Raw genomic sequence first — 105231 nt, 5'->3', positions numbered from 1 at the left:
GAAGCACTGTCACTTACGGATAAGCTAGCGCTGGTACTTGCGGAATGATTGTTACTCATCGAAGTACTGGTTGAACCGCTGGCACTTGTGGATAGGCTATCACTTACGGATTGGCTACCACTCATTGAGCCGCTGGCACTAGTACTCTCAGAATGATTGTTACTCATTGAGGTACTGGTTGAACCGCTGGCACTGGTAGATAAACTATCACTTGTTGATTGGCTACCACTCATTGATGCACTGGCGCTGGTACTCTCTGAGTGATTATTACTCATAGAAGTACTGGTTGAACCACTGGCACTCATGGATTGACTACCACTTACAGAAGCACTGTCACTTACGGATAAGCTAGCGCTGGTACTTGCGGAATGATTGTTACTCATCGAAGTACTGGTTGAACCACTGGCACTCGTGGATTGACTACCACTTACAGAAGCACTGTCACTTACTGATTCACTTGCACTGGTACTTTCAGAATGATTGTTACTCATTGAGGTACTGGTTGAACCACTTGCACTAGCTGATAAGCTCTCACTCATTGAAGTGCTTACGGAAGTGCTGCCGCTTACTGATCCACTAGCACTGGTAGATAAGCTATCACTTGTTGAAGTACTGTTACTATCGCTAGTACTCAATGATGCACTGCCACTATTGCTAGTGGAGATACTGTTGCTATCACTTGTACTCAAGGAAGCACTAGTACTGTTGCTAGTAGAGATACTCTGACTATCGCTGGTACTTAGTGAAGCACTGCCACTATTGCTTGTGGAGATACTCTGACTATCACTCGTACTTAGTGAAGCACTGCCACTGTTACTTGTGGAAATACTTTGACTATCACTGGTACTCATTGATGCGCTGGCACTAGTACTTTCAGAATGATTATTACTCATTGAGGTACTAGTTGAGCCACTGGCACTGGTAGATAAACTATCACTTACGGATTGGCTACCGCTCATTGAGCCACTAGCACTGGTACTTTCAGAATGATTGTTACTCATGGAAGTACTGGTTGAACCGCTAGCACTCGTTGATTCACTACCACTATTACTAGTTGAGGTACTGTTGCTATCACTAGTGCTTAGTGAAGCACTGCCACTATTGCTAGTGGAGATACTTTGACTATCGCTGGTACTTAGTGAAGCACTAGTACTGTTGCTAGTGGAAATACTGTTACTATCACTGGTACTCATTGATGCGCTGGCACTCGTACTTGCGGAATGATTGTTACTCATTGAAGTACTGGTTGAACCACTGGTAGATAAACTATCACTTGTCGATTGACTGCCACTCATTGATCCGCTAGCACTTGTGCTAGTAGATTCACTACCACTTACTGAGTTACTCAAACTGTCGCTAGTACTCAATGAAGCACTACCACTGTTGCTTGTGGAAATACTTTGACTGTCACTGGTACTTAGTGAAGCACTGCCACTATCGCTAGTGGAAATACTTTGGCTATCACTGGTACTCAATGAGGCACTACCACTATTGCTAGTAGAGATACTTTGACTATCGCTGGTACTCAATGAGGCACTGCCACTATTGCTTGTGGAGATACTTTGACTGTCACTAGTACTCAAGGAAGCACTACCACTGTTGCTTGTTGAAGTACTTTGACTATCACTAGTGCTTAGTGAAGCACTGCCACTGTTGCTAGTGGAAATACTGTTACTATCGCTGGTACTCAATGATGCACTGCCACTATTGCTTGTGGAGATACTTTGACTGTCACTCGTACTTAGTGAAGCACTGCCACTGTTGCTTGTTGAAGTATTATTGTCACTTTCACTAGTTGAAGTGCTTAAGCTATCGCTTGCACTAGTTGATAAACTATCACTCATTGAGGTGCTTGCCGAGTCGCTCTTACTTGTTGATTGACTGTCGCTCATCGAGGTGCTTGCGGAGTCACTGCCACTTACAGAAGCAGAATCACTCTTGCTAGTCGAAGTGCTTAAGCTATCGCTTGCACTGGTAGATGTAGATTGACTATCACTCATCGAAGTGCTTGCGGAGTCGCTTGAACTTGTTGAAGCACTGTCACTCTTTGAGGTACTTGCGGAGTCACTCTTACTAGTGGAAGCACTGTTACTGTCACTTTGGCTAGTGGACTTGCTTAAGCTATCACTTGTACTTACAGAGTTACTGTCACTCATTGAGTTGCTTGCCGAATCACTGCCACTTACAGAAGCGGAGTCACTCTTGCTTGTTGAAGCACTATTACTATCACTTTGGCTAGTGGACTTGCTTAAGCTATCGCTAGTACTTGTAGAGTTGCTGTTACTCATGGAAGTACTTGCCGAATCACTTGCGCTAGTGGACTTGCTATCACTCATCGAAGTGCTTGCTGAATCACTGGCACTTGTTGATTGACTGTCGCTCATTGAAGTGCTAGTTGATTCACTACCACTTACAGAAGCGCTATCACTCTTGCTTGTTGAAGTGCTGTTACTGTCGCTCATAGAAGTACTTGCTGAATCGCTGGCACTAGTTGACTTGCTATCACTCATTGAGGTGCTTGCTGAATCACTTGCACTGGTTGATAAGCTGTCACTCATCGATGTGCTTGCGGAATCGCTCTTGCTAGTTGAAGTACTGTTGCTATCACTCATCGAAGTACTTGCAGAGTCACTTGCGCTGGTAGACTTGCTATCACTCATTGAAGTGCTTGCTGATTCGCTCTTGCTAGTAGATTGACTATCGCTCATAGAAGTACTTGCGGAATCACTGCCACTTACAGAAGCAGAATCACTCTTACTAGTTGAAGTGCTGTTACTGTCGCTCATAGAAGTGCTTGCTGAATCGCTGGCACTGGTTGACTTGCTGTTGCTCATTGAGGTACTTGCAGAATCACTGGCACTAGTAGATAAACTGTCGCTCATGGAAGTGCTTGCGGAGTCACTGGCACTTGTTGATTTGCTGTCGCTCATCGAAGTACTTGCGGAGTCACTGCCACTTACAGAAGCAGAATCACTCTTACTAGTCGAAGTGCTTAAGCTATCGCTAGCACTGGTTGATCGGCTATCACTCATCGAAGTGCTTGCTGAATCGCTAGCACTAGTAGATTGACTATCGCTCATTGAAGTACTTGCAGAGTCGCTTGCACTAGTAGATTGACTATCGCTCATTGAAGTACTTGCCGAGTCACTTGCGCTAGTTGATTGACTATCGCTTATTGAGGTACTAGTTGACTCACTACCACTTACAGAAGCAGAGTCACTCTTACTAGTGGAAGCACTGTTACTGTCACTTTGGCTAGTAGACTTGCTTAAGCTATCACTGTTACTTACTGAGTTACTGTCACTCATTGAGGTGCTTGCTGAATCACTTGCACTGGTTGATAAGCTGTCACTCATCGATGTGCTTGCAGAGTCACTTGCGCTGGTAGACTTGCTATCACTCATTGAAGTGCTTGCTGATTCGCTCTTGCTAGTAGATTGACTATCGCTCATCGAAGTGCTTGCAGAATCACTCGCACTGGTTGACTTGCTATCGCTCATTGAGGTACTAGTTGATTCACTACCACTTGCAGAAGCAGAATCACTCTTGCTGGTAGAAGTACTGTTACTGTCGCTCATTGAGGTACTTGCGGAGTCGCTTGAACTTGTTGACTTGCTATCACTCATCGAGGTGCTTGCTGAATCACTTGCACTAGTTGATAAGCTGTCGCTCATTGAGTTGCTTGCTGAATCACTGGAACTTGTTGAAGCACTGTCACTCATTGAAGTGCTTGCAGAATCGCTTGCGCTAGTAGATAAACTATCACTCATTGAAGTGCTTGTTGATTCACTACCACTTAAAGAAGCGGAGTCACTCTTACTAGTTGAAGTACTGTTGCTATCACTCATCGAAGTACTTGCAGAGTCACTGACACTAGTTGACTTGCTATCACTCATCGAGGTGCTGGTAGATTCACTGCCACTTACAGAAGCAGAATCACTCTTGCTTGTTGAAGTACTGTTGCTATCGCTCATTGAGGTGCTTGCGGAATCGCTGGCACTGGTTGATTGGCTATCACTCATTGAAGTGCTTGCTGATTCGCTTGCGCTGGTAGATAAACTGTCACTCATTGAGGTACTTGCCGAGTCACTCTTACTTGTCGATTGGCTATCACTCATTGAGGTACTTGCTGAGTCGCTTTCACTAGTTGATTGACTATCGCTCTTACTAGTCGATTGACTTAAACTGTCACTCTTGCTAGTGGAGTTGCTTAAGCTATCACTTGTACTTACAGAGTTACTGTCACTCATCGATGTACTAGTTGATTCGCTACCACTTACAGAAGTGCTATCACTCTTGCTGGTAGAGTTACTTAAACTATCACTTGTACTTACTGAGTTACTATCACTAGTTGAGTTGCTCAAGCTGTCGCTTTGGCTAGTTGAATTGCTTAAGCTATCACTGTTACTAGTGGATTGACTTAAACTATCGCTGTTACTAGTTGAATTACTTAAACTATTACTATCACTAGTTGAGTTGCTCAAACTGTCACTCTTGCTAGTAGAATTGCTTAAGCTATCACTGTGGCTGGTTGAATTGCTTAAACTGTCACTCTTGCTAGTAATTTTACTAGTTGATCCACTTTGAGAAGTACTAGTACTCTCACTGTTGAATGCGGTACTAGAACCAAATTGAAGATACTTTGGTTGGTTTTGATTATTTAATAGTTTCTGAATTTCTTCTGCTTCGTCATAATTATCAGGAACACCTACTACAACATTTTGAATTTTCCCATCATAACCGATCTGGAAATTCAAATAACCAAGAGGTGAGGAGAAAGTTCGATCTCCAATCTTGATCGTGGAACTATTAACAATAAAGCTAGTGTTAGGACTAGCAATTAAACTGTTAGGATTAGTATTCTTAGTTAAATCAAATACCACATTATCAGGATCAGTAATATTAACGGTGGCATGATTTCCAGAGTTATTTAATAATGTAACTCGTTGATCACCTGTTGATACTAAGGATAATTTTCCATTATTCGCAACGTTAACAGCTCCACCATCATTTAAGTACAACAGACTCTGAGTGTTACTGTTTGTTTTACCGGATTGATGATACGTAATATTAAAGTTACCACCATCAGTAATATCAACACTAGAACCAGTGTCAAGGAAAACGATGCCTCGTTGAGAAGCACTACCAGGTCTAAAGTTCCCATTAGCGGTTACGTTCAAAGTTCCGCTATCACTAATTTGAGTGTGACCCATGGAGTAAATGGCACCAACTTTAGGATTAGAAAATGTATTATTTAAGTTAATGTTTAAGGTAGCACCCTGACCGATAATAATATTTCCGCCATTAGTGACAATGCCATAGTCAGTGCCATTAATATCATTTTCATTAGCACCACCACTATTGTTAGGGTTTAAGGTAACAGTCGCACCATTTTCAATGATGACGTCGCCACTTCCACGACTACTACCTTGACTTAATTCAATCACATTATCACTATTGGTAGTCCCAGTGAAATTGGAATTAGCAGCGAAGGTAATCGAAGTAGCTTGAATTACCTGCTGACCACCGGCTTCTGTTGGAATAGATTTACCATTAGTAAATTTATTAGTATAGGAAGAAACTGAATGGGCAGTTACATTACCTTCGATCGTAACGTCAGTACCAACTCCAGGAGCATTGAAGCCAGAACCACCGATTCCATAAATGAACTGTGAACCAGTATAATTTACGTTGTTAACAACATATGATTTAGCTTGACTAATAAATCCGTAGAAACATCTACCATAAATATCTAAATTGTCATATTCAATCGTAGCGCTACTACTGTTAACATCATTTTTCCAATCATTAAAGGTGTAACCTTTTATGTCAATTGTGTAATGATGTCCTGCAGCTGAACCAATTGTTAAATTACGTGGGTTATTAATGTCAATAACAACTTCTTGTCCATTATTATAGTTAGTTAAGTTAGCAAAATTAATATCACTATCAATGACAATGTTAGTAGCCTTACCATACTTTAAAGCATTGAATAAACCGTATGCCGTGCTAACATGCACAGTATTTTGATCTTGAGCTGCTAAGACAACATTATTAGAATTAGTATTTTGTTGAACTTCACTAGTTGAATTCTGTGCACTAGTAGATTGTTGATCAGTTTGACTAGTAGAAGTGCTGCCGCTTTGTGACATTGAGGTTGAGTCATTTTGACTTGTAGATGCACTATTATTAGATAATACATTTTCACTGTTTGCCAAAACGTTGTCAGCTACAGTCGAAGTACTATTAGCTTCGCTATTCTTATTGCCACTTAAGTCCTTGATGTTAACGGACATATTGTTATTTTCACCAATACTGCTTAAGGCAGCTAAAGTACTGGTGTTAGGAGTTAACCCGTTTGCTAGGCCAACGTTAATTACCTGGTGTTGGGAGTCAACCGTAACGGTAGCATCGGCTGGTACCACTGCCTTAACCTGGTTATAAACCTTTTGGTTATTTGCTTCACTGGTACTTGTATCAGCAGATGTTGAGGTGCCGTTAACACTGTTGCTTTCGCTGTTAAGATTTGAAGCAGAAGTGATGCTTTGACTATTTTCTGTTTGACTGTTACCTAATGAGTTACTGTTAGCAGTCTCACTGTTAAGTCGTGCACCTGGTTGTAATGGAGCAATTGGCTGATTGTTATCAGTAATTGTTTGACTAGCAGCTGTAGTAGAGTTTACTTGGCTAGTAGAATTAGCTAGCGGATTATTACTATCAGCTTTAGCTGTCTTACTGTCAGAAGTAGATGCAACTTTATTAGTTGTAGAATTTTGATTAGATTGTTGATCAGACTTAGTTTGATTATTAGCCTTAGTAGAATCTGCTTGAGTAGCAGAATCAGCGGTTGAAGTATTAGTGTCAGCCTTCTTTTGACTATTAGCCGTTGTAGAACCGGAATTAGAACTAACCTTATTATCACTTGTTGAGTTAGTTGAATTAGCGATTAACATGGAAGCTGATGTCGAATTCGACAATGCTTCACTCATACTAGTAGAAATCTGGTCAATCTTAGCTTGTGAGTCTACCTGACTGCCGGCTGTAGAAGACGTGGTTTGTGAAGTTGATGAAATCGTTGCCGAGTTCTTATTCGGTAAGACATCAGCGTCCTTATTTTCTTTACTAGTGTTGTTACTAGTTGTGGTAACGGAATTAGCAGAAACAGAAGCAATTCCAATGTTAGCGCCTAGTAATCCACCAATTAGTGAAATTCCAGCAACCATCCACTGTTTTCCAGCTTTGTACATTTTATAATGCGTTCTAGCATCGTCTTGAAGTGCTAAACGGATGTTTTGCTTTTTATTTCCTTTTCCTCTCATAAAAAACTTTCCCCCTTAAATTTGTGAATAATCTATACTTAGATGGTCTTACTATATATCCAAATAAAATAATTTAGCCCATATTCCCAAAAATGGGACGATTTTTTCACTTGCAAACCCAATTTAATTTGAATATAAAAAAACAGCTGGAATTACCATCATTCCAGCTGTTTTTTGTATTAGTTGATATTCATTTTAATGAAGTTGTGAATCTCATTCCAAAAATCATTCTCATAATTAAAGACCGGTTGAGTCTGCAAAATAGATTGTGAAAAGCTTGGGAAAGTCACTTTATTCGTTAGCAATTTACCAATTTGTTCGTAACAATTACGAAGATGGTCATCCATGGCTCCGCTCGCATTGATCGCTTGATAGACTTGCTTTAAGAAGTCAATGGCCTGATCTGCCTGGTGATTAATGTAAAAGTTCATTACAAAATCAATCGCGCATCCCCAATAAACATATATCCGATCCAAATCATTGCTTTTAAGGCCACTCAAAATCTTTTGTGATACCAAGAAATCACTATTGATCTGCTTTTCTGGAAACAAAGAGCGCTTTAAATTTAAATTTAAAATATTCAAATAGATATCAAAATCCGTTAGATCATCACAATCTTTAAAATATTTATCATTATTCTTAAAGAATGATGACACATCCGGTTTTTGCTTCCGCGCGATTTGACTAATAATCTGAGTATACGTATAAACCTTAAAAAAAGGTGACGTTAGCTGCAGACGATACTTATCAAGCCGATTTAAAATTGTTTCAAGTTTATCCGGATTATAACTATAAGTATTATAAAAAGAAGCTAATGCTAATGTATCGATTAACTCATCCGTCGAAGGACTCAGTAATGCCAAAAATTCTTCATCAGAAATTCCCAACAATTTTTTAATCCCGAAAATGTACTCAAACGGAATGTCAATTTCATAATTGACCCACCGATAGTAACGTGAAGTACTTAAGCCCACTCGATCTAAAAATGAACTTATTTTAACTTTCCGTTGCTGAATTAATTCGGCTATCTTTTTCCGATCAATACTGACCGCGGCAACACTATTTTGTGGAATTTCTTTATTACGACAATGCAAATCGATATAATATGCAACTCCTAATGAAGGAAAATTCATTTTTATTACCCCGCTAAAGTGATAAAACTATAGACCAAACTGATAATAACTACGAATACCATAATGACTGAAACGATAATCATAATTACTTTCCCGCTGCTCTTGGTGTCTGATGCATCAACAACGTACTTCTTCTCTTCATCAAAACGTGACTTAATATCCTGCTGCAATTCTTTCAACTTAATTTTTTGCATTTTATTACCTACTTTAAAAACTAATCAACTACTACCTTTTTGGTGGGAATCCCCTTGTTTTCTAGTTCTTGCAAAAATTTCTTACTCATATGCACATCTTGAATGTAGGAAATTCTATCCGTCAGAATGTCTAACAAATTTTGTTTGACTTTTCCATCGGCATTAAATGGTGATTCTTCCAAATAAAGCGTATTGTGTGACTTAGATTGCGATAATGCCCACAACTCAACCCCCATGTAGCTAATCCCAACGGAATCTTTAGGCGTTAAATACTTCCCAACAGTGTCAGCATAGAATTCATCTAAATTATTGAACTGGCGCTTGGTTTTTAACGAATCAAAATCTTCAGTGGTAACCCAGTTCAGCTGCTTTTTATAAAAATAAAAACACAAGACCGGAACGCCGGCATCATTATAAAAATCAATTCGTTGTGGTTGCCCCCGCGTATAGATAATGTTGCTGAACTTTTTCCCATCGCTAGCAAATTCCTCGATATAATCCAATTCGTCGTTTGGGAAAACATAGTCAACCTCTTTAACGTGCCGACGCGTATTCGGCCACAAAATGACATGCCCGATCGTGTTGCCGTTGGAGATGATATTAATGGTAAAATCAGCGTTCATAAATATCTCTGCGCCATCAACGGTAGGAACCCGGTTGAAAAACAAAAATGACTTTGGATCCATGTCTAAAGTGCGACCAGTAACGTAATCAACAACATTAAGACCACTGATATCATTCGCTAATAAAGCATCCCGAAAATTAGAAGCCGGTGATAAAGTAATTACTTTGCCATGACTTTTTTTGATTCTGTCTCTTTGGTGCTTCCAGATTAAATTTTGATCGTTTATTTTATTGGTTAGCTCGTAATGCATCAACAAACTCCTTCCACTTATTCGCAATTACATGATTTTGAAATGAAGCCATAGAACTGATGGTTGCTTTTTGAACCTGGGAATAATTTGACTTTAATAAGCGGTTAATTCCATTCGCTAAACTTTTTACATCGAAATCAACGTTATCATCCCCACGTTTGAAGTCTTGCAGGAATCCATTTACGACATCTTGGATCATTTCAAGCGCTCCAAAACGTGCTTTAAAAGCAATTACTGGTAATCCAGCGCTCAACGCTTCTACCGTGGTTAACCCGAAGCCTTCTGAAAATGACGCTGAAATGAAAGCATCGTATTTGGGATAAACGTCCTCTAAGTGCTTGGACAATCCCTTTAATTTGATATAGCTTTCAGCCTTTTCTTTTTTGATCGTTTTTTCAATTAAATCCTTCTCGCCGCCAGCACCATAAATATCCAAAGAAACCGTCTTTCCTTGTTTATGTACCTTAGCAACTGCCATCACCAACATATCAATATGCTTCTCGCCAGCTAGTCGCGAAGCAGTGATTAATTTGAGTGAACGTAATTTTTTATTCCGGGCCCTTGGTCTCGTTTTGCTGCTTCCCTTATCAGCAACTCCACCAACCGGAATCGTAGCAAACTTGTCCTTTTTATTAGGAAAATCTTCAATCAGATCATTGGTTTGCATTTTGGTAGCACTAATAATTTTGTCGATATTATCAAGATGAGTTAATGAGTATTCGTAGTAGTTATTCCACAATGGATAACGAGGGTCATTTCTGTCGGACAAGTGATCCGCATGCACAACTTCAACAACTTTACTTTGGGGCATCTTAGGATATAACAATGCCGCTTCACTCTCTTCGCCACGATCCAAGAACCAGTTGTTGGAGTGACCATAAGCTTTATCCACCTGTTCAAAAAAGTATCGTTGAAGTTGAACCTCATTAGGAAAGTAAAATTGATGACCATTTTGATTATAAAGATGAATATTTTTAATCAGGGTTTCTTTATGGCCGTTGTCATAAAAATCAAACGTGACCTTCTTCTCACCGGTCTTACTTGAATAAATTTCAACCTTCGAAAGGCTCATAATTAACAAATTGTGTTCTTTATTAGGAAATTTAACCATGGTTTCGATGATTTTCATCCCAGAAGCGGTCTGAACCTTTAATAGTCGGGTCGTATTGGTGCCATCAACAACCGTTTCATTTTTAATGGGATAGAACTTTTGAACTCCCTGATGTAAATAGTCGTCACCTAACACAAAATATTCGTACATATTAATAACCTGATCATTTTTTAGGTTCCACGTGTCCATGGCCTCGTGTAGATTATTAATTAATTGCACAAAAATATAACGATATGGCAATCCGACTTCATCAAAACGACGAGCGCGATAAAATTGCGCATGTTCCACTCCGGAATTACCAATTCCCATGGCACGATTAATAAAAAAATTCATTGGTTGGTTATTTTTTACTTGTTCTTTCATCAATTTCATTCCTTTGCTTTGTTAATTTTAGAAAGCGGATATCCGTATGACCTTACCCTAATTGGCAGCTTTCCCAACTGCTTACCTTGCTTAATGGCTTTCAATAACTTATCAATTACTGCATCGACCTTCGCTGGATCATTAATTTCACTGTTAGACAGTCGATAAAAGATTTGAACATGATTGCTTTGAACGGGAACCGTCCAGTTCCCCGAATCACGGCGTCCGATGTACACATCCAGCCCCTTCGCCTTAGGATAGCTGAACTCCGTCAGCTTTAAATCAGGACTCACCTTAAAACTCAGATTCTTAAAATTATCAGCTTCACCTAAGATAAGATAGCGAAACGTGATGGACTGATTGGATTTCACCACCAAGGATATTTCATACTCTGAGGCGTGTTCCGGATACTCAAAATCACCGTCATGACCATTGATAATAATGTCTTTCATAAAATCATGGTATTGATCATAGATCGTTACTTTGAAATAAACTGAGTCAGCTGGTTCATCCATGAAATCACTAGCGAGGTGATACTTATGCTTACCAAGTAAAATTGGTAATTCTCCTTGCATTCTGGCGTTTTGAAAATTTAGTCGTGAGTGCCAGGTGTAAACGCTCGTGCCGGGAGACAATAAAGGGGATGAATACGTGACCGCAGTTGGTGAATACGTGACCTGAGCCCCATACCTTTCCATGGGCTTAAGATATCTTCCCCACGTTAAAACCGTCATTGCTTCCAATTTCTTAACTCCTATCAAACTTTTCTTGCATCAAATTATGATATTGCCGCACAAACCAATTAACGATGCCATCCGTATCATCATTATGGCGACCAATTAATCCTTTACTGATTACTTTGACGGCTTGTTTTTGCTGCTTAAAATAGTTAAATAACTCGTTGTAAGCGCCCTTGTCATAATCGTCTTGTTTCATATAAGCGATGGCAAAAATCGTTTTAGCAAAATGACCGTTCTTAAAATGATTCCAAAAGTATTGGTTAAAACGATCTTGGGCTTTCTGATCGGTACTACCCTCATGCATTAGTAACAAGTCTAATGAAGTCAAAAAATCAGCGGGACGATGCAAACGCGAATTCTTAGCGATGGTGCCCAAATTGACTAGCGGCTTTCCGACAATCACAGCCGCCGGACTTAAATCCGTCGCATAGTAGAGGGCGGCGGTCGTTCCCATCGAAATGCCGGATAAAACTAACTCTTTATTAGAAAAGTTCAACTTTTTCAAGCAATCCTTGATGGTCGCGATTAATTGTCGTTCAAACTCCTTACTCCCAACGTAAAAGGAGCCACCTTCCATTCGTTCATCAGCAATTAATAAATACGGTGCGGAGCTAATGTTGCTCATCATCCGACCCCCTTCAAATCCCTCAGCCGTTCTATAACCACTGAAGTAGACATTCAGAGGTGGTTTCAAATCACCCGGATTAAAGTAAGTCGCAATCTGGCCCCTATAATTTTTTTGATCGGTTAGGGTTTTAGATCCAACCATGTAAGTTCCAAGATTCCGTCTTCGGTTTCTGATGTGAAGTCTTCGTAATGTAAACGATTCGATCGTGCCTTGCAGGAAGACCGAAACATATAAATTAGTAGGCTTTTGGGTCGTTTCGTAAGCAACCGGTTGGTCTAAATCAGACTCAGAAACAGTGAGCTGTTTGACGATCTGATCCGTTTCGGCATCCAAAAAATACAGTTTAAATTGCACTTTTCCCGTACCTTGGAGTTTGTACTCTGGCCAAAACTCCATTAAAGTGTGATCTTTCCCTTGCGCTAGGGTCATTTGAAAATTAACGGCCTGAACCTGATTGGGCAAAGTTAAATTATGGAAACTAATCTGACCGGAACCGGTTTGTGTCATGTTGGGCAATAATTCAGAATTTACGTCGATTCTGTCTTTGTCCAACCGATCTCCAAACTGACCCCCAAAATAAACCTGCTCAATTAGCTGAGTTACTTCATCAACATCCGCTAAGTTTGCGCTTTGCGCGTTTTTGTAGCTGAGGGCTTCACCAATTTCATCTGAAAAATTTTCCCCCTGCTGGTAAATAATATTATTGGCGGGAAGATCCTTAATCAGTTTCGGCATGATGTAAACCATGGACTGATTACCTAAGATAAACAGCGTATTGCTATATTTAGGGTCAAGGTGCTCCTGGTGTTTTTCATCCAATAGCTCTTGTTGCATCGCAAAAACGTCCTTGGGATCGGCCAGTGAAAAATACTGAAACTTGAATTTATCATTTAATGTTTGATTTAAATTCAACCGTTGCCCACCTAATTGAATGAGCTTCTTAGTCTTTGCCATTAATTTCGCCTCATTTCCTTAAAGATTGAATTGATTTCAGTGACAATCTTTTCACTGGAAAACATTTCAATTTTATTGATATCGGCAACCAGTGACTGGTTCCAATGATCCAAATGATCTAAGAAATAATTAACCGCTTTGATGAGATGCAAATCATTTTTAATGATGATGCCATTCTTGTCATAATCCACGTAGTTCGTTTTAACCACGTTAATTTGCGGAATTCCCGCGCTAATCGCACTAACCTGCAAATAAGGACTCGGGAGCCGATCCAAATCAACCAAAACGCGAGCCTCATGAATACTTTGCTGATAAAAGGATGGCTCATTATTAGAATAAATTTTGATCCGATCAAGCGTTTCACTCGCATCGACGAGTTGGTCCCAATTGGTTTGCTGCTCTTTTTCCTTCGCCCGTTTTCGTAGCTTAGGCGTTAACTGATGTCCCTTTTTTAATCTGAGGTACTTATGCACCCACTTAAAATCAGTTGAACTTAACGAAACGTCGAAATGGTTTTCTATTCCCGTGATGACTTCTTGTTTTAAGATTTCGTGAATGTCTTCGTGATTTGCTCCAAAAGCGAGGGCCTTGTCTTTACCCTTGATAACCACTTGCAGTAGCTTCTGGGTTAGTCGTCGAATGGTTCTTTCGGGCATTTGGTTAACTTTCCAAAAAATAACCTGCTGTTCCATACTGTTGCTGATCCCCAAATTCAGATGGGCCGCGTATGGAGAAACAATTTTGACGTTCAGGGGATGCGCTTTCTCATGCCAAATCCGTTTGATTTTAGCGGCGAATAATTGGTTCGGCACTAGAATCGCACTGTTCTTGGCAGCTAACTGGGTTAGAAATGGCCGTTTAATTAAGTTTGCATCGGTTAAGAAGCTACAGACCTGGCACTTTCTTTGCAGCTCATGGGTAAGCGCTAAGCTATCTTCCGTCGGATTGTTAATGATTTTAATATCAGGGTCCGCCTTGACCTGATTAAAATGATTTTGCGAAACCTCACTGATCAAATCCGTCAACTTAGAATAGTGCGCGTGCGCAAAGCGTTTTTGAAAGGGTTCGGCGATCTGAACCTGATCATTTTGAGTATGATTAATGGTTAAAACCACTTCTGAAAGTGGATTATACAATTGGGTTTGATAGGGAACACCATTATCGTACGTGCCCCTTCTTGATAAAAAGCCGCGCGAATCGAAATAATCAATGGCGGTTAACTGATCATCTTGATAATACTCAATCGTACTTAACACTTTTCCTGCAAAATAATTTGCCTTGGCGTACAATTGATCGTCCTTTAAAAATTGGACTCCTCGTGGTGAATAAACTCGTTCTAAATCACTAGAAAGGGGAAGATCCTCTATCGCTAACGGTTTGCCAATCTTAATGTGCACATCCTGAATTTCATCTAAGGCTTGCCAATACGGAGTATTAAGCAATCCAAACTCATTTAATTGGTAAGTCAGCATGGGCAAAAAACTATTGGTAACTAACGTACAATCTTCATTATTATCCTGAAAAATCGCAAGTTGACTAATAATAATGTTATAGCCCAGCTGCAACGTATAAGGACGCCAATTAGGGATAAAATAAACCATACACACTCCTACTAATAACTAAAAAATACGATAACGATATTTGTAAATCAGTGCCCGAATTTCTTGGGAAATGCCGTCTAAGATAGTAATTAAAATAAATAAGGACCCAAACAAAAACGAAAAATTCGTTACGATGGGGAAATATAAACCAACTACTAAGGGAGCTAAGGCAATCAACAAGATATAAATGGTACCAACAAACGACATAATGTTAACCTGTCCGGTCAGATACTTCTCGGTTTCTTTGCCAGGAGCCAAGTTAAAGATGTAATCGCCGCTTTCTTTTAATGATTTGGCAATTATATTGGGCTGGAAATTTACAAAGGCAAACAAATAACTTAGTACGATGATAATCAGACCGTAGGAAACAATTCCTTGCCACGTGTGATAAGAAAATAAAAGCGAAATAATTTTAGACAGCTTAGCGTTTACATTTAGGTTTGATACCACTAACAGTGGAATTGAAAACAACGATAAGGCAAACATAAACGGCATAGCGCCAGAAACCAGCACCTTAATGGGAATATATGAATCCGTTAAAAAACTATTAACCCCAATTCTTTCAACGGGAATTCGATATTCCCCCTCATTAACAAAGACCGTAATATAAACAAATAAGATGACGATGATGGCGACGATTATCCAACCGATAATCGAAAAATTCAGGGGCTTTTTTAGGCCTGAATCTAAAACGGTGGGCAGGTTTTTGACCAATCCTGGAATAATGAAGATACTGACTCCACCAACTCCAAGATCCTTATTTACGTCAGCCAGCCACACAATCAGCATGGCGCCAGCTAACAAGACTGTGAAGATGAACCAGAAAAAGGTCCCATCATCAAATCCCAGGGTCTTGGGTCGATAACGCAAGAATAACTTCGCCATCGCCAGGGCCTGCAGGGCCGCTAGCACAAAGGTAATGCCTTTTTGCCAGTATCCTGAGACCTTCTGAGACATTCGGCTAGTCGTTTTGTCGTCCACCGTCGTAATGACCTGCCATACAATTAAGGCCGTCATGTAAGGTCCTAGTCCTAGGGCGAATAGGCTGGGCACTGTGATTTGACTACCAAAGTTACTAGAAATTAAATTGATGTAGGCATTTTGATCTAACGCGCCAGCATAATTTTTTAATTGAAACCCTGGAATTAAGATAAATCCACCTAATTCAAACAAAGCCAATAAAAAGATTGTAAATGATCCCCGCTTTAAAAATTGCCTCACAACAAAATCTCCCTTTTTAACCTATACAAAAATCAAATCAATGGTGCCGTCGTCCTTTTGTACGATTTCTGATAATAAGATGTTTCTAAGTATTAATAGATAAATTTTTTCGCGCATATTATGAAAAGCCCGACGCGCCTCGTGTTGATATTCATAAATTGGATTATGCTGACCCCAGTTTCGGCTGCTAACGGCTAATTTCAGCTGTTCCAGCGCATCAACTTGGTCGATCCACATCGTATCAATTGATTTTAATAAGACGAGTCGCTTGTACTCTAACAACTGATCCTTATTTTCAAATTGTTTATAGACACGCTGCTTTTTCGTTTCAATCATGTTTAACAACTGGGCTCTTAAGTATTTCCGGTCACGCCACCGATCTTTTAGGGTACTTTGATTAGGTAAAAACGAATAATCAATATTGTTATAAATGAAATTCGTAATATCAAAATAGTTTTTCCACTTCGGTAGGTAATTATCGATACAGGAATGAATCGCAGTATCAACGTAATGATCTAAATCATCAGACCGCATAACTTGATTACGGGTGTCGTAAAGGCAATTTCGCTGCGCTTTCACGACCTCATCAAATTTTAAGATGTTTTGCCGCTCTGAAATTTCACTATTTTTTTGGATCCCCTGTGCTTGATTAATAATGTTTTTAATCCGCGGCTTTTTTAGTGCACTCGTAACGTGCTTTTTGACCAACTTTTCCCGGTACCTTTTGACCCACTTGGGAGCGTTCTCGGTAACAATCTTATCTTCCAGCGAAACATAAAACTTCGTGTCGCCGGGCTCACCCTGGCGGCCAGCACGACCACGTAGCTGATTATCAATTCGTAAAGAAGACATTCGTTCCGTTCCAACCACAAACAAACCGCCATTTTTAATGGCCTGATCGGAAAGCTTAATATCAGTGCCCCGGCCAGCCATTGAAGTGGCAACCGTAATGGAATTCGTCTTCCCAGCTTCAGCAATGATTCGACTTTCCTTGGGAGCACTATTAGCGTTCAAAATGTTATGGGGAATGCCTAGCGATAACAAAATATGCGAGTACAGTTTCGACATCGATACCGATCCGGTTTCAATCAGAACTGGTCGATGCAGTTCCCGCATTCGCTGAACCTCTTGCAAAGAAGCCTTAATCTTATCTTCGTTGGTGGCATAGATCTGGTCTGCATGATCCTTTCGAATGATCTTTTCATTGGTGGGAATAACAAACGTATTTAAATGGTAGGTTTCACGAAATTCGTCCGCATCCGTTTTGGCCGTTCCGGTCATGCCAGAAAGGCGGGTAAACAAGCGAAATAGGTTCTGATAGGTAATACTTGCTAACGCTCGACTATCATCACTGATCTTGACGTGTTCCTTAGCTTCCAAAGCCTGATGGAGTCCCGATTGTAACTTGGTCCCATACAATTTACGTCCGTTCATTTTATCTAGTAGAACAATTTCATTGTTTTCCACCACATAACTTCGATTTCGGACAAACAGACACTTGGCTTTCAGCGCTAAATTCAAGTGTTGATATAACTCATGAGCCTTAGGCGCTAGTAAGTCGGGTACCCCCGAATACTCCTCTAAATTCTTGATCCCGGTTTCGGTAAACCAGACCTTTTTCCCATCTTCTGACTTTTTAAAATCAATCTTTTCGTCTAACTGTTGAATCATATTTTCACATAGCTGATACAAGTTGGATTGCACGTTTGGCGCCCCGGAGACAATCAGCGGCGTCTGGGCCTGATCCAATAAAATGGAATCAATTTCATCAATCAAGGCGAAATTCAAATGCTTAATATATTGGTTTTCCGGCTTCGTTGCTAAGTTGTCAAATAAATAATCGAATCCCAAGTTACTGTGGGTGGTGTAGACAATGTCCGAACTATAGATCTTCTTTAGGTCACGACTTTCATCATCACCGTCGTCTTCGGGAACACCACTAGCAATCGTTAAGCCCAACCAGCGGTAGACTTTACCGATATCTTCCGCATCCCGTTTGGCCAAATAAGAATTAGCCGTAATTAAAAAGGCACCTTTCCCCACGAGTCCGTGTAAATACATAGGCATCGTGGCAGTCAGTGTTTTCCCTTCACCGGTTTTCATTTCGGCAATGTTGCCATAGTTCAAAACTACGGCACCTAGAATCTGCGTATAATATGGTGATAATCCTAAAACGCGGCGATCAGCTTCACACACGGTGGCGTAGGCCTCCACGATCAAACTATCTAGTTTGGCTCCATTCTTTAACTGGTCTCTCAATCGCTTGGTTTGTTGCTTTAACCGTGCATCGGAAAAATGTTTTAAGTCTTTAATGCGTTTTTGCACTTTTAAAGCAATTTTTTTATATTTATACATTACTTAAAACATCCTCCTACTGTTTAAAAGTGATTTGAGCCAATCCTTCTCAATTACTTAATTATTTCACAAGCACAAAACATTTAGCCAAGCTTATTTTTTTTAATAATCATTCTTCTTACCATTGAGCAATTAATTACTTAACGGAAAAGTCCCCGTTGAGTAGCCTCTCACACCACTGTTACATATTCAAGGGCATTACAATTTTTTATGTTACACATATTTAATTATGTAACTTTTTAAAAGGATTGTGATTAATTTTGGATTAAAATTATTGTGACTTTGATAACAATTTAAGAATAATTATTGTCTTAGAAGTCGACCATTATAGGCATTTATCGAATTACTGTCCTTCCCCCTCAATAAGAAAAAAAGAAATCACAAATGATTTGTGATTTCAAGTTTACCTCATTTTGTCTCTCCATGGTTAACATGACAGCCAAAATAACCATAAGAATTTTTGATAAGAAAAAAGACCTACACCGATTGAAGATCGGTATAGGTCTTTGAAGGAATCAATTGTCTAATTTTGAGATAGTCCTGCATTTCAGTTCATTTCACGTGGCTTAATGCCGGCGAAGGTTGAACTTTCTAATTTGAAAAATTAAATAAATCAGCAACAACAAGATCACAAGTAACTCAAGCGCCCCCATGATCATCTTCATCACGTTGACTGGGTTAGCCACTTTATAAACAACTGGGACACTCGTTTCACTTCCAGGAAGTAAATCGAGTTCATCTGAACCAGCTTTAATATTTACCGTTCCAACTTTTTCACCCTTAGTGATGGGTGCGAGCGGCGTCTTGAAAATCTTGGAATTAGTATTTGAAACAAAATCAGTTTTTACCTTTTCGCCTTGCGGTAACCAGTACGTTTTCGGTGAAGCTGGGCCAATTTTCGTTGTCTTATGAACCCCGTTAACGACGTTCACCGCCTTAGTGGGCAAAACGTTGGCTCCAATCGTCGTCGGAAACAGATTCTGACTAATCTGATTTAGCATCAGCTGGGTCTGGGTAAACCGTTGATTTTTTGGAGCGCCCAGTACCACGGTAATAATCCGATCGTGATTGCTGGTCCCGGTTCCCACGAAGTTTTCACCAGCCGTGTCACTGGTACCAGTCTTGAGACCGTCAATTTTGAACGGATGAGTTTGTCCCAACAACAAATTCGTATTTTTATAAACTTTACCATCCCACTTCAAAGACGTCATCGAGGTGGTTTTCAAAATTTCTGGATGGTGCGTGATTAACTTCTGCGATAATTGGGCTAGACCCCCCGCTGACATGGTGTTTTCCGCGCTATCTTTCAGGTTGGGATCCTTTAAAGTCCCCAGATCACTGTTAGCCAGACCACAAGCGTTATATAGTCGAGCGTTTTTGATGCCTAACTTATTAACTTCCTGGCTCATCATCTTGCCAAAGTCGTGGTTAGGTCCCGCCAGATATTCTCCTAGCGCCATGGCAGCGGCGTTAGCGGAACAAATTAGACTGGCATCGTAGAGTTGCTTGACCGTGTAGGACTTCCCGGCTTGGAGAGGAACGTTGGTAAAATCACTTCCTTGACTTAAATTAGCCACTTTTGGACTGATTTTAACCTTACTGTCCCATGAAATTTTTTTGGCCTGAATTTGATTTAAAACGATATATGTAGTGATAAGTTTGCTGACGGAGGCGATGGGAAGCTGTTGCTTGGCATTCTTATCGTAAATAATTTGACCGCTGGTAGCGTCAACGGCAATGGCACTCTTGGCACTTATGTTAATTTCATTTTGTGAAATGGGTGGCTGCCGACTACTGGCAGCGACCGTGTCGGGATTAAAGATGAGTGGGATGACTAAAAAGATAAGCGAAAATAGGACGCTTAACGTTAGAACCTGATGTTTTTTAGCATTCAAAATCAGATGACCTCTTTTTTATTAAATAATATTTTTTATAAATAATCTTAACATACTCATTGTACTAAACTAATCAAGTAATAAAAATAATAAGCTAACAATCTCGTCAAAGATAGTTAGCTTAGACTTCCATTAATAAAATTTAGAAACCAGTAGCATTAGTTCCACCACAACATCACATAAACAATGGTGGCGAAGGCAAAGAAAAGCCCGTTAATTACGTAGGTTTTCTTAGTTGGATAACACACAAAATCAACCAGGTTCAAGATCAATAAAATGGGCATCCCAATTACCGAAAATCCGGTTACCATCGTATCAATGAATTGTGGGATCTTCATCCCAATCATGATTAGTCCAAGAATCAGTGCCGCAATCACGTATACGATATTGACAATCAACATTCCCCGTGACGCGTACCTACTATTCTTAGTCTCAATTGACTTCGTCTTTTTGAAGAGCACGTTATATAACAGAGCGTAAACGACCGCGAACACAACGATCCCGTAGATCAAAATGATGAAAAACATAGCTGGACTGAGTGTGGGGCTGGCCTTGATGTTTAAGACCGCAAATAATTCAGGAAAACTACCGAAGACCATCACCGCTGATATCAGTGGTGACAGGACAAACTTACCTAATGATTTAAGTAAACGCATATGGACACTCTTCTCTCGATTAAATTCATTCCTTAGGTAAATTATACTATAAACGTAAAAAATACCAACTAACCCATTTTAGATTAGTTGGTATTTTGTTTTAATTATCATTTAAACTAATTTCTTCCGAATGTAACCAGAACAGCCGTCAATCACCATTACCATAACGACGATTCCGAACAGGATGATTCCAACTCGCGGCCAGTTTCGAGTGTTCAAAGCCATGATCATCGGTGCACCAATTCCGCCAGCTCCTACCAAACCAAGGATGGAGGCGGAACGAACGGAGATTTCAAAACTATACAAGGTGTATGAAATCAAAGCTGGTAAGATTGTGGGCCATGTCGATAATGCGAAAACCTGGGGTTTACTGCCCCCGGCGGCCACAATTGAGTATTCCGAACTATGATTCATTTCTTCAATTGACTCTGAGAATAATTTTCCTAACATTCCAATTGAATGAATTCCAAGGGCCATAACACCGGCAAAACTACCGGGTCCCACGGCTTTAATGAACATAATTGCCAGTACAATCTCGGGGAAAGCTCGGATTGCGGTCAGAAGAAAGGTTCCCACTTTGGAAGTCACATTATACTTGCTGTTCTTACTTCTGGAGGCAAAGAAGGCAAAGGGAACACTGATGATTGCGGCAATGATGGTTCCTAAAAACGCAATTGCTAGGGTCATAATCAGTTGGGAAACGAGGTCTTCTCCACTGCCGTTATAGATATAAGCCCAGTCGGGATGAATTAGTCCCATGAAGATGGATTTCGAAACCGTCCCAGCCGATTCCTGAATATGACTAAATTTCATATCAGAAAAACACCAGCCATAGATCACAATAATGATAATGCCCCAGAAGATCCAACTGTAGCGATCTCGACGCTTTTGTTTTTCGTTAATTTTGGGAATGGTCACTGTAGTTTCCTCCTTAGGTAATTGCTAAGGATGTCGATTACTAGGACAGTTGCAAACGTTGCTAGAATTACAACCGCCGTTTCTGAATAATTAAATTCGTCAATGGTCTGCTGCAGGTACAATCCTAATCCACCTGCGCCAACGTATCCTAAGACGGTTGAAGAACGAACGTTCACTTCGAGGGTGTACAAGAAGAAACTGCAGAACTGTCCCGCAATTTGGGGAATAATCGCCAACCGAATAATTTGGATAATGCTGGCACCAGAAGCCTTCATTGCTTCTGCTGGACCCATATCGACCGTCTCCAACACTTCGTAGAAAAGCTTGGAAATCATTCCAAACGAGAAAATCGCCAGGGTGATCGTTCCAGTTGTGGGACCAATGCCAAAGATGGCTACCAGGATGGCAGCAAGCAGTAGGGATGGCAACGTTCGAACAATATCCAAGACAAAGCGTGATGTGCCATGAACAACCTTACTGTGATCCAGATTACGAGCCGCCAGAAAGGCCGCTGGAATTGCAAAAATCGTCCCAATCGTAGTTCCTAAGATAGCCATCTGAACCGTCTGGACCAGTGGATCCCAGATGAAACTAAAGTAGGACCAGTCTGGATTGCTCATCTGACCGATTAAAACCCCAAACTGAGCAATGTTAGAGACAAATAAACTTGGATCGACCCCACAAATCTTCAGCGAGTAAAGAAACAGGACAATTAGGATGGCAATCACGATAATGCCCTTAATATGATATTTTTTAACAAATGATCGCTTGGGCACTTCGCTAGTATGCATTAGCTATTGCCTCCCTCATAGATCTCCTTTAGATCATCGGGCGTCGACTGAGCAGCCGCTTTATCAAACACTAATTTTCCGTCCCGAATTCCGATAATTCGATCGGCAAACTCAAGTGCCAGGTCAATGGAATGTAAGTTAACGAGCACCGTGTCGTGATCCTTGACGTTTAGATTTCTTAAATCTTTCATGACGCCCTCACTCGTTTTGGGATCGAGCGAGGCCACGGGCTCGTCAGCCAAAACCAGGTCAGGTTCTTGCATCATTGTCCGGGCAATGGCGACCCGCTGCATCTGTCCCCCAGACAATGAGTCGGCCCGATCGTACAGCTTTTTTAACATATTTACGTGGTCCAGTGATCGGACCGCTTTTTCTTTGTCTTCCTTACTGTAAAGTCCCAAAATGGTCTTCCAGGTTGGATAATAGCCGACCCTTCCACTTAAGACGTTTTTTTGAACTGTAAGACGATTAACTAAATTAAAGCTTTGAAAAATCATGCAAATTTTGCGTCGAAAGTGTCGGAGTTCCTTACCCTTTAACTTAGAAATGTCAGTACCATTGATGAAAATTTCACCATTAGTGATATCCTGCATTCGATTGATGGAACGAAAAAGCGTACTTTTCCCCGCTCCGGATAGTCCGACCACGGCAATGAATTCACCACGTTTCACGTTAAAACTAATATCGTCTAATCCTTTGATACCGTTCGGATAAAGCTTGGTCACATGATTCACTTGTAAAATGTCGGAATCGCTCAATTTACTCCTCCTTAATTATTCTTTCGTCTTGCTAATCTTGTTGGCTTGATCCATGTACGAATGGAGTTGCTTGAACTGAGCTTTCTGATATGGAACGTATCCCTCTTCTTGATAAATCTTGAAGATGATATCGTGTCCCTCTTTCGTCTTAGCCATGTTTTCGTATGCTTTGGCAATCTTGTTTTTCCATGACTTCGACATGTCACTTCGAGTGGCTACGACATCATTAGGAATAGCCTTAGTCGTATAGATAACCTTTGTGTCCTTCATAACGTTCGGATCGTCCTTTTGAACCAGGGTCTGAGCACCTTGGAAAGTAAAGGCGGCATCGTTGTTCTTGTTTAAAACGGAAAGGACAGCTTGATCGTAACCATTAATAACATCAGTCTTAATGCCATCCTTGTTGATGTTAATTCCGTGTTTCATGAGTTCCACAACGGGGTAGACGTAACCAGCCGTTGAATTAGGCGTTCCAATCGCGATTTTTTTACCTTTCAAATCATTAATATTGTTAATCCCACTGTCTTTGCGAACAACGACCGTCGAATAAAAATGATCTGACGTTTTATTAGTAAGCTGTAAAGTCTTCGGATCGCGAGCCTGTCTGGTAGCTTGAACCAGTGGGGCCACCTGATAATTCTTTTGTGCCAATACAAAGTCACCAGGGTTCATCTCCGAAACATCTAAAGTCTTGGATCCCATGGCTTGAACGAGTGAGTTCCCATCCGTTGAAACCTTGACTGTGACAGGGATATGTAACTGTTTCTCTAATTGTTTAGCAAGTGGTTTGGCTTCCGCGTTCGCTTGCCCTGCGTTAACTGATGGCGTAAATCCGACCGTTAACTTCTTAGGTTTGTAATTGCTAGACTGCTTGCCACAGCCCACTAATCCGATTGATAAAAAGGTGAGTGCTGCTCCCGCGGTGATCCATTTCAAAGCTTTCTTAAGTTTCATTACGAAGTCCCTCCCAAAATTGTTGTACCAGACAAATTAATAATACCATTATACATACAATTTTCAACATATATCTTTATATTGTTCGTATTTTATCCATTATTTGGATTTTTATAAGTATTTTGTTCAATTTATTAATTAATTAACGAATATTAGTAATTATAATAATTAAATGGGTCACACCATTAAATACGTGCTGTCCAAGTCAAAATTTCTTTTAATAAAACTAATTTGTTTCATGTGAAACTATTTTATTAGTTAATTTAACTCCAAATAATAAAATAATTGACAAGCTAGTGAATTAGAAATAAAATTAAAGAGTAATAAAAAAGGAAGAGATGCTGTAGACATCTCTTCCCGCGCAGATTTATGTGTTATTGGACAAAAAACTAATCTTTATGATTAGCTTTTTTTATTATCTCATATAACGGAATGATTTTTTATGTTAAATAATAATTGACATTCTTCATCAACGGAAATAGAATAATAATATACTAAATAAAAAAGAAGAGATGCTGTTACCATCTCTTCTGCATAGGTTTAGTGCGTTACTGTGGATAAAAAACTAATCTTTGCGGTTAGCTTTTTTTATTATCGCGTATGCTTTGGCAAAATTAATTGCTGCACGCGAGACAATAAGAACCACTACTGCTAATGGTACAATTCCAATAACCAACTTTCTTCTGTATTCAAACGACTCACCTCTTCGTTAATTATTAAGGTGGAGATGAGGTTCAACACAGTAAACCTACTAAAGCTCCAATTGGTGATCAAATCAATTGTCGCTCTGTATATAATCATACCTAATTATTTCAGATAATGGAACACAAAAAGCATCCCCACTTCCAAAAAAGTGAGGATGCTTTTTACGTATTTTATTTCGTATAAGTTCGAATTTTTGGTGCTGTGTATGTGGTCATAAATTTATAGATTTCTGGCAGTGAGTCCGAAAAGAGTAACTTCTTGCGATCTTCTACCGTCAAAAATTCTTTTTCGGTCATTTCGTCGAACATCTTCTTCAAGGTATCATAGTATCCTTGCACGTTGTAGATTACGCATGGATCGTCATTATCACCAATTCGCGCCCATGAAAATGCTTCAGAAATTTCTTCCAAAGTTCCTGGACCACCAGGAAGTGCGATGCATCCGTCGGACTGAGCAAGCATCTTTTGTTTCCGAATATCCATGTTAGGAACAACTTCTAGACTAGTAAGTCCGTCCATGCTGGCACCGCGATCAACAAGTTCTTTGGGCATAATTCCATGAACGACGCCACCGAGTTCTAAGACGGTACTGGCAAGCAGACCCATGAGTCCAACTCCGCCTCCACCATAAACTAATGCCAAATCGTGATTGACCAACCATTTAGCTAATTTCTTGGTAGCGTTTTGATATGCGGGATCGTTGCCGGGAGCAGCCCCGCAATATACTGCAACTGATTTCATTTTTATTTTCCTCATTTCAATTTATTTTTACATTAAGTAGTGTACCACGTCACTTTAAGTCAGTAGTAACAAGTGTTTTGGCAAATTGTTTCACGTGAAACTCATTTTAATTAACTATGATAAGATAAAAATCAAAAATACAATCGGGGTTAGAATAATGCCAAAAAATTATATTAAAAGCATAAGGAAAAAAGTTGGTCATGATCCTCTTATAATGGTATTTTCTGCTGGCATTTTGCCAAACAAAGAAAACAAAATTCTCTTGCAACAAAGGTCTGATTTCAATGAATGGGGTTTACCAGGTGGCGCACTCGAATTCGGAGAAGATGCCACTTCTACCTGTAAACGTGAGTTTCTAGAAGAAACTAATTTAAAGGTAAAACCAATTTTTTTATTGGGAGTTTCGACTAATCAAATTCAAAATTATCCAAATGGTGATAAAGCCCAGTGTGTACTGATCTTATTTATAGTTAAGAAGTTATCTGCTAATTTAAGTGCTCAAAATTCTGAAACTATCAATTTAAAATACTTTAGTAAGGATAATTTACCTAAAATATTTAACCAACAACATAAAACTGCCATTGAAAAATATTTTTTTAACAATTTCCCATATTATGAATAATCTTCCTATTTAAAAATTCAAATCCAAGTATTAGATGTCTCAACAAATTGTTTCACGTGAAACTATCCTAACTCTACTTATCATAAATATGAGCATCATATTTAAAGGGATGCTCCTTAAATAACTTACTGAAAAAAGCACTTTCGGTGAAAGCCCGATTCAACTTCTTTATATCGCCATGCTTTCCCGATGCATCCTTCACAAAGTTTCCATCAACACTAAAATTCTTGTCGACATTTCGAACTGATGTCGGTTTTGGGAGGGTAAAAAAGCCCAATTGTCCAAGCGTCGGCAAAAGTGCGGGGTATGAGAATTGACCACCACGCGAATTATTAGAATAGGTGATAATCTTTGCTGGTTTACCCTTTGCTTCAAACGCTAAGAAATCAAGCGCATTCTTTAAAACAGCGGGAAAGGAATGGTTATATTCAGGAACCAAAAAGATATATCCATCCGCCTGCCGCATGTCATCAACCCATCTTTGTTCATTGGGCTTTAAGACTCGATTGGGGTTGTCCATCGGCGCCATGCTTTCGTAGAAAAACGGCAAATTATAATCCGATAAACTTATAAAATTAAACTTAACATCATTTACTTTTTTGAACTCATCCTGTCTCTTAAGAAGATACTGAAAGAGCCGTCTACCAAGGCTTTCATTCCTAGTGCTTCCTAAAATCACATTAATTATCATCGGCCTTACCTCTATTCTCTTCTAATAATTATACCCTAGTAAAAATAAAAACCGAACCAGCCATCTCTAGCCGATCCGGAAATTTATTTATTTCTTAGTTTCTTCTTTTGGACGATCAATCACTCTCACCTTATCGCCACCGATGATTAACTGATCACAGATGTTCAGGAACAATCCATGTTCAACAACCCCGGTATAATTCTTTAGGTTATGAGCTAATTTAGCTAAATCAGCGTCATCTGGGATCGTAATATCGATGAGGTAATTTCCTGAATCCGTCTGAAGGATGTCACCGTCGTCTCTAAAGCGGAACTCGGGCCTGTACCCAGCTTCGTTTAAGTAACGGAAGACACCCATTCCACCGAATGGAATTACTTCAACTGGTAACTTCTGACCCGCCAAGGTCTTGTGATACTTAGTAGAATCAACAATCCAGACGTTCTTGTCCGACATGGTGGCAACTAATTTTTCAAAGAGAAGGGCAGCTCCACCACCCTTGATCCCATTGAGCTTATCGTCAACAGCGTCAGCGCCGTCAACCGTTAAATCAACGCGATCAATTGTATTAACATCAAGCATTGGCATGCCGAGACTTTCGGCTAATTTCTCGGTTCCAACGGAAGTTGCGACACACTGAATGTCGAGACCTTCCTTTTTGATTCGTTCATTAATTGCCTTAACGAAGTAAGCAGCCGTACTACCCGATCCAAGTCCCAGCACGATGTGATTAGGAACCTGTGCAGCCGCATATTCAGCAGCTTGCTTCTTCTCTTTCTCGATGGCTTCCTTGGTCTTGGAAGTCTTGCTGATAACGTCTAAAACATCCTTTTCGTAAGGAATGGAATTCTGCGCACCGGCCACCTGAACTGTCAAAGAAGAGGCGTGGTTCGCGTACAACATCGCGTCACGAATGTTAGCACTGTTTAGATCCAAGCGGGATGCCAAGGCACCAATGAAGGTGTCTCCGGCAGCCGTTGTGTCAATCGCTTTTACCTTAAATGCTGGGATAAACGCATGGCTGGCTGGAGTGGCGTAGAACGAACCCTTGTCACCAACGGTAATGATTACCATTCGAATTCCTAATTTGAAGAAGTATTCCGCATTCTTCATCATGGAATCATCATCAATGACTTTAATCCCAGTGAGAGCTTCGGCCTCCGTCTCATTTGGAGTAATAATGTCAGTTAACTGTAGGAGTTCTTCTGGCAACTTCTTGGCTGGTGCCGGGTTCAAAATGGTTTGAACCTCATTTTTCTTGGCAATCTTAAATGCTTCAATAATGGTTGGTACTGGAATCTCCAACTGCGCAATTGCTCGGTCAGCATTCTTAATGGCGTCTTCGTGTTGATCAACGTCTGTGGGGGTCATGGCCATATTTGCTCCGCCATAGACGTAGATCGAGTTCTGTCCAGTACTGTCAACGGTAATGTAAGCTTGTCCGGTTTGACGAGCTTGAGTAGTAATTACGGAATCAATGTTCATTCCGTCTTTTTTAAATCCTTCAATCATGAATTTGGCGTCTTCGTCATCACCTAACTTCGTGATGAACGTTGTGTCAGCACCAGATCTTGCTGCAGCAATTGCCTGATTGGCACCCTTTCCGCCACCGTGAGATTCTTGGTGGTTTTCGACCGCCAGGGTTTCACCTGGTAACGCATATTTATCAACGTTTAAAACTTTATCAACGTTGGTGGATCCGATCACAACAACTTTTTTACTCATTTTACTGCCTCCCTATTTGCAAACGCTTTCATAATATATGATATCATTGTGGGAAATAGTTGTATATAGATTTGGCTAAAATGATGTTTTATCACAGACAGTTAATTAATTCTTCAATGGTAAGTTTATCGACAAAAACACTTCACTCATTTAACCACTTCAACCCTTCATATTTTTAAGGTACCATACACGGTACCCAAAATGTTAATTTACACAAAAAAAGAGACACCCTCAGGCATCCCTTTAAACCATTTAATTTATTTCTTCGATTCGTCTAAAGCCTTTTTAGCTAACACGAAGTCCCCAAATGTTGCGGAACCATTGTGAGGTACAACCGGACGACTAATGTACTCGTCAAGCGGACCAACATCAAGGTAGTTATCGAACAAGAGGTTGAATTGGTCACGAACCTTTTCAACGAATTGTGGAGTACATACTCCCCCTCCAAGCACGATTTGATCAGGACGGAAGTTAACCGTCAAACTGATGACACCTTGAGCCACGTAGTAAGCGATGATGTTCCAAACTGGATCATCTGGTGGAGTGTCTTGACCTTTAATGTTATTTCGAGCTTCAAAAGTTGGACCCGAAGCAACCCCTTCAAGACAGTCACCGTGATAAGGACAAATTCCATCAAAGTCCATGTCATCTCTGTGTCTCTTAACCCGAATGTGTCCGAATTCAGGTGTTCCACGAACTCCTAAGAATTCATCATTAATGACAGTTCCAGCACCAATTCCGGTTCCATCAGTGATGTAACTAACCGCTTCAATCTTGTTGTTAGACTGACGACGCTTGATGTATTCACCATAAGCTGAACCGTTAACGTCAGTAGTCCAGTAAACTGGTACACCAAACTCGCGTTTCATGGTTCCAACAAAGTTAACGTTGCTCCAACCCTTTTTAGGAGTCTTGATGATCCAACCGTATTTGTCAGAATCTTTTCGAACATCGATTGGGCCAAATGAAGCAATTCCAAATGCGTCAATGTGGTCAAACTTCTTAAAGTATTCCACTACCTTAGCCAAAGTTTCTTCTGGCGTAGTAGTTGGAATATGAACACTATCAACAATGTTGAAATCGTCGTCACCAACGGCACAAACAAACTTTGTTCCACCTGCTTCAATGCTTCCATATCGCATAAACATGATCCCCTTTGTAACATTTTGTGTTTCATTTATTGATATAAGTATAAAGCGCTTACATATCGAATGCAACACTTTTTATTCATTAGTTAAAAAATTAAGTAATCAGTAAACAAAAAGCTGGACTATTTCACATAGTCCAGCTTTATTTTATTTCTTTTTCGCAATTTTACCCTGCTGAATGTACACCGAAAGAATCGCAATGTCAGACGGATTAACCCCACTAATGCGGGCCGCTTGAGCAATCGTCTCCGGCTGAATCTTCTCCAACTTCTGACGACCCTCGGTCGCAATCCCATCAATCACGGAGTAGTCAATGTTGTCCGGAATCTTCTTTGATTCCATCTTTTTCATACGAGCAACCTTGTCCTCTTCCTTCTTAATGTAACCAGCGTATTTGGTCCGAATCTCAACCTGTTCCACCACTTCTGGATCCAATTTTTCGTCGGGTCCTGAAATGAAATTAAGCAGTTTGTCGTATGTTACATACGGACGCCGCAAGAACTGCGCCGCAATAATACCATCTTTAAGCGGTTTGTCCCCCTGAGCTTCCACAAACTGATTAACTTTTTCACCCGGCTTAATCCGAACGGTATTCAAACGCTTAATTTCGTCTTCAACCGCCTTGCGTTTGGCAACAAACTTGTTGTAACGTTCATCTGAAATCAGTCCTAACTCATGACCAATTGGGGTTAAGCGCATATCAGCGTTGTCATTTCTAAGCAGTAATCGGTACTCGGCACGACTCGTCAAAAGCCGGTATGGTTCGTTGGTTCCTTTAGTAACCAGATCATCGATTAAGACCCCGATGTAACCCTGATCACGCTGCAGAATCAACGGATCCTTGCCCTGAATCTTCAAGGCGGCGTTAATTCCGGCAATCAGCCCCTGACCGGCAGCTTCCTCGTATCCAGAAGTTCCGTTGGTCTGACCGGCACTGAATAATCCGCTAACTTTCTTGGTCTCAAGGGTCGGTTTCAATTGATAAGGGGAAATGATGTCGTATTCAATCGCATAACCGGGACGCATCATTTTGGCGTCCTCGAGTCCCTTCACGGAGTGTAACATCTGCTGTTGAACCTCTTCTGGAAGGGAGGTCGACATCCCATCGACGTACCATTCTTCGTTGTGGCGTCCCTCGGGTTCTAGAAAGACCTGATGTCGCTTCTTGTCCGCAAACCGGACCACCTTGTCTTCGATTGAAGGACAATAACGGGGACCCACACCTTCAATGACCCCAGTAAACATGGGAGCACGATCCAAATTATCCTTGATAATCTGGTGGGTTTCCTCGTTCGTATACGTCAACCAGCAGGAAATCTGTTTCGAAACCGGCAGGTAGTCAGCATACGGGGTGGTGTAACTAAAGTGATGAGGAGTTTCATCCCCAGGTTGTTCCTCAGCTTCATTGTAATGAATGGTATCACCGTTCACTCGTGGTGGGGTTCCAGTCTTAAACCGCTTCAGTTCGAAACCCAAATCTTCCAAGTTTTCTGAAAGATGAATGGCTGGAATCGAGTTATTTGGACCAGATGAGTACATCAACTCACCAATGATGATTTTGCCACGAGCGGCCGTTCCAGCACAGATCACAACTGCCTTAGAATGGTACTCCGCTCCGGTATTGGTAACGACGCCTTCAATCTGACCGTCTTTAACAATCAAACGATCGACGATTCCCTGACGCAAAGTTAAATTAGGCTCTTTTTCAAGGGTATTTTTCATTTCATGATGGTATGCATGCTTATCGGCCTGAGCTCGTAAAGCCCTGACCGCAGGACCCTTTCCGGTGTTTAACATTCGCATCTGAATGTAGGTCTTGTCAATATTCTTTCCCATTTCACCGCCAAGGGCGTCGATCTCTCTGACCACCGTTCCCTTTGCGGGTCCACCAACTGATGGATTACATGGCATAAATGCCACCATATCAAGGTTAATTGTGACAAGGAGTGTCTTTTGGCCCATACGAGCGGCTGCCAGAGCGGCTTCACAACCAGCGTGTCCGGCACCCACCACGATGACGTCATAATCGCCACCGTTATAGGTCTTCTTCACTTCTTGTTGTATCATTTTATTCATTTAGTAACCTCCATTGAGTTAATCGCTTACTTACCCAAACAGAATTGGCTAAATAATTGATCCAACAATTCGCCATCGTAACTGTCTCCGGTGATCTCACCAAGTAAATCCCACGCATTCGTCATGTCAATCTGAACTAGATCGACGGGCATCCCGTTATTTAAGCCGTTTTCAACCGACTGAAGGGAATCACTCGCCTGTTGTAAAAGACTAATATGGCGGGCATTGGTAACCATGACGTCGTTTTGAGAACTCTTGATGCCACCATTGAAGAACATTTTGGCAATCGTATCTTCAAGCGACTGCGTTCCGTTATCCTTCGTCGCCTGGGTCTTGATGATATTTTCAGCGTGATAACGTTGTTTTAATTCGTTAACATTAATTTTTTCCGGTAAATCGGTCTTGTTTAGTAGAATAATCCGTTTACTCTTCTGGGTCAGATCAAGCAGTTCCCGATCCTCATCAGTCAGTGGCTCACTAGCATTCAATACCAGCAACACCAAATCCGCCTGTTTGATGGCGTTTCGGGAACGATCGACCCCGATCTTTTCAACCTTATCCTCGGTATCACGAATGCCGGCAGTGTCGACTAAGTGCAGTGGTACTCCGGAGACGTTGACGTATTCATCCAAAACATCCCGCGTAGTTCCTGGCACATCGGTTACAATCGCCTTGTCCTCGTGAAGCAACCGGTTCAACAGGCTCGACTTGCCTACGTTTGGTCGTCCAACAATGGCAGTATTCAGACCGTCCCGCAGGACTTTTCCCTGCTTCGCCGTCTTCAAAAGTTGGTCGATTTGGGCCTTTAATTCCTTCGATTTGTCCATCAGGAGTTTCGACGTCATGGTCTCCACGTCATCGTACTCAGGGTAGTCGATGTTGACTTCCACTTGGGCCAAGACATCCAAGATGTCCTGTCTGAGATGCTTAATGAGGTGTGAGAGGTTGCCATCTAGTTGATTTAAAGCCGCTTTCATTGATTCATCGGTCTTGGCTTCAATCAGGTCCATCACAGCCTCTGACTGGGACAGGTCCAAACGGCCGTTTAGAAAAGCACGCTTGGTAAACTCACCCGGTTCCGCCATTCTGGCACCGTTACTTAGGACCAGCTGGAGAATCTTGTTAGTAGCCACGATCCCACCGTGACAGTTAATCTCAATAATGTCTTCCTTGGTGTACGTCTTTGGTGCTCGCATAACCGAGACCATCACTTCGTCAACTTCACTGTTGTGGTCTGACGGATCAACAATGTGGCCGTAGTTAATCGTGTTAGAAGCAACTTTTGCAAGGTTTTTGCCCCGATAAATCTTCTCAGCCACCTTCATTGCATCCGATCCACTAATGCGGACAATCGAAATGCCACCTTCACCAGGTGGGGTTGAAATTGCTGCAATTGTATCGTAATCAGTCGTTGTCAGTGCCATATCCAAACTCCTTTCTCATTTAATCGCATAAAAAAAGTACTCAAACCACGCCCCGTGCGTGGATAAAGTACTTTCACTACTTTACCTATTCGAATTTACAATCCTATACATAGTAGGACGAAAATTTTATTTTGTCAATTATTTAGCGAGGAGCCACCACAATGGAACGGTGGGGTTCACGTCCCGCTGAATACGTCATCACTTCTGAACTGTCCTGAAGTGTCACGTGAATTTGTTTGCGCTCAAAAGAGGGCATCGGGTCCAAGTAAACTGGTTTGCCCGTTGCCACAACTTCTCTAGCCGTCCGTTCGGCGAGACTAGTGAGGATCTGAAGCCGACGTTGGCGGTAATTAGCCGTGTCGAGTTCAACTTCCAGGTAGCTAATTCCCATGTTATTTAGGTAAATATTGCTCAATTCCTGCAGGGCGTTAATCGTCCGACCGTGTTTGCCAATTAACAAGCCTTCTTTGGGAGTATCAAAATTAATGGTCACGTGGCGATTGTTCGGCATCTCGTAGCTTAGTTCAGCCTCAATCCCCATTTGATCAGTAATGGCCTGTAAATACTGAATTAATCCACTTACCGCTTCGACGTTTTTGGCGTGACGATCTTCGGTTTGGACCGGACTAGCAACGGCCGTACTAGCCTCCTTTTTGACTTTTAACTGACTTTCAGCCCGTTTCGGGGCTGGATCAGATGTTTTAACGTTCATTTCAACTTCTGCGGGATGCTTGAAAAATCCCAGAAATCCCTTACTAGCGGTTTTAATAACCTTAATTTCAACATTATTACGATTAGTATCAAGTGATTTTAAGCCATTTTGGATGGCTGCTTCGATGGTGGCTCCGGTGTATTTCGTCATTGTTGCTTCTCCTATATTTGTAAATGTCCAACGGTATTAATATTATCACAAATCAAATCGTTGAAGGAATAGGAATTCACAGATGTAATATTACAAATTACGAGAAAACAAAAAAAGCAGACCACCGTCTGCTTTTTTATTCGTTAATTATTTGTGATGTTTACTCTGCTTAGCTTTCCGAATGGCCTTTTTAACAGCCCGATCGTGTTGGCGTTTTTCACGTTCTTTTTCTTCACGTTCACGATTGATCTTCCAGGGATTCTGGATTAACAACGTCTGAACTACTTGGAACGCATTCGTAACCACCCAGTACAAGGACAAGGCTGATGGTACGTTCAAAGCAGTGAAGAAGATAATGATTGGCATCCCAATCGTCATCATCGTCGTCATTCCGTTTGATTCTGGCTGACCTTTCATTGACAACCAGGAACTAAGGAAGGTGAACAAAGCGGCTAGCACAGGCAAGATGTAGTACGGATCCGGACTACCAAGCTGCAGCCACAAGAAGTGACCAGTTCTTAGAATGTGAGTCCGCCAGATGGCTTGATACAAGGCAAAGATCACTGGTAGTTGAACAACCATCGGCAAACATCCGGCCCATGGATTAATGCCAGCTTCCTTATACAGCTTCTGTTGCTCAGTCTGTAATTTTTCCATTGTATCGGAATCTTTACTGGAGTACTTCTTCTGCAGGGCCTTCAGTTGCGGCTGAATTTCCTGCGTCTTCTTCATACTCTTAGTCTGATACATCATTAGTGGTAGAAGGATAATTCTCACAATAATGGTGAAGATGATAATTCCGATTCCGTAGTTATCACCAAAGAATTTTGATAACCAAATAATTACTCTCGAGAAATTAAGGACGACTAGGCCATCCCAAATCCCCTTACTATGGTTAGTAATTGGAGCGTTACTACATGCCGTGAGCACCAGACCAAGGCTGGCAATCATCGCCGCAGTAGCGATTCTTTTCAATTTTTTCAATTTTATTCCTCGCTATAATCAGAATCTAATAGATGAGCTAACTTTAAAACATGAATCAGGCTCGCCTTGACGTCTTTTTGTGACATCCCATCAGCTCTGGGACGTGCAATGACTAAAAAATCCACGTCCGTTCTTAGATCCGGCTTCAGTTCTGTGATCGACTGGCGAATTCTCCGTTTGACCCAGTTTCGATGAACGGCATTTCCGATCTTCTTACCCACGGAAATTCCAATCCGGAAGTGTTTCTGTCCCGGTTTTTCCAGCTGGTACACGACAAATTGTCGGTTAGCAACCGAATCATGTTTTTCGAAAACCTTTTGAAAGTCAGCCTCTTTTTTGACACGGTACGATTTTCTCATGAATAATCTCCAAGTATTTTCAAAAAAATAATGAAAAAGACCACTGAATGGTCAGTGGCCTATGCCGATAATACTTTTCTACCTTTTTGACGTCGACGTGCTAAAACTCTACGACCTTTGCCAGTGCTCATGCGTTTTCTAAATCCATGAACGCGGTTTCTACGACGTTTCTTTGGTTGGTAAGTTCTTTTCATTACTAACCCTCCTTACTAATTAATCGTCTATATTAAGTTGTCTATTCAATAGCTTTTCTAACTTATAGTATCACAAATCTAATAATCTTCAAATAGGGATTTTAAATTAATACACAACACTCCGTTCGCTTTAAAAAAGTTTCATAAAATTTGCCTGTGGATTATTGTGGATAACTCCTGTGGGAATTAACATGAATTGAACACGTTTTTGAACAAAAACACAGCATGTTAACAACGTTAAACACAATTTGTGGATAAAGTTCATTATCAAGCTTCAATCCCTACTGTAACAACAATTAGTTATGCACAGCAAACTGTCAATTTCAGCAAATTATAAATTAATTTTTAGACTTATAAACAGGTGTGTGGATAACTAATGAACACCCTGTGAAACATTTATACACACCCTGTTTTTTCTGTGGAAAACTTTTTTTCTACATGCTAGAATACAATCATAATTTAAACACAAGGAGTCACTCTCAATGGATCAAAACGAATTATGGGACAAAATTAAGAATAAATTTAAAGCGGATCCGAAATTTGAGGGCACGACATACGATACTTGGATCGCCACCGTGAAACCAATTGCATACGACGGCGATACCTTGACACTCGAATTACCATCTTCGCTTCATCGTGACTACTGGGAAAAAATGCTCAAAAGTCAATTAGTTGAGTACGCATACTCCATTACTTATAAGAACATTTCTCCTAAATTTGTTTTAGAAGAAGAACTACAAAAGGAATCAAAACCCGCTGCAAAGCCAGCCGATGGCGGCCAAGATTCTTACAGCTACACCGATACCCACTTGGAACCAAACTACACGTTTGAGACATTCGTAATTGGACAGGGCAACAAAATGGCCCAAGCTGCGGCTCTCGCTGTTAGTGAATCACCCGGAAAATTGTACAATCCGCTCTTCTTATATGGAGGAGTTGGACTGGGGAAGACCCACTTGATGCACGCGATCGGAAACAACATCGTCAAGCATGATCCCAGTCAGCGCGTGATGTACGTGACGAGTGAAAAATTTGCTAACGATTTCATCGGCGCCATTCAAAACAACAAAATGGATGAATTTCGTCACGTCTACCGAAACGTTGACGTTCTTTTAGTGGATGACATCCAGTTCTTTGGTAACAAAGAAGGCACCCAGGACGAATTCTTCAACACGTTTCAGGCGCTCTACTCCAATCATAAGCAGATCGTGCTAACGTCTGATCGACTTCCAAACGAAGTTCCCAAACTAAAGGATCGCTTGGTCTCGCGGTTTGCCTGGGGACTTTCCGTTGACATCACCGCGCCCGATCTGGAAACCAGAACCGCTATTTTGCGTGCGAAGGCCAAGGCCGACAATATGGACATCCCGGCTGACGCCCTCGGGTACATTGCCAGTCAGATCGAATCCAACGTGCGAGAACTGGAGGGGGCCTTATCCAGAGTGCAGGCGTATGCCAAGTTAAACAACGCACCCATCGATACCGAACTGGTCGCAAACGCACTTCGACCGCTCAAACTAGCGAAGGCACGCTCCGCTCTGACCGTTTCGGACATCATTTCAAAGGTGGCGTCCTACTATCACATCAGTGTCAAAGAAATTAAGGGCACCAAACGGGTCAAGGCAATCGTGGTTCCACGTCAGATCGCGATGTACCTGTCACGAGAAATGACCGACAACTCGCTTCCAAAAATCGGCGATGAGTTTGGCGGAAAGGATCACACCACCGTCATTCACGCCTACGACAAGATTAGTCGCGCATCCGCCAACGATTCTGACTTAAGCAAACAAATTTCGGACATTAAGACGGAGTTACAGCACTAACCGTGGTTCGATTTAAAAATGTTATAATTACGGGTGTGGATAACCTGCAAATAACTCATTGAGTTACTCACAAAGTTATCCACAGTTAATAACTTTTATTCCGTAAATAATTACCGAGTTATCCACAGTATTAACAGTGCCTACTGCTTCTACTGTTCTTTATATCTTTAATTAAGTAAATAGACATCACATTTTCAGGGGGACATTTGGCAATGAAATTCGTAACGAACCGTAATGCTTTTATCAAAGCACTCAATACCGTATCAAGAGCAATCTCATCAAAAACCACTATTCCAATCTTGACTGGTTTAAAGATGGACGTATCAGAAAGTGACATTCTTCTCACTGGTAGTAACGCTGATGTATCAATTCAAACCAGCGTTAAAGCAAGTAATCCTGACAACGAACTGACGATTAAATCAACTGGTAGTATCGTTCTACCGGCCCGTTTCTTTAGTGAAATTGTCAAAAAACTTCCTGACAAAACGATGTCACTAGAAGTTGGCGATAATTTTCAAACGACTATTAAATCAGGCAACTCTGAGTTCACCATTAACGGTCTTGATGCCAATGGTTATCCGCACCTTCCAGAAGTTGATACGGAAAACACCGTTGATCTGGCTTCCGACATCTTTAGACAGGTCATTGGTCAGACGGTCATTGCCGTTTCAAAGCAGGAAAGTCGTCCAATCCTGACAGGGGTTCATTTCACGCTTGCTAACAATAAGTTACTGGCCGTTGCGACCGATAGTCACCGTCTTAGCCAACGAAGAGTTAGTCTGCCAGCCGATGACGACGGTAAGTTTGACGTGGTGATCCCGGGAGACAGTTTGAAAGAACTTTCCCACATGTTGGACGGAATTGATCAGAACATTCAGATGAATTTATCAGAAAATCAAGTGCTCTTCACCCTGGGTGACACCAGATTCTATTCTCGCTTACTTGAGGGGAACTATCCGGACACTTCCCGTCTGATCCCGAAGTCATCTAATACTAAGATGGAGTTTGCAGCGGGCGACTTACTTTCAGCCATCGAACGAGCTTCTCTTCTTTCACACGAATCACGAAATAATGTCATTAAGTTGACCATTAAACCCAACGACCAGGTGGTTACCATTTCCGGGAATTCACCTGACGTAGGAACGGTGGAAGAAGACTTGAAGCCAAAAAGTTCTGAGGGGGAAGACCTTGAGATTTCCTTTAACCCCGATTACATGAAGGAAGCCTTGCGGGTCTTCGGTCAGACTGACATTGAAATTTCGTTTACGTCCGCCTTACGACCGTTTACCTTGGTTCCAACCGAAAACAAGGAAGATTTCATTCAGCTCATTACCCCAGTTCGAACCTTTTAAATTAATAATTGATGATCAACGACCCCAAGTTGAGGTCGTTTTTTTGTGCGCGCAGTTTGAACTTACAAAAAGTTGGTAAATTAGCTAAAAAGCTCAAATTTCCATTTATTTACGAATATGAGCTTTTTAGTGCATTTGAGGCACTTATGTATGAAAAAGCACAAATGAGCATAAAACGCATAAAATCGCCCAATTTGTGTACTTTTGCCTATTTTTGGGGTATAATAGAAATAGATTTGAAAGTGGGTGAATTCATGAAAAAAGACATTTTCATAACGACTCCGTACATAACTTTGGGGCAACTTCTAAAAGAAGAGAACATTGTGGAATCAGGCGGAAAAGCTAAGTGGTACTTAAAGGAAAACATGGTGTACCTAAACGACGAGCCTGAGAATCGACGTGGGAAGAAACTCTACAAAGGTGATACGGTCTCAATTCCAGACGTAGGAATGTTTCTTATTAAGACAAAGTAGGGTTAAGCATGCAGCTAGAAGAATTGAAATTACGCAATTTTCGTAATTATAAAGATGCTGATGTTCATTTTTCAGACGGAGTGAACGTTTTACTTGGACAAAATGCCCAGGGAAAGACCAATCTACTTGAAGCAATTTATGCACTCGCGCTCACTAAGAGCCATCGGACGACTACCAATCGTGATCTGATCAATTGGAAGGAGAACCATGCGCAACTATGGGGACGAGTTAAGAAGAATCATACGACCACTGAACTAGAACTTGATTTTGGTAAAAATGGCAAACGAGCCAAGGTGAATCACATTGAGCAACCCAAGCTATCGTCATACGTTGGGCAGCTTAACGTGATTTTATTTGCCCCCGAAGATTTGTCGATCGTAAAGGGATCACCACAGGTTCGTCGGCACTTTATGGACATGGAGTTCGGCCAGATGAGTAATCGCTACCTGTACAACACGACGCAGTATCGTCGGATCTTGAAGCAGCGAAATGCCTATCTGCGGGAACTCTTGTTACACCGACAAAGTGACATGGTTTATCTGGACGTTCTGTCGGACCAGCTATCAGCGTATGCCGCCGAAATTATTTTTCAGCGTATTCAGCTGATTGCCAAGCTACAGAAGTGGTCGCAGGCGATTCATGCTGAAATTTCCCAGCAGAAGGAAACGTTACGCTTTAAATACGTAACATCCTTAAAGAAGGCGGACCTGACCTCGGTGGAACAGATCTATCAGAGTTTGTTAGCCAAGTTCAAGGCCAATCGTGACAAGGAAGTGAAACAGGGAACGACCATCTTTGGTCCGCACCGAGACGACCTTCACTTCATGGTCAACGGGAAGGATGTTGCGACGTTTGGCTCGCAGGGTCAGCAACGAACCGCCGCCTTGTCTACGAAACTAGCAGAGATCGACTTAATGAAGGAAGAAACCGGGGAGTATCCGGTTCTTCTACTTGATGACGTGTTATCCGAACTGGATGAGAGTCGGCAGACCCACTTGCTGACGGCCATTCAGGACCGGGTTCAGACATTTTTGACCACCACAAGCATGAGTGGGGTGGCATCTAATTTAATTAATAACCCCAAAACTTTTCACATTGAAAAGGGAGTCATTGTATCCGAGTAATGTAGTTGAGGAGGAATTGTAGTGACTGATGAAGAAAAAGCAGCAAAAAGAGAACGTGCCGGCGAATACGACGCTAGTCAAATTCAAGTCTTAAAGGGACTGGAAGCGGTTAGAAAGCGTCCCGGGATGTACATTGGAGCCACTAACGAACAGGGACTTCACCATTTAGTTTGGGAAATTATTGATAATGGAATTGACGAAGCCCTGGCTGGTTTCGCCGATGAAATCAACGTTGTCGTTGAAAAAGACAATAGTATTACCGTTACCGATAACGGTCGTGGAATTCCAATTGGTACCCAGAGAGATACCGGTAAATCAGCGCTAGAGACCGTTTTCACGATCCTGCACGCTGGTGGTAAATTCGGCGGTGGCGGTTACAAGGTTTCTGGTGGACTTCACGGAGTTGGAGCCTCAGTTGTAAACGCCTTGTCAAAAGAACTGGACGTTGTGGTTACAAAGGGTGGCAAGCGCTACTACATGGACTTTGAAAGAGGCCACGTCAAGACCCCAATGAAGGTCATCGGTGATGCACCTCAAGACGCCCATGGAACTAAGGTTCACTTTGTTCCGGATCCAGACATCTTTACCGAAACCACGACCTTTAACATGAAGACCTTGACCACCCGGGTCAGAGAATTGGCCTTCTTAAACAAGGGTCTTCGCATCACGATCAGAGATGACCGTCCAGAAGAACCCGTTGAACACGACTTCTTCTACGAAGGTGGAATTCGTCATTACGTGGAATTCTTGGATCGTGGTCGAACCCCAATTTTCAAAGATCCCATTTACATTGAGGGCCAAGAAAACGGCATTACGGTTGAAGTTTCCATTCAATACACGAATGATTATCACAGCACCCTTTTGACGTTTACTAACAACATCAACACCTACGAAGGTGGAACCCACGAAGAAGGGTTCAAGCGAGCTTTGACACGAATTATTAATAACTATGGAAGAAACAACAATTTAATTAAGGACAGCGAACCCAACCTTTCTGGTGACGATGTGCGTGAAGGGATGACGGCAGTTGTCTCCATCAAGCATCCCGATCCTCAATTTGAAGGTCAGACCAAGACCAAGTTAGGTAATTCTGATGCTAGAACGGCTACTGACCACATTTTTGGTCAAGAGTTCTCCAAGTTCATGATGGAGCATCCTCAGATTGCTGAACAAATCGTTGAAAAGGGTTCGGTTGCTTCCAAGGCTCGGGCTGCGGCTAAACGAGCTCGTGAGGTAACTAGAAAACGAAGTGGACTGGAAATTAACAGTTTGCCAGGAAAATTGGCTAACAACACCAGTAAGGATCCGAACGTTTCTGAACTGTTCATCGTCGAAGGTGACTCCGCCGGTGGTTCAGCTAAGCAGGGTCGTTCTCGTTTAACCCAGGCCATCTTGCCAATTCGTGGGAAGATCCTGAACGTTGAAAAGGCCACCATGGAGAAAATCCTGGCAAACGAAGAAATTCGTTCTCTGTTTACCGCCATGGGAACGGGCTTTGGAAACGACTTTGATATCAGCAAGGTTAACTATCACAAGTTGATCATCATGACCGATGCCGATGTCGATGGCGCTCACATTCAGATTTTGCTGCTCACCTTAATTTACAATTACATGCGTCCAATGATCGATGCTGGATACGTCTACATCGCTCAGCCACCTTTGTATCGAGTTCGTCAGGGAAACAAATTCCAGCGATACGTTGATTCTGATGAAGAACTCCAGGAACTGCTAGGTCAGTTGCCGGCTTCACCAAAACCACAGATTCAAAGATATAAGGGTCTGGGTGAAATGGATGCTTCCCAGTTGTGGGACACAACCATGAATCCAGATCACCGTCGTTTATTAAGAGTTACTTCTGATGATGCTTCGGCAGCCCAAGAGGCTTTCACCATGTTAATGGGTGAAAAGGTGGCTCCTAGACGGAAGTTTATCGAAGACAACGCAACCTTTGTTGAAAACTTGGATGTATAAATTGTTTCACATGAAACAATTAGGTTAATTGACTGATTTAACAAGGAATGGAGGCAAAATCTCTTGGCAAATGAAGAAAATAATAAACCAAGTCGAGTTCAAAACGTTGAATTATCGAAGAAGATGAGATCATCGTTCTTGGATTATGCAATGAGTGTGATCGTGTCACGTGCGCTTCCTGACGTTCGGGACGGTTTAAAGCCGGTCCATCGTCGGATTCTGTACGATATGCACGAATTAGGGGTTACCCCAGACAAGCCTTACAAGAAGTCTGCCAGAATTGTGGGGGATGTTTTAGGTAAGTTTCATCCCCACGGTGACAGTTCCGTTTACGAAGCCATGGTACGAATGGCCCAGGAATTCAGTTACCGTTACATGTTAGTTGACGGACACGGAAACTTCGGGTCAGTTGACGGTGATGGTGCCGCTGCCATGCGTTACACCGAAGTCCGTCTTTCCAAGATTTCAATGGAAATGTTGCGGGACATCAACAAGGACACCGTTGATTTTCAACCCAATTATGATGGAACCGAACGTGAACCAGTGGTTCTCCCAGCTCGAATTCCCAACCTGCTGTTAAACGGGGCTTCCGGAATTGCGGTTGGAATGGCCACTAACATCCCACCTCACAACCTAAGTGAAGTGATCAGTGCCATTCATATTTTGATGAGAAATCCAGACGCTACCACCAATGATTTGATGGAAGCACTTCCCGGACCAGACTTTCCAACTGGTGGAGTTGTCATGGGTAAATCTGGAATCAGAAGAGCCTACGAAACCGGCCGTGGAAGTATCATTGTTCGTGCCAAGGTTGACATTGAGGAACAAAAGAACGGAAAGCAACGTATTATTGCGACTGAACTTCCTTACATGGTCAACAAGGCCAAGTTGATCGAACGGATTGCTGATTTAGTGCGAGACAAACGAATTGAAGGCATTACCGCGATTAACGATGAGTCCGATAAGGACGGAATGCGGGTTGTCATTGACGTAAAACGGGATGCTTCCGCGGAAGTAATCTTGAACAACTTGTACAAGTTGACGTTGATGCAGACCTCATTTAGTTTCAACATGCTGGCCATCGTTGATGGTGCTCCAAAGGTCTTGAGCTTAAAGGAAATCTTACAGTACTACCTGGAATACCAGGTTGAGGTAATTACCAGAAGAACTAAGTTTGATTTGCGAAAGGCCCAAGCCCGAGCTCACATTCTGGAAGGATTGCTGGTGGCTCTCGATAATATCGATGCGGTCATCAAGATTATCCGAAGTTCTTCGACTGGTGACATTGCCAAAAACGAACTGATCAATAATTTTGAACTAGATGACAAGCAGGCCCAGGCGATCCTAGACATGCGGCTAGTTCGTTTGACCGGACTGGAACGTGGCAAGATTACCGATGAACACAATAAATTACTTGCTAACATTAAAGATTACAAGGACATTTTAAATAGTCGGGACCGAATTAACGAGATCATCTATAACGAACTCCTTGAAATTCAGAAGAAGTTCGGTGACAAACGTCGGACCGAATTATTAGTTGGTGAAATTACCAGCATCGAAGACGAAGATTTAATCGAAGAGGAAAACGTGGTCATCACGTTGACCCACAACGGTTACATCAAACGTCTCCCAACGGACGAGTTCAAGGCGCAAAATCGTGGTGGACGTGGAGTTCAAGGCATGGGCGTTAATAAGGATGACTTTATTGAACACCTGCTATCAACGGCGACCCACGACCGACTCTTGTTCTTTACTAACGCTGGTAAGGTTTACAGCATGAAGGCTTATGAAGTTCCAGAGTACGGCCGGGCTGCGAAGGGAATTCCCATCGTTAACCTGTTGAACCTCGGTCAAAATGAGAAGATTCAGACGGTGATCAGCATCTCATCTAAGCATAACGATCAGGATAAGTACCTGTTCTTCACCACGAAGCAAGGAACGGTTAAACGGACACCCGTTTCTGATTTCTTAAACATCAGAAAGAACGGTTTAAAAGCCATTCATTTACATGATGGCGATGAAGTGATCGGAGTTTCCATCGTTGATAACGGTGACAACATGATCATCGGAACCCATTTGGGCTACGCCGTCAGTTTCAAAGCTGATGACGTTCGTTCCATGGGTCGTTCGGCCTCCGGAGTCCGCGGAGTTCGCTTACGTTCTGAAGACTACGTGGTTGGAGCCGCCATCCTGACACCAGACAGTGACGTGTTCGTCATTTCTGAAAATGGATACGGTAAACGAACGAAAGCTGCCGATTACCCAATTAAGGGTCGTGGTGGTAAAGGAATTAAGACGTCCAATGTGACCAAGAAGAATGGTCCACTGGTTGGTTTGAGTACCGTTACTGGCGATGAAGACATCATGTTAATTACTAACATGGGTGTCATGATTCGATTCGCGGTTAATAACGTTTCTGAGACTGGTCGTGCCACTCTTGGAGTTCACTTAATCCGAGTTGATGATGACGCTAAGGTGGCTACCATGGCGGTCGTTGCTAAGGACCAAGAACAAGAATCAAAGGTTGAAGAACCAACTTCAGCTTCTGATCAATCCGAAGAATAAAACACAAAAATAACACTACCTTTGGCGTAGTGCTATTTTTTTGACTAAAATTATTACTAATATTCGTAAACTGGCATTTTAATGTTGATTAAACGGGTTATTTCGGCTATGATATTGGTTGTGTTTGAAACAATTAAAGTCAAAATGACTTAATAGTTCGTAAAATGAGCAAGGAGATTTATGAAAATGGACGTGTTTGATTACGAAGATATTCAACTGATTCCGAATAAGTGTGTGGTTAACTCCCGAAGCGAATGTGACACTTCGGTTGAGTTTGGGGGCCGGAAGTTCAAGATTCCGGTCGTACCAGCTAACATGCAGACGGTGATTAACGCTGATCTAGCCGAAAGTCTCGCTAAAAATGGTTACTTCTACGTCATGCACCGTTTTCAACCAGAAAAACGCCTTGATTTTGTGAAAAAAATGCATGACGATGGGGTATTTGCCTCCATCAGTATCGGGGTTAAGCCCAACGAATACGATTTCATTAAGGAACTGGTTCAAGCCGACCAAATTCCAGAATACATCACGATTGACATTGCCCATGGTTACTCGGACTCGGTCATCAACATGATTAAGTTCGTTAAGGAACGGATGCCCAACACTTTTCTGATTGCTGGAAACGTTGGAACCCCAGAAGCCGTTCGGGCACTTGAAAATGCGGGTGCGGACGCCACCAAGGTCGGAATTGGACCCGGGAAGGCCTGCATCACTAAGATTAAGACCGGTTTTGGAACCGGGGGATGGCAACTAGCTGCCATTCGCTATTGTGCGAAGGGAGCCAGAAAACCTATCATCGCTGACGGTGGGATTCGGACCGATGGTGACATCGCGAAATCGATTCGCTTTGGTGCTACAATGTGCATGATCGGATCAATGTTTGCGGGCCATCAAGAGTCTCCGGGTCAAAAAGTAGAAAAAGATGGGAAGGAATACAAAGAATACTTTGGTTCCGCCTCCCAATTTCAAAAAGGTGCCTACAAAAACGTGGAGGGAAAGAAGTTGTTAGTTCCTTTCAAGGGCAGCATCTATGACACTCTGCGTGAGATGCAAGAGGACCTGCAGTCGTCAATCTCATACGCTGGCGGAAAAGACATTGACGCCATCCGGAAGGTTGACTACGTGGTCGTTAAAAATTCAATTTATAATGGTGATTAAAAATAATTCGCAGTGACCTGCGTATCTAATTATGTATCGCAAATCAACGCCTCAAATGTCTTATTGAAGTAGAGAACAATCAATGATACAATTAATCATTGTGAGTTCAATTAGGTTTTTAATTGACTCCCCTTGCTCTCCAAATCACTGGAGAGCCGACAGTCCACAAGGAGGTGTAATTCATGGAAAACAACAAATACGAAATTACTTACATCATCAGACCTGATATCGACGATGCTGCCAAGACTGACTTGGTTAACCGATTCGACAAGATCTTGACTGATAATGGTGCAAACGTAATCGATTCAAAAGACTGGCAAAAACGTCGTTTGGCCTACGAAATCGGCGGCTACAATGAAGGTACTTACCACATTGTCAACGTTGAAGAAGGCGACAACGACCAAGGTCTAAACGAGTTTGACCGTCTTGCCAAGTTTAATAAAGACATCTTACGTCATATGATCGTAAGAAGAGACGACAAATAATTTAAGATGAAAGGAGTTTTTCAGTATGATTAATACAGTAGTTCTTACTGGACGCTTAACACGAGACGTTGATTTGCGATACACCCAAAATGGCGCGGCAGTTGGTACTTTTACCCTAGCTGTTGACCGTCGTTTCACCAATTCGAATGGTGATCGGGAAGCTGACTTCGTCAACTGTGTTATTTGGCGAAAATCAGCTGAAAACTTTGCCAACTTCGTGCATAAGGGTTCACTTGTTGGAATCGAAGGTCGGATTCAGACCCGAAATTACGAGAACAAGCAGGGCCAACGAGTTTATGTTACCGAAGTAGTTGTTGAGAACTTTACCCTCCTTGAACCACGTTCACAGAACGGTGGTAATGGTCAGGGTCAAAGCAGCAATGGCAATCACGCTCCTAGCGAAAATCCATTTGGAACTCCAAAGACGAGTGGGCAATCCACTCCTAACAATGGCAAAAAGAATGACAATTCGAACGATCCCTTTGCCAACTCTGGAGACCAGATTGATATTTCCGATGATGATCTTCCATTTTAATGGAACGATTTGATTAATGTTTTAGGAGGGAAATACACATGGCTCAACAAAGAAGAGGTGGCCATCGTCGCCGTAAGGTTGACTTTATCGCCGCAAACCATATTGAATACATTGATTACAAAGACGTTGATTTATTAAGACGTTTCGTCTCAGAGCGTGGTAAGATTTTACCTCGTCGTGTGACCGGAACAAGTGCTAAGAACCAACGTAAGTTAACCATTGCGATCAAGCGTGCCCGTATCATGGGTTTAATGCCATTCGTAGTTGGTGACTAATTCAGAATTTGAGACTTAACTATTTTAGTTAGGTCTTTTTTTTACCCTTTTTATGGGATGAGCTCCAATGTGATAAAATAGAAGAAATAATGGAGTGGGAGATGGGAGTTACTATGAAAAAGTTCTTTTCACAAATGACGTTACCGCCATTTTTAAAAAATACACGATTAAGAAAAATTACGATTTTTATTGCGATTTCATTGATTTTGGGATTAGTAATTGCCTTTCTGTACAACTTCTTCATTGGAATTGTTCTATTGCTGGTGGCCTGTTTAGGACTGGTCTATACCATCAACACGATGAACCGAGTTGGTGAAGAATCCGACAAATACATTAACGATCTGTCCTACCAGATTATGCGGGGTCAGCAGGAATCTCTTCTGGAGATGCCGATTGGGATCCTGATCTTTAACGATGAACACGTGGTGGAATGGATTAATCCGTACCTGCAACCGTACTTTGACAGTTTGGAAGTAGTTGGTTATCCACTTGATCATTCCGCTCCCGACCTCTTTGACATAATTCAGGCCAACCTAGATCAGACGAAACCGTTTGAGATGACCTGGCGGGGACACAAGTTCGACATGTTGGTCCAAAAGGAATATAACACCGTCTACATGATGGATATTACCCATTATGCGGAAATCGAAAGTAAGTATGAGAATGGTAAAATTGCGGTTGGCCAGATCTTTCTGGATAACTTTGATGAAATTACCCAGTCAATGAGTGACCAAGACGTTTCTAACTTGAGAAATTACATCACCAATGAGCTAAGTTCGTGGGCGCAGGAGTATGGGATCTTCTTAAAACGAATTGATGCCGATCACTACTTTATCCTGTTGTACGTCTCCACTCTGAATCAGATTGAATCCGATAAGTTCAAGATACTGGACGTCATTCGGGAAAACACTTCCAAACAAAACCTCCCGTTGACGCTTAGTATGGGAATTTCATACGATGACAATAACCTGAATAATCTCGCTGACCAGGCCCAGAGTAACCTTGATTTGGCCCTTGGTCGTGGTGGTGATCAGGTCGTTGTTAAAGCCAAGGACAAGGAAGCCCGATACTATGGTGGCAAGACGAACCCGATGGAGAAACGAACCCGGGTTCGAGCTCGGATGATCTCCCACGCTTTACAAGAGTTAATGAAGGAATCCGACCAAATTTTCGTGCAGGGACACGCTCAGCCTGACATGGATGCCATGGGAGCTGCCATGGGAATCAGACGAATTGCCCAGATGAATGGTAAGCAGTGTTGGATTGTAATGGACGAAGAGGAACCGCATTCTGACATCAAACGGTTGTTGAATGCGATTGACGATTATCCTGACATTAAGGAATCGATCATTACCCCGGATAAGGCGCTCAAGAAGGCCACTGACAGCAGCTTGCTGATCATGGTCGACCACTCGAAGCCTGACATGGGAGTATCCGGGGATCTTTACAAACGTCTCAAGAATCGCGTGGTCATCATCGACCACCATCGTCGGGGAGAGGACTTTCCCGAAAACCCAATCTTGGTCTACATTGAACCATACGCTTCCTCCGCTTGTGAGCTGATTACTGAAATGTTTGAGTATCAGTCTCAGGATGCGGATCCCATTAATCAACTGGAGGCAACGGCGATGTTGAGTGGGATCGTGGTTGATACCCAGTCCTTTACCATTCGTACGGGAACGCGTACGTTTGATGCCGCCAGTTATCTCCGGTCAGCGGGTGCTAATGCCGACGAAATGTCTGACTTCATGAAAGAGAGTGTAACGAACTACATGGACCGAAACCACCTCATTTCCATGATGGAACAGATTGACGAAAACATGGCACTCATTACCGCCGAAAATGACAAGGAATACGACTCTGTAATTGCCGCTCAGGCCGTCGATTCCCTCCTGACAATTGATGGAGTTGAGGCTTCATTTATTGTCTTTAAACGAACAAACGGAAACATTGGCATTTCAGCCAGAAGTAATGGTAACATTAATGTTCAGCTGATTATGGAAGCACTTGGTGGTGGTGGTCATCTGTCCGCTGGTGCCACTCAGATTCCTGATGAAAGTGTTTCTGAGGTTAAAAAGACCCTGTTGGGTGCCATTAACAAGATCGTTAACAGCGATGATGAGAAAGCAGACAAATAGCAGAATGAACTTAAATCTGTTAAATTATTAGTAAACAAGGAGTGAATCAAAATGAAAGTAATCTTTTTGCAAGATGTTAAAGGTAAGGGTAACCGTGGTGACGTAAAGGAAATGCCATCTGGCTACGCTAACAACTTTTTGATTAAGAAGGGACTCGCTAAAGCAGCCACCAAACAGGCGATCAGCGAGTTAAAGGCCCAACAACACGTTGAAGCTGAACATCAAGAAGAGGAACTTGAAGATTCCAAACGTCTGAAAAAGGAGCTTGAAGATGACAAGACCGTCGTTGAACTAAAGGCGAAGGCAGGATCAGACGGACGATTGTTTGGTTCAATTACCAGCAAGCAGATTGCTCAAGGTCTGTTGGATCAGTACAACATCAAACTTGATAAACGGAAGATCGAAATGAGTGAACCAATCAAGTCCATGGGTTATACCGATGTTCCCGTTAAGGTTCATCCCCAGGTTTCCGCTCAAATTCGGGTTCACGTTAGCGAAAAATAAATGATCGTAAGTTACAGTTAGAAAAGAGTCGAGAATGAACAACGATACTTTAAATGATCACACACCACCGCAGAACATTGAGGCCGAAAAAGCCGTTTTGGGGTCCATCTTCCTAAGTACCGACGGATTAGTCGACGCCATGGAATACTTGAATCCTGATGATTTCTACAAGCGGGCTCACCAACTAATTTTTAAGGCGATGTTAGATTTAAACGAGGATGATCAGGGAATTGACGCCGTGACCGTTACCGACCTTTTAAAACAGCGTGACCAACTAGAAGATGTCGGTGGTGTTCCGTACATCATTGACCTAACGAACGCTGTACCAACGGCCGCTAACTTGGTGTACTACGCTAAGATTGTTAAAAATAAGGCCGTTTTAAGACGACTAATCCAGACCGCTACTAACATTGCGACCCAGGGGTATGAACAGTCCGAAGACGTGGAAGATCTGTTGGATAACGCCGAACGGGACATCATGAACGTCTCGGAGGATCGGAATCAATCTGGATTTAAGAACATTAAGGATGTTTTAAACGAATCTTTTACTAAAATTGACCAACTTTCTCAAAATGGTGGGGATGACATTACCGGTCTTGCGACGGGCTATCATGAGCTTGACAAGATGACTACCGGTCTTCACCCCGGTGAACTGATGATTCTGGCGGCGCGACCAGCCGTTGGTAAAACCGCGTTTGCATTGAACATCGCGCAGAACGTGGGAACGAAGACTGACAAGACGGTTGCCATTTTCAGTTTGGAAATGAGCGCGGAGTCACTAGTGAACCGAATGTTATGTGCGGAAGGTAGTATTGATGCCAACCACCTGAGAACCGGTCAATTGACCGAAGAGGAATGGCAGAATTTAGTAATTGCGATGGGCAGTCTTTCAAAGGCTCACATCTACATTGACGATACTCCCGGCAATAAGATGGCTGGCATTCGTGCCAACTGCCGGCGGTTAGCTAAACAAACCGGCAATTTGGGATTGATCGTCGTCGATTACCTTCAGTTAATTGAAGGGAGTAACAAAGAAAATCGGCAACAGGAAGTTTCTGAAATTTCCCGTCAACTTAAAAAATTAGCGAATGAACTTCAGGTGCCAGTGATTGCGTTATCACAACTCTCACGTGGAGTGGAACAGCGTCAGGACAAGCGTCCGGTGTTGTCGGATATTCGTGAATCAGGATCAATCGAACAGGATGCTGACATCGTCGCCTTCTTGTACCGGGAAGACTACTATGAGCATGATTCAGACGATGAGGACTCTGATCCCCGCTCTCAAGGAGCCGATGACGATGATAACGTCGGCGAGGTTGAAGTTATTATCGAAAAGAATCGTTCGGGTCCGAGGGGAACCGTTAAACTGCTCTTTGTAAAATCGTATAATAAATTCTCATCTATTTCCTATGCTTCGAATGATGGTGTACAATAAAAAGCCACTTACAGGGTAAGTGGCTTTTTTTATTAAAACTAAAATAAGAAAGATTGAGAGGATTTTCAATGAACAACAACGAAAAGACACAAGGGTTGCCAAAACTATCCATTGCGGCAATCTGGTTTCTATCCTTTGGAATTCTTGGAGTCCAAATGTCATTTGGGTTGATGAATTCGCAACTTGGAAGAATTTTTCAGACCCTTGGAACGTCACCGAGTCTCTTAGGACTTCTGTTTATCATTCCCCCGATCGCCGGGTTGTTCGTTCAACCTTTAGTCGGTGGATGGTCTGATCGGACCTGGGTTCCGAAGTGGGGAAGAAGAATTCCCTATTTAATTGTTGGGACCATTGCGGCCGCCATCACGTTATTCCTACTACCAAATGTCGGTGATTTCGGGTGGCCAAGCGTGGTTACAATTTCGTTAGCCGCCGTCATCACGTTGGTCTTGATGGTTGCCTTTAACATGTGTGTGCAGCCCTATAAAATGCTGATTGGTGACATGGTTAACCAACGGCAGAGTGGGTTTGCGTATTCGATTCAGAGTTTCTTCTTGAACATCGGTAGCGTGCTAGCGTGTCTATCACCATGGCTCTTCACCGAGATTGGGGTTAGTAACACTGCCAGCAAAGGGATGGTTCCTAACTCAGTAATCTTCTCGTTCTACGTTGCCGTCGTTGTCCTGATTTTCTGTACAATCGTCACCGTCTTAAAGGTTGACGAGTATCCACCAAAGCAGTTCAACGATTACCATGGTTTGGAACAGAACGGGAAACGAGCTAAGAAAAGCACATGGATGCTTTTAAAGGATGCGCCCCGGGTCTTCTGGATCGTATCCATCATCCAACTCTTTGCCTACATTGGTTTTGCCTACATGTGGATGTACGGAACCAGTATCATTGCTAAAAACGTTTTTAACACCACTGATCCAATGAGCAGTGGCTACCAGGCTGGTGGTAATTTATTTGGAATTCTATCAGCGGTCTATGCACTAGCAGCCGTGGTGGTTTCTCTGGTACTGGCACGAATTCCGCAACGAAAATACAAACTGTTCTTCTCGATTAGTTTAGTCATCGGGGGAGCGGGTTTCTTAATGTCAGCGCTAAGTCACACCACTTTTTCACAGGTGATTGCGTTTATCCTGATCGGTGTTGGTTGGGCCGGAATCTCGGTCTATCCGTTGACGTTTGTGACCCGTGAGATTCCCGGGAAATACATTGGGGTTTACATGGGACTGTTTAACGTCCAGATTTGTATTCCGCAGATTGTGGCCTCACTGGCAAGTCCGGTGATTGTGATGGTAATTGGTTCCATCGCGAACATCTTTGTGATTGCGTCCGTCACCATGGTTTTGGCAGCCGGAGCAGTGTGGATTCTCCATGATATTCGGGACTAATTATTTTCAGAGGTTTAAAACACTAATGAATTTCACTGAGTCAAATTGGAATTGTTCCACGTGAAACAATTCGGATAATTACATGAAGCAAACGAGTTAGAAGGTGTCCAACACGAAAAAACAACAAGTACTAGTCGGAATTTTTGCTTTCTTGGCGGCCATGTTTTTAATTTTGATCCCGTTTATTGGAGATCAAAAGTTAATCTGGATCGCCATTGCGATGACCGCTTTGTGTGCTGGTCTGGCAATTTTAACCGAGATTTTAGCTATTAAAAAATAAAAAAGGGAAGATCTACCGTAAGTAACAACGATGGAGGTCTTCCTTTTTGTGTGAAATGAGGTAATAAAAAAAGGATCATGGTTTAAAACCATGATCCTGATATATGATGGGCAGTCAGGGGTTCGAACCCTGGACCCACGGATTAAGAGTCCGTTGCTCTGCCAGCTGAGCTAACTGCCCAAATCAAAAGTACATTTATTATAATAGCATACCGCCAAAACCCATGCAACACTATTTTATAAAAAATTACAAAACAAGTGGTGTTAGAAGGGTCTTCCGTTGAGCCGTTGTTAATTAATAACAGTTGTTGAATAACGTGAAGCTAGTAATTTGATGTGTTACAATTTAACTAGGATTGAGCATAAAATAAGACTTGATTCTAAACTCGATTGTAATAGGGATTACCGCTAGTCCAAAGGAGACAAATAACATTATGAAGAAAAAAATTCTAGTTGTCGATGACGAAAAGCCAATTACAGATATTGAAAAATTTAGTTTAACCAAAGAAGGATTTGACGTTGATGTAGCTCACGATGGACAAGAAGCCCTCGACAAAGTCGATAGTAACACACCTGACCTCATTATCCTTGATTTAATGCTTCCCAAGGTTGACGGACTGGAAGTTGCCAAGGAAGTTCGAAAGACACACAACATGCCGATTATCATGGTAACTGCCAAAGACTCCGAACTTGATAAGGTCTTGGGACTAGAACTTGGGGCGGATGATTACGTCACCAAGCCATTTTCAAACCGAGAATTAGTGGCCCGGGTAAAGGCCAATTTGCGTCGGCAAAACATCACCGGTTCAGCTGGTGAGGGAAAGGATGATAACCACGACATCGAGATCGGTGATCTGGTCATTCATCCCGATTCTTATTCCGTTACCAAACGCGGGAAGGGCGTTGATTTGACCCACCGTGAATTTGAATTGTTGCATTATTTGGCCCAACACATTGGTCAGGTAATGACCAGAGAGCACCTGCTTCAGACGGTTTGGGGCTACGATTACTTTGGTGACGTGCGAACGGTCGACGTTACCGTCCGTCGTTTACGGGAAAAAATCGAAGACGATTCAAGTCATCCAAAGTGGTTGGTAACCAGACGTGGAGTGGGCTACTACCTACGCGATTCCGAAAAGGAAGAATAACAAATTCGATTAATTTATTAGAGGTATTCATGCGATGAAGAAGAAAAGACGTTGGCACTTTCTGCGGTCGATTCACTTTAAGATTGCGCTGGTTTTCGCGTTAATGATGATTATCACCCTGGAAGTAGTGGGTGCCGTTTTTGTACGTCAACTCGAGTATCAAAATTTGAATACGTTTAAGGACTCCATTCAGCTGAAGCCCTATGTCAACACGTCCCTTAAGAAACAGTTAGCTAAAAAGAACCAAACCGACGCTAACAAGCAGATTCAGACCATCTTGGAAGACGTTGACACTAACAATTCTGATGACATTTTGGTGGTTGATTCCAGGGGTAACATTCGGGGAACCAACCAGAGCAGTGATCAGTCCTTAGTTGGACAAAAGACGACTGATAATGACATCAAGAATGCTTTAAATAATGGCAAAACGATTGAGAAGAACACCTATAGCGACGGGAACCGGTACTATACCATGATTACGCCTCTGATTAACAGTCAGGGAAACGAAAATAACATGGAAGGGGTCGTCTACGTTCGGGCCAATCTGAATCCGGTTTATCAAAACATTAACAGTATCACCCTAATTTATCTATTTGCGGCGATTGTTGCCATCATCTTGGGGCTGCTTTTGACGTTTATTATTTCGCGTGCGATCACAAAGCCGATTGACGCAATGAAGAAGCAGACGGAACAGATTGCCCGGGGAAACTACTCGGGACACGTCAAGGTTTACGGAAACGATGAACTGGGACAACTGGCGCGCGCCGTTAATAACTTGTCAGTGCGAGTTGAGGAGTCTCAGGAGTCCACGGAGTCCGAGCGAAGGCGACTGGATTCCGTCCTCGATAACATGACCGACGGAGTGGTTGCGACCGATCGCCGCGGGAACGTTATCATTATTAATGATGAGGCGCTCAGCTTCCTAGGGGTTACTAAGCAGCAGGTCATCGGGAAGTCCATTCTGGATGTCCTGCATCTCCGTGATCGGTTCACCCTAAAGGATCTCATTGAGGACCCTGGTCAGGTGAACTTGGACTTTTCTGATCGTGATCACAAGTTGATTCTATCGGCTCATTTCTCACTGATTCAACGGGAATCGGGTTTCATTAATGGACTTGTTTGTGTCTTTCATGACATTACCCTGCAACAGAAGATTGATGACGACCGAAAACAATTTGTATCGAACGTTTCTCACGAATTAAGAACCCCATTAACCAGTGTCCATTCCTACATCGAGGCTTTACAAGATGGAGCTTGGAAGGACAAGGACCTGGCACCTAAGTTTTTGAAGGTAACGCAAGATGAGACCGACCGGATGACCCGGATGATTAACGATCTACTGACGTTATCACGAATGGATTCGGGCACTCAGAAATACGATACCGAATTAGTCAATATGAACAAACTCTTTAACTACATTCTGGATCGTTTTGACATGATCATTAAAACTGACGATAATCCGAAAAAGAAGTATTCCATCAAGCGTGATTTCACTAAACAAGACCTGTGGGCCGAGATTGATACCGATCGGTTTACCCAGGTAATTGATAACATCATGAACAATGCCATCAAGTATTCACCCGATGGTGGTGTGATTACGTGTCGAATCTACGAACAAAAGAACCGGATCATCATGAGTATTTCCGATCAGGGACTTGGAATGCCGAAGAAGGCCATTAAGCACATTTTTGATCGTTTCTATCGGGTTGATAAAGCCCGATCAAGAGCCCAAGGTGGAAGTGGCCTTGGACTAGCAATTTCGAAAGAAATCGTGGAAGCCTTTGGCGGACACATCTGGGTTGATAGTGTCGAAGGAAAAGGATCGACGTTCTATATCTCACTACCAAATGAACCAGTCGAGGAGGATCTTTGGGATGAAGGAGAAGCTTAAACCATACATTTTACCAGTTTCACTGTGTATTGCTGTGCTGGTCAGCTTGGTTCTGATCGTGGCGCTACTGGTTAATCCAGCTCGATTTGGCAGCCGCATGCACCAGGATAAGTCGGCCACGCTTAAAAGTGAGGTCTCTTCTAAAAATCGCTACGACATCTATTCTCCAACTGAGATCATCAGAACCGCCAAGAGTGGCAAGCAGGGATTACTCACGAGTGAAACCACCAGTTTGACGGGGGAATTGGTCAAAAACATTGAAACTTACCACGTTGAATCGGTAAAGGAAGTTTCTCGGGATAACCAGAAACACTTTATTAATACCCTTAATTCTGATAACTCACTGATGTTGAACTATGGAAGCGAAATTCCAGTGAAATTGTTGAGTAAGATCTTTGATAGTAAGGTTGGAAGTAATAATTTCAACGTAAACCGAATGATCCTGCCCCTCGGTGACAACACCCACTTCTATCTTTTGGGTGATAATGGTTACCACGTTTATGAGGTAACCACCAAAAAACGAAATTTAAATCAACTTCAGAACATTCTGAATAAAAAGATTCAGTCCGTTAACGTTCAGATGCGGACTTTAAACGACCGTCCGTTTCTCTTCTACCCTAACAGGGTCAAGATGAGAAACTATGGTTACTTACTGGCTGAACAGTCACAGACCGCCTACATTAACCGGGTGCTAGGCAACACGACGGACACCAGTGTTAAGCATCGAAAGAAGAGTACCACCTACAGTAGTCGGGACCAGTCCCTTAATTTTGATAATGATGATAACGTGATCTATCAGGACTACAAACAGAACAAGCGTGAGAGAAGCTACGCAAACGTCCTTAATTCCGCTTATGGGTACGCTAACAAGTTGGGGATTCCGTTGGATAATGCCCGGTTTGACAGCTACAATCCGGTGAAGAATACGGTGACTTATCGAACCTTCGTGGAGGGTTATCCGGTCTTTAACCAGAAACGACTTGGAACCTGTTCGTTTACGATGGGGAACGGCGGAGCAACTCGCTACGAATTTTCCCTCCTAAGTTTTCAGATTCCAATTCCAACCAACGCGGAGAGTACCACCCTTCCAAGCACGGGAACGGTGCTGAATCAGTTATCCGCTGAGGGAATTGACATGAAGAAAGTGCGTTCAATCACTCTGGGATATCAGGTGGTTCCTGAGAAAAACAATAAACAATTAATCACCCTTCAGCCATCGTGGTTTGTGAACTACGACGGGTCCTGGATTAATTACCAGTTAATCGGTAATGGGACTGGAAAGGAGAGTTTCTAATGAATTTTAAGCGAATTCAAGAGGTCTTCTTGCTGGCTTTCATCATTTTGGACGTTTTCTTGGTCTTGATGATCGTTCAGAATCGGAACATGCAGTCGGAAAACACGAATCAGAGCAGTGCGAACGCTACCATCATCAAGGAAATGCGACGTGATGAGATTTCCGTTGGCAAACTATCCAATAAGCGCTCCAGTGGTTACTACATTTCAGCGACCAACGACGGTAACCTAGCGAACGAGATGGGAAACTTGAGAAATCAGGACGCTCGGTTTGAAAATGGTGCGGTGGTTAGTACCCTTCGGACTCCCGTTCAGTTTGATGATCGTAATCCCCAAAACACGATTGATCCGCTCATGAAGAAAAAGAGCTTCGTGATTAATGGTGACGATTACGAGTACGATCCAAACCAGTCCAACTCCAGTAAAATCGTGTACATTCAGAAGGCCATGACCAGTACGTTGATGGATAATAACGCTAAGATCACCTTTAACCTTGATGAGGATGGCGATATTAAGAGTTACACCCAGACGGCGCTCACTAACATTAAGATTTTACACGAGAGTGCGGAAACCATTTCCCAGGAGCGGGCATTGATCTGGCTCTACCAGTACAATGAAATTCCGAATAATTCCAAGGTTCTCTGGACCAGACGGTCGTACACTAAATTACTGACCATTAAGAACAACGGGGTTTACATCCCCACCTGGGTCATTGCGATTCAGACCCGTAACTCGAAGGACGTTTCGATCCGCAGAATTAACGCCTTTACCGGTTCGGTTCTGAAGACCGAGAACGTGCAGGGAAACTTTAAGAACAAAATTACAAGTGGTATGGAAGACAATTAGAAAGCTGGATGGAAAGTTGAACGATGATCCGATGAAAATTAGTGTCTTGTCGAGCGGAAGCGGCGGCAACGTCACGTACATTGAAACCAATCAGCACAAGGTGTTACTTGATGCAGGATTGTCTGGGAAGAAAATTGAACACCTGATGAATTCCATTGGACGAAGTTTAAACGACGTGGACAAGTTGTTCGTGACACACGAGCACACCGACCACGCGAAGTCCGTTGGAATCCTGGCACGCAAGTACAACATGGAAGTCTACGCCAACGAAAAGACCTGGAACGCCATGAGTCGTAAGATTGGTAAATTCCCGGAAGAACAGAAGTTTATTTTTGATCCCGATACCATCAAGACCTTTGGTGACTTAGACGTTGAGAGCTTTAGTGTTTCTCACGATGCGGCCGATGCTCAGTTTTACAACTTTCATGATGGCGACAAGAGTTTCGTCGTTTTGACGGATACGGGCTATGTTTCGGACCACATCGAGGGTGTCATCAAGGACGCGAACGCCTACGTCTTAGAGTGTAATCATGACGTGGAAATGTTGCGAAACGGCGACTATTCGTGGCCGACAAAGCAACGTATCATGAGTGATGAGGGCCATTTATCAAATGAAGCCGGTGCGGATGCGATGATTGACATCATTGGACGCGACACCAAGAACATCTTCATTGGCCATCGTAGTCACCACAACAACATGAAGTCGTTGGCGCACCTTACCGTGGCCTCGATGCTTGAAAATAAGGACTTTGGCGTGGGACACGACTTTAATTTGTTTGATACGGACGTTGAAAAACCATCTAATTTAATAACTCTTTGAGAATTATTGACCCTTTCTTAAAAATTATTTGCTAGAATAATGTTAAATGGGGTGTAAATATGAAGAGAACACATCCACTACTAACGGTTGCCATTGTAGCCTTAGTAGCTGGTTTATTGGGTGGCGGAATTGCCTATGGAGGGATTACGTGGTATAACGGCGGAATGTCTCTTGGCACGCAAGCTGTCCCTGCTGGTTCCAATCGTGGTGGAACCGCAAAAGTTGAGAATGTGAAGGTCAATGCCTCTAATCAGGCTGAAAAAGTCTTTAAGGACAACAAGGACACGGTGGTTTCGGTCATTAATACCGAGAAGACCAAGTCCAACGACTCCGATCCACTATCAGGAATGTTTGGTGGGATGTTTGGCGGCAGTGACGGAAATGGCAGTAACAATAATCCATCGCAAAAGGACCAGCAACAGATTAGTGAAGGTTCTGGAGTGGTCTACAAGAAGGATAACGGTTCTGCTTACATTGTGACCAATAATCACGTGGTTTCTGGTTCATCAAGTCTTGAAGTAGTCTTGAGTAACGGGCAGAAGAAGGAAGCCAAGCTGGTTGGTCATGATGCTGTGACCGACCTAGCAGTCCTAAAGATTAACGGTAATGGCGTTAATCGAGTTGCCAACTTCGGAAACTCTGACGACATTAAAGTGGGTCAAACGGCCCTTGCGATCGGTTCCCCACTTGGTTCGGAATACGCATCGTCTCTGACTGAGGGAATCATTTCCGCCAAGAAACGGGAAGTTCCGCAGGCAAGTACCGAAAATGGGCAACAGAATGCCAGTGCCGGTGATGCGACGGTCATTCAGACCGACGCCGCCATCAACCCCGGTAATTCTGGTGGACCACTATTAAACATTGCTGGACAGGTTGTTGGAATTAACTCCATGAAGCTGTCGAAGGATAGTTCTGGAACGAGCGTCGAAGGGATGGGCTTTGCAATCCCAAGTAACGAAGTCGTTCGGATCATCAACCAGTTGATTAAGGATGGAAAGGTCATTCGTCCGGAACTAGGGATTAAGTACGTAGACCTGGCTAATATCTCAGTTAAGCAGCAGAAGTCGATTCTAAAGCTTCCTGGGAACGTTAATGAAGGAGTTGTTGTCATGGACGTTAACGGTGGCTCACCGGCTTCTAAAGCGGGTCTCAAGAAGAATGACGTGATTACCAAGTTGGCTGGAAAAGCCATTACCAACCAGGGGAAGTTGCGTGATATCTTGTACGACCATAACGTTGGCGATAAGATCTCAGTTACCTATTATCGAAACGGCCAAATGAAGACCGCCCAGATCACGTTAGATCAACAAGCTAAACAACAATAAAATTAAAAAATGTTCGTCGCATCTACGACGAACATTTTTTTGGGTTCAAGATGGTAAACTGACAATTAATGGGGTTAATGAGATAATTAAAACGCTGATGAAGGGAAACAGCTGTTATTTAATGCACAAAAGTGTTTTTTTCGGAATTGATACGTTTCCTGGTAAACTCCGAACGAAAAGACGATTCTAAAATCGAATAATCAGAAAATGCTGATTTTGAAATGTCAAGGGGTAAAACACTGTGCATAACTTTGGGGATAAACTCATTGTGAAAACACAAAGACTGTAATTAAGGCTTTTATTCACAGTGGAAAAGTATTACCGAGTTATCCACAAGCAGTGTGCATAAGTTTATGTAACAAAATTTTATGAAAAAAAGAACGCTACAAACGTTGATATAACAGCAACAAAACTTGCGTTAACGAACATATGTATGGTTTATTTCTGTGGATAAATAAAAATGTTATTGACAAACGCTGGTTATTAACAGGTATTAAATTTTATCTAAATGTGTACATTTTGTGAAATAGCTTGTGGATAACTTTGTGGACAATCTGTTTAAAGGAGTCGACTTATGAACATCAAATTAGTGGTAGTTGGAAAATTGAAGGAAAAATACTTCAAAGACGGAATTAACGAGTACGCAAAACGACTTTCTAGATTTTGCAAGTTTAAAATTGTTCAGGTTCCAGACGAAAAGGCTCCTGAAACGCTTAGTAAAGCGGAAATGGACGATGTTATGGACAAAGAGGGAACTCGGATCTTGGCTAAAATCAGGGATCGGGAGTATGTGATTGCTTTAGCAATACAAGGAGAAGAACTCACTTCCGAGCAGTTTGCGAAAAAGATCCAGGATCTGACCACTTACGGGCACTCCGACATTACCTTTGTGATTGGTGGCTCGTTGGGGCTTGCTCCCAAAGTTTTAAAACGTGCTAATTTGGAACTGTCATTTGGACGCTTCACGTTGCCACATCAACTCATGCGGTTGGTGTTGACCGAACAAATTTACCGAGCCTTCATGATTAACAGTGGGAGTCCATACCACAAATAAAGCAAATTGACTTTTATTAGAATTTAAGCATATAATAAATATGTAATTAAAAAAGGAAGAGATGCTTGTATCATCTCTTCCATGTTCGCAAGTTAGGTGCGGTTACTGTGGTGAAGCTAATCAGTCATGATTAGCTTTTTTTATTATCGCATATGCTCTCGCAAGGTTAATCACGATTCGCGATAACACCCAAAGTCCTATTATATAGGACAATTTCCAGTAACCTTTCCTAGGTGATTTCATGTCCACCAACTCCTTTAATTAGGTTGGAGAAGTTTGGATATAACCACAGGCTTGCTAAAACGTTGTAAAGGTTCGCGAAACCTAAGCGCTCTATTTTTAATTATACAGCAAAATAAATGATTATTCATAGGAATTATTTCGGTCTCGTAGAAACGCCGAGAGGGTGTTAGAAATGAAATATTTAGATACGCATCACGTCATGCGCTTTTTAGTTCAGGTCTTAATCACAGCGGTTGGAACCGCCATTATCGCGGTGGGAATGACACTCATGCGCAAGGAAAATTTGGGGATGGACGCCTTTACCGCGCTGAGTGTTGGATTGTCGCATCACTTACCGATTGGACTGGGCAATATCCAACTGGGTGATTATCTGATTTTGTTAGTCATCGTATTGTTCATGGATTATCATCAAATCGGGTTTGGCACGCTCATTAACATGATGGTCGGATATGGCGTTCAGTATTTTACCCTTTGGTTTGGGGCGTACTTGGTTTTTACCAGTTTTTGGCTAAAATTACTTTTTGCCGTGCTAGGATTTCTGATCTTCACGGTGGGAATCGCCGTCTACATGTCGGCCAAGTTTGGGGTGTCGTCATACGACGCGATTGCCCCGATTTTCTCCAAGAAGTTTCACATGCCGTACTGGTCGGTCCGAGTGATCCAAGACGTGTTGTTCATGTTTCTAGCATTCCTCGCTTCGGGTCCCATTGGAATCATGACGATCATCATTTCGTTGTGTTCGGGACCATTTGTGGAATTCTGGGGCCGTCATCTAAATTTAATTCAATAAAAAATCCCGGTGGAAATTAATCCATCGGGAAAATTTTTTGGTCAATTATTTTTGATTATTAGCGTTAGGATCTACGCTGCAGCTTCCGCCTTCGCAGTTAGCACCCTTTGACTGGTCGTCATCGCCACCAACCATTTCGATTGGTTTAAAACTATCCCAGGCTTTGTCTAGTGCGGACTTGAAGACCTTAACTGGTTGAGCACCAGAAACGGCGTACTTCTTGTTGAAAACGTAGAACGGAACACCGTTGATTCCAACTTGTTGAGCGGCGGCTTCGTCAGCTCTTACGTCATTCTTGAATTTGTCACTGTCTAAGACGGATTTAACTTCGTCTTGGTTTAAACCAACACTCATGGCTAAGTCAGTTAAGACGGCGTTATCGTCAACGTTCAAGCCGTCGGCGAAGTAAGCTTCAAACAACTTGTCCATTAGTTCTGATTCTTTGCCCTTGGTTTCAGCGAAATGAAGCAAACGGTGAGCCTTTAAAGTATTGACCACTTTGATCTTGCTGGTATCCATCTTCAGGCCAGCTTCTTTTGCTAATTCGGTAATGGTTGATAAGAATTCGTCAACCTTTTCCTTGGACATTCCCTTTTCCTTGCTCATGTGGTCAGCCATGGTTTCTGGTTCACCAGAAGCGGTAGGATCAAGTTCGAAACTATTGTAATGAACTTCAACGTCATCTTTATGATCGAAATCAGCGAGTGCTTGCTTAAAGTGAGCACGACCGATGTAACAGAATGGGCAGGCGATATCTGACCAAACTTGTACTTCCATTTTCTTTGCCATTTGATTACCTCCTCCATCAAATTTACTAACTAAACTATAGTATGCAATTGGATCAATCACAATTATATTGACTGGAAATTACTTATCGATTGCGTTGCTTGTTCCAAGTAATTTATCGTTCTTGATGCGGTTTGGATCTTGTTGTTCGTTAGTACCTTGGTTATTTTGACTGTCGTTATTTTTTGTGTCTTTAGTTTCGTTATTCTCATTCGTCTTATTCTCGGCATGATCCGATGACTTTTTGTCAGAATCGCCATGGACTGATTTGAGAATCTTATCAAGCCAATTCTTCATGTTACTTCCCCCTCATCTACTTCTCAGTTCATTATAGTATAGTAAGATTTGATTGTAATGGAAGTTGATGAATTTATAAAGAATTATGCCACCTCAACTGTAGTTATCGAAACGAGCATTTTGCTTGCTTTTACTTTGAAAATTAAATAAGATACTTGTATAGGATAACTTACTTTTTGTGAGTAAAGGAGAGATATGGAATGAAAACAATTGATGTCATTTTAGGTAGTGCTCGTTCTAATTCGAGTGGTGCCGGGATTTTTAACTATTTAAAAAAGAATGCCAAAGAACTGGAATCTGATAATGGAGTCAAATTAAACTTCATGGCGATCAGAGACTTTGACCTGCCGACCTTCAACGAACCGCTTCCACCAATGGGGAACCCGGATCGTAAGCTAACTGGGGCACCTAAGAAGTGGATTGATAACGTTAAAGCAGGGGACGGTTACTTGTTCATCGAACCCGTTTACGACAATGGTTTGTCCGGGGCATTCAAGAATGCGTTAGACTACATCGGATTTGAAACGGCTGACAAGCCCGCTCGGATTATTTCATACTCTAGTAACGCCATGGCTGGTCAGGCTTCTGCTTTAGCACTTTTACCTACGCTTGCCATGTTAGGGATGGTTATGTTGCCACACATGACCATGATTGGTCACATCGATGACAACTTTGAAAAGGACGGTAACTTTGTAAGTAACGCGCCTTCAGAAGACTACTATTCTAAGCAGTTGAAGGATGCGGTAGCTGACATTGCTTCTTATACCAAGCTTTTAAATAAGTAGTCTGATACTACTAAAATTAAATACGTAAAAAAACGTCTCGTTTCTACTAAATTGTTAGAAACGAGACGTTTTTCTTTTCTATTAAAACATCATCTGAGCGACTATCAAGATGATTGAAATCAAAAAGACGGCCGTGATTATGTACTTGAAGAATTTGTTGATTTTGTTACTTCCCTCAGGAAACAACCACAGGATCATGATCAAAATGACGTTTAAACTAATGCCAACCCATGGATTGGGATGAAAAAGAGTCAAAACCATCAGTAACACTAGGATACACAGCTCAAGGAGCTCCTTAAAGATTGTCAACTTCCTAACCATTCCTTTCTTATGTATTTACTAAAAACACCAAATCCCAAGTAGACATGGAAATTTACTCAACTGATTTGGTGCACAGGTATGTTTTTAAAGTGGTAATGGGGATCAATGAATCATTTTCATTACCAAAATTAATTATACCATTGCGTTAAATAAAAAACTAGACCATTTTTAATTATCCTTAATGGTTGAAAAATCATTTCGATACTGTAGAATATTATATGTAACAGGGAGGGATCAGTATGAAATCGAAAAATAAATACAAAACGCTTTTTAATTCTCAACACTTGACTATTTCGGTTCACGTCAACAGTAAGAAACAGATTATTAAGGAAGCCAGTAAGCTGATTTTAGGATTGGCTTTAATTAAGGGCGTCGTTTTATTATGGCACCTAAAATAAGTTTGTGAAATTAAACTTTTCAAGCTTATTTTTTTCGCTATCAAAACATCCAATTTATCACTATTTAAAAGGTCTGAATCTTACCTGATACACTGTTATCACTAGTCTCACACATACAACAAGGTTAATTACTCAGGAGCAAAAATGTGTTACGTTCGAGCTCCTTTTTAAATGAAATAATTGTTACCTACGTAACTATTAAAAGGTGACTATAAAATGGATTAAAATGTATAAGTTTCCTAGTATATCAAGCTTCATCGCACTTTACAAATTATCAATCTCTTAACAATTTACCAATATTTGTGAAACAGTTATCATTATTGAGTTTACGCTACGGAACAAATTTTCTTCCAATAAAAATGCTTGTGCAAAATTGCCACAACCCGTACTATGAAGGTGGTTAAAACGTTTAACCATATGCACAAGTAACAATCTTATGAGGAGGATTATTATGAAATCTGCAATTGAAGTGAACTCAGAAATTGGGCGCCTTAAATCTGTTTTGATGCACAGACCGGGCAAAGAGATTGAAAATGTCATTCCAGACACCATGAAGCAGATGTTGTTTGATGACATCCCATTTCAAAAGATCGCTGATAAAGAGCATGATTATTTCACAAACCTGTTACGAAACCATGGAGTGGAAGTCGTATACATTGAAGATTTGTTGGAAGATATCTTGCAAAAAGATGATGTGAGAGATGATTTCGAATCAACTTATTTAAATGAGCACTACTACCAGGGAAGTTCTGCTGAAGACATCAAAAAATACTTTGAAACCCTCTCAATTCATGACCTCGTGAGCACCATTTATGCGGGCCTCAGGCGAGAGAAAATTCACTTTACTCATCCTAGTCTGCACGACGTTGCCGGAACCAACGCTTTTGATCCGTTTCTACTGGATCCACTTCCCAACGCCTACTTTACAAGGGACCCACAGGCTTCGATGGGATCTGGTCTAACCATTAACCACATGACCTTTGAAGCCAGAAGGCCGGAATCGCTGATTACCGAGTATGTGATGAAATACCATCCCCGGTTCGCTGGGAAGATTAACGTCTGGCTTGACCGTTACAATGACGCCCGGATTGAGGGCGGTGATGAGCTAGTCTTAAACGATCACGTGGTGGCGATTGGGTGTTCACAAAGAACTTCGACCCGGTCCATTGAAAAATTGGCCCACAAATTGTTTGAGGATCCTAATTCTCATTTTGACACGATCGTAGCAGTTCAGATTCCGCACAACCACGCCATGATGCACCTTGATACGGTCTTTACCATGGTCAACTATGATCAATTTACGGTATACCCTGGCATCATGAACGGTGGTAAGATGAATATTAACATCCTTCATCCTGGAAAAGACAACACCATCAACTTGGAGCACCGCACTAGTTTGCCAGATACTCTCAAAGAAGTCTTAGGACTTTCTGAGATTGACCTGATGGAGACTGGTAATGGTGATCCGGTTGCTGCACCGCGTGAACAGTGGAACGATGGTTCTAATAATCTGGCAATTGCTCCTGGCGAGGTTGTCACTTACGATCGCAATACCGTTACCATCGATTTGATGCGCAAACACGGCATTACCGTTCATGAGATCTATTCGTCCGAACTGTCGCGTGGCCGGGGTGGAGCTCGTTGTATGTCACAGCCCATCATTCGGGAACCAATTGAGAAAAATTAATTAGGAGAGTAAATCAGATGAGTACATTATTAGAGGAACTAAAATCAATGCAAGGTCGTTCGTTTTTAAAGGAATCAGATTTTACCCCAACCCAGATTGAGGCTTTAATTGATTTCGCGATTAACTTAAAGAACGAACACAAGAAGTACGGTAAGGTTACTAAGTACTTGCACGACAAAGACCTTGTCCTCTTGTTTCAAAAAACTTCAACGAGAACCAGACTTTCATTTGAACTGGGTGGAGACGATTTAGGTGGCAACACGGCCTACATTGATCCAACCTCAAGTCAGTTTGGGAAAAAAGAGTCGGTGGAAGATTCTGCCAGAGTCTTTGGTGAACTCGCCGATGGAATTGAGTACCGTGGTTTTGAACAATCCGACATGGACATCATGGCTAAGTATTCCGGTGTTCCGGTCTGGAATGGTCTTTCAAACGAATGGCATCCCACTCAGATTATTGCAGATTTCATGACCATTAAAGAAAATTTTGGTCACTTAAAAGGTTTAACTTTAACCTTCGTTGGCGATGGAAGAAACAACGTGGCCAATTCACTGCTAGTGACGGGTTCCATGCTGGGCGTAAACGTCCACATTGTGGCTCCTGATGAATTGCACCCCGAAAAATCCGTGGTGGATTTAGCGGAGAAATACGCTCAAGATTCTGGTGCGAAAATCATGATTACTTCTGACATCGACAAGGGTGTCAAGGGATCCAACATTGTTTACACCGACGTCTGGGTTTCAATGGGAGAAACTAACTGGCAACAACGAATTGACCAGTTATTACCATACCAAGTCAACATGGACCTCATGAAAAAGACGGGCACACCAGATGATGAATTAATCTTCATGCACTGTCTCCCCGCCTTTCACGATGACAACACGACCACCGCTAAAGAAGCTGTGAAAAAATACAAAGGCCTCGACAGTCCCGAAATGGAAGTAACCGACGAGGTCTTTAGAAGTCCTTACGGACGCCAGTTTGTTGAAGCTGGGAACCGTAAGCATTCAATTATGTCAATTATGGCCGCTACTTTAGGCGACCTAAGCATGTATAACGAAAATTAGATTTTACTAAAAGCATAAAATAGATATCAATGATACAATCATGTCCGAAGTTAGGATTTGAGAGGATTGCGTAAATTATATGGGAAATAAAAAGGGAGTTTCATTATTTGGATTAATTATGCTGGTGATTAGTTCCGCAATTGGTGCTGGAATTTATAATGCCAGTGAGCAGATTGCGGCAGCCGCCACTCCAGGACCTGCGCTAGTTGCGTGGGTTATCACTGGGGTCGGAATTTTTGCACTAGCGATGAGTTTGAAGTCTCTTAGTGAGGCTAAACCAGAGCTGACTGGTATTTCAGACTTCGCCAGAGATGGATTTGGTGATTTTGCTGGATTTCTATCAGGCTGGGGATACTGGCTTTCAGCATGGCTTGGCAACATTGCGTTTGCCACCATGATGATGTCAGCGATCGGTTATTTCTTTCCGGTTTTCCGATCAGGTAACTCAATTCAAGCAGTTATCATTGCGTCGATATTCACTTGGCTTCTAACGTGGTTAGTAACGATGGGGATTGAGAACGCGGCTTTCATTAATACAATCATAACTGTAATAAAAATAATCCCCTTGATTGCCTTCGCAATCTTAGGAATTGTCTTGTTCAAAGCCAACGTTTTCACGGCCCACTTTTGGGAGAACTTTAGCTCTAATTTCACGTATAGCCCCGCGACAGCAGTGGGGGTATTTGATCAAGTGAAAGGTTGTATCATCACCACCATGTGGATTTTCATTGGGATTGAAGGCGCCACAATGATGGCGGGCCACGCTAAGAAGCGTTCTGATGCAGCCAAGGCTACCATTATCGGAACCATTTCACTCTTGATCATCAACATCGTCATCGCGATGCTACCATATGGCTATTTACCCCAAGCAAAACTAGCTAAATTGAGCAACCCCGCCTTAACGTACGTCGTTAAAGATATGATTGGACCAATAGGTGCAGCTTTTGTCAGTATCTCACTCATAATCACAATGGTCGGTGCCCTCCTGTCATGGACCATGCTTCCGGTAGAAGCAACATCGCAACTGGCTGATCAGAAGCTGTTGCCCCGGTGGTTCGGTTACTTAAACAAGCACAAATCACCCTCACACTCATTATGGTTGACTCAGATTTTGGTACAAATTGTTTTGATTTCGTTACTATTTACCGACCAGGCCTACAACTTAGCAATTTCGTTGTGCACGGCGGCAATTGTGATTTGTTACGCGTTAGTCGGTGCCGATCAAATTAAGGCCGGACTTCAGGCGCATTCCGTAAAGAAAATGATACCAGGAATCCTGGCTTTATTGTTTGAGGTTGTCGGAATCACAGTGGCGGGATTACAATTCTTGTGGTTATGCTCAATTGCATACGTCCTAGGCTTTGGATTTTATATCAAAGCGATTAAAGATCAGGGACGCAAAATCACACCTTTCGAATGGATCATGATGGCATTGATAACGATTGCCGCCATTAGTGCGGTAGTTGCACTATTTATGGGAAAGATAGGAGTGTCATAGAATGAAAAGAGTCGTGATAGCTCTAGGTGGCAACGCGATTTTGACTGACGATCCAACCGCAAAGGGTCAAGAAGCGGCCCTAAAACAAACAACGAAAAAAATTGTGGAGTTCGTGCGCAATTCAGCTGAGAATGTTCAGTTAATAATTACCCACGGTAATGGTCCACAAGTTGGAAATTTGTTGCTACAAGAACTAAACGGTAGCACAGAAAAGAATCCGCCAATGCCACTCGACGTGGTAGGGGCAATGACACAAGGCGAGATGGGTTTATGGATTAGTGATGCCCTCTGCGATAATGATATGACAAGTTCAACCATTGTCACACGGGTGTTAGTTAATCCAGATGATCCCGCTTTTAAAGATCCGACGAAACCAATTGGTCCGTTTTACGCGGACGTTAACTCGATCTTAAGGGAACATCCAGACTGGAAGTTCGCTGAAGATTCCGGTCGTGGATTTCGCCGGGTCGTTCCATCTCCGCATCCCATCAGTATTCTTGAGGCCAAACAGATTGGCACGCTCGTTGACAGTGGTTTTACTGTCATTGCTGGTGGCGGGGGCGGAGTTCCGGTTATCATGACTGATAACGGGGATGTCGAAGGCGTGGAAGCCGTGATTGACAAGGACTTTACCGCTTCATTAATTGGTCAGATGGTGGAGGCCGATCAGTTAATTATTCTGACCGCAATCGACCAGGCTGCCATTAACTTTGGTAAACCCAATCAACGAGAGCTTGGACACGTGTCACTTGATGAGTTGGACATGTATCTGAAGCAGCATCAGTTTGGCAGGGGTTCAATGGAACCCAAGATTCAGGCTGCCATGCAGTTCGTAAAGAACACTGGCAAAGATGCTGTGATCACGTCGTTAGACAACGTTGCTGAATTTGAAAAGAACGGACGGGCAACCGTCATTAAAAAGTAAAGCGATAATAAATCACCCTATGACTATGTGAAGTAGTTATGGGGTGATTGTTGTTATAAAAGTAATTTCGCCTACTATTTATTCCAAAAAATTGATATGCAACATAGTTTATATGTTGCTAAAGATCATTCAAATTACTTAAGAGCTATTAAAAAAATAACTGTCTTAGCTTAGCCGAGCGGACAGTTATTATTAACATAATCAAGCTGCTACCTGGCAACTCTTGAAGCAGTTGTGTAATCGCAACTGCTTTTTTTACAATTAGATATTATCATACAGAAGAAATTTGTCAACGAAAACGATTTGACACAATTGTCACGAGTACAATTTAAAATTAAATGCTAAACTCAAAAGTTCCCTCACAACTATCAAGAATAATCGTAAGGGAACTTCAATGATACTTATGGGTCATAACCATCAAATAGAAAGGAGTAGTGCATCTTATTTGAAAACTACCGCTTTTGCGGCACAAACACAGTATACCATATAGAGTAAAAATGTCTAGGAATATTTATTTTATGTAATTGAAAAGAACAAATGAACCATTGAACCGTACCCAATAATCATGATTGGACTGGAATTGATATGCGCATTGCTATTAACAGCTAGTTGAATTTGTTATGCTTTAGATATAAATAGGAGGTATTAATTATGAAAATAATGATTATTGGTGGAACCGGTCGAGTTGGTTCTGACCTAGTAAAACAATTCAGAAAAAACACCGATGACGAGATTACCATTGCCGCTCGTCATCCTGAAGAAATTAAAATCGTGGACACCGTTGAGGAACGTCCTAAGATCAAGACCTTAAAGTTCAGTATCGTTGACATGACCGTGGAACAGATGGCTGATACTATGAAGGGGTTTGATGCCATCTACTTCACTGCTGGATCTGGTGGCCACAACGTGGTCCTCGTCGACAGTTACGGTGCCATTAAGACCATGCAAGCTGCTGAAAAGGCGGGCGTTAAGCGTTACATCATGTTAAGTTCAGCGTTTGCCTTGCAACCAGCCCAGTGGGAAGGTAAGAAACACTACGCTAAGTTACAGGATTACCAAGCCGCTAAGTTCATGGCTGACCACTGGTTGATTCATGATACTGACTTGAATTACACCATTTTACAGCCCGGAAGTTTGCTTGAGACTCCTGGAACTGGTGAGGTAACTTTCAACGATGATCAGCCAGGATCCAACTCCATCAACGACGTTTCCCAAGTTTTGTTTGATGTCTTGGATAATAAGCATGCCTTTGATAAGGTCATCATCATGCACAGTGGTGACATGAGTATTGAAACTGCGCTTAACAATTTGAAATAGTTAGGAGAGTTAAAATGGCTGTTAAAAATAAAGTAGTAGTAATCACGGGAGCTTCCAGTGGAATTGGTGAAGCCACCGCTAAAATGTTGGCAAATAACGGCGCCAAGGTTGTACTTGGCGCTCGGCGTGAGGATCGCTTGCGTGCCATTCAAGAGGACATCGAGGCCGCTGGTGGCGTGGTTGCCATTCAAAAGACTGACGTTACCAAACTTGATGAAGTCAGAAACCTAGCATCAATGGCCGTTGACCAATTTGGTCGCATCGATGTTTGGATGAATAATGCGGGTGTCATGCCTCAATCACCACTAATCAACGGTGATGTCAAAGGCTGGAACCAAATGATCGACGTTAACATCAAAGGTGTTTTGTATGGAATTAATGCATCACTTGATACGATGCGAGCTCAAGGTGACGGTCAGTACATCAATACGGCTTCGGTTGCCGCTCACACTTCTGGAATTAACAGTGGTGTCTACAGCGCAACCAAGGCGGCCGTTAAGATGATTAGTGATTCCCTTCGAGAAGAAGAGGCTCAGGCTAAGTCGGGCATTCGGGTTACCATGATTTCACCCGGTGCGGTGGCTACTGAACTCCCTAATCACATCACTGATCCGGACATCAAGAAGAAGTTTGAATCTTCCGATCTGACACCACTGAGTCCCGATCGAATTGCCCAATCAATCTTGTATGCCATTGACATGCCAAAGGATGCCTCGGTCAACGAGATTGTAATTCGTCCTACTGATCAGGTTTAGGGTGTTAGGCAATGAAATTAGATGTGTCAAAGCACGTGTTACGGGATGGTTCGTTTTTAATCATTGCCATCCTCTCCATCATGCAGTTTGCGCGTTACGTTTACACTCAGGAGTACCTACGTTCGGCAAAGTACCTGGTACTGTTTTTGATTACCATTTTAATGTACGGGTTTGTTCCAAGTCCGATGATCCAGTCAGGGGTTAACCTGATTATGATTGTGCTCTTACTGGGATTTACCTGGTACGACGAGCGGATTGATAAGCGACGTGAAAAGAAATAAACCAATAAGACTAGTTGTCGAATTTAATCGATAATTAGTCTTTTTTTACGAAAAAGTTTACTTATGGATGAACCATTTCTGGAAATGAGGTTGAAATAGTTAACATTTAATACTATTATTATAAAAAACAGGTTGTTTAGATTTTGTTATTTAACGAGATCCGAACATTGTATACAAAAATGGAGGAGAAAGTTCGATGAATTATTATCTAATCATTAACATCATTGGGGTGGCAGTCTTCCTCGGAATTGCCTTTTTGTTTTCCAAGGATCACAAACACGTCAATTGGCGCTCGGTTATCGTTGTTTTAGTTCTTAACTTGGTCATCGCGTTTCTCCTTACTCGATTCAGTTGGGGTCGAGACGCCGTAAAGGGTGCCGCAGAAGGATTTAACTGGATTGTCCAGGTAGCTTACACTGGGATCGCTTTTGCCTTACCAAACTGGGTCCACGTTAAGCAGATGAACTTCGTGACGTCCGCCTTGCTTCCAATTCTGATGATTGTTCCATTGTTTGATATCCTTACATACTTTGGAATCTTACCATTTATCATTAAATGGATTGGAATCGCACTATCAAAGATTACGGGACAACCAAAGTTCGAATCATTTTACGCCGTTGAAATGATGTTCCTTGGAAACACGGAAGCCTTAGCCGTTTCAAGTCTGCAACTGAAGCACCTGTCAGCGGACCGGCTCCTGACGATTGCCATGATGTCGATGTCTTGTATCACCGCTGCCATCGTTGGTTCATATACCCAGATGATTCCGGGTCAGTACGTCTTGACCGCCATTCCACTGAACATTCTGAATGCGATCATCGTTACTTCACTTTTAAACCCGGTTCGCGTTACTCCTGAAGAAGACACGATCGCTACGATGAACGAGCAGCCTTCTGAACAAGTAGCCGAGGAGACGGTGGCTGATAAGCCAGAAAAACCGAAAAAAGAACCATTCTTCTCATTTTTGGGTGATTCAATCCTTGGTGCCGGTAAATTGGTACTAATCATCGCCGCTAACGTTATTGCCTTCGTGGCCCTTGCCAACTTAATCAGTAAGCTACTAGGACTCATCAATCCTTGGCTTTCACTTCAACATTTACTTGGAATCGTTATGTTCCCATTTGCATGGCTCATGGGGATGGACGTTAACCACGCTTTCCAATTCGCTCAATACATGGGAACCAAGTTAGTAACCAACGAATTCGTTGTCATGGGTGCCATTGCACCTCACATCAACAACTTGCACTTCTTCCCAGCTCACTACCAAGCTCAACTATGTGTCTTCCTTACTTCCTTTGCCAACTTCAGTACCGTTGGAATGGTAATTGGATGTCTGAAAGGCTTGGTAAGCCGCGAAAAGAACGATGTGATTTCTCGAAACGTGGGATACTTAATTCTTTCTGGAATCTTGGTATCACTCCTATCGGCTGGAATCGTTGGCCTGTTCGTCTGGTAATCATTAAATAAAATTAACGACACTTCTGATTAGGTTCAGAAGTGTTTTTTGTATTCATTGAGAAAAACGCATGTTTAGTGAAACTTAATTTTGATATGATACACTGTTCTTAACTAATTAGGGGATGAGAATTTGAAACGAATCCATCCAAAATTTAAGATTCGTTGGCTCGCCATCGTCTTAGTGTTAATCTCGGGTTTGATCGTTGTGACGTTCACCCATTTTGACGCTCCCATGTACAAACAAACGGTGGCCCGGGTTGTAAACGTGCATAATTATGGCCGTACCTCACAAAGTGATGAATTTCAAAATCATGATTATCAAGAGAACCAGACCCTGACCTTGAAGGTCTTAAACGGTCAGTATAAGGGGAAAACCATCACGGCCAATAACCAGTTCTCTGGTTCTGGAGCGACCGACATGAAGTACCATCCTGGTCAACAGATTTTCATTCACGTTGCCAATAAGAATCTGAAGCGGTCGTCGATTTTGATTAATGGTTTTAAGCGTGATACCGCGGTTGTCTTCTTGATTTGGCTGACGGTGATGCTGCTACTGGTGATCCTGAAATTCAGTGGATCGATGGCGCTCTTGAGTATTGTCATCAACGCCATCCTGTTCTTTTTGGCGGTTTCAATTGACGTGGGAACGAGCTTTAACCCGTTCATATTATTTGCCATTTTGTCGGTGATTTTCACGATTGTCACCGCCGTGCTGATCTTTGGAGCGTCGAAGGAAACGGTCGTCACGATCTCGTCGACGATCCTGGGAACGGCGGTCGCGATTCTGATCGCGTTTATCGTCCTCTCGGTGACGCACGAACGGGGTATGAATTTCGAGATGATGGACTACGTGACCCAGCAACGCCTGCCGATCTACTTCGTCGGTTGTATGATTGGGTCACTTGGGGCCATCATGGATTTGTCCGCAGACATCACGTCCAGTCTGTTTGCGGTCTATGAAGAAGATCATAGTCTGTCGTTCTTTAAACTCTTAAAGAATGGGCAAAATATCGGGCGCTCGATTATGGGACCTTTGATTAACGTCTTGTTCCTGATCTTCGTTGCTGGAACCTTCCCAATGATGGTGCTGTTCTTAAGAAATGGAAACAGTTGGGGTTACTCGTTTTCAATGATCATGTCACTTGGAATTATTCAAAGTTTGATTAGCGCGATCGGTATCACGCTGACGGTTCCCATTACCAGCCTGATTGCGAGTGCGCTTTGTGAAATGAAGGTGGTCAAATGAGTACGATGACCGTCCTACTGATTATCCTGTTTCTGGCAATGCTGCTGGCAGGGGGATCTAAGGGATTTGTGGCCTTTATTGGCTTGTTATGTAACTTTGGACTGGTCTTCATGTCCGTCGTCCTGATTTCATTTGGAATCCCATACCTCCTTGTCACGCTAATTAACGCCGTCATCATCCTGGTCATTACGATTTACTTCGGCAATGAACAAGGACGAAACGCCGACGTGGCCTTCGTGACGTCGTTAATCGTGGTTGCCATTGTGATTGCATTAATCATTCCGGTGGAACACTGGGCACAGGTGCAAGGCTTTGGTCCTGAGAATACCGAGGACTTGGAAGGTATGTCGCTGCAAATTGGCGTGAAATTCCTCGACATTTCGTGTGCCATGACGATTTTGAGTTGCCTGGGGGCGGTTGCGGAAGCTTCCGTTGCCATGGCAACTGGTCTGGTTGAAATTCAGGACCACAACACGCAGATTTCCGACAAGGATTTCAGTTATATCGGAGTTTCGATTGGGAAGGAAATTGTCGGTACCGCCTTTAACACGCTGTTCTTCAGTTTCTATGGTGAGTTGGTCGGACTATTTATCTGGTTCGCCCGCCTGCACTACAGTATTGGAATGGTGATGAATGACAAAATATTTGCGTCTGAGTTAATCATGACGTTGATTTCGGCGATTGGAGTGGTTCTGACCATCCCAGTAACCATCGCTGTGATGTTGTATTTGAAGCATCGGAAGATGAAGAAAACAAACAAGGTATAAATACGTAAAAAGCCCTTCACATATGTGAAAGGCTTTTATTAACTTATGAAATTATATTTTTATTTATGAATAATGATAAAATAGTATTAAAGGATTCTTTATGCGTAAGTACATAAAGGAGGTAATAATTATGTATAAATATTTTAAGTTAACTTCAAAAGCTGCTAAAACCCTTAGAAGTGCTTCACTTAATTTATTGGCACCATTTATTAAAAGAAGTAAGATTAGATATAATAATTCTCCCGAATCAAAATCAATTTCTGACGACTGGAAAAAAGTTGGAGACGACATGAGAAGGGGAATTTTAAAGTATGACCGATCAGTTACCAAATGATCCCAAAGATATTAGGAACAAAGATCAACAGCTAGTTGATGATGTTAAGTCTTTACCTGAAGAAGAGAAAAAAGAAATGATGGCTTCTTTAGAAATGTATGAAGGTCCTATTCCACATCCTAAAATACTTGAAGGATATGAGCATTTATATAAAGGTGCTGCCAAAAAGATTATTGATAATGGAATTGAAGAATCTAATCATCGACGATACATGGAAAATAAAAGACAACGCAGGAGAGGGCGTTTAGCTTATATTGACTTAGTTGGCTCTTTTATCATTATTGTGATTTTGATGATACTTTCATTTTTATTGATTATGAATAATCATCCGATTATAGGTTCTATATTTGGAGGAATAAGTGTTCTAAGTGTGATTGGGAATGCTTTTGATAAAGTTGATTCATTAAGTTCAAATGATGATTTTAAAAGTAATAATGATGATAAGTAATGTTTTATGAATTTTATATTGATCTTAAAAGAAGAACATGGGAATGTAATTTTTCTTTTTAATTGTGAACCTTATTCTTTACAACCCACTATTTCTGTGGTTAAATAATGACAAAATATGAAAGGGATGAAACCAAATGACAATGATTACTACGAACTATCAAAATACTTGCTGTTGCTGTACTTGTTACATGTAGGTCGGCGTTCGTAGTTTTAGATACGGGTGTTGATCAAACGCCTGTATCTAAGTGTAGTAATTTTTGTACTCGGTTAGATACAACGAATTTTGTTAGTCTAACTGAGAGTGGTGGATTCCAACTCAATCGAATATACTAAGCTACTCTATAACGTAGTGAAAGTGGATCAGTTAGGCTAACTTTATCGTTAGTCCGACTGGTCTTTTTTATTACCTATTTCATGGTATTTCGACAGGAGATCGTCATATGAAGAGTAAAAGCATTAGTAAGATTGAAAGTCCCACCTTACTTAGTCAATTAAAAGAAATTCGGCACTATCTGCATCAACATCCTGAACTGTCCGATCAAGAGTTTAAGACTACCAAATTCATCACAAATTTCTTAGAGCAATTGGGATATAAAATTATTACTCCGGCAAGTCTGAAAACTGGTGTAATTGCGGAAATCGGTCCCAACGAGGCGTCCAATGTCATCGCTTTAAGATCCGACATTGACGCTTTACCCATTGACGAACAAACCGACTTGAACTTTGCGTCTGAGAATTCGGGGGTGATGCATGCTTGTGGTCATGATTTTCACATGGCGTCCCTAATGGGAGCGGCGGTCCTACTAGCGGATAATCAGAGTAAATTAACCAGTAAAATTCGTTTGGTGTTTCAGCCGGCCGAGGAGACGAATGCAGGCGCCCGTGAAGTGATTGAGTCTGGAGTTTTGAACGATGTTGCTGCGATCATCGGTTTTCATAATGAACCGACGTTAGCCGCTGGTGAAATCAGTGTGAGTGGCGGCGTTCAGGATGCAGCGGTTGATCAGTTCAAGGTGACCTTAAAAGGTGTTGGCGGTCACGCGGCCCATCCCAATCAAGATGTTGATCCGATTGTTGGACTAGCGAGCACGATTACGTCACTTCAGACGATTGTCAGTCGTAACATCGATCCGATTCAGCCCAGTGTCTTGTCGGTCACCCACATCGAAAGTGGCTCCACTTGGAATGCCATTCCGGATGAAGCTTGGTTTGAGGGAACGTTACGAACGTTTTCGGATGCTGACGCCAAGATGGGAAAAGAAAAATTTTATCAAATCGTTCAAGGTCAGGCAGCTACCTACGGATTGGACGTTAACATTGAATGGATCGAGGGTCCCCGGGTGCTTAAAAATAACGACGAACTTGCCAAAGTGCTCGCAGATGATGCCCACCACTACGCCAAACTGGTCAACGTTCCACCGACCCCGGGTGGTGAAGACTTCGCGTTTTATACTGATAAACTGCCGAGCGTCTTTGCGGAAGTTGGTAGTGGCGCAAACGTTGGCCTCCATCATTCTAATTTGGTGGTCGATGACGACGGTTTGATGACGGGTGTTAAATGGTTTTATCACTCAGCTTTGAGGTTGCAGGATTATTTAAAAGAGGGAGAACAGTAAGATGAAGAAGAGATATTGGATTACCGCATTAGTCGCAATTATCGTGGTTTTGTTTGGATACACGTTTGTGTACCGACCGTACCAGAAGGCGCATCAACCGCAGTCAAATAAGAAGACAATTGTTTTGGCCAGTTCACCTGGTCCCTACAGTGACTTGTTCATGAAGGGTATCAAGCCCATTCTTGAGAAAGACGGTTACAAGGTTAAAAATAAGTCGTTTTCAGTTTTACTAAATGCTGACATGGCATTAAATCAAGGTCAAGTTGACCTCAACGTTGAGCAACACGGAGCTTACATGAACAACTTTAACAAGGAAAATCATGGTGATTTGGTTTCCTTGACCAAGGTTCCAACGATCCCAACTGGTATTTATCCCGCTAAGAAGCACAGTCTAAAGGACGTCAAGAAGGGTGACACGGTTGCTATTCCTAACGATCCATCTAACATGTCGCGAGCCTTCTTAGTAATGGAAAAAGCGGGCTGGATTAAGTTGAAGAAGGGTGTTGATCCAATCAAAGCCACTAAGAATGACATCGTTGATAACAAGTATGACCTGAAATTTGATGAAATGGATTCGGCCAACGAACCACGTTCCAGAAACAGTGTAGACTACGCCATTATTCCTGGTTCCGATACTTACGGTGCCAAGATTCCCGCTAGTTCAATGCTGCTGCGTGAGAATCCACAGAGTGAGTACATGCTGCTGGCCGTTGTGAATAAGAAGAACGAACACACGAAGTGGGCGCAGGACGTTAAGAAAGCCTACAACTCCAAGCAGTTCATGAACTATATGAAGCAACACAATCAGGATCATGAGTGGGAAATTCCTGAGAAATAGTTAGGTATCATATGTAGATACGAAAAAAATCCTCCAAGTGTTTGGAGGATTTTTTGTTTCACGTGAAACTTATTTTGATTTTAAATTTACTATGATATGATATTTTGCTTGGTGCGAGTCATAAATTTAGATTGTGCATTGATTAACACAGTAATATAATTAATATATAAATTAATTAAGGAGTATTTAGGTATGAAAAAAAGCAAGGGTAGATGGGGATTATGGGTAATAATTATTATTTTAGTGATAATAATTTTTATGGGAGCAGCTTATATTATTGGTACTATGAGTAGTCATAACGCGAAACCTAAAGAAATTAGAAAAGAAGTTGTAGTAAAAAAAGATAAAAAGAACTCTAAAAAAGATAGCTCAGAAAGCAAGCAAGAATCATCAAAACCTGATGAAGGTACTTCTAATAATGCTAATGAAACCGCTTCAAATAACAAAAGTTCATCTGATTCCAGTACTAAAGATACTAATAACGCTCCTATAACTTTATCAGAAGCTGAACAATTAGTTAACAAGGTAGATGGAGAATGGCCTCAAGATGCTAAAGTTACAAGTAATAATGGGAACACCACTACTGTATCTGGCTATGCTGGTGCAAAGGGTGAAGATCATTTAACCTTTACTACAGATGGAAATAATGTCAAAATTCACGAAGAGTTTGGCACTTTAGATGGTGGAAGTTATAAACCACTTGACGATATGCCTCCACGAGACTATTCAACGACTAGATAATTAAAAATTTTTCTTGGAGGGAATTATAATTAAGCGTAGATTAATTCACAGAGTATTATTAATATCATTGTTAGCATTTGGAATAATTTTTATTTCAGGGTGTGGAAATAGTACAAGCACATCTGGTGATAACTCAACTAATGATTATGCAAAAATTGCAAAGGAAGTTTCTAAAGATCAATTTGTCGACAGAACTTCATCGGGGCAAGATAAAGATGAGATTGTTACATTTGAAGATGATGACTATAATCTTGATAAAAATGAAATGGAATTAGGCGATGTATTTGATTATGGAGAAGAAGCGCCAGTTCATTACAAAAGATTTGGAGATAAATTAAAAGTATATAAGGATGATTATCCAAAGGGTGTAACTAAATGGTACTTACAGCTACTTGATACTCCAAATAAAATTAAAATTGTAGAAACAAAGGATGGAGAAACCAAAACTCTTACTGGATACTCAGTTAATCATGAAGGCGATGTAGAAAGTAAAAAGGAAAATGATGATAGTAATTATTAAATTCTTTTTTGCTAGCATGATTGTTATGTAATTAAATATTTATACAAAAACAGGCCAACCTTCCAGTTGACCTGCTTTTTACTAAGTATTGCCAATCCTACTTATCACCATTGTTCAAAGCAATCTTTCTCAATGCTTCAAACGCATCAACGTCAATTTCTTCAGTAGTATTGTTGTTGAAAGTTACTTCGTATGAAATAATCTTTCCCTCTGATTCGTGCGGGTGGATTGAGTTAACGTTATCAACGTTAATTAAACGACCGTCACCAGTTTCTAATAATCCGTAAAAGTTCATGATTTTCACCTCCTTGTTAATATTATTACATAAGTGGTGTAAAAAGATTACTAATAACGTGCGCAAGTTGCCGCCATCTTGGGAATTAACTTCATTAGTATTAATGCGAAACAAGCGTTAGAAATATTTAATTAATTAATCAAGCCATTTTATTGCAACCGTTTTCATATCGGAGTATATTAGGGACAACAAAAGGAACACATATACTTTTGGGAGGAAAATATTATGACAGATGTAAAGAAAATCCCTGCAGCAGTAGCAATGCTTAAAGTCATTGAATCATATGGCGTTAAGGATGTTTTTGGTTACCCTGGTGGTTCCATTAACTCAACGCTTGCTGCACTTGACCAAGAAAAAGACAATATTAATTACGTACAAATTCGACATGAACAAGTGGGCGCCTTAGCCGCAGCTGCTCACGCAAAGTTAACTGGTAAGATTGGCGTGGCCTTTGGATCAGCTGGTCCTGGTGCCGTCAACTTACTCAATGGTTTGTATGACGCCAAAGAAGACCACGCTCCAGTTCTTGCCATAGTTGGACAAGTTGGTCATGACAACATGAACTATAACTACTTCCAAGAATTTCCAGAGACCCCAATATTCTCAGACGTTTCCGTCTACGACCGAATCGTCATGACTCCTGAAAGTTTGCCACACGTTGTTGACCGTGCTATTCACGAAGCATACCAAAATAAGGGTGTCGCCGTGGTTGTCATTCCAAATGACTTTGGCTTTGACGAAATCCCAGATGTTCCATACAGTTCTGCTTCAAAGACTTACGACAAGCCAGCTCCAGAACCAGTCGCATCTGACGACGAAGTCAGTGAAGCTCTCAAGATGATTAAGAATGCTAAACGCCCAGTTCTCCACGTTGGCCGTGGGATCAAGGGTAACGGCGACAAATTAATCGAACTTTCAAAGAAACTTCAAATTCCAATTATCATGGATGGATTAGCATTAGGCTACGTTGACGCTAGCTACGAAGGTAACTTAGGAACTGCTAACCGTGCCGCATCAAAGGCCGCTGACGAAATCTTAAGTACCGCTGACCTTGTAATCGCCATCGGTGGTGACTTCCCATTCGCTAAGTCAGTGTACGCAAGTCATCCATTTGCCTACATTCAAGTTGATAATTCACGAATCCAACTTGGCCGACACCACGAAGTTGACCTTCCAATCTGGTCTGACTCTGGTTCATTTATCGACAAAGCCCTCGATCAAAGCGAACAGGTTGCTCCAAGTCCATTCTTCAAGGCTGCCGTAGCCGACGAAGCTAACTGGAAAGAGTACATCAACAAGATGTTGAACGTTGGCAGTGACGAGCAAGACAAGAGTAACGGAAACTTCATGGACGAATTTAAGGACTTTGGTAAACACTTGAAGGACACCATCACGAACGCTAACTCAACCATGCCAGTTGCACCAATCTACAAATAAATCAACCGGGTTGCTGACAAGGATGCCGTCTTCTCAATCGATGTTGGTGACAACATTATCAACAGTTTCAGATACTTGGACATTCAACCAACTAACAAGTGGGTCATCTCCGCATTGTTCGCAACGATGGGTTCAGGACTTCCTGGAGCAATCGCTGCCAAACGGGCTTACCCAGATCGTCAAGTGTTCAACATTGCCGGTGACGGTGCCCTTTCAATGGTCATCCAAGACCTTGTTACTTTGACGAAATATCAACTACCAGTTATCAACGTGGTTACTTCCAACGAAGACCTGAGTTTCATCAAAGGTGAACAAGATGATCTACCAATGCAGATCTTCGGACTTCAACTTCAGGGTCAAAGCTTTGAATTAATCGCTAAGGGAATGGGCGTTGACGCTACCACGGTTCGTAACGTTTCCGAACTTCCTGCCGCCTTTGACAAAGCCGTTAAGGTTACCAAGGCTGGTCACCCATTCTTGATTGACGCTAAGATCAACCAAGACCGTGGCCTACCAGTTGAAGATTTGGTTGTTAAAATCGAAAACGGACAAGTGGTTGAAACCGTAAGTCCAAACTACTTGAAGGACAAGAATGACAACAAGACTTACACACTACCTGATTTCTTCGCAGAATACGGCGGTGAAGGCTTGTTACCACTTAAGGACTTCTTCGACAAATATGATGTTCAACTTTAATATATAAATTAAAAAGAGTTCCCACTTGGGAGCTCTTTTTTTATGGTCTAATTTATGCGCGAAATTCATCGAAGACCGTCCAGAGCGCGGCCAGGACGATTGTGAAAATAATCCCGGAAATGGGAATAAAATAGATAACGATCATGATGGCGATGCCGAGGGGAACTTCGATGAAGATGTGGGACAGATTAATTCGTTTGTGTTTTCTGAGATAGGTTTTCTCAAAGTACTTCTTGTTAGTGCGAACCATGACGTAGTCAAGGAGAAAAAATGAGAACGTCCAGATGATGTACGTGATGAAGTAGAAATATTCGGTGGTCCGACTGTACGGATAATGACTAACCCAAGCCGTCGCAACGGGCAGGATCGACATACAGAGTAAAAAGAAGATGTTGGCCGCAAAGCCAATCTCTGAAACCCGATGAATGGCCTTGGAAATGGACGTGATGTTGTACCAACAGATGCAGATAAGGGTTGCACTGATGAAATATCCCAGAAAATATGGAATTTGGTCGATCATCCCCGAAATATGGGGTGAATCGGGCGCCTTGATCTCTAAAACCATGACCGTCATGATGATGGCCATGACGGCGTCGTCGAACGCCTCCATTCTTGCTTTTGACATGTGAAAGTCTCCTTTAAATTAAACCTAGTCTTTAAAGCGAAGCGGGGCAAGGATTAGGCTTTCACATCCAGTTATCACTTAAAACAGCTGTACAAAATCCACGAAAGGGCCGTCAGAATTGAGAAGATAATCCCCAGAGTGGGAAGAAATAGATAATTACCAAACTGATCAGGGCGCAACTCACTTCAATTGCTAAGTGAAAACGATTAATTCGTTGGTGCTGTTTAATTTTGTCGTTTGAGAACTCCCGTTGATTACCTTTGACTAAGAGATAATCCAATAGGTAGTAAGACAGGTACCACACGATGAAAACGAAGAAATAGAAGTATTCGGTGTGCCGACTGAATGGAAAGCGGGCGACCCACGCCGTTGCCATCGGTGCTGGTGACATGCACAAAAGAAAGAGAATATTACTCCAGAAAGCCGGCTTGGAGACAACCTTGATTGACTTGAAGATGTTCATCAGATTGTACCATCCCGTACTGATCATGAGGGCACTGATAACGAAAGCCGCAAAGTAGGGTAATTGTTCGATAATTCCACTAAAACTGGCGGTTTCTGGGACCTTAATTTCGAGGATCATGATGGTCATAATAATGGCGATGACCGCGTCATCACATGCTTCCACTCGACTTTTGGGCATATTAATCACTCCTTTAATAATGATATAAAAATATGCTAAAGAAAGTGGTTAGTCAAGCAGAATTTTCTGGTTGGTATGCATTGGGAACTTAATTAGATTTAGTATTATGTAACATAAATTAAAAAACGCGCAAAAAATTGAGCAAATTTCCCGGCTTGTGGGCGTTTAATGGTAAAATGAATGTAATCACAAGTGTATATTGGAGATGACGTAATGAGTTTTAAAAAGATCGTTAACTGGTTTTTAGTCGCATTCTGGATCGTAACCTTTGTCGTATTGGCCATGGGCTTCAGCATGGTATCAATGTATATGATGGTGATTGGGATGCTGATTCATAGTTTAAATTGTGTCTTAGGTGACAAACTATAAATTTATAAGGAGGAATTAGATGTTTAAACCAATTTTATTGATTATTACCGTAATTGCCTTAATCATTGCGGGTTATTTGTATTGGACGAATCGGGATCGTGCCGACGATAAGAGTTATATCAAGAGCTGGAAATACTTCGTGTTCATCTTATGTATTTTGGTTGCTGTCGTAACTTTTGCCGTTGCCACCAGAAACATTTTGTCGGTTGCGGGTTTCGTGATCGCATTTATCCTATTTATTTACTACCTGGTTCGCTACTTCGTCGTAGCTTTGGGAAAGCACTACAGTTGGGATCAGACCGTTTTTCTGAAATACTTTAGAAGAGGTGTGTACGCATTAATTGCGACATTAATTTTCTTCATCGCGTTCTACTGCTCATCAAACAACCAGTTGGATATGCTGCACCATCGAGAGATCACTTCACATCTTCAGATGAAGCAGAAGAAGACTCATAAGGAAAAGATGAGAATGGAGAAAAAGGATAAGAAAGCGGAAATGAAATAGTTGAAGGAAGCCCTTGGTGGGGCTTTTTTTATTTCTAAAATCCGCCTTGTCTCCAATTTATTCCCTATGGTAAGATTATTATCGTGAAAAAATTCATTTTTACGTACTTTACTGTGCGTACGATAATATTCTACTTGGAGGTTAACGTTCATGAACGTTATGCAAGCAATTGAGAAGACCGTCACTAATGCGGGAATCATTAGTTCGATCACCTCAACGATTTTTATTATTTTACTGGGTTTCTTTTTACGTAAGAAGAACATTTTTACCGATAAATTCGGGAAGATGTTATCAAAGGTCGTCTTGACCGTCGCAATTCCAGCCCTGGCGCTGAACTCATTCATGCAGCCAATCAACAATGACACCCTAAAAGAGGGGATGAATGTCCTGCTGTGGGGCTTCATCATCTACATCATTTTGATTTTCGTTGCGCCACTACTTTATCCCAGACAGGATAAGGATAAAAAAGAAGTCATGGGAATTTTAACTACCTTCGGTTCCACGACCTTCTTTGGAATTCCGATTGTCGGTGCGGTTTTTGGACCCAAAGGAATCATGTACAGTTCTATTTTCAACATTGGTTACCGGGTTTTCCTTTATTCATACGCCTACATTAGAATGTCAGGTTTGAAAATGGAAATGAAGAACATCAAGAAAATGTTCCTCAATCCGGTTGTGATCGCCACCTTCCTAGGACTTTTCCTGTGGTTGGGACAAAATTATGTTCCACATGTAACAGTCCAAACGATGTTAAATGGTCTCCCTGGCAAGGGCACTAGCAGTGTGGCTTTCTACCGGATTGACCAGACCGCCTTGTGGCTCTGGAAACCCTTGAACTACTTGGCTCAACTTTCCTCGCCGTTGGCTTGGCTATCAATCGGTGTGACTCTTGGTTCCATTTCGTTCAAGCAGGCCGCTTCCAACAAGCTTTCTTGGTACTACAGTTGGAACAAGGTGATCATCGTTCCGTTGTTCAACCTGATCGCTTTGTCAGCTCTTTCAATGATTGGAATCATGCCAATGAGCTACGTGGCAATCGCTACGATCGTGATCATGATGGCAACGCCAACCGCCACGGTGGCTTCGGCTTACGCAATCAGTTTCAATCGAGATCCAATCCTAGCTTCTAATGCGTCCTTCCTATCAACAATCCTGTCAGTAATCATGATGCCAATCTGGATTGCCTTACTGGAAGTCATCAATAACTCCGGAATTATCAAATAAAGAGGTCTAAAATGTTTAAAATTACTGCGTACGGGGTGCGTCCCGTCGAAGTTAGCTACTTCAAAGATTTAAATAAATACGATTACGAGTTGAACCTAGTTTCCGAAATGTTAGATCACGAGAACGCCATTGATTCTAAAGGATCGGATGGTGTGTTAGTTCGGGGAAATTGTCTGGCTGACCGTGAGAATTTACAAAAATTTGCTGATTGGGGCATTAAGTACGTCTTCACGCGCACGGTTGGATACGATCACATTGATTTGAAGGTTGCTAAGGAACTTGGTATTAAGGTTGCTCGCGTTCCCGGATATTCGCCATACGCCGTGGCCGAACTGGCGATGACACTCGGGATGAGTTTGTTTCGAAAAGTGGCTTCTGAGATCAACGCCACTCATGACGGCGATTTTATCGTGAACGATTCCTACTTCAGCCGTGAAATTCATTCCAGTACCGTTGGCATCATTGGTGCTGGTCGGATTGGTCGGGCAGAAGCCAGCTTGTACATTGGGATGGGCGCAACCGTGCTTGCCAATGACGGTCACAAGGTTGACGCTTCCGAAATTGACGAATATGTTCCAATTAATGAATTATTGAAACGTTCTGATATCGTTTCGCTACACGTTCCCTACATTAAAGGTAAAACCGATAACTTAATTAGTACCGACCAAATTAATTTGATGAAAGACGATGCTATTTTGGTTAACACTGCTCGTGGTCAAGTAGTTGATTTAAAGGCTGTTGATGATGCACTTGCTGCCGGTAAATTAGGTGGATACGGTGCTGACGTTTTGATTGACGAATCCAACATTTTTGGTCATGAGTTCAAGAGTGTCAATGACATCAAGAATCAGGAAGTCGTTGGTTTAATGAAGAAGTATCCGAACGCAATTGTTACGCCCCACGTTGGTTCGTTTACAGAACCCGCTTTAACGGATATGATTACCGTTAGTTATGATAATTTTCATGAAATGGTGACGACGGGCAGGTCTAAGAACGAGATTTAAGAGTAAAAGGGAACATTCGAAGAAGCAATTGGAAAATGGTAGAATAAATCATTTAAAATAATGGTTCATTTCAGACAATTATGTTGTATAATAATAAATGAAGATTGTGCAATGTGCTTATCAATTGATAGGGTTGATGGGATTGAGTTGTTGGTAAATTACTTTTTAATTGTCATGTCTGTTTAAATGTTCAAATAATATATCTATTAATCGGATGATTAAATGTGATAAAGTACTAATCGTGATAGATACGATAATAGATGTAAATAATTCATGGGATCATCGGTTTTTAGTAGGATTGATGATCAAAAGCCCATCGGTTTGTTCCCGGTGGACTTTTTTACATAAAAACACATAAAAAGGCTGAAACCCCAATCGGTTTCAGCCTTTTTGGTACTATAGGTCTCGCTAATGTGGAGACATTGACAGATGGTGCCATTCCCACTAACGCAGGGATACTCGTTACTTATATCATAACATGTCAGATTAATTAAATAAATGCCGTAACGGCGGAAGCAAAGACAATGAGCACCAATCCAAGATAGGTCAGGGTCATTTCCTTGGGTGTCTTTCGCTGGTGCAAGAAGTAAATTCCCGTCAGAGTTGAGACCAGGACGGCTAACTGACCAAGCACGTTGGCAGTTGCCAGTCCGTTCATGTCCGGTTGAGCCGAGATTAAGTACATTAACATCCCGAAGCCTTGTGACAATCCGGCTAAGATATTCTTATATGAAACGGATTGCACAAAGACGTTTTCGTCCTTTAGATTCCACAAACCATAGATCACGGCACAGAGCACCATTCCGACGGCTTGGGGAAGAAAAGCATGATTTCCGTCCATTGGCTGCATTCCCGGCAGTAAGGCCTTCATTGATGGCATGATGACAACCTGGGGAGCGGCCGAGTAAATTAAGTATCCAAAGGCACCGATAATCTGGAAGATCGTGGCCTTCTTTAAAGCACCCTTATTGGTTGATTCTGGATTTTGAACCCAGGCGGTCAAAGTAGCGCCTAAAATCACGATGATTAATGCGGCAAATCCCAGAACTTTTCCAATGATGCCGGTCCAGTCTCCGAGGACAAATACTCCCCACAGAGACGTCAGGATCAGTTGGAGAGCCGTGGTAATGGGCATGACCCGTGATGATCCGACTAATTTGAATCCTTTGAACTGCATGATTTGACCAAAGCCCCAGCCGAGACCAGAAATGACGCCAAAGGTGGTACTAATCCAGCCTGGCAGTGCCAATCCTTCAATAAAGAAGAGGACGACCGCAAAGATCAAGGTTCCAAGCGTCGCACCCAAAATCTGGTTGGCGGGTTTTCCACCAATCTTCGATGAAATCGTGGGAAAGAGTCCCCAACCGATCATCGGTCCTAAACCAATCAATATCGCTAGCCAATTCATAATAACTACCTCCTAAAGTGTATTAATGAATTTGTGAAACGCCGCGGTTCCCTTGTCGTCAAGCTTGAAGACCCCAGCGTTTTCCAAGACGTGCATAAAGGTGATCCCGACTTCTTTGTCGATCACGTCTTGGACGTTGTCGGGATTGAGATTGTAATTTTGTTTAAGCTGCTTCGCCCAGGGAACGTGGTAGTCCGCGATGTCGTTGGGCTGGCCCAAGAGGTCTTTTTTGACTTCAGCCAATTCGGACTTCAGTCGGGCGGGTAAAATAGCGCGACCCATAACTTCGATCAGGCCGATGTTTTCCTTCTTAATGTGTTGATACTCGGCGTGGGGATGAAAGATCCCATCGGGATATTTCGCAGACGTCTGGTTATCACGCAGAACCACGTAGATTTCAAACTGACCCTGGTCGTTCATTCGGACAATCGGAGTGACCGTGTGATGAGGAGTTCCGTCGCTCTCAGCGCGGACAGCAACGGATGGATCCGAGTATTTTCGCCACTCGTTTAGGATGTGTGTCGCTAGGTCAATCAGTTCATGGGTTTCCGTACCAATCAGGCGAATCGTTGACATCGGCCAATTTAAGACTTCGGCTTTTACGTCTGGATAGCCGTTTACGGCGAATGCAAATCGTGCTTTAGCTTTCATCATCGGAAACGTGTGGTATCCTCCTTGATAATGTTCGTGGCTCAGAATGGAACCACCGACAATTGGGAGATCCGCGTTACTACCGACAAAGTAAGTAGGAAACATTTGGACAATTTCAATTAAATTCGAAAACGTCTGCGCACTAATTTTCATTGGTTCGTGAACGTCGTCTAAGAAGATGCAGTGCTGGTCAAAGTAGGCATAGGGCGAATACTGAAAGCCCCACGATTTGCCGCCGATCAACAGATCAATAATGCGATGGTTGACCCGCACGGGGACCTGCGCATTGCCGTAGTAACCCTCGGTCTGTGCACACAAATTACACTCTGGATAACCAAAGTGGGTGTTCTGACCAGCCTTCGCAATGTCCCTGGGATCCTTCTCAGGTTTTGACAGGTTAATCGTGATCTCAAGGTTGCCAAACTTGGTGGCGGTGTCCCAGTGCAAGTTTTTCTTGATTCTTTCGGTCTTAATGTAGTTATTTTGTTGACTTAGTTGATAAAAGTAGTCCGTCGCCTGTTCTGGTGAATTATGATAAAGATTCCAGAATCGCTCGTTGACATTGCTGGGTAGGGGCGTATACAGATTTGTCAGCTCCGCCTCTAAGAGTTCGCGGTTTTTCAGTGTGTCGTCAATCTGATGGTTCTGAATGGCCACGTTGATTAACTGACTGACCGTTTCCAGAAGCGCATCGGATTCGGCTTTGCCTTCAACGTTTCCTTCGCCCACCAAGTGATACAGATAATTGATTAAATAAGTCCGGTCCATTGGTTGGTACGTCTGATTGGTGCTAATCACCTGATCGGCGTAGTGTTCCACTAAATTCTTCATAATGTTCACCGATCCTAAATCTGAATTTCTCGTGGTCCGTCGGCGATGTTAGCGATGTAGAAATCAGCGTCGTAGCCGAAGCGGTAGTTGTACGTGTCGCCAACGTTTTTGGTAAAGCGGTCAATCTGGTCAGCGGGAACGATGGCAATGGCACAACCACCGAAGCCCGCACCGGTCATCCGAGCTCCGATCGCACCGTTTTTCCAGGCTTCGTGAACCAACGTGTCTAGGTTCGGCCCCGTGACCTCGTAGTCGTATTCCAGTGAAATGTGAGACGCGTTCATCAGGCGCCCAAATTCATCCACGGCGTTGTTCCGTAAAGCTTTAACAGCACGCAAGGTGCGTTGATTTTCGGAGACCGCGTGTCGAGCGCGTTTCAAAAGGGTGGCGTTGTTAATGGTGTATGTGTACTCGTCAAATTCGTCATTGCTCATGGCGCCAAACGAGGAGAAGTCGGCGACCTTATTGACAAAGGCCAGGGCTTCTTCACATTCTTTACGACGCTCGTTGTACTTGGAATCCTTTAAGCCCCGTTTCTTGTTGGTGTTCATGATAACAATCTTGTAGTTGCCGAGTTTGATCGGAACCAGGTCACTCTTCATCGTGTTCGTGTCCAGCAATATCGCCGTGTTCTTCTGTCCCATCTCAACGGCGTACTGATCCATGATGCCCGAGTTGACCCCGATGTCGGTGTTCTCCACGTGTTGGCCGAGTTTAGCCAGTTCGGGTCCGGAGAAAACGTCACCGAACTGGTCGTTTAAAATCTTGCCGAATAACATTTCGATGGAAGCCGAGGACGATAAACCGGATCCGTCCGGTAGGTTACCGTAGATTAGGATGTTAAAACCGTGGTCCAACTGGTGTCCCTTATCGGCAAAGGCCTTGAACATGCCCTTGGGATAATTGATCCAGCCGTCGTCACGGTTGATGTTCAGGTCGTTTAATTGAAACGTATTGATGCCAGTGTCTGAGAAATTTGTCGAGTAGATCTTGACCTGATTGTCAGTTCTTGGTGTCACTAAGGCGTAGGTTCCAAGGCTGATCGCACACGGAAAGACGTAGCCGCCGTTGTAGTCGGTGTGTTCACCGATCAGGTTGATTCGACCCGGGGCGAAGTACGCCTTGGTTGGTTTTTGTTGGTATAAATTTTTAAATTTACTGGTTAAATCACTAATGATCTTGTTGGTTGAAATTACTTTTTTGGTCACCACAAACATCTCCTTAAAAATCACTTTATCTGATGTTAGTTCTATATCAAGAGTAAGCGTTTTCAAATGGGAAAGCAAGAGCTTTTATTCTGAAAAATAATTGTTAATGTATGAGCTTCATTGTGAAATTATTATTATAAATGTAAGCGCTTTACTTTGGAAATTATCATATTATACTGAAATTGTGATCACAAAGAATTTGTTAAAAAGTAATAAATTAATTAAACAGGAGGATAGTTATGGATGAATCTCAATCTAAAACTAAACCTAAGAAGAACACGCTTCCTAGATTAAGCTTGTATACAATTTTTGCGATGACCTTTGGATTTTTTGGTGTAAATATGGCGTTTTCACTTCAAAGTTCACAAATGGGACGTATCTTTCAGACAATTGGTGCGGATCCAACTAAGTTGGGTTTCTTTTTCTTGCTCCCACCATTAGCTGGTATGATTGTGCAGCCTTTGATTGGTAAATATTCAGATGTTACCTGGAATCGTTTTGGAAGAAGGATGCCTTATCTCTTAGTTGGAGCTCCAGTAGCTGCCATTGTACTTGTATTATTGCCAAATGCTGGTTCATTTGGTTTTGGTTATGGATCATTTGCAGCTTTGATGTTTGGTGCCATTACGATTGCTTTAATGGATGTGTCATCGAATGCATGTATGCAGCCGTTTAAGATGATTGTTGGTGACATGGTTAATGAAGATCAAAAAGATTTAGCTTGGTCATGGCAACAATCATTCTCAAACCTTGGTGGTGTCTTTGCCACCTTACTTCCATTTGTATTAACGGCAATTGGCATTTCAAACGTTGCTCCTAAGGGGGTCGTTCCGTTATCTGTAAAGATTGCATTTTATACCGCTGCGGCAGTGCTGTTAATTACATCTTTGTATACCATTTTGTCAGTTCACGAGTATAGTCCAACGCTTTATGCGAAGTATCATGGAATTGATGTAAATACTCAAAAGACTAAAAGCAGCTTGTTTAAATTGTTAAAAAATGCTCCTCGTCCGTTCTGGGAAGTATCATTTGTTCAATTCTTTAGCTGGTTTGCCTTTCAATACTTATGGACCTATGGAACTGGTTCAATTGCGAAAAATATCTGGAATGCTACTGATCCAGCATCTGCTGGGTATCAAGCAGCCGGGAACTGGTTTGGTATTTTGTCAGGAGTTGAAGCTTTAGCGGCTGCCATTTTTGGATTCTTAATTTTGTCACGGACAAAACCCAATTCACGTAAAATGTGGTATCGAATTGGATTGTTCGCCGGTGGAGTTGGATTTATTTGGCTAGCATTTATTCATTCACAAGCTCTTTCAGTAGTTGCCTTTGTTCTAATCGGAATTGCCTTTCTGGCTATGCAGTCTGAATCTTTATCCATCGTTACTGAATCATTAAACGGTGCTGATGAAGGTGCATATCTTGGGCTCTTTAATATTAGTATCTGTATGCCACAAATCATTGTTTCATTAGTAAGCTTTGCCATTTTCCCACTGATTGGGAAATCAATGCCCGGAATGATTTTGGTAGCAGGAATTATGATGTTGCTTGGCGTGTTGGCCGTTAGTGTCATTCACGTAAAACCAATTGAAACGCAAAAATAGTTTTTAATTTAGGAGTTAATCATGAAAAATAACAGATGGTGGAAAAATTCAGTTGTATATCAAGTCTATCCACAAAGTTTTCAGGATAGTAATGGCGATGGAGTTGGCGATCTAGACGGAATTAGAGAACGACTTCCATACATTAAAAAGTTAGGTGCCAATGTCATTTGGCTTAATCCAATCTATGTCTCACCCGAGGTTGATAATGGCTACGATATTGCCGATTATCGTAAAATCAATCCCAAGTATGGCAATATGGAATCATTTAATAAATTACTAGATACGGCCCATGATTTAGACATTAAAATCGTGATGGACCTAGTGGTAAACCATACGTCGACTGACAGTGAATGGTTCAAAGAAAGTAAGAAGTCTAAAGACAATCCGTATCGAGATTATTATTTCTGGCGTGACCCAGTTGATGGTCATGCACCAAATGATTGGGGCTCGTTCTTTACCGGATCTGCTTGGAAATATGATCCTGCTACTGGTCAGTATTACCTGCATTTCTTTGCTGACGAGCAAGCTGACTTGAACTGGGATAATCCGAAAGTTCGGGAGGAAGTCAAAAACATCATGCGTTTCTGGCTTGATAAGGGTGTTGACGGATTCCGGATGGACGTTATCAACATGATTTCTAAGCCAGAAGGATTGCCCGATGCACCTAAACTTAAGAATGCTTTGTACGCTGAACCAGGTAAAGACGTTCTAAATGGTCCTCATCTGAACCAGTACTTAAAAGAATTAAATAAAGATGTTCTTTCACATTATGACGTCATGACAGTAGGGGAAATGCCTTCATCAACCCCTGACGAAGCGCTTGAATACACTGGGTTTGATTCTCACGAATTAAACATGGTCTTCCAGTTTGATCACGTTGGGTTATCTCCTAATCCTGACAAACGAATGGATAAGTGGAATGATCAACCAGTGAAATTAACTGAACTTAAACAAGTGTTCAATAATTGGGAAACAAAATTGAATGGTAAGGGGTGGAACTCTCTTTACTGGAGTAACCATGACCAACCACGAGTCGTTAGTCGTTTTGCGACTGATGATCCCCAATATCGTGAATTAGCGGCTAAAATGCTAGGAACGACACTTCATATGATGCAGGGGACACCCTACATTTTTGAGGGTGAAGAACTTGGGATGACCAACGCTCACAAAGAGGATCTGAGTCAGTACGAGGATATCGAGTCACTTAACGCCTATGATCAATTTGTGAACAAAGAGAAGTTGGTATCTCCTACTAAGATGATGAGTTATTTAGCTAATATCTCAAGAGATAATGCAAGAACTCCAATGCAGTGGGATGATTCGAGAAATGCTGGATTTACCACAGGGACACCTTGGTTTGCGGTTAATAAGAATTACCATGAAATTAATGCCGCTAGTGAAGTGAATGATCCTCATTCAGTATTTACCTATTATCAGAGTCTAATTAAGTTACGAAAAGATAATCCAATCATCATCGAGGGAGGTTTCGAACTGCTTGATCCTGACGATGATCAGGTCTTTGCCTACAAACGTCACTATAATGGTCAAACGCTATTCGTTGAGAGTAACTTTACCGATCAAGAATTAAGTCGTGATTATGATGTTCCTGTTGATGCAAAAGAATTAATTGGGAATTATAATGATGATATTGAAGGTAAGTTGCGTCCTTATGAAGCAAAAGTTTATTTAAGTAAATAAAAAATGGGCTCATCAAACCATACCTTGATGGGCCTATTTTTATAAGAAGTTTAGTTGAGAGGTGTAAATTATGAAAAAGAATCAATGGTGGAAAAACGCAGTTGTATATCAAGTTTACCCACAAAGTTTTCAGGACAGTAACGGTGATGGAGTCGGTGACCTAGACGGGATCAGAGAACGGTTGCCATACATCAAGAAGTTGGGTGCGAACGTGATCTGGCTCAATCCGATCTATGCCTCACCTGAAGAGGACAACGGCTACGACATTTCGGATTATCGCCAGATTAATCCCAAGTATGGTGACATGGAATCATTTCAAAAACTGTTAGACCGAGCTCATGAACTCGGAATTAAGATTGTGATGGATCTGGTGGTCAATCACACGTCCGATCAGCACAAGTGGTTTCAAGAGAGCCGAAAGTCCAAGGACAATCCATACCGTGATTACTACTACTGGCGTGATCCGGTGGACGGTCACGCGCCAAACGACTGGGGTTCCTTCTTTAATGGTTCCACGTGGAAGTACGATGAACAGACGGGTCAGTACTACCTTCATCTCTTTGCGGACGGACAACCCGATCTGAACTGGGAGAATCCGAAGGTCCGAGAAGAAGTTAAGAGCCTGATGAAGTTCTGGTTGGATAAGGGGGTTGATGGCTTTCGGATGGACGCCATCAACCTGATTTCTAAACCAAAGGGATTGCCTGACATGCCAAAACCTGAAAATGCGAAATATTCCGTTCCGGGTGCGGGCGTCTTGAATGGCCCTCGACTGAACGAATTTCTCAAGGAATTGAATCAGGACGTCTTGTCAAAGTATGACATCATGACCGTTGGTGAGATGTCAGGAACCAAGCCGGAACAAGCGCTGGAATATACCGGTTTTGACGCGCATGAACTCAACATGGTCTTTCAGTTTGAGCACGTGGAATTGTCGCCTAATCCAGACCAAAGACTAGGAAAATGGAACGATCAACCCATTAAGTTGACCGATTTGAAACGTGTCTTTAACAACTGGCAGACCAAATTGCATGGCAAGGGCTGGAACAGTCTGTACTGGAGTAATCACGACCAACCACGTGCGGTTAGTCGGTTTGCGACTGACAAGCCAGAGTACCGTGAACTCGCGGCCAAGATGTTAGGAACGACTTTGCACATGATGCAAGGAACGCCATACATCTTTGAGGGTGAAGAGCTCGGGATGACCAACGCTCACAAGGAAGATCTGACCCAGTACGAAGACATTGAAACGATTAACGCCTACGACCAATTTGTGAAGAAAGAGAAGCTCGTTTCCCCAACCAAGATGATGAGTTACTTGGCTCATATGTCACGGGATAATGCGAGAACGCCAATGCAGTGGGATGATTCCAAGAATGCTGGTTTTACCACTGGTACACCGTGGTTTGCGTTAAACAAGAACTATAAGGAAATTAACGCCAAGGATGAAGTCAATGATCCCAACTCCGTCTTTGCTTACTACCAGAAGTTAATTGAAATGCGTAAGAATAATTCAATCGTCATCGAAGGTGACTTCGAACTGCTAGACCCAGATGATGAGGAAGTCTTTGCCTACAAGCGTCATTATCAAGGCGAAACTTTGTTGGTTATCAGTAATTTCACGGATCACGAGGTAGAACGTGACTATAAGTTGCCTGATGAGGCTGAGGAATTAATTGGGAATTACAAGGATAATTTAAATAAAAAATTACGTCCTTATGAATCAAAAGTTTATTTAATAAAATAGTGAAGTAAAATAGGCACATCAAGCCATACCTAGATGTGTCTATTTTTATATAAAAATGACTTCCAATATTAATTTAATGTTGGAAGTCACTCATGTATAAACATATTATTTTGAATTCTCTTTAGTAAATGATGTCTTAATAGCACTTACACTAACAGTTCCTAATAACATTGCAATTCCAGCTACAAGTATCATTGCTGGCATTGAATCTTTGAGGATTGGAAACAATCCAAAACTGACGATAGAAGCAATAATTTGTGGTAAGCAAATGCTACAATTAAATAATCCTAGATATGCTCCCTCGTGTTTTCCATTTAGTGATTCAGTAAGTAATGAAAATGTTACCGAATTAGTGATGACAAATGTTATTCCTAAAAGAATGAATGGAATTAATGATAATAATTTATTATGTGTGAAGAACAACATAATAAATGCTAGTCCGCCAAGAACTAAACCTACACGATACATAAACTTTCTTTGATAGGGTTTAGTACGTGATAAAATAAGAAACGCGAAAGCAATTCCAGCTAAAGCTTGTATGGAAGATAATACTCCAAACCAATTACCAGCAGCTTGATACCCAGCAGAAGTTGGGTCAGTAGCATTCCAGATATTCTTTGCTAAAGCACCTGTGCCATAAGTCCATAAATATTGTGTTGCAAACCATGTAAAGAATTGTACAAGTGAAATAGTCCAAAAATTACGTGGTGCTTTTTTGAGTAAATAAAAGAAGCTTACTTTTTCTTTATATGCATTTTTATCAATATTGTGGTATTTAGCATAAAGATCTGGATTATATTCTTTTACGGAGAATACGGTAAACAAAGATGTAAATAATAAAGCTGCCGCACCAATGTAGAATGAAATTTTAACTGATTGAGGTACGTCCCCCTTAGGTGCAATATTAGATATTCCAATAAAGGTTAGTAGGAACGGAAGGAATGGAGCAAGTAATCCCCCAATATTAGCGAAAGCTTGATTATATGACCAGGCAGTATCCTTTTGATCTTCATTTACCATATCACTGATGACCATTTTATATGGTTGTTGTACAGCATTTGAAAAAACGTCTAATAAAAGGATTGCAATTGCACCCAATATCAAAGACCAAATGGATCCGTACCCTAATCCTAATGAACCTACGTTTGGAAATAATACAAGCATAAGAGCAGTTAAAGGGCCAGCTACTAGAAGATATGGCATCCTTCTACCAAAACGAGTCCAAGTACTGTCTGAATATTTTCCGATTAATGGTTAAACTATCATTCCTGCGAGAGGTGGAAATATAAAAAAATATCCTAACTTAGTGGGGTCCGCTCCAATTGTTTGAAAGATACGTCCCATTTGTGAACTTTGTAAAGCACCTGCCATATTTGAACCAAAAAATCCAAATGTCATTGCAAAAATTACCATCATACTTAAAGTAGGTAGGGAATTTTTCTTAATTTTTTTGATTTTATCCATTTTGTTTTCCTTTCAAGAACTTAATCTTAAATTTTGTAAGCCTTAACTTCATATGGTCTTAAAGTGTCTTCTTTATCATTAGTAGAGTAATTTTTAATTAAAATTTTCTTATGTTGACTTAAATGATAATTACGTTTTACTTCGTGATCCGTAAAGTTAGCTATAACAATTATTTTTTCATTTTTGTATTCACGCTCATAAGCAAATATTTCATCATCAGTTTTGTTACCAGGTAGTAATTTGTATGTACCTAAAGTAATAATTGGCATAGTATGTCTTAATTTAATTAGTTGGTGGTAAAATGAAAAAATAGATTTTTCGTCATTTATTTGTAAAGCTGCATTAATTTTTGAATAATTTTTATTTATTGGAATCCATGGTTTTCCAGTGGTGAAACCAGCGTTTTTTTCATTGTTCCATTGCATTGGTGTTCTAGCATTATCTCTGGATTTGAAATTTAAATATTTCATCATTTTCTCTGAAGAAACTAAGTGATTTTTTTCTACTAGTTCATGATATGCATTTATAGATTCAAGATCTTTAAAGTCTTTTAAATTATTAAAGCTAGTATTAGTCATTCCAAGTTCTTCACCTTGATAAATATAAGGTGTTCCCTGCATGAAATGTAAAACTGCAGCCAACATTTTAGCTGAATAAATACGATATTTAGATGAATCATTTCCAAATCTTGAAACGACACGAGGTTGATCATGATTATTCCAATAAAGAGAATTCCAAGCTTTTCCATATAGTTGTTGTTGCCATTTAGTTAAATTATCACGTAATCTTGATAGGGTTGTTTGTTCATCATTCCATTTACCTAAGTTAGGATCCTTATTTGCATCTAAATTCATATGTTCGAATTGAAATACCATGTTTAATTCAGAATTGTCTAAATTAGCGTACTTTTTGGCTTCATCAGGAGTAGCCCCACCAGTTTCACCTACAGTTATCCAATTAAATTTTTTTAATACTTTTCGATTCATTTCTTTTAAATATTCATGAACATGTGGTCCATTTTCTATTAATGGACTAGGATTTCCATAAGTCATTTCTTTGTCTGATTTGGGCGCATTAGGTAATCCGTCAGGTTTTGAGATTTGTGAAATAACATCCATTCTGAATCCATCAATTCCCTTATTACCCCACCAATTCATCATTTTAAATATTGAATCTCTTAATTTTGGATTTTTCCAATTCAAATCGGGTTGCTCTTTGGCAAATAAGTGTAAATAATATTGTTTAGTTTTTTTATCAAATTCCCAAGCAGAGCCAGAAAAGTATGATCCCCAATTATTAGGTTCATGTTCGTTTTTTGGATCACGCCAAAAATAATAGTCTCGGTAAAAATTGTTTTTTGATTTTTTGCTTTCCTGGAACCATTTATTCTGATCAGAAGTATGATTAACAACTAAATCCATCATAATTTTTAGTCCTAATTTGTGCGATTCCTTTAGAAGTTCATTAAAATCATCCATTGTTCCTAGTACAGGATTGATTTTTTGATAATTAGAGATATCGTATCCTCCATCCACATCTGGAGTTTTATAAACTGGATTTAACCATATAACATCAACTCCTAATTTTTTTATATAATTTAAACGATTAATAATTCCCTGAATATCACCTATTCCATCTCCGTTACTATCTTGAAAACTTTTTGGATAAACCTGATATACTACAGCATTTTGCCACCATTTTATATTTTTCATAATTTAATCTCCTATAAGTTAAAATAAACATTCCAACATAGTTATTTATAGTTACTATTATATTTTTTTGCAAGCGGTTACATTTGTGATGTTATACTCATTGCACTCTGATGGTTGATAGATGTAGGAGAACAAAATTTAAAAGTCAGTTAATAAAAAAGACATCTTAATTGTCTAATTAAGATGTCCTTTATTTTGTATATATTTTTAGAAGATTTATAACTTTTGTTGCCTTTATGTTGGGAATTGAAACAATATTTTTTGTTTGAGTTTATAAAATTTTTACTTGTTCAGTAAATATATAACTATGATAAGCATAATGGGGTAAGGAGTAATTGGTGTAAAGTTAGTGATATAAATCTGTCATCAATAATATATTTTTCGTTACTATGAGAATATATATTTATAATTTTATTTTTACGTTTACATATTAACTATATTTAGTAATGATTTTGATTCCTGTTTTCTTTAATGATAAAATTCACATTGTGTATACAATTTTTTAAAACTATGGGATGGTAACTTTTATATGAAATCAGAATTAGGATTTGAAGACGAATTAATCGATCATTTAACTAAAATTGGAAATGATAAGCAATGGCAATACGAACCTAATATCAAAACTACTGATCAATTATGGGACAACTTCAAAAAGATTCTTGAACAACATAATCAAGATAAATTAGAAAGCCCACTCAGTAATAATGAATTTGCCCAGGTCAGACGTCAAATTGAAGATCTTCATACTCCATACATGGCAGGTCGTTTTTTGTATGGATTTAATGGTCAATCTGAAGTAAGCGTTGACTTAGATAATGGAAAACAAGCGATTTTGACGGTTTTTAAACAGGATCAAATTGGTGCTGGAGATAATATTTATCAAGTAGTTAATCAAATTGAAAGACCCGCTAAAATTTCTGGAAGAAGGGATCGCCGTTTTGATGTCACAATGCTGATTAATGGTCTTCCTATTATCCAAATTGAAGAAAAGCGAGCGGATCATCCTGTTAAAGAAGCTTTTAATCAAATGCAACAATACATTGATGAGGGTCAGTATACTGATATTTTTTCAACTCTTCAGATTTTGGTTGGGATGACACCAAATGAAACACGTTACATGGCTAATACTCCTTATGATGATTTCAATACTGATTTTGCTTTTCAATGGGAGAAAGAAAGTAATAATGAACCAGTATCAAACTGGCGTGATTTTAGTAATCGTGTGTTATCCATTCCCATGGCGCACGAAATGGCAACTAATTATATGATTTTAGATGGATCTAGGGGACATCAAAGTATTAAGGTCATGCGTCCCTATCAAGTTTATGCCACTAAACGAGTCATTAATAAGTTAAAAACAGCTACCTTTGAAAAGGCAGATCAAAAATTAGGGTATATTTGGCATACCACAGGATCGGGTAAGACTATTAGTAGTTTTAAAACAGCTTGGCTAGCATCACGTCTTCCTAATGTTGATAAAGTTGTCTTCATCGTTGATCGGCGGGCTTTAACGCAACAAACGGCTGAAAGTTATTCTGCTTATGATCCTGATAGTGACGATAATAATAAAAATGGTGTGGTTGATAATACTGCTAATGTCCGAGATTTAGCCAAAAAATTGAAAAGTAATGGTAATGGAATCGTCGTTACATCAATTCAGAAGTTAGATAAATTAGTTCAAAGAAAAGCCAAATTACCTGACAAAAATGTTTTGTTCATTGTCGATGAAGCACATCGTTCTACTAGTGGTGATATGTTACAACGTGCTAAAGACGCCTTTCCACACTCTGAATGGGTAGGTTACACAGGGACACCAAAGTTTGCTGATGAAAATGGTAAAAGTGATGGTCCCACGACCCAAGAGATTTTTGGTGATTTACTTCATGCCTATACCATCCGTCAAGCGATTGCTGATCATAATGTACTTGGATTTAAAGTTGACTTTAACACGACTTTGCCAGAATCCACTTTAAGAACCCAGTATTTGCCTGAATTCTATCGGCAAAAGTATCCTAAATGGTCTCAAGAAAAAATTGATAATAAAATTAATAACCTTACCCAAGCTGATATGGACGATCAAGTATCGAGTAGTGTTTATGACTACAACGAAGACCATATTAATAAAGTGGCCGATGATATTATCTCTAAGTGGAAGAATCGTTCTGTGAATTATAAGTATAGTGCCATTTTGACCACTCATGTTGGTGGGATGGCTTCGTCATCTAAAATGGCCAAGATGTATTATGATGCCATTACTAAAAAAACAACTAATTCTGATCATCCTTTAAAAGTTGCTGTGACTTTTAGTAATGATAATTCTAATCATGACAACATGAATGAAACCAATAAAAATTTAAATGAAGCTATAGAACAATATAATCAAACTTTTGGTACGAACTTTGGTGCTAAAACGATTAAAGAATATCGTGAAGACGTCATGTCACGGCTGAATCAAAGTAACCCCGATAAAAACTATCTTGATCTAGTAATTGTAGTGGATCAACTTTTGACAGGATTCGATGCTCCTACATTAAATACGTTATATGTTGACCGAACTTTGCGAGGGGCAAATTTAATTCAAGCATATTCACGAACTAACCGAATTCAGGATTCAAACTATAAACGATTTGGCCGAATCATTAATTATCGTTGGCCCAAGTTGTCTGAAGATTTGATGAATGATGCTTTAGCAGTTTACGCCAACAAAGATTCAGCTAATTATCAAACAAAACTTCCAATTGGACAGGATGCAGATGATGATGTCATCCAGCCTGATTTTCATGACAAGATTTCGGAAACAGCTGAAGTAGTTGATAAGTTGGATACATTAACGAATGGGTTTCAATATATTTCACCTAGCCAAGATGAAGATAAGGAAACCTTAAAGTTACTCAGAACTTACAATAATAATGTGGTGGCTCTGAAACAATATGACGAGTATGATTATGACCATCCCAATGATTTATTGGATAAACTAGGAATTTCGGAGGATCAAGAAGTTGCTTTAACGACCAAGATTCAGCGTGAATTAAAGAATACGTTTAAAAAAGATGATCCTGATTTTGATGTTGATTTTAAAATGGAACACATTAATGAAATTGACGTTGACTATGATTATCTCAGGGAACTCCTAGCCCAGCTTGCAAATCAAGTTAACGATGAAAATGAAGATGGTGCTGTGGAAACATACAACAAGTTAAATGAGCTTGCTGATCAAGTTGAAGAGAAATATGCTCAAAAAATCAAACGAACTGCCGAAGCCATTAAAAATGATGAAATTGATAAATCCAAACTTGGCTCATATCCATTAAATGGTGATGACATGAAAGACTTAATGGATAATCAGGAAGACTTGTCACGTCGAAGTGAAATTTTAAAATTTCGTCAAAAGTATGGATTTGTTGATGCTGATGGAACTAAAGATTTGTTTAATAAGATCTTAGATCGTCATATTTATGGAAATGATGACCTTGATAATAATGGAGAACTGAAGAAAATCATCAATTTGGCCCAAAATTATTATCAACAGGATGCAATTGATCCAGAAGTTAAAAAACTTTCAAAGATTAAATACAGAATAAATTTACGTAAGGCAGTTGAAAAATTCGCAGATAAATTGACTCAAGAATATTAAAAGTAGAAAAGAGATAAAAATGGCTGAAAGACAAGCAAAAGAAGCACAAGATATAACTTCTGAACTATGGGCAATGGCGAATGAACTTCGTGGGAATATGGATGCTAGTGAGTATCGAAATTACATTCTGGGCTTTATGTTCTACCGTTACTTATCAGAACGTCAAGAACAGTATCAAAAGAATGCGGATTTATTTGATTTACAGGATGGAGAAACCATTAATGATGCATATGTAAAAGCCGTCAAAGAGGATCCTGATAGTTTAAAGGATTATTTGGAAGATGCAGCCGATTCACTCGGATACGCAATTGCACCCCAGTATACCTGGGCCACTATTAATCAAAGGGTCGAAGATGGCACAATTACGGCCACTGATTTTCAGGAAATGTTTGATGATTTTAATCGTAATGCTCAAATCAATAAAGAAGCTCGTCAAGACTTTAGTGGAATTTTCACTGATATGAATCTAAACAATTCCCGTTTAGGAAATAACATGAGTTCCAGAGCACGGGCACTCAATAACATCGTTAAGATGGTTAATAAGTTTAACTACAATGACGCTGATGGACACGATATTCTTGGGGACGTTTATGAGTATTTAATTGCGAAATTTGCTAGTAGTTCTGGTAAAAAAGCGGGTGAGTTCTATACGCCTCACGAAGTTTCTAAATTGTTAGCGGAATTAGCCACTTCTGATTTTAATGGAATTGATCATCAGTTTACGGTTTATGATCCTGCTATGGGATCTGGATCATTACTTTTGACTGTTCAAGATGTTTTAAAGCATAAGGGTTATGAAGGTCGAGTTAGTTTCTTCGGACAAGAATTAAACACGACAACTTACAACTTGGCTCGGATGAACCTTATGATGCACGGTGTTGAATATCAAAATATGGACTTACGAAACGCTGATACTTTGGAAATGGATTGGCCAGACGGAATGGACAGCGATGGTGTTGATCATCCAAGAAACTTTGACGCCGTAGTTGCTAATCCTCCTTATTCTGCCCATTGGGACAATAATGAACGCAAGATGAAAGATCCACGTTTTAGAGATTTTGGTCGTTTAGCACCTAAATCAAAAGCTGACTTTGCTTTTGTTCTTCATGCCATCTATCATTTATCCAACGAAGGTAAAATGGCGATCGTTTTACCACACGGTGTTTTATTTCGTGGTGGAGCTGAAGGTACCATTAGAAAAACTTTGATTGAAAAAAATTATTTAGATGCTGTTGTTGGGCTTCCAGCAAAGCTTTTCTATTCGACTTCAATTCCAACTGTCATTTTAGTGTTTTCTAAACATCGCACTAATAAAGACATTTTCTTTATTGATGCATCGAGTGATTTTGAAAAGGGTAAGAACCAAAACGTTTTGCGTCAGCAGGACATTGATAAAATTGTTGAAACTTATAAGAAACGCGAAGACGTAGATAGATACGCGCATAAAGCTGATTTAGACGAAATTAAGGAGA

The 105231-nt window shown here is 41.4% G+C and carries 87 protein-coding genes, 1 tRNA gene and 2 pseudogenes (1 of these 90 cut by a window edge); 52 read left to right on the top strand and 38 right to left on the bottom strand.

Going from position 1 to position 105231, the window contains the following annotated elements:
* From AC6UD2_RS02490 to AC6UD2_RS02410, 17 genes are all read right to left on the bottom strand, one after another.
* Window positions 1-7319, bottom strand: a 7319-nt coding sequence (locus AC6UD2_RS02490) for a KxYKxGKxW signal peptide domain-containing protein (RefSeq protein ID WP_500697924.1), incomplete at its 3' end; no start/stop codon positions are given.
* Window positions 7320-7498: 179 nt separating this feature from the next.
* A complete protein-coding gene (locus AC6UD2_RS02485) occupies window positions 7499-8452 on the bottom strand; it encodes a helix-turn-helix domain-containing protein (protein WP_500697923.1) in 954 nt (317 codons plus the stop codon).
* A gap of 5 nt (window positions 8453-8457) precedes the next feature.
* Entirely contained in the window at window positions 8458-8646 is a 189-nt protein-coding gene (locus AC6UD2_RS02480) for a hypothetical protein (protein WP_010022144.1), read from the bottom strand.
* Window positions 8647-8666: 20 nt separating this feature from the next.
* On the bottom strand, window positions 8667-9521 hold the full coding sequence (locus AC6UD2_RS02475) for a hypothetical protein (protein WP_500697922.1): 855 nt from the start codon (window positions 9519-9521) through the stop codon (window positions 8667-8669).
* Window positions 9499-10965 (bottom strand): glycosyltransferase, encoded by a 1467-nt coding sequence (locus tag AC6UD2_RS02470; RefSeq protein ID WP_500697921.1) that lies wholly within the window; start codon window positions 10963-10965, stop codon window positions 9499-9501. Before AC6UD2_RS02470 ends, AC6UD2_RS02475 begins: the two co-directional genes overlap by 23 nt.
* 35 nt (window positions 10966-11000) lie before the next feature.
* Window positions 11001-11729, bottom strand: coding sequence for an accessory Sec system protein Asp3 (gene asp3 / locus AC6UD2_RS02465; protein WP_500697935.1), 729 nt, complete (start codon window positions 11727-11729; stop codon window positions 11001-11003).
* Window positions 11730-11742: 13 nt separating this feature from the next.
* Window positions 11743-13317, bottom strand: a complete 1575-nt coding sequence (gene asp2, locus AC6UD2_RS02460; protein WP_500697920.1) for an accessory Sec system protein Asp2 — start codon at window positions 13315-13317, stop codon at window positions 11743-11745.
* Complete coding sequence (asp1, locus tag AC6UD2_RS02455; RefSeq protein WP_500697919.1) at window positions 13317-14918, bottom strand: accessory Sec system protein Asp1; 1602 nt, start codon at window positions 14916-14918, stop codon at window positions 13317-13319. The genes asp2 and asp1 overlap by 1 nt, the downstream gene beginning before the upstream one ends.
* A gap of 18 nt (window positions 14919-14936) precedes the next feature.
* On the bottom strand, window positions 14937-16139 hold the full coding sequence (locus tag AC6UD2_RS02450) for a hypothetical protein (protein ID WP_039143623.1): 1203 nt from the start codon (window positions 16137-16139) through the stop codon (window positions 14937-14939).
* A 21-nt stretch (window positions 16140-16160) separates the two neighbouring features.
* Entirely contained in the window at window positions 16161-18494 is a 2334-nt protein-coding gene (secA2, locus tag AC6UD2_RS02445) for an accessory Sec system translocase SecA2 (RefSeq protein ID WP_500697918.1), read from the bottom strand.
* Between the two features lie 566 nt (window positions 18495-19060).
* The gene (locus AC6UD2_RS02440; protein ID WP_500697917.1) at window positions 19061-20389 is read right to left on the bottom strand and encodes a D-alanyl-D-alanine carboxypeptidase family protein; all 1329 of its coding nucleotides are present in this window, start codon (window positions 20387-20389) and stop codon (window positions 19061-19063) included.
* Between the two features lie 158 nt (window positions 20390-20547).
* Window positions 20548-21045 carry a hypothetical protein gene (locus AC6UD2_RS02435; protein WP_500697916.1) on the bottom strand — a complete coding sequence of 166 codons (498 nt, stop codon included), beginning with the start codon at window positions 21043-21045 and terminating at the stop codon, window positions 20548-20550.
* A 111-nt stretch (window positions 21046-21156) separates the two neighbouring features.
* Window positions 21157-21963, bottom strand: a complete 807-nt coding sequence (gene phnE / locus AC6UD2_RS02430) for a phosphonate ABC transporter, permease protein PhnE (RefSeq protein ID WP_500697915.1) — start codon at window positions 21961-21963, stop codon at window positions 21157-21159.
* A complete protein-coding gene (gene phnE / locus AC6UD2_RS02425; RefSeq protein ID WP_500697914.1) occupies window positions 21960-22754 on the bottom strand; it encodes a phosphonate ABC transporter, permease protein PhnE in 795 nt (264 codons plus the stop codon). Before phnE (AC6UD2_RS02425) ends, phnE (AC6UD2_RS02430) begins: the two co-directional genes overlap by 4 nt.
* Entirely contained in the window at window positions 22754-23512 is a 759-nt protein-coding gene (gene phnC, locus AC6UD2_RS02420; protein ID WP_500697913.1) for a phosphonate ABC transporter ATP-binding protein, read from the bottom strand. Before phnC ends, phnE (AC6UD2_RS02425) begins: the two co-directional genes overlap by 1 nt.
* Before the next feature lie 15 nt (window positions 23513-23527).
* On the bottom strand, window positions 23528-24466 hold the full coding sequence (locus AC6UD2_RS02415) for a phosphate/phosphite/phosphonate ABC transporter substrate-binding protein (protein ID WP_500697912.1): 939 nt from the start codon (window positions 24464-24466) through the stop codon (window positions 23528-23530).
* Window positions 24467-25341: 875 nt separating this feature from the next.
* Entirely contained in the window at window positions 25342-25911 is a 570-nt protein-coding gene (locus tag AC6UD2_RS02410; protein ID WP_500697911.1) for an LOG family protein, read from the bottom strand.
* A 157-nt stretch (window positions 25912-26068) separates the two neighbouring features.
* Between AC6UD2_RS02410 and AC6UD2_RS02405 the strand changes: the two genes are divergently transcribed.
* Entirely contained in the window at window positions 26069-26533 is a 465-nt protein-coding gene (locus AC6UD2_RS02405) for an NUDIX hydrolase (RefSeq protein ID WP_500697910.1), read from the top strand.
* A 73-nt stretch (window positions 26534-26606) separates the two neighbouring features.
* On the opposite strand, the gene AC6UD2_RS02400 is transcribed toward AC6UD2_RS02405, so the two are convergent.
* From AC6UD2_RS02400 to rpmH, 9 genes are all read right to left on the bottom strand, one after another.
* Window positions 26607-27224 (bottom strand): NADPH-dependent FMN reductase, encoded by a 618-nt coding sequence (locus AC6UD2_RS02400; RefSeq protein WP_500697909.1) that lies wholly within the window; start codon window positions 27222-27224, stop codon window positions 26607-26609.
* Window positions 27225-27311: 87 nt separating this feature from the next.
* The gene (rbsK, locus tag AC6UD2_RS02395; protein WP_500697908.1) at window positions 27312-28946 is read right to left on the bottom strand and encodes a ribokinase; all 1635 of its coding nucleotides are present in this window, start codon (window positions 28944-28946) and stop codon (window positions 27312-27314) included.
* A 257-nt stretch (window positions 28947-29203) separates the two neighbouring features.
* On the bottom strand, window positions 29204-30088 hold the full coding sequence (locus tag AC6UD2_RS02390) for an ROK family protein (protein WP_039143597.1): 885 nt from the start codon (window positions 30086-30088) through the stop codon (window positions 29204-29206).
* A gap of 153 nt (window positions 30089-30241) precedes the next feature.
* The gene (gene mnmG, locus AC6UD2_RS02385) at window positions 30242-32170 is read right to left on the bottom strand and encodes a tRNA uridine-5-carboxymethylaminomethyl(34) synthesis enzyme MnmG (protein WP_500697907.1); all 1929 of its coding nucleotides are present in this window, start codon (window positions 32168-32170) and stop codon (window positions 30242-30244) included.
* 26 nt (window positions 32171-32196) lie between these two features.
* A complete protein-coding gene (gene mnmE / locus AC6UD2_RS02380) occupies window positions 32197-33594 on the bottom strand; it encodes a tRNA uridine-5-carboxymethylaminomethyl(34) synthesis GTPase MnmE (RefSeq protein ID WP_500697906.1) in 1398 nt (465 codons plus the stop codon).
* Between the two features lie 142 nt (window positions 33595-33736).
* Window positions 33737-34456 carry an RNA-binding cell elongation regulator Jag/EloR gene (gene jag, locus AC6UD2_RS02375; protein WP_039143590.1) on the bottom strand — a complete coding sequence of 240 codons (720 nt, stop codon included), beginning with the start codon at window positions 34454-34456 and terminating at the stop codon, window positions 33737-33739.
* 147 nt (window positions 34457-34603) lie between these two features.
* Window positions 34604-35440 carry a YidC/Oxa1 family membrane protein insertase gene (locus tag AC6UD2_RS02370; protein WP_500697905.1) on the bottom strand — a complete coding sequence of 279 codons (837 nt, stop codon included), beginning with the start codon at window positions 35438-35440 and terminating at the stop codon, window positions 34604-34606.
* Window positions 35441-35442: 2 nt separating this feature from the next.
* Window positions 35443-35799: a ribonuclease P protein component gene (gene rnpA, locus AC6UD2_RS02365; RefSeq protein WP_039143585.1), complete on the bottom strand. Its 357-nt coding sequence runs from the start codon at window positions 35797-35799 to the stop codon at window positions 35443-35445.
* A gap of 59 nt (window positions 35800-35858) precedes the next feature.
* Complete coding sequence (rpmH, locus tag AC6UD2_RS02360; protein WP_010022181.1) at window positions 35859-35993, bottom strand: 50S ribosomal protein L34; 135 nt, start codon at window positions 35991-35993, stop codon at window positions 35859-35861.
* A 482-nt stretch (window positions 35994-36475) separates the two neighbouring features.
* Here rpmH and dnaA point away from each other — a divergent pair, with 482 nt between their 5' ends.
* From dnaA to AC6UD2_RS02285, 15 genes are all read left to right on the top strand, one after another.
* A complete protein-coding gene (gene dnaA, locus AC6UD2_RS02355; RefSeq protein ID WP_010022182.1) occupies window positions 36476-37816 on the top strand; it encodes a chromosomal replication initiator protein DnaA in 1341 nt (446 codons plus the stop codon).
* 212 nt (window positions 37817-38028) lie between these two features.
* A complete protein-coding gene (gene dnaN / locus AC6UD2_RS02350) occupies window positions 38029-39168 on the top strand; it encodes a DNA polymerase III subunit beta (RefSeq protein ID WP_500697904.1) in 1140 nt (379 codons plus the stop codon).
* Between the two features lie 254 nt (window positions 39169-39422).
* On the top strand, window positions 39423-39641 hold the full coding sequence (yaaA, locus tag AC6UD2_RS02345) for a S4 domain-containing protein YaaA (protein WP_500697903.1): 219 nt from the start codon (window positions 39423-39425) through the stop codon (window positions 39639-39641).
* Window positions 39642-39649: 8 nt separating this feature from the next.
* Entirely contained in the window at window positions 39650-40765 is a 1116-nt protein-coding gene (gene recF, locus AC6UD2_RS02340; protein ID WP_039143578.1) for a DNA replication/repair protein RecF, read from the top strand.
* Between the two features lie 21 nt (window positions 40766-40786).
* Window positions 40787-42736, top strand: coding sequence for a DNA topoisomerase (ATP-hydrolyzing) subunit B (gene gyrB, locus AC6UD2_RS02335; RefSeq protein ID WP_010022187.1), 1950 nt, complete (start codon window positions 40787-40789; stop codon window positions 42734-42736).
* Window positions 42737-42859: 123 nt separating this feature from the next.
* Entirely contained in the window at window positions 42860-45301 is a 2442-nt protein-coding gene (gene gyrA / locus AC6UD2_RS02330) for a DNA gyrase subunit A (protein ID WP_500697934.1), read from the top strand.
* A gap of 186 nt (window positions 45302-45487) precedes the next feature.
* Complete coding sequence (locus tag AC6UD2_RS02325) at window positions 45488-46459, top strand: GMP reductase (RefSeq protein WP_039143571.1); 972 nt, start codon at window positions 45488-45490, stop codon at window positions 46457-46459.
* Between the two features lie 182 nt (window positions 46460-46641).
* Window positions 46642-46944, top strand: coding sequence for a 30S ribosomal protein S6 (rpsF, locus tag AC6UD2_RS02320; RefSeq protein WP_010022191.1), 303 nt, complete (start codon window positions 46642-46644; stop codon window positions 46942-46944).
* A 25-nt stretch (window positions 46945-46969) separates the two neighbouring features.
* On the top strand, window positions 46970-47479 hold the full coding sequence (gene ssb / locus AC6UD2_RS02315; RefSeq protein WP_010022193.1) for a single-stranded DNA-binding protein: 510 nt from the start codon (window positions 46970-46972) through the stop codon (window positions 47477-47479).
* Between the two features lie 38 nt (window positions 47480-47517).
* Window positions 47518-47754 (top strand): 30S ribosomal protein S18, encoded by a 237-nt coding sequence (rpsR, locus tag AC6UD2_RS02310; protein ID WP_010022194.1) that lies wholly within the window; start codon window positions 47518-47520, stop codon window positions 47752-47754.
* Between the two features lie 113 nt (window positions 47755-47867).
* The gene (locus AC6UD2_RS02305) at window positions 47868-49892 is read left to right on the top strand and encodes a DHH family phosphoesterase (RefSeq protein ID WP_500697902.1); all 2025 of its coding nucleotides are present in this window, start codon (window positions 47868-47870) and stop codon (window positions 49890-49892) included.
* A 51-nt stretch (window positions 49893-49943) separates the two neighbouring features.
* Window positions 49944-50396 (top strand): 50S ribosomal protein L9, encoded by a 453-nt coding sequence (rplI, locus tag AC6UD2_RS02300; RefSeq protein ID WP_039143567.1) that lies wholly within the window; start codon window positions 49944-49946, stop codon window positions 50394-50396.
* Window positions 50397-50430: 34 nt separating this feature from the next.
* Window positions 50431-51831, top strand: coding sequence for a replicative DNA helicase (gene dnaB / locus AC6UD2_RS02295; protein WP_010022199.1), 1401 nt, complete (start codon window positions 50431-50433; stop codon window positions 51829-51831).
* 68 nt (window positions 51832-51899) lie between these two features.
* Window positions 51900-53228 (top strand): MFS transporter, encoded by a 1329-nt coding sequence (locus tag AC6UD2_RS02290; protein WP_500697901.1) that lies wholly within the window; start codon window positions 51900-51902, stop codon window positions 53226-53228.
* 103 nt (window positions 53229-53331) lie between these two features.
* On the top strand, window positions 53332-53508 hold the full coding sequence (locus tag AC6UD2_RS02285) for a hypothetical protein (protein WP_156112334.1): 177 nt from the start codon (window positions 53332-53334) through the stop codon (window positions 53506-53508).
* Window positions 53509-53615: 107 nt separating this feature from the next.
* On the opposite strand, the gene AC6UD2_RS02280 is transcribed toward AC6UD2_RS02285, so the two are convergent.
* Window positions 53616-53688 (bottom strand) — tRNA-Lys (locus AC6UD2_RS02280).
* 253 nt (window positions 53689-53941) lie between these two features.
* On the opposite strand from AC6UD2_RS02280, the gene yycF reads away from it, so the two are divergent.
* The 8 genes from yycF (at window position 53942) to AC6UD2_RS02240 (ending at window position 62917) form a co-directional block, all read left to right on the top strand.
* On the top strand, window positions 53942-54655 hold the full coding sequence (gene yycF / locus AC6UD2_RS02275; protein ID WP_039143559.1) for a response regulator YycF: 714 nt from the start codon (window positions 53942-53944) through the stop codon (window positions 54653-54655).
* Window positions 54656-54689: 34 nt separating this feature from the next.
* The gene (gene walK / locus AC6UD2_RS02270) at window positions 54690-56546 is read left to right on the top strand and encodes a cell wall metabolism sensor histidine kinase WalK (RefSeq protein WP_010022204.1); all 1857 of its coding nucleotides are present in this window, start codon (window positions 54690-54692) and stop codon (window positions 56544-56546) included.
* A complete protein-coding gene (locus AC6UD2_RS02265) occupies window positions 56530-57840 on the top strand; it encodes a YycH family regulatory protein (RefSeq protein ID WP_500697900.1) in 1311 nt (436 codons plus the stop codon). The genes walK and AC6UD2_RS02265 overlap by 17 nt, the downstream gene beginning before the upstream one ends.
* Window positions 57840-58685 (top strand): two-component system regulatory protein YycI, encoded by an 846-nt coding sequence (locus AC6UD2_RS02260; protein WP_039143549.1) that lies wholly within the window; start codon window positions 57840-57842, stop codon window positions 58683-58685. The genes AC6UD2_RS02265 and AC6UD2_RS02260 overlap by 1 nt, the downstream gene beginning before the upstream one ends.
* A gap of 31 nt (window positions 58686-58716) precedes the next feature.
* The gene (locus AC6UD2_RS02255) at window positions 58717-59505 is read left to right on the top strand and encodes an MBL fold metallo-hydrolase (RefSeq protein WP_500697933.1); all 789 of its coding nucleotides are present in this window, start codon (window positions 58717-58719) and stop codon (window positions 59503-59505) included.
* A gap of 59 nt (window positions 59506-59564) precedes the next feature.
* Window positions 59565-60830 carry a S1C family serine protease gene (locus AC6UD2_RS02250; RefSeq protein WP_039143547.1) on the top strand — a complete coding sequence of 422 codons (1266 nt, stop codon included), beginning with the start codon at window positions 59565-59567 and terminating at the stop codon, window positions 60828-60830.
* 574 nt (window positions 60831-61404) lie between these two features.
* The gene (gene rlmH / locus AC6UD2_RS02245) at window positions 61405-61884 is read left to right on the top strand and encodes a 23S rRNA (pseudouridine(1915)-N(3))-methyltransferase RlmH (RefSeq protein ID WP_500697899.1); all 480 of its coding nucleotides are present in this window, start codon (window positions 61405-61407) and stop codon (window positions 61882-61884) included.
* 415 nt (window positions 61885-62299) lie between these two features.
* Window positions 62300-62917 (top strand): YczE/YyaS/YitT family protein, encoded by a 618-nt coding sequence (locus AC6UD2_RS02240; RefSeq protein ID WP_052236565.1) that lies wholly within the window; start codon window positions 62300-62302, stop codon window positions 62915-62917.
* Window positions 62918-62962: 45 nt separating this feature from the next.
* Here AC6UD2_RS02240 and AC6UD2_RS02235 read toward each other — a convergent pair whose 3' ends face one another.
* Both AC6UD2_RS02235 and AC6UD2_RS02230 read right to left on the bottom strand, forming a co-directional pair.
* Window positions 62963-63706 carry a DsbA family oxidoreductase gene (locus AC6UD2_RS02235; RefSeq protein ID WP_052236564.1) on the bottom strand — a complete coding sequence of 248 codons (744 nt, stop codon included), beginning with the start codon at window positions 63704-63706 and terminating at the stop codon, window positions 62963-62965.
* 78 nt (window positions 63707-63784) lie between these two features.
* Entirely contained in the window at window positions 63785-64000 is a 216-nt protein-coding gene (locus AC6UD2_RS02230; protein WP_039143542.1) for a hypothetical protein, read from the bottom strand.
* Window positions 64001-64200: 200 nt separating this feature from the next.
* On the opposite strand from AC6UD2_RS02230, the gene AC6UD2_RS02225 reads away from it, so the two are divergent.
* Window positions 64201-64785 (top strand): NADPH-dependent FMN reductase, encoded by a 585-nt coding sequence (locus tag AC6UD2_RS02225; protein ID WP_039143539.1) that lies wholly within the window; start codon window positions 64201-64203, stop codon window positions 64783-64785.
* An 81-nt stretch (window positions 64786-64866) separates the two neighbouring features.
* On the opposite strand, the gene AC6UD2_RS02220 is transcribed toward AC6UD2_RS02225, so the two are convergent.
* Window positions 64867-65046, bottom strand: coding sequence for a hypothetical protein (locus AC6UD2_RS02220; RefSeq protein ID WP_029327145.1), 180 nt, complete (start codon window positions 65044-65046; stop codon window positions 64867-64869).
* A gap of 299 nt (window positions 65047-65345) precedes the next feature.
* Here AC6UD2_RS02220 and AC6UD2_RS02215 point away from each other — a divergent pair, with 299 nt between their 5' ends.
* From AC6UD2_RS02215 to AC6UD2_RS02135, 17 genes are all read left to right on the top strand, one after another.
* A complete protein-coding gene (locus tag AC6UD2_RS02215; protein ID WP_156112332.1) occupies window positions 65346-65504 on the top strand; it encodes a hypothetical protein in 159 nt (52 codons plus the stop codon).
* Window positions 65505-65955: 451 nt separating this feature from the next.
* The gene (locus AC6UD2_RS02210) at window positions 65956-67191 is read left to right on the top strand and encodes an arginine deiminase (protein WP_500697898.1); all 1236 of its coding nucleotides are present in this window, start codon (window positions 65956-65958) and stop codon (window positions 67189-67191) included.
* Between the two features lie 17 nt (window positions 67192-67208).
* Window positions 67209-68258, top strand: coding sequence for an ornithine carbamoyltransferase (argF, locus tag AC6UD2_RS02205; protein WP_500697897.1), 1050 nt, complete (start codon window positions 67209-67211; stop codon window positions 68256-68258).
* 79 nt (window positions 68259-68337) lie between these two features.
* Entirely contained in the window at window positions 68338-69756 is a 1419-nt protein-coding gene (locus tag AC6UD2_RS02200) for a basic amino acid/polyamine antiporter (RefSeq protein ID WP_500697896.1), read from the top strand.
* Window position 69757: 1 nt separating this feature from the next.
* Window positions 69758-70681: a carbamate kinase gene (gene arcC, locus AC6UD2_RS02195; protein WP_039143528.1), complete on the top strand. Its 924-nt coding sequence runs from the start codon at window positions 69758-69760 to the stop codon at window positions 70679-70681.
* A gap of 651 nt (window positions 70682-71332) precedes the next feature.
* Window positions 71333-71998 carry an SDR family oxidoreductase gene (locus AC6UD2_RS02190; protein WP_500697895.1) on the top strand — a complete coding sequence of 222 codons (666 nt, stop codon included), beginning with the start codon at window positions 71333-71335 and terminating at the stop codon, window positions 71996-71998.
* A 14-nt stretch (window positions 71999-72012) separates the two neighbouring features.
* Entirely contained in the window at window positions 72013-72753 is a 741-nt protein-coding gene (locus AC6UD2_RS02185) for an SDR family oxidoreductase (protein ID WP_500697894.1), read from the top strand.
* 11 nt (window positions 72754-72764) lie between these two features.
* On the top strand, window positions 72765-73034 hold the full coding sequence (locus AC6UD2_RS02180) for a hypothetical protein (protein WP_500697893.1): 270 nt from the start codon (window positions 72765-72767) through the stop codon (window positions 73032-73034).
* 196 nt (window positions 73035-73230) lie between these two features.
* Window positions 73231-74490, top strand: coding sequence for a NupC/NupG family nucleoside CNT transporter (locus tag AC6UD2_RS02175; RefSeq protein WP_500697892.1), 1260 nt, complete (start codon window positions 73231-73233; stop codon window positions 74488-74490).
* 132 nt (window positions 74491-74622) lie between these two features.
* Window positions 74623-75738, top strand: coding sequence for a YibE/F family protein (locus tag AC6UD2_RS02170; RefSeq protein WP_052236562.1), 1116 nt, complete (start codon window positions 74623-74625; stop codon window positions 75736-75738).
* Entirely contained in the window at window positions 75735-76505 is a 771-nt protein-coding gene (locus AC6UD2_RS02165; protein WP_500697891.1) for a YibE/F family protein, read from the top strand. Before AC6UD2_RS02170 ends, AC6UD2_RS02165 begins: the two co-directional genes overlap by 4 nt.
* Window positions 76506-76635: 130 nt before the next feature.
* Window positions 76636-76839, top strand: a complete 204-nt coding sequence (locus AC6UD2_RS02160) for a hypothetical protein (protein WP_039143513.1) — start codon at window positions 76636-76638, stop codon at window positions 76837-76839.
* A complete protein-coding gene (locus tag AC6UD2_RS02155; RefSeq protein WP_082019945.1) occupies window positions 76817-77287 on the top strand; it encodes a DUF2335 domain-containing protein in 471 nt (156 codons plus the stop codon). The genes AC6UD2_RS02160 and AC6UD2_RS02155 overlap by 23 nt, the downstream gene beginning before the upstream one ends.
* A gap of 442 nt (window positions 77288-77729) precedes the next feature.
* Entirely contained in the window at window positions 77730-78905 is a 1176-nt protein-coding gene (locus tag AC6UD2_RS02150; RefSeq protein WP_500697890.1) for an amidohydrolase, read from the top strand.
* Between the two features lies 1 nt (window position 78906).
* Entirely contained in the window at window positions 78907-79743 is an 837-nt protein-coding gene (locus AC6UD2_RS02145) for a MetQ/NlpA family ABC transporter substrate-binding protein (RefSeq protein WP_500697889.1), read from the top strand.
* 192 nt (window positions 79744-79935) lie between these two features.
* Entirely contained in the window at window positions 79936-80484 is a 549-nt protein-coding gene (locus AC6UD2_RS02140; protein ID WP_500697888.1) for a hypothetical protein, read from the top strand.
* Between the two features lie 67 nt (window positions 80485-80551).
* Window positions 80552-81004, top strand: a complete 453-nt coding sequence (locus tag AC6UD2_RS02135) for a hypothetical protein (RefSeq protein WP_500697887.1) — start codon at window positions 80552-80554, stop codon at window positions 81002-81004.
* A gap of 97 nt (window positions 81005-81101) precedes the next feature.
* Here the strand turns inward: AC6UD2_RS02135 and AC6UD2_RS02130 are convergent, their stop codons facing one another.
* Window positions 81102-81299, bottom strand: a complete 198-nt coding sequence (locus AC6UD2_RS02130; RefSeq protein ID WP_500697886.1) for a hypothetical protein — start codon at window positions 81297-81299, stop codon at window positions 81102-81104.
* Window positions 81300-81524: 225 nt separating this feature from the next.
* Here AC6UD2_RS02130 and AC6UD2_RS02125 point away from each other — a divergent pair.
* Window positions 81525-83432 (top strand): annotated as a pseudogene (locus AC6UD2_RS02125) (thiamine pyrophosphate-binding protein).
* Window positions 83433-83484: 52 nt separating this feature from the next.
* On the opposite strand, the gene AC6UD2_RS02120 reads toward AC6UD2_RS02125, so the two are convergent.
* Both AC6UD2_RS02120 and AC6UD2_RS02115 read right to left on the bottom strand, forming a co-directional pair.
* Window positions 83485-84057: a TMEM175 family protein gene (locus AC6UD2_RS02120; RefSeq protein WP_500697885.1), complete on the bottom strand. Its 573-nt coding sequence runs from the start codon at window positions 84055-84057 to the stop codon at window positions 83485-83487.
* A 112-nt stretch (window positions 84058-84169) separates the two neighbouring features.
* On the bottom strand, window positions 84170-84700 hold the full coding sequence (locus AC6UD2_RS02115; RefSeq protein WP_500697884.1) for a TMEM175 family protein: 531 nt from the start codon (window positions 84698-84700) through the stop codon (window positions 84170-84172).
* Window positions 84701-84913: 213 nt separating this feature from the next.
* Between AC6UD2_RS02115 and AC6UD2_RS02110 the strand changes: the two genes are divergently transcribed.
* The 4 genes from AC6UD2_RS02110 (at window position 84914) to AC6UD2_RS02095 (ending at window position 87802) form a co-directional block, all read left to right on the top strand.
* On the top strand, window positions 84914-85069 hold the full coding sequence (locus AC6UD2_RS02110) for a hypothetical protein (RefSeq protein WP_010022242.1): 156 nt from the start codon (window positions 84914-84916) through the stop codon (window positions 85067-85069).
* Window positions 85070-85088: 19 nt separating this feature from the next.
* A complete protein-coding gene (locus AC6UD2_RS02105; RefSeq protein WP_039143500.1) occupies window positions 85089-85574 on the top strand; it encodes a hypothetical protein in 486 nt (161 codons plus the stop codon).
* A gap of 150 nt (window positions 85575-85724) precedes the next feature.
* Window positions 85725-86798, top strand: a complete 1074-nt coding sequence (locus AC6UD2_RS02100) for an AEC family transporter (RefSeq protein ID WP_500697883.1) — start codon at window positions 85725-85727, stop codon at window positions 86796-86798.
* An 11-nt stretch (window positions 86799-86809) separates the two neighbouring features.
* Window positions 86810-87802, top strand: a complete 993-nt coding sequence (locus AC6UD2_RS02095; protein WP_500697882.1) for an NAD(P)-dependent oxidoreductase — start codon at window positions 86810-86812, stop codon at window positions 87800-87802.
* Between the two features lie 490 nt (window positions 87803-88292).
* Here AC6UD2_RS02095 and rbsU read toward each other — a convergent pair whose 3' ends face one another.
* The 3 genes from rbsU to AC6UD2_RS02080 are packed head-to-tail and all read right to left on the bottom strand — an operon-like array spanning window position 88293 to window position 91909.
* Window positions 88293-89210, bottom strand: coding sequence for a ribose/proton symporter RbsU (gene rbsU / locus AC6UD2_RS02090; RefSeq protein WP_039143493.1), 918 nt, complete (start codon window positions 89208-89210; stop codon window positions 88293-88295).
* A 12-nt stretch (window positions 89211-89222) separates the two neighbouring features.
* Window positions 89223-90692 (bottom strand): UDP-glucose--hexose-1-phosphate uridylyltransferase, encoded by a 1470-nt coding sequence (gene galT, locus AC6UD2_RS02085; RefSeq protein WP_500697881.1) that lies wholly within the window; start codon window positions 90690-90692, stop codon window positions 89223-89225.
* Window positions 90693-90706: 14 nt separating this feature from the next.
* Entirely contained in the window at window positions 90707-91909 is a 1203-nt protein-coding gene (locus AC6UD2_RS02080; RefSeq protein ID WP_500697932.1) for a galactokinase, read from the bottom strand.
* A 230-nt stretch (window positions 91910-92139) separates the two neighbouring features.
* Between AC6UD2_RS02080 and AC6UD2_RS02075 the strand changes: the two genes are divergently transcribed.
* The 3 genes from AC6UD2_RS02075 (at window position 92140) to AC6UD2_RS02065 (ending at window position 96949) form a co-directional block, all read left to right on the top strand.
* Entirely contained in the window at window positions 92140-93504 is a 1365-nt protein-coding gene (locus tag AC6UD2_RS02075; RefSeq protein ID WP_500697880.1) for an SLC45 family MFS transporter, read from the top strand.
* 21 nt (window positions 93505-93525) lie between these two features.
* Complete coding sequence (locus AC6UD2_RS02070; protein ID WP_500697879.1) at window positions 93526-95202, top strand: glycoside hydrolase family 13 protein; 1677 nt, start codon at window positions 93526-93528, stop codon at window positions 95200-95202.
* Between the two features lie 70 nt (window positions 95203-95272).
* Window positions 95273-96949: a glycoside hydrolase family 13 protein gene (locus AC6UD2_RS02065; protein ID WP_500697878.1), complete on the top strand. Its 1677-nt coding sequence runs from the start codon at window positions 95273-95275 to the stop codon at window positions 96947-96949.
* A gap of 105 nt (window positions 96950-97054) precedes the next feature.
* Here AC6UD2_RS02065 and AC6UD2_RS02060 read toward each other — a convergent pair.
* Both AC6UD2_RS02060 and AC6UD2_RS02055 read right to left on the bottom strand, forming a co-directional pair.
* Window positions 97055-98413 (bottom strand): annotated as a pseudogene (locus AC6UD2_RS02060) (SLC45 family MFS transporter).
* 26 nt (window positions 98414-98439) lie between these two features.
* Window positions 98440-100125: a glycoside hydrolase family 13 protein gene (locus AC6UD2_RS02055; protein WP_500697877.1), complete on the bottom strand. Its 1686-nt coding sequence runs from the start codon at window positions 100123-100125 to the stop codon at window positions 98440-98442.
* A gap of 529 nt (window positions 100126-100654) precedes the next feature.
* Here AC6UD2_RS02055 and AC6UD2_RS02050 point away from each other — a divergent pair.
* The gene (locus tag AC6UD2_RS02050) at window positions 100655-103759 is read left to right on the top strand and encodes a type I restriction endonuclease subunit R (protein ID WP_500697876.1); all 3105 of its coding nucleotides are present in this window, start codon (window positions 100655-100657) and stop codon (window positions 103757-103759) included.
* Window positions 103760-103778: 19 nt separating this feature from the next.
* Window positions 103779-105231, top strand: partial view of a type I restriction-modification system subunit M gene (locus AC6UD2_RS02045; RefSeq protein ID WP_500697875.1) — the 5' portion only. 209 nt of this gene lie beyond the right edge of the window; 1453 of the gene's 1662 nt are visible here — the first part of the coding sequence; the start codon lies at window positions 103779-103781; its stop codon lies off the right edge, out of view.

It is taken from the genome of Fructilactobacillus sp. X2R5C2 (assembly GCF_059901375.1).
This window is presented reverse-complemented; position numbering and strand designations above follow the sequence as displayed.

What these genes read in the sequence shown, in the direction of transcription:
- rnpA (WP_039143585.1), bottom strand. Translation starts at nt 35,799, where the DNA reads ATGAGAAAATCGTACCGTGTCAAAAAAGAGGCTGACTTTCAAAAGGTT.
- AC6UD2_RS02100 (WP_500697883.1), top strand. Translation starts at nt 85,725, where the DNA reads ATGAACGTTATGCAAGCAATTGAGAAGACCGTCACTAATGCGGGAATC.
- AC6UD2_RS02055 (WP_500697877.1), bottom strand. Translation starts at nt 100,125, where the DNA reads ATGAAAAATATAAAATGGTGGCAAAATGCTGTAGTATATCAGGTTTAT.
- AC6UD2_RS02415 (WP_500697912.1), bottom strand. Translation starts at nt 24,466, where the DNA reads ATGAAACTTAAGAAAGCTTTGAAATGGATCACCGCGGGAGCAGCACTC.
- asp1 (WP_500697919.1), bottom strand. Translation starts at nt 14,918, where the DNA reads ATGGTTTATTTTATCCCTAATTGGCGTCCTTATACGTTGCAGCTGGGC.
- AC6UD2_RS02180 (WP_500697893.1), top strand. Translation starts at nt 72,765, where the DNA reads ATGAAATTAGATGTGTCAAAGCACGTGTTACGGGATGGTTCGTTTTTA.
- AC6UD2_RS02325 (WP_039143571.1), top strand. Translation starts at nt 45,488, where the DNA reads ATGGACGTGTTTGATTACGAAGATATTCAACTGATTCCGAATAAGTGT.
- galT (WP_500697881.1), bottom strand. Translation starts at nt 90,692, where the DNA reads ATGAAGAATTTAGTGGAACACTACGCCGATCAGGTGATTAGCACCAAT.
- mnmE (WP_500697906.1), bottom strand. Translation starts at nt 33,594, where the DNA reads ATGGCACTGACAACGACTGATTACGATACAATTGCAGCAATTTCAACC.
- AC6UD2_RS02165 (WP_500697891.1), top strand. Translation starts at nt 75,735, where the DNA reads ATGAGTACGATGACCGTCCTACTGATTATCCTGTTTCTGGCAATGCTG.
- AC6UD2_RS02235 (WP_052236564.1), bottom strand. Translation starts at nt 63,706, where the DNA reads ATGGCAAAGAAAATGGAAGTACAAGTTTGGTCAGATATCGCCTGCCCA.
- AC6UD2_RS02070 (WP_500697879.1), top strand. Translation starts at nt 93,526, where the DNA reads ATGAAAAATAACAGATGGTGGAAAAATTCAGTTGTATATCAAGTCTAT.
- yaaA (WP_500697903.1), top strand. Translation starts at nt 39,423, where the DNA reads ATGAAAAAAGACATTTTCATAACGACTCCGTACATAACTTTGGGGCAA.
- rpmH (WP_010022181.1), bottom strand. Translation starts at nt 35,993, where the DNA reads ATGAAAAGAACTTACCAACCAAAGAAACGTCGTAGAAACCGCGTTCAT.
- secA2 (WP_500697918.1), bottom strand. Translation starts at nt 18,494, where the DNA reads ATGTATAAATATAAAAAAATTGCTTTAAAAGTGCAAAAACGCATTAAA.
- rbsU (WP_039143493.1), bottom strand. Translation starts at nt 89,210, where the DNA reads ATGAATTGGCTAGCGATATTGATTGGTTTAGGACCGATGATCGGTTGG.
- asp2 (WP_500697920.1), bottom strand. Translation starts at nt 13,317, where the DNA reads ATGGCAAAGACTAAGAAGCTCATTCAATTAGGTGGGCAACGGTTGAAT.
- mnmG (WP_500697907.1), bottom strand. Translation starts at nt 32,170, where the DNA reads ATGAATAAAATGATACAACAAGAAGTGAAGAAGACCTATAACGGTGGC.
- jag (WP_039143590.1), bottom strand. Translation starts at nt 34,456, where the DNA reads ATGACGAAATACACCGGAGCCACCATCGAAGCAGCCATCCAAAATGGC.
- AC6UD2_RS02400 (WP_500697909.1), bottom strand. Translation starts at nt 27,224, where the DNA reads ATGATAATTAATGTGATTTTAGGAAGCACTAGGAATGAAAGCCTTGGT.
- AC6UD2_RS02390 (WP_039143597.1), bottom strand. Translation starts at nt 30,088, where the DNA reads ATGCGATATGGAAGCATTGAAGCAGGTGGAACAAAGTTTGTTTGTGCC.
- AC6UD2_RS02230 (WP_039143542.1), bottom strand. Translation starts at nt 64,000, where the DNA reads ATGAAGAATTGGCTTGATAAGATTCTCAAATCAGTCCATGGCGATTCT.
- AC6UD2_RS02240 (WP_052236565.1), top strand. Translation starts at nt 62,300, where the DNA reads ATGAAATATTTAGATACGCATCACGTCATGCGCTTTTTAGTTCAGGTC.
- AC6UD2_RS02255 (WP_500697933.1), top strand. Translation starts at nt 58,717, where the DNA reads ATGAAAATTAGTGTCTTGTCGAGCGGAAGCGGCGGCAACGTCACGTAC.
- walK (WP_010022204.1), top strand. Translation starts at nt 54,690, where the DNA reads ATGAAGAAGAAAAGACGTTGGCACTTTCTGCGGTCGATTCACTTTAAG.
- AC6UD2_RS02480 (WP_010022144.1), bottom strand. Translation starts at nt 8,646, where the DNA reads ATGCAAAAAATTAAGTTGAAAGAATTGCAGCAGGATATTAAGTCACGT.
- rplI (WP_039143567.1), top strand. Translation starts at nt 49,944, where the DNA reads ATGAAAGTAATCTTTTTGCAAGATGTTAAAGGTAAGGGTAACCGTGGT.
- rlmH (WP_500697899.1), top strand. Translation starts at nt 61,405, where the DNA reads ATGAACATCAAATTAGTGGTAGTTGGAAAATTGAAGGAAAAATACTTC.
- AC6UD2_RS02110 (WP_010022242.1), top strand. Translation starts at nt 84,914, where the DNA reads ATGAGTTTTAAAAAGATCGTTAACTGGTTTTTAGTCGCATTCTGGATC.
- AC6UD2_RS02160 (WP_039143513.1), top strand. Translation starts at nt 76,636, where the DNA reads ATGTATAAATATTTTAAGTTAACTTCAAAAGCTGCTAAAACCCTTAGA.
- AC6UD2_RS02220 (WP_029327145.1), bottom strand. Translation starts at nt 65,046, where the DNA reads ATGGTTTTGACTCTTTTTCATCCCAATCCATGGGTTGGCATTAGTTTA.
- AC6UD2_RS02130 (WP_500697886.1), bottom strand. Translation starts at nt 81,299, where the DNA reads ATGAACTTTTACGGATTATTAGAAACTGGTGACGGTCGTTTAATTAAC.
- AC6UD2_RS02075 (WP_500697880.1), top strand. Translation starts at nt 92,140, where the DNA reads ATGGATGAATCTCAATCTAAAACTAAACCTAAGAAGAACACGCTTCCT.
- AC6UD2_RS02305 (WP_500697902.1), top strand. Translation starts at nt 47,868, where the DNA reads ATGAAAAAGTTCTTTTCACAAATGACGTTACCGCCATTTTTAAAAAAT.
- dnaB (WP_010022199.1), top strand. Translation starts at nt 50,431, where the DNA reads ATGAACAACGATACTTTAAATGATCACACACCACCGCAGAACATTGAG.
- recF (WP_039143578.1), top strand. Translation starts at nt 39,650, where the DNA reads ATGCAGCTAGAAGAATTGAAATTACGCAATTTTCGTAATTATAAAGAT.
- AC6UD2_RS02200 (WP_500697896.1), top strand. Translation starts at nt 68,338, where the DNA reads ATGGGAAATAAAAAGGGAGTTTCATTATTTGGATTAATTATGCTGGTG.
- AC6UD2_RS02065 (WP_500697878.1), top strand. Translation starts at nt 95,273, where the DNA reads ATGAAAAAGAATCAATGGTGGAAAAACGCAGTTGTATATCAAGTTTAC.
- AC6UD2_RS02260 (WP_039143549.1), top strand. Translation starts at nt 57,840, where the DNA reads ATGAATTTTAAGCGAATTCAAGAGGTCTTCTTGCTGGCTTTCATCATT.
- AC6UD2_RS02470 (WP_500697921.1), bottom strand. Translation starts at nt 10,965, where the DNA reads ATGAATTTTTTTATTAATCGTGCCATGGGAATTGGTAATTCCGGAGTG.
- AC6UD2_RS02435 (WP_500697916.1), bottom strand. Translation starts at nt 21,045, where the DNA reads ATGCGTTTACTTAAATCATTAGGTAAGTTTGTCCTGTCACCACTGATA.
- AC6UD2_RS02410 (WP_500697911.1), bottom strand. Translation starts at nt 25,911, where the DNA reads ATGAAATCAGTTGCAGTATATTGCGGGGCTGCTCCCGGCAACGATCCC.
- yycF (WP_039143559.1), top strand. Translation starts at nt 53,942, where the DNA reads ATGAAGAAAAAAATTCTAGTTGTCGATGACGAAAAGCCAATTACAGAT.
- AC6UD2_RS02175 (WP_500697892.1), top strand. Translation starts at nt 73,231, where the DNA reads ATGAATTATTATCTAATCATTAACATCATTGGGGTGGCAGTCTTCCTC.
- rpsR (WP_010022194.1), top strand. Translation starts at nt 47,518, where the DNA reads ATGGCTCAACAAAGAAGAGGTGGCCATCGTCGCCGTAAGGTTGACTTT.
- dnaA (WP_010022182.1), top strand. Translation starts at nt 36,476, where the DNA reads ATGGATCAAAACGAATTATGGGACAAAATTAAGAATAAATTTAAAGCG.
- AC6UD2_RS02080 (WP_500697932.1), bottom strand. Translation starts at nt 91,909, where the DNA reads ATGTTTGTGGTGACCAAAAAAGTAATTTCAACCAACAAGATCATTAGT.
- AC6UD2_RS02115 (WP_500697884.1), bottom strand. Translation starts at nt 84,700, where the DNA reads ATGCCCAAAAGTCGAGTGGAAGCATGTGATGACGCGGTCATCGCCATT.
- AC6UD2_RS02140 (WP_500697888.1), top strand. Translation starts at nt 79,936, where the DNA reads ATGAAAAAAAGCAAGGGTAGATGGGGATTATGGGTAATAATTATTATT.
- ssb (WP_010022193.1), top strand. Translation starts at nt 46,970, where the DNA reads ATGATTAATACAGTAGTTCTTACTGGACGCTTAACACGAGACGTTGAT.
- AC6UD2_RS02190 (WP_500697895.1), top strand. Translation starts at nt 71,333, where the DNA reads ATGAAAATAATGATTATTGGTGGAACCGGTCGAGTTGGTTCTGACCTA.
- AC6UD2_RS02265 (WP_500697900.1), top strand. Translation starts at nt 56,530, where the DNA reads ATGAAGGAGAAGCTTAAACCATACATTTTACCAGTTTCACTGTGTATT.
- AC6UD2_RS02150 (WP_500697890.1), top strand. Translation starts at nt 77,730, where the DNA reads ATGAAGAGTAAAAGCATTAGTAAGATTGAAAGTCCCACCTTACTTAGT.
- AC6UD2_RS02185 (WP_500697894.1), top strand. Translation starts at nt 72,013, where the DNA reads ATGGCTGTTAAAAATAAAGTAGTAGTAATCACGGGAGCTTCCAGTGGA.
- gyrA (WP_500697934.1), top strand. Translation starts at nt 42,860, where the DNA reads ATGAGATCATCGTTCTTGGATTATGCAATGAGTGTGATCGTGTCACGT.
- AC6UD2_RS02050 (WP_500697876.1), top strand. Translation starts at nt 100,655, where the DNA reads ATGAAATCAGAATTAGGATTTGAAGACGAATTAATCGATCATTTAACT.
- AC6UD2_RS02145 (WP_500697889.1), top strand. Translation starts at nt 78,907, where the DNA reads ATGAAGAAGAGATATTGGATTACCGCATTAGTCGCAATTATCGTGGTT.
- AC6UD2_RS02095 (WP_500697882.1), top strand. Translation starts at nt 86,810, where the DNA reads ATGTTTAAAATTACTGCGTACGGGGTGCGTCCCGTCGAAGTTAGCTAC.
- AC6UD2_RS02405 (WP_500697910.1), top strand. Translation starts at nt 26,069, where the DNA reads ATGCCAAAAAATTATATTAAAAGCATAAGGAAAAAAGTTGGTCATGAT.
- AC6UD2_RS02155 (WP_082019945.1), top strand. Translation starts at nt 76,817, where the DNA reads ATGACCGATCAGTTACCAAATGATCCCAAAGATATTAGGAACAAAGAT.
- rbsK (WP_500697908.1), bottom strand. Translation starts at nt 28,946, where the DNA reads ATGAGTAAAAAAGTTGTTGTGATCGGATCCACCAACGTTGATAAAGTT.
- AC6UD2_RS02485 (WP_500697923.1), bottom strand. Translation starts at nt 8,452, where the DNA reads ATGAATTTTCCTTCATTAGGAGTTGCATATTATATCGATTTGCATTGT.
- AC6UD2_RS02475 (WP_500697922.1), bottom strand. Translation starts at nt 9,521, where the DNA reads ATGCATTACGAGCTAACCAATAAAATAAACGATCAAAATTTAATCTGG.
- rpsF (WP_010022191.1), top strand. Translation starts at nt 46,642, where the DNA reads ATGGAAAACAACAAATACGAAATTACTTACATCATCAGACCTGATATC.
- asp3 (WP_500697935.1), bottom strand. Translation starts at nt 11,729, where the DNA reads ATGACGGTTTTAACGTGGGGAAGATATCTTAAGCCCATGGAAAGGTAT.
- arcC (WP_039143528.1), top strand. Translation starts at nt 69,758, where the DNA reads ATGAAAAGAGTCGTGATAGCTCTAGGTGGCAACGCGATTTTGACTGAC.
- AC6UD2_RS02120 (WP_500697885.1), bottom strand. Translation starts at nt 84,057, where the DNA reads ATGTCAAAAGCAAGAATGGAGGCGTTCGACGACGCCGTCATGGCCATC.
- AC6UD2_RS02290 (WP_500697901.1), top strand. Translation starts at nt 51,900, where the DNA reads ATGAACAACAACGAAAAGACACAAGGGTTGCCAAAACTATCCATTGCG.
- phnE (WP_500697914.1), bottom strand. Translation starts at nt 22,754, where the DNA reads ATGCATACTAGCGAAGTGCCCAAGCGATCATTTGTTAAAAAATATCAT.
- dnaN (WP_500697904.1), top strand. Translation starts at nt 38,029, where the DNA reads ATGAAATTCGTAACGAACCGTAATGCTTTTATCAAAGCACTCAATACC.
- argF (WP_500697897.1), top strand. Translation starts at nt 67,209, where the DNA reads ATGAGTACATTATTAGAGGAACTAAAATCAATGCAAGGTCGTTCGTTT.
- AC6UD2_RS02210 (WP_500697898.1), top strand. Translation starts at nt 65,956, where the DNA reads ATGAAATCTGCAATTGAAGTGAACTCAGAAATTGGGCGCCTTAAATCT.
- AC6UD2_RS02225 (WP_039143539.1), top strand. Translation starts at nt 64,201, where the DNA reads ATGAAAACAATTGATGTCATTTTAGGTAGTGCTCGTTCTAATTCGAGT.
- AC6UD2_RS02215 (WP_156112332.1), top strand. Translation starts at nt 65,346, where the DNA reads ATGAAATCGAAAAATAAATACAAAACGCTTTTTAATTCTCAACACTTG.
- AC6UD2_RS02250 (WP_039143547.1), top strand. Translation starts at nt 59,565, where the DNA reads ATGAAGAGAACACATCCACTACTAACGGTTGCCATTGTAGCCTTAGTA.
- AC6UD2_RS02105 (WP_039143500.1), top strand. Translation starts at nt 85,089, where the DNA reads ATGTTTAAACCAATTTTATTGATTATTACCGTAATTGCCTTAATCATT.